This is a genomic window from Arthrobacter sp. Z5-13 (assembly GCF_056499105.1).
The window spans coordinates 57,672-171,905 of the sequence record NZ_CP096460.1; the positions used below are offsets into that span (position 1 = coordinate 57,672).

At 62.2% G+C, this 114,234-nt stretch carries 108 protein-coding genes and 2 pseudogenes (2 of these 110 running past the window's edge); 59 read left to right on the plus strand and 51 right to left on the minus strand.

Annotated elements, in window-relative coordinates; genetic code table 11:
• A protein-coding gene (locus M1E02_RS00260; protein ID WP_479376181.1) for a rhamnogalacturonan lyase family protein crosses the window boundary here: on the minus strand, positions 1-3,912 show its 5' portion. It extends 528 nt beyond the left edge of the window; only the first 3,912 of its 4,440 coding nucleotides appear in the window; the start codon lies at positions 3,910-3,912; its stop codon lies beyond the left edge, outside the window.
• A 397-nt stretch (positions 3,913-4,309) separates the two neighbouring features.
• Complete coding sequence (locus tag M1E02_RS00265) at positions 4,310-4,744, minus strand: DoxX family protein (RefSeq protein ID WP_479376182.1); 435 nt, start codon at positions 4,742-4,744, stop codon at positions 4,310-4,312.
• Between the two features lie 153 nt (positions 4,745-4,897).
• Here M1E02_RS00265 and M1E02_RS00270 point away from each other — a divergent pair, with 153 nt between their 5' ends.
• The 3 genes from M1E02_RS00270 (at position 4,898) to M1E02_RS00280 (ending at position 7,339) form a co-directional block, all read left to right on the plus strand.
• Positions 4,898-6,250 (plus strand): MATE family efflux transporter, encoded by a 1,353-nt coding sequence (locus tag M1E02_RS00270; RefSeq protein WP_479376183.1) that lies wholly within the window; start codon positions 4,898-4,900, stop codon positions 6,248-6,250.
• Between the two features lie 55 nt (positions 6,251-6,305).
• Positions 6,306-6,896 carry a hypothetical protein gene (locus tag M1E02_RS00275; protein ID WP_479376184.1) on the plus strand — a complete coding sequence of 197 codons (591 nt, stop codon included), beginning with the start codon at positions 6,306-6,308 and terminating at the stop codon, positions 6,894-6,896.
• A gap of 68 nt (positions 6,897-6,964) precedes the next feature.
• Entirely contained in the window at positions 6,965-7,339 is a 375-nt protein-coding gene (locus tag M1E02_RS00280) for a hypothetical protein (RefSeq protein WP_479376185.1), read from the plus strand.
• Positions 7,340-7,366: 27 nt separating this feature from the next.
• On the opposite strand, the gene M1E02_RS00285 is transcribed toward M1E02_RS00280, so the two are convergent.
• On the minus strand, positions 7,367-7,915 hold the full coding sequence (locus M1E02_RS00285) for a CGNR zinc finger domain-containing protein (RefSeq protein ID WP_479376186.1): 549 nt from the start codon (positions 7,913-7,915) through the stop codon (positions 7,367-7,369).
• 72 nt (positions 7,916-7,987) lie between these two features.
• Between M1E02_RS00285 and M1E02_RS00290 the strand changes: the two genes are divergently transcribed.
• Positions 7,988-9,073: an EamA family transporter gene (locus M1E02_RS00290; protein ID WP_479376187.1), complete on the plus strand. Its 1,086-nt coding sequence runs from the start codon at positions 7,988-7,990 to the stop codon at positions 9,071-9,073.
• Between the two features lie 55 nt (positions 9,074-9,128).
• Here the strand turns inward: M1E02_RS00290 and M1E02_RS00295 are convergent, their stop codons facing one another.
• Positions 9,129-9,398 (minus strand): WXG100 family type VII secretion target, encoded by a 270-nt coding sequence (locus M1E02_RS00295; protein ID WP_479376188.1) that lies wholly within the window; start codon positions 9,396-9,398, stop codon positions 9,129-9,131.
• A gap of 241 nt (positions 9,399-9,639) precedes the next feature.
• On the opposite strand from M1E02_RS00295, the gene M1E02_RS00300 reads away from it, so the two are divergent.
• Positions 9,640-9,912 carry a DUF2277 domain-containing protein gene (locus M1E02_RS00300; protein WP_479376189.1) on the plus strand — a complete coding sequence of 91 codons (273 nt, stop codon included), beginning with the start codon at positions 9,640-9,642 and terminating at the stop codon, positions 9,910-9,912.
• Positions 9,913-9,929: 17 nt separating this feature from the next.
• Here the strand turns inward: M1E02_RS00300 and M1E02_RS00305 are convergent, their stop codons facing one another.
• The 4 genes from M1E02_RS00305 to M1E02_RS00320 form a co-directional block, all read right to left on the minus strand.
• Positions 9,930-12,407, minus strand: coding sequence for a heavy metal translocating P-type ATPase (locus M1E02_RS00305; RefSeq protein WP_479376190.1), 2,478 nt, complete (start codon positions 12,405-12,407; stop codon positions 9,930-9,932).
• A gap of 81 nt (positions 12,408-12,488) precedes the next feature.
• On the minus strand, positions 12,489-12,719 hold the full coding sequence (locus M1E02_RS00310; RefSeq protein WP_479376191.1) for a heavy-metal-associated domain-containing protein: 231 nt from the start codon (positions 12,717-12,719) through the stop codon (positions 12,489-12,491).
• A gap of 76 nt (positions 12,720-12,795) precedes the next feature.
• Positions 12,796-13,143: a metal-sensitive transcriptional regulator gene (locus M1E02_RS00315; protein WP_479376192.1), complete on the minus strand. Its 348-nt coding sequence runs from the start codon at positions 13,141-13,143 to the stop codon at positions 12,796-12,798.
• A 267-nt stretch (positions 13,144-13,410) separates the two neighbouring features.
• Positions 13,411-13,917 (minus strand): universal stress protein, encoded by a 507-nt coding sequence (locus M1E02_RS00320; protein WP_479376193.1) that lies wholly within the window; start codon positions 13,915-13,917, stop codon positions 13,411-13,413.
• A 223-nt stretch (positions 13,918-14,140) separates the two neighbouring features.
• On the opposite strand from M1E02_RS00320, the gene M1E02_RS00325 reads away from it, so the two are divergent.
• Genes M1E02_RS00325 through M1E02_RS00335 form a run of 3 tightly spaced genes read left to right on the plus strand, consistent with a single transcriptional unit; the run spans position 14,141 to position 15,824 of the window.
• Positions 14,141-14,341, plus strand: coding sequence for a hypothetical protein (locus tag M1E02_RS00325; protein ID WP_479376194.1), 201 nt, complete (start codon positions 14,141-14,143; stop codon positions 14,339-14,341).
• A gap of 54 nt (positions 14,342-14,395) precedes the next feature.
• Entirely contained in the window at positions 14,396-15,496 is a 1,101-nt protein-coding gene (locus M1E02_RS00330) for a WD40/YVTN/BNR-like repeat-containing protein (RefSeq protein WP_479376195.1), read from the plus strand.
• A gap of 40 nt (positions 15,497-15,536) precedes the next feature.
• A complete protein-coding gene (locus M1E02_RS00335) occupies positions 15,537-15,824 on the plus strand; it encodes a MoaD/ThiS family protein (RefSeq protein WP_479376196.1) in 288 nt (95 codons plus the stop codon).
• Positions 15,825-15,850: 26 nt separating this feature from the next.
• Here M1E02_RS00335 and M1E02_RS00340 read toward each other — a convergent pair whose 3' ends face one another.
• The 3 genes from M1E02_RS00340 to M1E02_RS00350 form a co-directional block, all read right to left on the minus strand.
• Positions 15,851-16,087, minus strand: a complete 237-nt coding sequence (locus M1E02_RS00340) for a hypothetical protein (protein ID WP_247048541.1) — start codon at positions 16,085-16,087, stop codon at positions 15,851-15,853.
• Positions 16,088-16,231: 144 nt separating this feature from the next.
• Positions 16,232-17,926: an alpha-amylase family protein gene (locus tag M1E02_RS00345; protein WP_479376197.1), complete on the minus strand. Its 1,695-nt coding sequence runs from the start codon at positions 17,924-17,926 to the stop codon at positions 16,232-16,234.
• Positions 17,923-18,936 (minus strand): TIGR03885 family FMN-dependent LLM class oxidoreductase, encoded by a 1,014-nt coding sequence (locus M1E02_RS00350; protein WP_479376198.1) that lies wholly within the window; start codon positions 18,934-18,936, stop codon positions 17,923-17,925. The genes M1E02_RS00345 and M1E02_RS00350 overlap by 4 nt, the downstream gene beginning before the upstream one ends.
• 118 nt (positions 18,937-19,054) lie before the next feature.
• Here M1E02_RS00350 and M1E02_RS00355 point away from each other — a divergent pair, with 118 nt between their 5' ends.
• The 13 genes from M1E02_RS00355 to M1E02_RS00415 all read left to right on the plus strand — a co-directional run bounded on the left by M1E02_RS00355 (position 19,055) and on the right by M1E02_RS00415 (position 32,095).
• Positions 19,055-20,128, plus strand: coding sequence for an ATP-dependent DNA ligase (locus M1E02_RS00355; protein ID WP_479376199.1), 1,074 nt, complete (start codon positions 19,055-19,057; stop codon positions 20,126-20,128).
• A gap of 289 nt (positions 20,129-20,417) precedes the next feature.
• On the plus strand, positions 20,418-21,248 hold the full coding sequence (gene pcaH / locus M1E02_RS00360) for a protocatechuate 3,4-dioxygenase subunit beta (protein WP_479378245.1): 831 nt from the start codon (positions 20,418-20,420) through the stop codon (positions 21,246-21,248).
• Positions 21,241-21,828, plus strand: coding sequence for a protocatechuate 3,4-dioxygenase subunit alpha (pcaG, locus tag M1E02_RS00365; RefSeq protein WP_479376200.1), 588 nt, complete (start codon positions 21,241-21,243; stop codon positions 21,826-21,828). The genes pcaH and pcaG overlap by 8 nt, the downstream gene beginning before the upstream one ends.
• Positions 21,825-23,285, plus strand: a complete 1,461-nt coding sequence (locus M1E02_RS00370) for a class-II fumarase/aspartase family protein (RefSeq protein ID WP_479376201.1) — start codon at positions 21,825-21,827, stop codon at positions 23,283-23,285. The genes pcaG and M1E02_RS00370 overlap by 4 nt, the downstream gene beginning before the upstream one ends.
• Positions 23,282-24,103 carry an alpha/beta fold hydrolase gene (locus M1E02_RS00375; RefSeq protein ID WP_479376202.1) on the plus strand — a complete coding sequence of 274 codons (822 nt, stop codon included), beginning with the start codon at positions 23,282-23,284 and terminating at the stop codon, positions 24,101-24,103. The genes M1E02_RS00370 and M1E02_RS00375 overlap by 4 nt, the downstream gene beginning before the upstream one ends.
• On the plus strand, positions 24,100-24,600 hold the full coding sequence (gene pcaC / locus M1E02_RS00380; protein WP_479376203.1) for a 4-carboxymuconolactone decarboxylase: 501 nt from the start codon (positions 24,100-24,102) through the stop codon (positions 24,598-24,600). Before M1E02_RS00375 ends, pcaC begins: the two co-directional genes overlap by 4 nt.
• Positions 24,597-25,811, plus strand: coding sequence for a thiolase family protein (locus M1E02_RS00385; protein WP_479376204.1), 1,215 nt, complete (start codon positions 24,597-24,599; stop codon positions 25,809-25,811). The genes pcaC and M1E02_RS00385 overlap by 4 nt, the downstream gene beginning before the upstream one ends.
• Before the next feature lie 3 nt (positions 25,812-25,814).
• Positions 25,815-26,474: a 3-oxoacid CoA-transferase subunit A gene (locus tag M1E02_RS00390; protein WP_479376205.1), complete on the plus strand. Its 660-nt coding sequence runs from the start codon at positions 25,815-25,817 to the stop codon at positions 26,472-26,474.
• A gap of 1 nt (position 26,475) precedes the next feature.
• On the plus strand, positions 26,476-27,186 hold the full coding sequence (locus M1E02_RS00395; RefSeq protein ID WP_479376206.1) for a 3-oxoacid CoA-transferase subunit B: 711 nt from the start codon (positions 26,476-26,478) through the stop codon (positions 27,184-27,186).
• 58 nt (positions 27,187-27,244) lie between these two features.
• Positions 27,245-28,045, plus strand: coding sequence for an IclR family transcriptional regulator domain-containing protein (locus M1E02_RS00400; RefSeq protein ID WP_479376207.1), 801 nt, complete (start codon positions 27,245-27,247; stop codon positions 28,043-28,045).
• A gap of 167 nt (positions 28,046-28,212) precedes the next feature.
• Positions 28,213-29,127, plus strand: coding sequence for a 5-dehydro-4-deoxyglucarate dehydratase (gene kdgD / locus M1E02_RS00405; protein ID WP_479376208.1), 915 nt, complete (start codon positions 28,213-28,215; stop codon positions 29,125-29,127).
• Positions 29,128-29,153: 26 nt separating this feature from the next.
• Entirely contained in the window at positions 29,154-30,770 is a 1,617-nt protein-coding gene (locus M1E02_RS00410) for an aldehyde dehydrogenase (NADP(+)) (protein WP_479376209.1), read from the plus strand.
• A complete protein-coding gene (locus M1E02_RS00415; protein ID WP_479376210.1) occupies positions 30,767-32,095 on the plus strand; it encodes an enolase C-terminal domain-like protein in 1,329 nt (442 codons plus the stop codon). Before M1E02_RS00410 ends, M1E02_RS00415 begins: the two co-directional genes overlap by 4 nt.
• Positions 32,096-32,147: 52 nt before the next feature.
• On the opposite strand, the gene M1E02_RS00420 is transcribed toward M1E02_RS00415, so the two are convergent.
• Entirely contained in the window at positions 32,148-33,122 is a 975-nt protein-coding gene (locus tag M1E02_RS00420) for a LysR family transcriptional regulator (RefSeq protein ID WP_479376211.1), read from the minus strand.
• 130 nt (positions 33,123-33,252) lie between these two features.
• On the opposite strand from M1E02_RS00420, the gene M1E02_RS00425 reads away from it, so the two are divergent.
• Positions 33,253-34,536, plus strand: a complete 1,284-nt coding sequence (locus tag M1E02_RS00425; protein ID WP_479376212.1) for a glucarate dehydratase family protein — start codon at positions 33,253-33,255, stop codon at positions 34,534-34,536.
• A gap of 35 nt (positions 34,537-34,571) precedes the next feature.
• The gene (locus tag M1E02_RS00430) at positions 34,572-35,555 is read left to right on the plus strand and encodes a 2-hydroxyacid dehydrogenase (protein ID WP_479376213.1); all 984 of its coding nucleotides are present in this window, start codon (positions 34,572-34,574) and stop codon (positions 35,553-35,555) included.
• Here M1E02_RS00430 and M1E02_RS00435 read toward each other — a convergent pair.
• From M1E02_RS00435 to M1E02_RS00455, 5 genes are read right to left on the minus strand one after another with little or no spacing between them, the layout of a single operon-like run.
• Complete coding sequence (locus M1E02_RS00435; protein ID WP_479376214.1) at positions 35,552-36,574, minus strand: ABC transporter ATP-binding protein; 1,023 nt, start codon at positions 36,572-36,574, stop codon at positions 35,552-35,554. The two genes, M1E02_RS00430 and M1E02_RS00435, sit on opposite strands and share 4 nt — an antisense overlap.
• The gene (locus M1E02_RS00440; RefSeq protein WP_479378246.1) at positions 36,567-37,613 is read right to left on the minus strand and encodes an ABC transporter ATP-binding protein; all 1,047 of its coding nucleotides are present in this window, start codon (positions 37,611-37,613) and stop codon (positions 36,567-36,569) included. Before M1E02_RS00440 ends, M1E02_RS00435 begins: the two co-directional genes overlap by 8 nt.
• 17 nt (positions 37,614-37,630) lie before the next feature.
• Complete coding sequence (locus M1E02_RS00445) at positions 37,631-38,590, minus strand: ABC transporter permease (protein ID WP_479376215.1); 960 nt, start codon at positions 38,588-38,590, stop codon at positions 37,631-37,633.
• Between the two features lie 8 nt (positions 38,591-38,598).
• Positions 38,599-39,528 carry an ABC transporter permease gene (locus tag M1E02_RS00450; protein ID WP_479376216.1) on the minus strand — a complete coding sequence of 310 codons (930 nt, stop codon included), beginning with the start codon at positions 39,526-39,528 and terminating at the stop codon, positions 38,599-38,601.
• A gap of 29 nt (positions 39,529-39,557) precedes the next feature.
• Entirely contained in the window at positions 39,558-41,117 is a 1,560-nt protein-coding gene (locus tag M1E02_RS00455; RefSeq protein WP_479376217.1) for an ABC transporter substrate-binding protein, read from the minus strand.
• A gap of 297 nt (positions 41,118-41,414) precedes the next feature.
• On the opposite strand from M1E02_RS00455, the gene M1E02_RS00460 reads away from it, so the two are divergent.
• The 4 genes from M1E02_RS00460 (at position 41,415) to M1E02_RS00475 (ending at position 45,461) form a co-directional block, all read left to right on the plus strand.
• The gene (locus tag M1E02_RS00460; RefSeq protein ID WP_479376218.1) at positions 41,415-42,377 is read left to right on the plus strand and encodes a 2-hydroxyacid dehydrogenase; all 963 of its coding nucleotides are present in this window, start codon (positions 41,415-41,417) and stop codon (positions 42,375-42,377) included.
• Between the two features lie 191 nt (positions 42,378-42,568).
• Positions 42,569-43,765: a Re/Si-specific NAD(P)(+) transhydrogenase subunit alpha gene (locus M1E02_RS00465; protein WP_479376219.1), complete on the plus strand. Its 1,197-nt coding sequence runs from the start codon at positions 42,569-42,571 to the stop codon at positions 43,763-43,765.
• Positions 43,765-44,091: an NAD(P) transhydrogenase subunit alpha part 2 gene (locus tag M1E02_RS00470; protein WP_479376220.1), complete on the plus strand. Its 327-nt coding sequence runs from the start codon at positions 43,765-43,767 to the stop codon at positions 44,089-44,091. Before M1E02_RS00465 ends, M1E02_RS00470 begins: the two co-directional genes overlap by 1 nt.
• Positions 44,088-45,461, plus strand: a complete 1,374-nt coding sequence (locus M1E02_RS00475) for an NAD(P)(+) transhydrogenase (Re/Si-specific) subunit beta (protein ID WP_479376221.1) — start codon at positions 44,088-44,090, stop codon at positions 45,459-45,461. Before M1E02_RS00470 ends, M1E02_RS00475 begins: the two co-directional genes overlap by 4 nt.
• 31 nt (positions 45,462-45,492) lie before the next feature.
• Here M1E02_RS00475 and M1E02_RS00480 read toward each other — a convergent pair whose 3' ends face one another.
• The gene (locus tag M1E02_RS00480) at positions 45,493-45,738 is read right to left on the minus strand and encodes a hypothetical protein (RefSeq protein WP_479376222.1); all 246 of its coding nucleotides are present in this window, start codon (positions 45,736-45,738) and stop codon (positions 45,493-45,495) included.
• 211 nt (positions 45,739-45,949) lie between these two features.
• On the opposite strand from M1E02_RS00480, the gene M1E02_RS00485 reads away from it, so the two are divergent.
• Entirely contained in the window at positions 45,950-46,876 is a 927-nt protein-coding gene (locus M1E02_RS00485) for a diacylglycerol/lipid kinase family protein (protein ID WP_479376223.1), read from the plus strand.
• Between the two features lie 19 nt (positions 46,877-46,895).
• Here M1E02_RS00485 and M1E02_RS00490 read toward each other — a convergent pair whose 3' ends face one another.
• Positions 46,896-48,065, minus strand: a complete 1,170-nt coding sequence (locus M1E02_RS00490) for a hypothetical protein (RefSeq protein ID WP_479376224.1) — start codon at positions 48,063-48,065, stop codon at positions 46,896-46,898.
• Between the two features lie 215 nt (positions 48,066-48,280).
• On the opposite strand from M1E02_RS00490, the gene M1E02_RS00495 reads away from it, so the two are divergent.
• Positions 48,281-48,922, plus strand: coding sequence for an NUDIX hydrolase (locus tag M1E02_RS00495; RefSeq protein ID WP_479376225.1), 642 nt, complete (start codon positions 48,281-48,283; stop codon positions 48,920-48,922).
• Positions 48,923-48,936: 14 nt separating this feature from the next.
• Here the strand turns inward: M1E02_RS00495 and M1E02_RS00500 are convergent, their stop codons facing one another.
• The 6 genes from M1E02_RS00500 to M1E02_RS00525 all read right to left on the minus strand — a co-directional run bounded on the left by M1E02_RS00500 (position 48,937) and on the right by M1E02_RS00525 (position 53,341).
• The gene (locus M1E02_RS00500) at positions 48,937-50,406 is read right to left on the minus strand and encodes an alpha/beta hydrolase family protein (RefSeq protein ID WP_479376226.1); all 1,470 of its coding nucleotides are present in this window, start codon (positions 50,404-50,406) and stop codon (positions 48,937-48,939) included.
• A gap of 257 nt (positions 50,407-50,663) precedes the next feature.
• Positions 50,664-51,122, minus strand: a complete 459-nt coding sequence (locus tag M1E02_RS00505; RefSeq protein WP_479376227.1) for a DUF4383 domain-containing protein — start codon at positions 51,120-51,122, stop codon at positions 50,664-50,666.
• Between the two features lie 208 nt (positions 51,123-51,330).
• The gene (mscL, locus tag M1E02_RS00510; RefSeq protein WP_479376228.1) at positions 51,331-51,771 is read right to left on the minus strand and encodes a large conductance mechanosensitive channel protein MscL; all 441 of its coding nucleotides are present in this window, start codon (positions 51,769-51,771) and stop codon (positions 51,331-51,333) included.
• A gap of 32 nt (positions 51,772-51,803) precedes the next feature.
• A complete protein-coding gene (locus tag M1E02_RS00515; protein ID WP_479376229.1) occupies positions 51,804-52,430 on the minus strand; it encodes a hypothetical protein in 627 nt (208 codons plus the stop codon).
• Positions 52,431-52,505: 75 nt separating this feature from the next.
• Positions 52,506-52,853: an SMI1/KNR4 family protein gene (locus tag M1E02_RS00520; protein WP_479376230.1), complete on the minus strand. Its 348-nt coding sequence runs from the start codon at positions 52,851-52,853 to the stop codon at positions 52,506-52,508.
• The gene (locus M1E02_RS00525; RefSeq protein WP_479376231.1) at positions 52,850-53,341 is read right to left on the minus strand and encodes a glutathione peroxidase; all 492 of its coding nucleotides are present in this window, start codon (positions 53,339-53,341) and stop codon (positions 52,850-52,852) included. Before M1E02_RS00525 ends, M1E02_RS00520 begins: the two co-directional genes overlap by 4 nt.
• Positions 53,342-53,464: 123 nt before the next feature.
• Between M1E02_RS00525 and M1E02_RS00530 the strand changes: the two genes are divergently transcribed.
• The 6 genes from M1E02_RS00530 (at position 53,465) to M1E02_RS00555 (ending at position 59,596) form a co-directional block, all read left to right on the plus strand.
• Positions 53,465-54,445 (plus strand): ABC transporter ATP-binding protein, encoded by a 981-nt coding sequence (locus M1E02_RS00530; protein ID WP_479376232.1) that lies wholly within the window; start codon positions 53,465-53,467, stop codon positions 54,443-54,445.
• Between the two features lies 1 nt (position 54,446).
• On the plus strand, positions 54,447-55,619 hold the full coding sequence (locus M1E02_RS00535; RefSeq protein ID WP_479376233.1) for an ABC transporter permease: 1,173 nt from the start codon (positions 54,447-54,449) through the stop codon (positions 55,617-55,619).
• On the plus strand, positions 55,616-56,794 hold the full coding sequence (locus M1E02_RS00540) for an ABC transporter permease (RefSeq protein ID WP_479376234.1): 1,179 nt from the start codon (positions 55,616-55,618) through the stop codon (positions 56,792-56,794). Before M1E02_RS00535 ends, M1E02_RS00540 begins: the two co-directional genes overlap by 4 nt.
• Positions 56,795-56,922: 128 nt before the next feature.
• The gene (locus M1E02_RS00545; RefSeq protein ID WP_479376235.1) at positions 56,923-57,726 is read left to right on the plus strand and encodes an IclR family transcriptional regulator; all 804 of its coding nucleotides are present in this window, start codon (positions 56,923-56,925) and stop codon (positions 57,724-57,726) included.
• The gene (locus M1E02_RS00550) at positions 57,723-58,310 is read left to right on the plus strand and encodes a hypothetical protein (RefSeq protein WP_479376236.1); all 588 of its coding nucleotides are present in this window, start codon (positions 57,723-57,725) and stop codon (positions 58,308-58,310) included. Before M1E02_RS00545 ends, M1E02_RS00550 begins: the two co-directional genes overlap by 4 nt.
• Before the next feature lie 95 nt (positions 58,311-58,405).
• Positions 58,406-59,596 (plus strand): 4-hydroxybenzoate 3-monooxygenase, encoded by a 1,191-nt coding sequence (locus M1E02_RS00555; RefSeq protein WP_479376237.1) that lies wholly within the window; start codon positions 58,406-58,408, stop codon positions 59,594-59,596.
• 35 nt (positions 59,597-59,631) lie between these two features.
• Here M1E02_RS00555 and M1E02_RS00560 read toward each other — a convergent pair whose 3' ends face one another.
• From M1E02_RS00560 to M1E02_RS00570, 3 genes are all read right to left on the minus strand, one after another.
• Entirely contained in the window at positions 59,632-61,419 is a 1,788-nt protein-coding gene (locus M1E02_RS00560; protein WP_479376238.1) for an ABC transporter permease, read from the minus strand.
• Entirely contained in the window at positions 61,416-62,498 is a 1,083-nt protein-coding gene (locus M1E02_RS00565) for an ABC transporter ATP-binding protein (protein ID WP_479376239.1), read from the minus strand. Before M1E02_RS00565 ends, M1E02_RS00560 begins: the two co-directional genes overlap by 4 nt.
• A gap of 85 nt (positions 62,499-62,583) precedes the next feature.
• Entirely contained in the window at positions 62,584-63,669 is a 1,086-nt protein-coding gene (locus M1E02_RS00570) for an extracellular solute-binding protein (RefSeq protein WP_479376240.1), read from the minus strand.
• Between the two features lie 246 nt (positions 63,670-63,915).
• Here M1E02_RS00570 and M1E02_RS00575 point away from each other — a divergent pair, with 246 nt between their 5' ends.
• On the plus strand, positions 63,916-64,977 hold the full coding sequence (locus M1E02_RS00575) for an FAD-dependent monooxygenase (RefSeq protein ID WP_479376241.1): 1,062 nt from the start codon (positions 63,916-63,918) through the stop codon (positions 64,975-64,977).
• A gap of 22 nt (positions 64,978-64,999) precedes the next feature.
• Here the strand turns inward: M1E02_RS00575 and M1E02_RS00580 are convergent, their stop codons facing one another.
• The 3 genes from M1E02_RS00580 to purB all read right to left on the minus strand — a co-directional run bounded on the left by M1E02_RS00580 (position 65,000) and on the right by purB (position 67,753).
• Positions 65,000-65,503, minus strand: coding sequence for a GNAT family N-acetyltransferase (locus M1E02_RS00580; protein WP_479376242.1), 504 nt, complete (start codon positions 65,501-65,503; stop codon positions 65,000-65,002).
• A 130-nt stretch (positions 65,504-65,633) separates the two neighbouring features.
• Entirely contained in the window at positions 65,634-66,314 is a 681-nt protein-coding gene (locus M1E02_RS00585) for a histidine phosphatase family protein (RefSeq protein WP_479376243.1), read from the minus strand.
• Entirely contained in the window at positions 66,311-67,753 is a 1,443-nt protein-coding gene (gene purB / locus M1E02_RS00590) for an adenylosuccinate lyase (RefSeq protein WP_479376244.1), read from the minus strand. Before purB ends, M1E02_RS00585 begins: the two co-directional genes overlap by 4 nt.
• A gap of 230 nt (positions 67,754-67,983) precedes the next feature.
• Between purB and M1E02_RS00595 the strand changes: the two genes are divergently transcribed.
• Together M1E02_RS00595 and M1E02_RS00600 are read left to right on the plus strand one after the other, a co-directional pair.
• A complete protein-coding gene (locus tag M1E02_RS00595; RefSeq protein ID WP_479376245.1) occupies positions 67,984-68,289 on the plus strand; it encodes a hypothetical protein in 306 nt (101 codons plus the stop codon).
• Positions 68,289-69,740: a hypothetical protein gene (locus tag M1E02_RS00600; protein WP_479376246.1), complete on the plus strand. Its 1,452-nt coding sequence runs from the start codon at positions 68,289-68,291 to the stop codon at positions 69,738-69,740. Before M1E02_RS00595 ends, M1E02_RS00600 begins: the two co-directional genes overlap by 1 nt.
• 47 nt (positions 69,741-69,787) lie before the next feature.
• Here the strand turns inward: M1E02_RS00600 and M1E02_RS00605 are convergent, their stop codons facing one another.
• Positions 69,788-71,488 (minus strand): cellulase family glycosylhydrolase, encoded by a 1,701-nt coding sequence (locus M1E02_RS00605; RefSeq protein WP_479376247.1) that lies wholly within the window; start codon positions 71,486-71,488, stop codon positions 69,788-69,790.
• Between the two features lie 245 nt (positions 71,489-71,733).
• On the minus strand, positions 71,734-72,162 hold the full coding sequence (locus M1E02_RS00610; protein WP_479376248.1) for a phage holin family protein: 429 nt from the start codon (positions 72,160-72,162) through the stop codon (positions 71,734-71,736).
• A gap of 55 nt (positions 72,163-72,217) precedes the next feature.
• Between M1E02_RS00610 and hisC the strand changes: the two genes are divergently transcribed.
• The 5 genes from hisC to M1E02_RS00635 all read left to right on the plus strand — a co-directional run bounded on the left by hisC (position 72,218) and on the right by M1E02_RS00635 (position 77,928).
• Positions 72,218-73,336 carry a histidinol-phosphate transaminase gene (gene hisC / locus M1E02_RS00615; protein WP_479376249.1) on the plus strand — a complete coding sequence of 373 codons (1,119 nt, stop codon included), beginning with the start codon at positions 72,218-72,220 and terminating at the stop codon, positions 73,334-73,336.
• 147 nt (positions 73,337-73,483) lie between these two features.
• Positions 73,484-74,701, plus strand: a complete 1,218-nt coding sequence (gene pdhA / locus M1E02_RS00620; protein ID WP_479376250.1) for a pyruvate dehydrogenase (acetyl-transferring) E1 component subunit alpha — start codon at positions 73,484-73,486, stop codon at positions 74,699-74,701.
• On the plus strand, positions 74,701-75,681 hold the full coding sequence (locus M1E02_RS00625) for an alpha-ketoacid dehydrogenase subunit beta (RefSeq protein WP_479376251.1): 981 nt from the start codon (positions 74,701-74,703) through the stop codon (positions 75,679-75,681). The genes pdhA and M1E02_RS00625 overlap by 1 nt, the downstream gene beginning before the upstream one ends.
• Positions 75,682-75,743: 62 nt before the next feature.
• A complete protein-coding gene (locus tag M1E02_RS00630; RefSeq protein WP_479376252.1) occupies positions 75,744-77,258 on the plus strand; it encodes a dihydrolipoamide acetyltransferase family protein in 1,515 nt (504 codons plus the stop codon).
• 94 nt (positions 77,259-77,352) lie between these two features.
• Entirely contained in the window at positions 77,353-77,928 is a 576-nt protein-coding gene (locus M1E02_RS00635) for a phosphatase PAP2 family protein (RefSeq protein ID WP_479378247.1), read from the plus strand.
• A 49-nt stretch (positions 77,929-77,977) separates the two neighbouring features.
• Here the strand turns inward: M1E02_RS00635 and M1E02_RS00640 are convergent, their stop codons facing one another.
• From M1E02_RS00640 to M1E02_RS00655, 4 genes are all read right to left on the minus strand, one after another.
• Complete coding sequence (locus M1E02_RS00640; protein ID WP_479376253.1) at positions 77,978-78,409, minus strand: universal stress protein; 432 nt, start codon at positions 78,407-78,409, stop codon at positions 77,978-77,980.
• 54 nt (positions 78,410-78,463) lie between these two features.
• Positions 78,464-79,756, minus strand: coding sequence for an aminotransferase-like domain-containing protein (locus M1E02_RS00645; protein WP_479376254.1), 1,293 nt, complete (start codon positions 79,754-79,756; stop codon positions 78,464-78,466).
• A 95-nt stretch (positions 79,757-79,851) separates the two neighbouring features.
• A complete protein-coding gene (locus M1E02_RS00650) occupies positions 79,852-80,568 on the minus strand; it encodes a GerMN domain-containing protein (protein WP_479376255.1) in 717 nt (238 codons plus the stop codon).
• 316 nt (positions 80,569-80,884) lie between these two features.
• On the minus strand, positions 80,885-81,448 hold the full coding sequence (locus tag M1E02_RS00655; protein ID WP_479376256.1) for an NAD(P)H-dependent oxidoreductase: 564 nt from the start codon (positions 81,446-81,448) through the stop codon (positions 80,885-80,887).
• Positions 81,449-81,569: 121 nt separating this feature from the next.
• On the opposite strand from M1E02_RS00655, the gene M1E02_RS00660 reads away from it, so the two are divergent.
• Positions 81,570-82,175: a TetR/AcrR family transcriptional regulator gene (locus tag M1E02_RS00660; protein ID WP_479376257.1), complete on the plus strand. Its 606-nt coding sequence runs from the start codon at positions 81,570-81,572 to the stop codon at positions 82,173-82,175.
• A gap of 185 nt (positions 82,176-82,360) precedes the next feature.
• Positions 82,361-83,434 (plus strand): Gfo/Idh/MocA family protein, encoded by a 1,074-nt coding sequence (locus M1E02_RS00665; RefSeq protein ID WP_479376258.1) that lies wholly within the window; start codon positions 82,361-82,363, stop codon positions 83,432-83,434.
• Positions 83,435-83,508: 74 nt separating this feature from the next.
• Here M1E02_RS00665 and ald read toward each other — a convergent pair whose 3' ends face one another.
• The gene (ald, locus tag M1E02_RS00670; RefSeq protein WP_479376259.1) at positions 83,509-84,627 is read right to left on the minus strand and encodes an alanine dehydrogenase; all 1,119 of its coding nucleotides are present in this window, start codon (positions 84,625-84,627) and stop codon (positions 83,509-83,511) included.
• A gap of 245 nt (positions 84,628-84,872) precedes the next feature.
• On the opposite strand from ald, the gene M1E02_RS00675 reads away from it, so the two are divergent.
• Complete coding sequence (locus tag M1E02_RS00675) at positions 84,873-86,093, plus strand: PucR family transcriptional regulator (RefSeq protein WP_479376260.1); 1,221 nt, start codon at positions 84,873-84,875, stop codon at positions 86,091-86,093.
• 1 nt (position 86,094) lies between these two features.
• Here the strand turns inward: M1E02_RS00675 and M1E02_RS00680 are convergent, their stop codons facing one another.
• The 3 genes from M1E02_RS00680 to ptsP all read right to left on the minus strand — a co-directional run bounded on the left by M1E02_RS00680 (position 86,095) and on the right by ptsP (position 89,645).
• Positions 86,095-87,369 carry a D-arabinono-1,4-lactone oxidase gene (locus tag M1E02_RS00680; protein WP_479376261.1) on the minus strand — a complete coding sequence of 425 codons (1,275 nt, stop codon included), beginning with the start codon at positions 87,367-87,369 and terminating at the stop codon, positions 86,095-86,097.
• Positions 87,370-87,473: 104 nt separating this feature from the next.
• Positions 87,474-87,893 (minus strand): helix-turn-helix domain-containing protein, encoded by a 420-nt coding sequence (locus M1E02_RS00685; RefSeq protein ID WP_479376262.1) that lies wholly within the window; start codon positions 87,891-87,893, stop codon positions 87,474-87,476.
• A gap of 66 nt (positions 87,894-87,959) precedes the next feature.
• Positions 87,960-89,645 (minus strand): phosphoenolpyruvate--protein phosphotransferase, encoded by a 1,686-nt coding sequence (gene ptsP / locus M1E02_RS00690; protein WP_479376263.1) that lies wholly within the window; start codon positions 89,643-89,645, stop codon positions 87,960-87,962.
• 148 nt (positions 89,646-89,793) lie between these two features.
• Between ptsP and M1E02_RS00695 the strand changes: the two are divergent.
• Positions 89,794-90,516: pseudogene (locus tag M1E02_RS00695) on the plus strand (TetR/AcrR family transcriptional regulator); the annotation flags it as partial.
• 42 nt (positions 90,517-90,558) lie between these two features.
• A pseudogene (locus tag M1E02_RS00700) lies at positions 90,559-91,014 on the plus strand (PTS mannitol transporter subunit IIA); the annotation flags it as partial.
• 114 nt (positions 91,015-91,128) lie between these two features.
• Here the strand turns inward: M1E02_RS00700 and M1E02_RS00705 are convergent.
• The 3 genes from M1E02_RS00705 to rraA all read right to left on the minus strand — a co-directional run bounded on the left by M1E02_RS00705 (position 91,129) and on the right by rraA (position 95,251).
• A complete protein-coding gene (locus M1E02_RS00705) occupies positions 91,129-92,559 on the minus strand; it encodes a sugar porter family MFS transporter (RefSeq protein WP_479376264.1) in 1,431 nt (476 codons plus the stop codon).
• A 379-nt stretch (positions 92,560-92,938) separates the two neighbouring features.
• A complete protein-coding gene (locus M1E02_RS00710) occupies positions 92,939-94,609 on the minus strand; it encodes an MDR family MFS transporter (RefSeq protein ID WP_479376265.1) in 1,671 nt (556 codons plus the stop codon).
• Between the two features lie 165 nt (positions 94,610-94,774).
• Positions 94,775-95,251, minus strand: a complete 477-nt coding sequence (gene rraA, locus M1E02_RS00715; RefSeq protein ID WP_479376266.1) for a ribonuclease E activity regulator RraA — start codon at positions 95,249-95,251, stop codon at positions 94,775-94,777.
• A gap of 123 nt (positions 95,252-95,374) precedes the next feature.
• On the opposite strand from rraA, the gene M1E02_RS00720 reads away from it, so the two are divergent.
• From M1E02_RS00720 to M1E02_RS00745, 6 genes are all read left to right on the plus strand, one after another.
• Positions 95,375-96,661 carry an MFS transporter gene (locus M1E02_RS00720; RefSeq protein ID WP_479376267.1) on the plus strand — a complete coding sequence of 429 codons (1,287 nt, stop codon included), beginning with the start codon at positions 95,375-95,377 and terminating at the stop codon, positions 96,659-96,661.
• A gap of 155 nt (positions 96,662-96,816) precedes the next feature.
• Positions 96,817-97,413 carry a TetR/AcrR family transcriptional regulator gene (locus tag M1E02_RS00725; protein ID WP_479376268.1) on the plus strand — a complete coding sequence of 199 codons (597 nt, stop codon included), beginning with the start codon at positions 96,817-96,819 and terminating at the stop codon, positions 97,411-97,413.
• 281 nt (positions 97,414-97,694) lie between these two features.
• Entirely contained in the window at positions 97,695-98,891 is a 1,197-nt protein-coding gene (locus M1E02_RS00730) for an NAD(P)-dependent malic enzyme (RefSeq protein WP_479376269.1), read from the plus strand.
• Between the two features lie 373 nt (positions 98,892-99,264).
• Positions 99,265-99,609, plus strand: coding sequence for a hypothetical protein (locus M1E02_RS00735; RefSeq protein ID WP_479376270.1), 345 nt, complete (start codon positions 99,265-99,267; stop codon positions 99,607-99,609).
• A gap of 92 nt (positions 99,610-99,701) precedes the next feature.
• Positions 99,702-100,202 (plus strand): DUF456 domain-containing protein, encoded by a 501-nt coding sequence (locus M1E02_RS00740; RefSeq protein ID WP_479376271.1) that lies wholly within the window; start codon positions 99,702-99,704, stop codon positions 100,200-100,202.
• Between the two features lie 38 nt (positions 100,203-100,240).
• Positions 100,241-101,209 carry a hypothetical protein gene (locus M1E02_RS00745; RefSeq protein WP_479376272.1) on the plus strand — a complete coding sequence of 323 codons (969 nt, stop codon included), beginning with the start codon at positions 100,241-100,243 and terminating at the stop codon, positions 101,207-101,209.
• 105 nt (positions 101,210-101,314) lie between these two features.
• Here the strand turns inward: M1E02_RS00745 and M1E02_RS00750 are convergent, their stop codons facing one another.
• Together M1E02_RS00750 and M1E02_RS00755 are read right to left on the minus strand one after the other, a co-directional pair.
• Complete coding sequence (locus M1E02_RS00750) at positions 101,315-101,890, minus strand: hypothetical protein (protein ID WP_479376273.1); 576 nt, start codon at positions 101,888-101,890, stop codon at positions 101,315-101,317.
• A 212-nt stretch (positions 101,891-102,102) separates the two neighbouring features.
• A complete protein-coding gene (locus M1E02_RS00755; protein WP_479378248.1) occupies positions 102,103-102,570 on the minus strand; it encodes an Lrp/AsnC family transcriptional regulator in 468 nt (155 codons plus the stop codon).
• 385 nt (positions 102,571-102,955) lie between these two features.
• Between M1E02_RS00755 and gluQRS the strand changes: the two genes are divergently transcribed.
• The 4 genes from gluQRS to M1E02_RS00775 all read left to right on the plus strand — a co-directional run bounded on the left by gluQRS (position 102,956) and on the right by M1E02_RS00775 (position 106,816).
• Positions 102,956-103,837 (plus strand): tRNA glutamyl-Q(34) synthetase GluQRS, encoded by an 882-nt coding sequence (gene gluQRS, locus M1E02_RS00760; protein WP_479376274.1) that lies wholly within the window; start codon positions 102,956-102,958, stop codon positions 103,835-103,837.
• A 52-nt stretch (positions 103,838-103,889) separates the two neighbouring features.
• Positions 103,890-105,014: a serine hydrolase domain-containing protein gene (locus M1E02_RS00765; protein WP_479376275.1), complete on the plus strand. Its 1,125-nt coding sequence runs from the start codon at positions 103,890-103,892 to the stop codon at positions 105,012-105,014.
• Positions 105,015-105,104: 90 nt separating this feature from the next.
• Positions 105,105-105,770 carry an HD domain-containing protein gene (locus M1E02_RS00770; protein WP_479376276.1) on the plus strand — a complete coding sequence of 222 codons (666 nt, stop codon included), beginning with the start codon at positions 105,105-105,107 and terminating at the stop codon, positions 105,768-105,770.
• A 26-nt stretch (positions 105,771-105,796) separates the two neighbouring features.
• Positions 105,797-106,816, plus strand: a complete 1,020-nt coding sequence (locus M1E02_RS00775) for an NADP-dependent oxidoreductase (RefSeq protein ID WP_479376277.1) — start codon at positions 105,797-105,799, stop codon at positions 106,814-106,816.
• A gap of 62 nt (positions 106,817-106,878) precedes the next feature.
• Here M1E02_RS00775 and M1E02_RS00780 read toward each other — a convergent pair whose 3' ends face one another.
• The 5 genes from M1E02_RS00780 to M1E02_RS00800 form a co-directional block, all read right to left on the minus strand.
• The gene (locus tag M1E02_RS00780) at positions 106,879-108,654 is read right to left on the minus strand and encodes an amylo-alpha-1,6-glucosidase (RefSeq protein WP_479376278.1); all 1,776 of its coding nucleotides are present in this window, start codon (positions 108,652-108,654) and stop codon (positions 106,879-106,881) included.
• Positions 108,655-108,735: 81 nt separating this feature from the next.
• Positions 108,736-109,497 (minus strand): carbohydrate ABC transporter permease, encoded by a 762-nt coding sequence (locus M1E02_RS00785; RefSeq protein WP_479378249.1) that lies wholly within the window; start codon positions 109,495-109,497, stop codon positions 108,736-108,738.
• A gap of 53 nt (positions 109,498-109,550) precedes the next feature.
• Positions 109,551-110,522 carry a carbohydrate ABC transporter permease gene (locus M1E02_RS00790; protein WP_479376279.1) on the minus strand — a complete coding sequence of 324 codons (972 nt, stop codon included), beginning with the start codon at positions 110,520-110,522 and terminating at the stop codon, positions 109,551-109,553.
• A gap of 94 nt (positions 110,523-110,616) precedes the next feature.
• The gene (locus tag M1E02_RS00795) at positions 110,617-111,867 is read right to left on the minus strand and encodes a sugar ABC transporter substrate-binding protein (RefSeq protein WP_479376280.1); all 1,251 of its coding nucleotides are present in this window, start codon (positions 111,865-111,867) and stop codon (positions 110,617-110,619) included.
• A 139-nt stretch (positions 111,868-112,006) separates the two neighbouring features.
• Positions 112,007-113,011 carry a LacI family DNA-binding transcriptional regulator gene (locus M1E02_RS00800; RefSeq protein WP_479376281.1) on the minus strand — a complete coding sequence of 335 codons (1,005 nt, stop codon included), beginning with the start codon at positions 113,009-113,011 and terminating at the stop codon, positions 112,007-112,009.
• Positions 113,012-113,309: 298 nt separating this feature from the next.
• Between M1E02_RS00800 and M1E02_RS00805 the strand changes: the two genes are divergently transcribed.
• Positions 113,310-114,234, plus strand: the 5' portion of a protein-coding gene (locus tag M1E02_RS00805; protein WP_479376282.1) for a LamG-like jellyroll fold domain-containing protein. The gene runs 2,528 nt beyond the window's last position; only the first 925 of its 3,453 coding nucleotides appear in the window; it begins with the start codon at positions 113,310-113,312; the stop codon falls past the right edge of the window.

Consider the following 114,234-nt stretch of genomic DNA (forward strand, 5'->3'; position numbering starts at 1 on the left):
GCCTTCAGCGCCCGGATGGCGAGGATCGATGTCCCCTGCTGCGGCCCGCCCCGTATCCTTCGTGGCCGGGATGCTCCACAGCACTTCACCGGTTGCTGAGTCACGGAATGTGGCGCCGCGGTTTCCACTTGCTCCCATGTCCTCGTGAGCCGCAAACGTCTCCAAGCCAGGCCTGGACGGGTCCAGATCGCTGGTGTGGATGGCGTCCCCGTGGCCAAGGCGGGTGGAGTACAGCGGTTTGCCGTCGTCGTCGATGGTCATGGAACCGAAGACGAACTCATCCTTGCCGTCGGCGTCCACGTCGGCCACGGACAGGTTGTGGTTCCCTTGCCCCGCATACTGCGAGCCTGCGGAGTCGGAGTCAAAAATCCAGCGTTTGACGATCTTGCCGTTCACGAGGTCGTAAGTTGCCAGCACAGTGCGGGTGTAATAACCGCGGCTGAACATCATGGAGGGCCGTTCGCCGTCGAGGTAAGCCACGGCGCCCAGGAAGCGGTCAACCCTGTTGCCGTAGCCGTCACCCCAGGCTGCGACGTCACCTCGCGGCGGGTCGTACTTCACCGTGTCCATGACGGTGCCGGTCTGGCCGTGGAAGACGGTCAGGAATTCGTCGCCAGTCAGGACATACCCGGCGCTGCTGCGGTGATCAGCGTTGGGGTTACCGATTACCGTTCCAGCGGCATCCCGGGTTCCGTCAGCCGTCTTCACTGCGACTTCGGCCTTGCCGTCGCTGTCGAAGTCGTAAGCGAGCAGCTGCGTGTAGTGCGCCCCGGCGCGGATGTTGGGTCCCATATTGATCCGCCAGAGTTTGGTGCCATCCATCTTGTAGGCGTCGATGTAGACAGTGCCCGTGTAGCCTGCCTGGGAGTTGTCCTTGGAGTTGGACGGGGACCACATCTGGATGACCTCGTACGTGCCGTCGCCGTCCAGGTCCGCCACGGTGGCATCGCCTGCCGAATAGCTGTAGGGCTGGCCGTCCTTGGTGTAATCGTTGGCCGGCTTGTCCAGTTTGATGGCCAGATAGTCCTGGGTCAGGGGTGTGAACTCCGCTGTCAGCTGATCGGATCCGTTGCCCACTGCCTTGATGACGTATTTGGATGACGCTGTGCCTGCCGCATCCAGATATGTGGTGCTGTCCTTGACAGGATCAACCGTTAGCTGGACGCCGTCACGGATCACGTGGAAACCGATGTTCTGGGGGTCCCGGCCGAGCATTCGCCAGCCCACCCGTACTCCCTGATCGGTCAGCATTGCCACAGGGGCCCGGTCCAGTGTCTCCATCTGACGGTTCACGATGGTGACCTTGTCCGTGCCGATGACAGGCGAAAGAGCGGATTCCCCGCCCCTGTTGATGGCTGATACCCGGTAGTAGTACTTGATGGTGGTGAGCACCGTATTGTCCGTGAAGTCCACCTCGCTGGAACGCCCCACAAAGCTGAAGGTGCCCTGCGCCGACGTCGAACGGTAGACGTGATACGCGGCAGCGCCGGTGACTTTCTGCCACTTCAGGCTCACGCTGGTCTTTTCTATACCCTTCACGTCCACCTTCGCAGGTGCAGCCGGTACGGGCGTGTTCGGGTCAGTCAGGGAAACGTCCGCGACGTTCGAGGGAACGGACTCCAGGCCGGTGCTGTCAACAGCGGTGACGTGGTACTTGTACGGGAGCCCCGCGAACGCTGTGGTGTCCCTGTAACCGGGTGTTGTCACGTTTTCAGCCACCAGAACCGGCTGGCTTTCGTAGGATGCCTGCCGGAAAACCCGGTAGCTGGCTGCGTCTCCTGACGCATCCCACGCCAGATCGACGGCGGGAGGCTCGGCGGCCGCGTCGATGCCAGTTGCCCGCAGGTTGGTCGGTCCGATGAGCAGGGGTGTGACTTCGAGTCCGTTCAGCCTCTGGCCGGACCCGCTGATGGTCAGGTTGAGCTGCCCGTCGCTCACGAGGACCTGGTTGATGATCTTTGTGGCGGAAGAGGCCCGGCTGGAGGAAACCTGGCCGTAGCCCTTCCCCTCTACGGCGACGTCCGTGCGCGTCGAGCCGATCCAGTCGCTGTGGTAGGTCTTCAGGGCGTAGGTGCCGTTGGGGACATCCAGTTGGAACTCGAAGCTGCTGCCGCTGAGCACGAAATCGCGAAGCAGTGCTGTTGTGACGCTGCCGCGGTCCCGGTCCGAGAGAACCGAGAGATCCTTGAAGCCGAAGCCACGCTCCTTGCTGTAAACCATGGTGCGGTTTACCTCGGTGTAGTTCGGTTCCACCGGGGCACCGACGGGGCCGAAGTCGAAGCGGTATCTGGCCTCTTTGGTGGTGACTGCCAAGGGGTCACTGGGCTCGGAATCTCCCTTTCCGTTCGTTGCCGTTACGCGAACCGTGTAGGCGGTACCTTCAGCAAGCCCGGCAAGGTTGGTGGTGGGAACGGTGGAGGTGGTGGCGAGTTTGTATGCCGAGTCCGATTCTGCTGCCAGTTTCCGGTAGATCTTGTATATGTCAGCGCCTTCGGTGGGCTGCCATTTGAGCAAGGCGCCTGCATTGGAAACACTCCCCGCGACCAGGCCGACGGGCTTGGCGGGAACGGCGTCAGGGGGCGTGATTTCCTTGACCCTCGAGGCAAGGGGAAGGCTCAGTGCCTTGACTCCACCCGCTACCAGACGGCCGATATGGATCGCACCGTATTCCTGGAAGTGGGTATTGTCCACGGTTCCGTTGGGCCGGTTCGGGTAGACCCCGGCGTCGACGTGCAGAAAGACGGATTTGGTGGCTTCCGGGCCGATTTCGTCATAGTAGGCGCGGCTCAGGGAGGACAGATCCACCAGCGGAACGTTCTCCTCAGCGGCCAGTTCCTTCATCTTTTGCACGTACTCCGGGAAACTGACGTTGAATTTGCCGGTGGCCTCATCAAAGTCACGGCGGCCCACCGGTGTCACCAGCACAGGAGTCGCGCCGCGCTGCCGGGCCCCACTGACATAGGTGCGCAGGTATTCCTTGTAGTCAGCTGGTGAGGCGTACCGGTCATCCACGCCTACGGTTGCATCATTATGGCCGAACTGGACCATCAGGTAGTCGCCGGGGTTGATGACTCTCAGGATCTCGTCCAGGCGGCCCTGGGTGATGAAGTTTTTGGAGCTGCGGCCGCCGATGGCGTGGTTGTGGAACGCAATTTTCTCGTCGAAGTAACGCCCGATCATCTGACCCCACCCGGCCTGGGGTACAAAGCCGGGGTCGTAGGTCTGAACAGTTGAGTCCCCGGCAAGGTAGACGCCAGGATCGGCAGTGGCGCTGCGTGGTGCCCGGGCAGAGATGACCAGCGAGTTGATCTTGGCCGCGGTTCCGGTGAAGTCCAGGTTCAATTGTCCGTCAACGAGGGAAATGGGGAATTCCATTTCGAGGAACTGGCCGGCCGCTTTGTCCGTGAGCTGTACTTTGGCGATTTTTTCAGCCGTAATTGCAATATTGGTCGCGGCAACAGCATCACCGGCGATCAGCTTCACCGTGTAGTCCCCGTTAGGGAGGTCTACCAGAAAACTGCTGCCTTGAGCCTGCACAAAATCGGAACGCAGGGCATCGGGGGTGCCACGGTCCTCGCCGCTTGTGACGGAGGTGTTGGTAAACCCAAATTTCAACTCCGGGCTGTAGGCCTGAGCGGCATCCACCTGCGTGTAGCCCTCTTCCCCGGCCCCCGGGCCAAAGTCGAAATGGTATCCCGAGCCTGCTGGCGGAAGGCCTGTTTCAGCGTGGACGGCTGGCAGGCCGGTGAACGCAATTGCTGCAGCTGCGGCGGCCGCGGTGAGAACCTTGGCGCCGTTTCCCGCGCCGTTGGTACAGGTGCTGGGGACCGTTTCGGGGCCGGGCTGTATAGGACGGTGTCGGGTGGGGCGTATGCCGGCTTGTCTGGGCGGATCTTGAGAAGGGTGGTGCACGAACATCTCCTTTGATGGCGCGTGGATATGCCACACAGTCGTCCGGGTATGGAACGTTTCAATCAACAGCTCCTCCAATCCCCTGCTGAGGAGTGAAGGTGGTGCGTTTTGGGGAGACCGGCGGCATCAGCGTGGTGAGGGACCACCATGCATTGGAACCAAGGTTTATCAGTGGATCGTTTCAAGAGTCAAGACTTTCTGGTCAGTCTTGTGACTTTTTGTTCGCCCCTGATAAGCGGGGGAGGCGGGCAGGATGTGGCGATGCGTTGAACCGTGGCAACTTAAGTGGCGACGGCGGCCCGGCCACCAAAGGGGGCAGGACCGCCGTCGGCGTTCAGCCGCAGCTGGGGGTAAACCCCCGCGCAGGCAAAGCCAGCCCGCGCTCAACGTTTGTTGCTTAGGCGAGCACGCTGAGTTTGCCGGTCCTCCTGCCGAAAGCGGCGTTGTCTACAGAAAGCTTGCCCGCGCCGGTAAGGGCAACAGCAGCGGCGGCTGTGGCCAGGAGCAGTACCAGCTCATAACCGCCTGCAGCAGCAAAGATGCCCGCGGAGGCATGAACCAGGAAGAGCGCACCGAGCATGTCAAGGGCAAGCAGGGCTGCGAAGACGCGGGTCAGAGCGCCAAGGATAAGGGCAATTCCGCCAACCAGTTCCAAGGTGGCCACAACGGGAGCCGCAAGGTCGGCAGCGGGAACACCCATTTTGGCGAACGAAGCCTGGGTTCCAGCGATGGTGAACTCACTGAACTTCTGCCAGCCATGGGCAGCAAAAAGAAAACCTGCAATAACGCGCAGGGCGGTCAGGGCTGTTGTGGTCATGTTCGATTGGTTCATATTCTTGTCACCGTTTTCGTAGGGGCCATGCGGGTCAGTTGGTAGACGATTGGCCAGCGGTTGGTTCGGACCCGAGTCTTCCGCAGCAATACTTGAAGTGTCAAGTAAATCGTAGTGAACTGTGGCGCAAAACATGCCGGTACGCTGAATTCCGTGCCAAAAACTCCTTCAGTTGACCGGGCAGAGCCAACCACCGGTCATCGCCGTGAGATCTTACGGTTGGCAGTGCCCGCGTTCGGGGCTTTGATTGCTGAACCGTTGTTCCTTCTCGCGGACTCGGCCATTGTCGGCCACCTGGGTGTGGGTGAGCTGGCGGGAGTCGGACTGGCCACAGCAGTTCTGCACACAGCCGTGGGTTTGATGGTCTTTCTCGCCTACTCCACAACTCCAGCGGTGGCGAGGGCCATCGGTGACGGGAAACTCCCCAAGGCGTTGGCTGCAGGACGTGACGGAGTGTGGCTCGCTCTTGGACTCGGGACCATCCTGGCTGCAGCGGGGTCCGTCTTCGCAACACCGGTTCTGGAACTGATGGGGGCCCGCGGTGCAGTCCTGGATTTCGCTGTGGACTACCTCCGCTGGTCCATGCCCGGACTCGTAGCCATGCTGCTCATCTTTGCGGGAACCGGGGTCCTGCGCGGCCTGCAGGACACCAGAACGCCGTTACTTGTGGCCACCGCGGGGTTCGGTTTGAACATTGTCCTGAATCTTGTGCTGGTGTACGGCGCGGGCCTGTCAGTCATGGGCTCCGCCTTGGGAACAAGTATCGCCCAGTGGGCCATGGCCCTCGTTTATGTCGTGAAGCTGGAGAGGAAAGGGAGGGAGCACGGGATCTCGCTGCTTCCCAGCTGGCGTGGTATTCGCGCCATGACCACCATCAGTTCCTGGTTGATGTTGCGGACCCTCAGTCTTCGCGTGGCCATCCTGGCGACTGTCCTGGTTGTCACAGCCCAGGGGCCCGTGAATCTTGCGGCACACCAATTGGCCATGACCATTTTCACGTTTTTTGCCTTCGCACTTGATGCCCTGGCCATCGCTGCACAGGCCCTGATCGGGAAGGAGCTTGGCGCTGCCCGGGCAGCCAAAGCGCGACAGCTCACCGCAACCATGGTTCGGTGGGGCGTCGGCTTTGGATTCCTGACCGGAGCCCTCCTGGCGGTGGCGGCCCCCTGGGCAGGCGCCTTGTTCACTTCCGATGAAGATGTCCGCTCAGCCCTGATGCTCGCTTTGTGGGTCCTTGCCCTGGGACAGCCACTGGCGGGGTACGTCTTCGTTCTTGATGGTGTTCTCATCGGCGCCGGCGATGCGAAGTACCTGGCTATTGCCGGCGTCGTCAATCTGGTGTTTTATGTACCGATGCTTCTGGCCGTTGCGTTCTGGCCGGCCGACGGCGCGGCGGGGCTGGTTTGGCTCTGGGCTGCCTTTGCGCTGGGCTACATGATTGCCCGAGCTGTGACCCTTGCCCTGCGCGCCCGCGGAGACCGGTGGATGGTCCTCGGATCGCACTGACGGATGGGTGGCACGTTCGGTCCGGGCGCTCTTCGGGCAGCACTAAACTGGACGCGTGACTGTACCCGCAACTCCTGCTGAGCCTGCTGCCCCTGCCCCGTCGGCCGACCTTTGGAAGCCGGTTCTCACGAGGGCAGGTGTCGCACTGGTTTTCGGTGCGGTGACCATCTTTTGGACCCAGCCATCCGTGCTGGTCCTTGCCTGGGCCGGAGGGCTGTATCTGGTGGCAACGGGATTTGCACTTCTGTGGTCGGTCAAAAAAACCGGTTTCAGCCGGGTTGAACTGCCGGGTCGGCTCCTGGCGGCCGGTCCATCAATCATGATTGGGGCCGGTGTTGCTCTGCTGTTCCTGCCCGAAGACTTGATGTTCGGGGTCTTTGCCGCACTGGCACTGACGGTGGTGGGGGCGATTGAGCTTTACGCGGGCCTCCGGTATCGCCGGCATGCGCTAGGGCGGGACTGGGCTATTTCGGGCGTTATTGGAGTGGGAACCGCCATCGCCCTGCCATTCTTCATTTCCCTGGGGGCGCACGCACTGCTGGGGGTCGCGGGAGGTGGCGCCATTATTTCCGGTGTCCTGTGGATTCTGGCGGGACTGACGCTCCGCTACGATGCGCGTGCTGTTTCCGCAAAGGCCGTAAACTAGGAGCAGGCTTCTACCTCGTGTAGAAAATTTTGTGTTGAACGTGACGACAAGTCAGTGGAGGAATCATCGTGCCAGACCAGAAACCAGGAGAGCCGCGAAACCTGCGGACCTCGGTGAAGGGACCGCTGATGTTCTCTGCGTTCTGGGCTGTGGTGGCGTTCGTTGCTGTCCTGATCTTCGCCTCCGGAGGAAGCTCACGCTCGCCCCGTTTTGATCTTGCCCTGACGGGCGCCGGTATCGCTTTCATCGTTACCCTTGTGATCGCCGCCATGCTCTCGATGAGCTACAAGGACAACGCCGAGCATCTGGGTAAAGGCTCCGGAGTGAATCTCAGTTCCAAGAAATCAGGCGATCACGGCGGCTACCGTGCCGGTTCAGGGAACGGCTCTGCAGGGGCCACCGGCGCCGAATCAGGTGACGGGCCGGAGCCCGACCGTCTATAACGCTGCCATCCTGGACCTGCGGATCCGTCAGCTGGATGTTGCGGCTTGCCGGGCACGATAGGCCGCAACGTGCGCCCGGTTGGCGCAGTTTCCGGTATCGCAATAGCGCTTTGAGCGGTTGCGGCTGAGGTCCAGCACCACTGCATCGCAATCCTCGGCAGCGCATACCAGCATCCTGTCCATCTCCTTGCTGCGGATAATGTCCACCAACGCCATTGCCGCCTCTGTACCCATCCTGTCTGACAGTGGCGCTTCGCGGGTGGTTGCATGGAGGTGCCAGTCCCAGCCATCGTGTTTGATCAGTTGGGGGAGGGCCTTGGCGTCACGAAGCAGCCGGTTAGCGGTGGCGACGGCGGTATCCTCGTCTGCCTCCCACACCTCTGCCAGTTCTGTCCGGAGTGCGTGGACGGTGTCCAGTTCGGCCTCATCCCCGGTCCTGAAACCGCTGATCCCCTCGGCTTCAAGGAAGGCGTCCAACTGCTCCACGGTGGCCAGATGCTCCTCACCGTTGGCAGCACTGTTGATGAGGTTGACCACAGTGCGGAGAGCCACCTCTGTGTCAGGGGCAAAGATCACCTTGACTCCTTACTCTGGCTGAGCGTAATGTAATGACCATTACCCCACTTTACTCCTGACAGGAGGCAGTCCGTGCCTGCCGCAAACAACTCCATCCCGCCCACCGCAAGGGACGCACGCCTGCCACGGGCAGCTACGGGCTTTATGGCCTCCGGCTTGGGAGTTGCGTTGTTTTCCTCCGCTGTTTTTGGAATCTCAGGGTCGTTCGGCAAGGCTTTGCTTGAAACGGGATGGACTCCTGGCGCAGCTGTGACGGCACGACTCACCGGAGCGGCCCTGATCCTCGCGATCCCGGCCATCCCGGCGCTTCATGGCCGTTGGCATCAGCTGAAGGACAACTGGGTCACCATTCTCCTGTTTGGTTTGATAGGCGTGGCCGCCTGCCAGCTCTTCTACTTCAACGCAGTCGAACGACTCTCGGTGGGTGTTGCCCTGCTGCTCGAATACCTGGCGCCGGTGCTGATCGTGCTGTGGCTCTGGGTTGCCAGCCGCCGGCGTCCGCGGCCTCTGACGATTGCAGGAACCCTGCTCTCCCTGGGTGGACTGGTCCTCGTCCTGGACCTCACCGGAGCCGTGAAAATAGACTTCATCGGGGTTTTGTGGGGGCTGGCTGCAGCTGTTTGCCTTGCCATCTACTTTTTCATCACGGCCAAAGAGAACGACACACTGCCCCCCATTGTCCTGGCGTCCAGCGGTCTGATGGTGGGTGCGGCAGTGATGTGGCTCGCGGCCGCGACCGGGCTTTTGCCCATGACCTTTAGTACCGCCGATACCAAACTCGGCCCCTGGATTACGCCTTGGTGGGTGTCGGTGGCTGGATTGGTGGTTCTCGCCACCGTGCTGGCTTACGTTTCGGGCGTAATGGCCGCCCGTGCCCTGGGCTCAAAAGTTGCTTCGTTTGTGTCGCTGACTGAAGTGCTGTTCGCCGTCATCTGGGCGTGGCTGCTGCTGGGTGAACTTCCGGGTCCCATTCAGCTGTTGGGCGGAGCACTGATTGTTGGTGGAGTGATTCTGGTTCGGCTGGACGAGCTTCGGCTCGGCGCCCTGGCGGCTCATGGTGCGGAGCCCTCGGTGGCTGCCCAGGTTCTGGACCACGCGAACGACGTCGAACCCCTTTGCCGCACCGCTCCTTTGCCAGAATCGTCGGCAAAAAAGTAGGCAGACAACACGATGGCCCGGATGCTGTGCATCCGGGCCATCGTGTTTTTGCAGCCTAGTTGGCGTTGGAAGTGGTTTCCTGAGCCTGGGCGTTGTTCTTGGCCTTGGTACCGGCCTCCTGGAGCGCGTTGATGACCTTGGTCAGCGCGGCGGTGTGCTCGCCGTTCCAGTCATTCTTGAAATTCTCGGCGTCGGGACCCTTCCAGTCGACGTTCTGGACCAAGCCGGTAAGCGTGGACTTCGTCTGCTGGATCTCCTCTGAGCCCCGCTGCAGCTTGCTGCCCAAGTCCCGCAGCGACTGTACATCTGCACCCCAAATAGCCATGATTATCTCCTTCTTGTCAACGGATTCGATTCAACAATCGGCATCCCCAGCGGCCTCCGGCTGATCCGGAAGATCCATTACCTAGAAACTATCCCGCATCCCAAAAAGTGTCGATGGGCACCGCTCCCCATACACTGCTCCCCATCCCTTGCCAGCGTTAGCTGTTATCTGGGCGGTGGCGAGGGTGTGGACGAGGCTTCGGGGGGTCGATCCTAGGCGTTCCAGAGCCTAGCATGGACCTATGTGCCGCAATATCAGGACCCTGCATAACTTTGAACCGCACGCCACACCAGATGAGGTTCAGGCCGCTGCGCTCCAGTATGTTCGCAAGATCAGTGGCAGCACCAAGCCGTCCAAAGCCAATGAGGAGGCGTTCAACCGGGCCGTGCACGAGATCGCCCACATCACTGAGCACCTCCTCGAGGCCCTGGTGACGCATGCCCCGGCGAAGGACCGTGCCGAAGAGGCTGCCAAGGCCAGGGCAAAGGCAGCCGTCCGTTACGGGACCGCCTGATCCCCTACGCGTGGGCCTTATCTGCGCTGGCGATCTCCTGCACCGAAGCGACGCAGCCTCAGCGAGTTAGCCACCACCAGTACTGAGCTGGCCGCCATGGCCGCGCCCGCGATCATGGGGTTGAGAAGGCCCAGGGCGGCTACCGGAATCCCCACTGCATTGTAGAAGAACGCCCAAAACAGGTTTGTTTTGATGGTGGACAAGGTGCGGCGCGAGAGCTCGATGGCCTGGGCCACCTGGCCAAGGTCGTTGCCCATCACGGTAAGATCTGCCGCCTCGATGGCGACGTCCGTTCCCGAGCCCATGGCAATGCCAAGATCGGCCTGTGCCAGTGCAGCGGCGTCATTCACTCCATCGCCGGCCATGGCCACCGTTGCACCGGCAGCCTGCAATTGGCGGACGGCGTCCACTTTGCCTTCGGGCGTAACGCCTGCGTACACGTCGGCAGGATCAATTCCGACGGCGGCAGCCACCTGTGCGGCCACGGCTGCGTTATCGCCGGTCAACAGAACCGGGCGCAAGCCGAGGTTCCGCAGCCGTTCAATGGCCGGGGCGGAACCAGGTTTGATGGTGTCGCGCAGGGCGATGATGCCTGCCACTTCGCCATCCAGTGCCACCCAGATAACGGTGGCGCCTGACTCCTCTGCGGCCCTGAGGGCGTCCGTCTGCTCCGAACTGACAGGCATGCCGTTCACTTGGAGCCATCCGGTGCGGCCTGCCACCACTTTGTGTCCGTCAACTGTTCCCCGCACTCCTCCGCCGGGAGCGGAGGTGAAGTGCTCGACGGCGGGCAGCCGGCCGTCGTCGTTAGCCTTTGGAAGGGCAGCAGCCTCGGCCCGGCTTCTGGCTCCAACAGCGGAGCGCGCGGCGGCTGCGATGGCATGGGCGATCGGGTGCTCTGACGCGGCCTCCACCGCCCCGGCAAGGAGCAGGACTTTTGCCTCTGAGTGCTCACCGAAGGACTGGACCGAGTCAACGGCAAGTTTGCCGGTGGTGACAGTTCCTGTTTTGTCCAGCAGGATGGTTTCCACAGTTCGGGTGTCCTCGAGGACTTGGGGGCCCCTGATAAGGATGCCCAGCTGCGCGCCACGGCCTGTACCTGTCAGCAGTCCTACCGGAGTGGCGAGCCCGAGGGCACACGGGCATGCGATGACCAAGACCGCGACGGCGGACGTAAAGGCTGCCCGTAACTCAGCGTCTGTGATTTGGGGGCCGGCAGCAAGCAGCCACAGAGCAAACGTGACAGCCGCAATGACCAGGACGACGGGTACAAACACCGAGCTGATTCGGTCCGCGAGGCGCGCGATCGGCGCTTTCCCTGTCTGTGCCTGGGAAACCAGCCGTCCCATCTGGGCCAACGTGGTCTCGGAGCCCACACGGGTGGCGCGCACCAACAGGCGGCCGGACGTGTTGATTGTGGCACCCGTGACCAGGCTGCCCGGAGCCACCTCAACCGGCACCGATTCGCCCGTTACCAGGGAAGCGTCAACGGCAGACAGGCCTTCGATCACCTCGCCGTCAGTGGCAATTTTCTCGCCCGGCCGGACGACAATGACGTCTCCCACCACGAGCCGATCTGCAGGAAGGCGGTATTCGGCGCCGCCCTCCAGCACTGTTGCATCCTTAGCACCGAGATTGAGCAGCGCCCGGAGGGCATCCCCGGCCTTTCGCTTCGCGTTCGCTTCAAGGTACCTGCCGAGCAGCAGGAAGGTGGTAACCACCGACGCCACCTCGAAGTAAAGCCCGCCGGAGTCCATCTCTGCCATGCCCACGTGCTCTGTCATACGTGGGTCCATGAACAGTTGCCAGGCCGAGAAAGCATAGGCAGCAATCACGCCGATGGAAACCAGCGTGTCCATGGTCGAGGCGAAGTGGCGGGCGTTGATAGCGGCAGCCCGGTGGAAAGGCCAGGCTGCCCAGCTGACAACAGGCAGGGCAAGAACGCCCACTACCCAGCCCCAGTTGGCGAACTGAAAAGCCGGGAACATCGAAACCACAAACACCGGGACCGTCAGCAGTGCTGCGACGATTAACCGGAGCCTAAGGGCTTCCGCGGCGCCACCGGTCACATGCTCTGCATGCTCGGTCGTTCGTCCCTTAGACGCATGCTGCCGCATATGCCCGGCGTCGCCGCTCGTGGGCAGCTCCCCTGAGCCTGTCTCCGGCATCGTGCCTCTAAGGGGAGCCGTTGGGGAGGGACGAGCGAGCACGCCGAGCGTATCGCTTCCGCGGCTGTCACCCTGGGAACCCGTTGGCTGGCGGATGCTTGCCTTGTAGCCTGCCGCTGCGACTGTTGAGGTGATCTGTTCGTCTGTGATTCCGGCTGGAACTGTGACGTGGGCGGACTCCAGGGGCAGGTTGACTGACGCCTCTACGCCGTCGAGCTTGCCGAGCTTCCGTTCCACCCGGCTGACGCAGGATGCGCAGGTCATCCCCTCGATATCAAGTTCAATCACCCGGCTTCCGGGTTGGTTCAGCAATTGCTCGTTACTCACAATGTGTCCTCAGGGATCAGGGATCGGGAATCAGTGGTTAAGGCGGGAAGCGTGGTGGGGCGTGACGCGAGCAGTAAGTGCTCAGGCGTCGGTAGCCACCACCAGGTACCCGGCCTCCGCCACGGCCTCACCGATCTCCGATGCGGAAAGGTCCCTGTCCGAAGTGACGGTGACGGTGGAGATGCCTCCGGCGTTGAGGTCGACGTCGACGTTTTCCACGCCCTCCAAAGACTCCAGTTCCTCACTTACGGCCGAGACACAGTGGCCGCAGGTCATGCCGGAAACGTTAACGATGGTGGAAACGGGGCTCATAGTTGGGTCCTTCTCGTTGGAATCGGCCGGCGTGCTGTGATTCATCAGCCGGATGGTGTGATGGGTTTGATTGCCGCTACCGCAGCAGGCGCCCGATGGCATCCGTGGCCTCCTTGACCTTGAATTCGATGGCTTCTGCACGCAAAGCAGCATCAGGCTCGCCAGCGGCACCTACGACGCAATGGCCAATATGCTCCTCGACCAGCCCCAGGCTGACGGCGTGCAAGGCCTTCGTGACGGCAGAAACCTGGGTCAGGATGTCAATGCAGTACTTGTCTTCGTCAACCATCCGCGCGATCCCGCGGACCTGACCTTCGATCCGCTTGAGCCGGCGCAGGTACGCGTCCTTGTTGGAGGTGTACCCGTGTTGATGCTGAGGCTCCGCGTCCGCGAGGCCCGTGACAGCTTCTTCAGGTGCGTTCATATGCCCAAGGTATACCCGGAGGGGGTATAGGGTCAAGTACCCCTAGGGGGTATCCGCACCGTGTGATGGACAAAAAGGAGCTCCGGAGTGCGTTATTGGGGGATACGCACTCCGGAGCCGTCTATGGGCAGGCTCTTCTTTGTGCCTGCGAATCCCAGCATACTGGCCCTTGTTGGCGCACACCAGCACCTGGAATTACTACTTTCACTTTATTTACCCAAGCTCCCTGCGAGGCACGGCTTCGACAGGGAACCAGCGGCCGCTGCCCTAATCCGGAAGTTCCCTGTGTGCCCCGATGTGGGGCGGCACCACCAGGACAGGGTGCTCTTGATGGTGGCTTAGCCAGGCGGCCACGGATCCGTTGAGCACCTCAGAGATCCTGTGTACGAGTCCGCGTTCGCTGGTTCCCACGATAATCATGGTCGCGTGGGCCTCTGCAGCCAGCCTGCCGAGGGCGCGGGCCGGATCGCCGGAAAGGACGCGCAGGCTCCACGTAACGCCTTTCCCTTCACAGGCGGCAGCGACCTTCGCCTCCAACTCCTCCGTCACAGAGCGGATTTCGGCGTCGTCTGCGTCGGGGTGCAAGGACAGTCTGTGGGCGGACCTGGCAGGATCCCATTCCACCAGGTAGCTCGCCTCATCCACGTAACTACAGATCAACGGGGCATCGAGCTTCCCGGCCAGCGCGGCGGCAGTAGTAAGCACCTCGGGGTGCTGATCGGGAAGGACGCCCACTACCAAAGGAGGCTGGCCATTGGGAGATTCCGGGGACATACCCTCATTGTGGCCCTGCCGATCCAGCTTGAACAGCACAGCGCCTGATGGAAGCCGCCGGATTGCGGTTTCGACTCCACTGGACGCCTACAATCCGGACTAATCGGAGGACACGGGACAGCAAGCCTAAACCGCGTCCGGATCCGGAGACGTGGTCCTCCCAGGACATTGTCCGCCACCGTCATCCGGCCTAACGTATGAGGCATAGGAGAGGTGGACATTGATGCAAATCTTTATGTGGTGGCTGGATCTGGATCTGGACAGCAAGGAGTGGCTCCGCGAGAACCTGCGCGCCGAAGAAATACCCCTTCCGGTGCTTCAAGGAATCGCCGAAGCAGGGGGGCCGCACCCCGACTCGCCCAGGAATGTGCTGACTGAAGCCGACTGGGACTTCATCGAAACCCAATCGGAGTTCGTAGACTGATCGTCCGCCGCAGCTGCCTGGAAACCATTGCCTCCTCCCGGCTTGAGTGGTTGCATGGGGGGCATGGCAACCGCAGAGCGTTATATCTTGGCGATCGGAACCAAAAAGGGCCTCTGGCTGGCGAACAGTGAGGACCGGAAGCAATGGTCCCTTTCCGGCCCTCATTTCCTGATGAGTGAGATCCCCAGCATCGGAATCGACACCCGGGCCGGCAGGACCAGGATCATGGTTGGCGTTCGATCAGAGCACTGGGGACCTACTGTTGCCCACTCAGATGATCTTGGCGAGACCTGGACCGAGCCCGAGCAAGGCGCCATCAAGTTTCCCGACGGCACTGAGGCGGCCTTGGAGCGTATTTGGCAGATTTATCCTGATGCACAGTCCCGCCCGGGTGTCGTTTGGGCGGGTGCAGAGCCCATCTCAGTGTGGAAATCAACGGACGGCGGCGAGCACTTCGAGCTGAACCGTGGGCTGTGGGATCATCCACACCGTGGGGAATGGGGGGCTGGCTACGGGGGCGCTGCCGCCCACTCCATCGTGGTCAATCCCGCCGGGGACAACGTTCATGTGGCTATGAGCACGGGCGGCGTTTACCGCTCACTCGACGGCGGCACCTCCTGGGAGCCCCGGAACAAGGGTATTACCGCTCGCTTTATGCCCGATCCTTACCCGGAATTCGGTCAATGCGTCCACAAGATTGCTGCTGATCCCGCCGTTGAGGGCCGCTTGTACGCGCAGAACCACCACGGCGTCTACCGAACCGACAATAACGGAGACACCTGGGAGTCCATCGCTGAAGGACTGCCTGCCGACTTCGGATTCGTCATGCTGACGCATCCTCGCCGGGAAGGTACCGCCTGGGTGGTTCCCCTCAAGGCCGATGGCGAGAGGATCCCGCCGGACGGGAATCTGGCCGTACACCGGACCGACGACGCCGGAACTTCCTGGAAGCGTTTGGATTCCGGGTTACCGCACGGGGAATACAACGCGGTGCTGCGTGACGCTGCCTCCGTGGATTCCGCAGAACCCGCCGGGGTGTACTTCGGAACCCGCGGCGGCTCGGTCTATGCCAGCTCGGACGAGGGAGAAACGTTCAGCGAGGTAGCATCGCATTTGCCCGACGTGTTGTGCGTGCGGGCCGCGGTGGTTTCCTAGACCGGGTGAGGATCCAGGTAAGGATTCCTGAGGTGAGTCAATGAGTGAGATCAGCGTTTTATTGCCCAGCGTTCTGCAGCCGCTCGCCGGCGGGCAGTCCGTACTGACTGCGCCCGTGGACGGAGCGGTTACTGTGGCGGGGTTGCTGGACGCGGTGACCGGCGACTACCCGGTGCTCGGAAGACGGCTGCGGGATGAAACCGGCGCCCTCCGCCGCTACGTGAATATTTACGTGAACGGGGATGAGGTCCGGCGTCTTCAGGGTCTTGAAACAGAGGTGGCTGCTGGACAGGAAGTGCTGGTAATCCAGTCCGTCGCCGGCGGTTGAGCTGTCATAGGAAGCCTTGAGATGCCTCAAGCAACCCGCCACACACTGCATTCGTCCGCACTGATTGCCTTACGCATTCCGCTGACGTGGTCCATGATCCATACGACGCCGATTCCCGGCGCGGTCTCCTGAACCCTCCCTCGGCGGATTACGACGTCGTCATAGCCGGGACCTACTGACAGGCGGGCTTCAATCTCATCGCCACGATGCAACTGGTCAAGGGCACGAACGCGGGTTATGTGGGCTTTGGCTTCCTTCAACATGGCTGGCCTCCTGGCTGGAGCTGGCACCGGCTGTTCCGGCATTTCCAGTGTGCCGCCCCATTATTGCCAAGGCATTTCGCGACGGTAAGCGCTGGGTTAGTTTTCTGAGCCCCCTTTGTTTCTTTGCTTCCGCTTCGGTCACGGCTACAGAATCCGGCGGTCTTCCGGGTGCTGGAGCCTGAACCACCGGAAGCCGTAACGGTCAAGCTGCAGCTCGAACCCGCCGTCGTCCTCTACATCGATGTCCTCACCGTCCAGCAGGTCCAGCAGGACAGTCCCCTCGTAACTGCGTTCGGGCTCACTTGGTGACGCCACGCTGGCGATCAGGGCAGCAGGTTGGGAACCCATATTGTGGGCCAGAACCAGGGTGGAACCGCCACTGGTGCAACGGTGGAGCAGGACCCGTGGATGCGGTTGCTCAATCACCTCAAAGCGGCCCCAGCCCAACTCGGGACTTTCGCGGTAGCGCTGGATGAGCGTGGCCATGAAGTTCCACAGCGAGTCGGGATCGCGCTTGGCGGAGGCGGCGTTGATGTTCTTTGGCCCGAAATAGCCTTCGACCAGGGGTGCCACCAGTTGCTCCGCGGGCGCTGTAGAGAAGCCGCCGTTCTGGGTGTCGTTCCACTGCATGGGGGAGCGGACCGCGCCCCGGCCCTTGATCTGGAGGTTTTCGCCCATGCCGATTTCCTCACCGTAGAAGAGCACGGGCGTGCCAGGCAAGGAGAACAGCAGGGAATAGACCATGCGGATCCTGGCATGATCACCGTCGAGCATGGTGGGCAGACGGCGTCGAAGTCCGCGCCCGTACATCTGCATGTCCTCGTCCGGTCCGAAGGCCGCAAACACCTCTTCGCGTTCTGTGTCGCTGAGCTTGTCCAGGGTCAGTTCGTCATGATTGCGGACAAACATGGCCCATTGGTTGTCCGGATGGGTGCCCGGCCTGCCAGCCAGAGTTTTCGCCAAAGGGCGTGCGTCTTCGCGCGCAAGGGAGAGGTACATGTTCTGCATCGTCAGAAAGTCGAACTGCATATTCAGTTCGTTGCCCTCGGGCCCGCCAAAGTACTTCAGCTGCTCCTTGTAGGGCAGGTTAACTTCCCCCAGCAGCACTGCGCTCCCGTTGCGCCTGTTGAGGAAGCTTCGCAGTGCGCTCAGGTAATTGTGGGGATCTGTCCTTGCTGCCTCGTCCTCGGGTTCTCCTCGCAACTCGAGGAAGAAGGGAACGGCATCAAGGCGGAAACCGTCCAGCCCAACCTGAAGCCAGAAGCCCATGGACTTGGCGATTTCGTCCCTGACCTTCGGATTAGCCACGTTGAGGTCCGGCTGGTGCTTGGCGAACATATGCAGATACCACTCTTTGGTGGCTGAATCCTGAGTCCAGATGGCGGTTTCCTCTCCCGGAAAAACCACTTGGTCAGAAGTGTCAGGAGGAGTGTCGCTGCGCCAGACATAGTAGTCGCGGTACGGGTTGTCCACGGACTTGCGGGCTTCCTTGAACCAGGGGTGCTGGTCTGAGGTGTGGTTGATGACGAAGTCGGCGATGACCCGCATTCCCCGGTCTTTGGCTGCCCTGATGAACTCCACCACGTCCCCCAGTGTTCCCAGGCGAGGGTCCACACCGTAGAACCCGGTGACGTCATAGCCGTCATCCCGGTCGGGGGAGGGATAGAAGGGCATAAGCCAGATGCAGGTCACGCCCAGAGCGGCCAGATAGTCCACACGCTGGGTCAGGCCGCCAAAATCACCCGTTCCGTCGCCATCGTTGTCGAAGAAAGTCTCTGGGTCCACGCAGTAGATCACGGCGTTCTTCCACCAAAGATCTGAAGTTTGTGCGATCCTCACGGCGAAACCTCCTGATCGAGGGTGACAGTGCTAAGGGAACCGGTGCTCTCCGATCCCCGGAGCTGGGGCAGGACGTGCTCGGAGAAAGTGTTGATGAAAGGTTCCTGATGCTGGCCGACGAAGTGCAGGTAGAGTTCGTCAAACCCGAGGTCCAGGTATTCCTGGAGCCAGGCCGCGTGCTGCGCTGTGTCCGCGGAAACGTTCACAACTTTCCGGATCTGCTCCTCGCCCACTGCCGCGCTGGCGCTGTCGAAATGGGCCGCCGTTGGCAGGTCCCAGGTCACCGGCGGCGAGAAAACATTCGAGTGCCACTGGTCCAGGGCAATGGCCACTGCCTCCTCTTCCCGTTCCGCCCAGGACAAATGCACCTGCAGCACTGCCTTGCCGCGGCCTCCCTTGTCCCGGTAGACCGCCAGCATTTCCCGGAGTTTTTCAGCGGGCTGGTTGACGGTGACCAGCCCGTCAGCCCACGCCGCTGCACGACCGGCCGTCTCCACACTCACGGCAGGCCCAATCAGCAAGGGCTTGATCTCCGGAACATCCCAGAGCTTTGCCTGCTGCACCGTGACCACCCCGTGGTGCGTGACTTCTTCGCCGGCATGCAGTCGACGAATAACCTCGACGCATTCCTCAAGCCGTTGCTGGCGGATCTCCTTCGGCGGCCAGGGATCACCGGTGACGTGCTCGTTCATGTTCTCGCCGGACCCCGGAGCCAGCCAGAACCTGCCGGGAAACATGTCTGCGAGGGTTGCTGACGCATGGGCAATGATGGTGGGGTGGTAGCGCTGGCCCGGCGCGGTGACCACGCCGAAGCGAAGGGACGTTGTGGCGAGGGCTGCCCCCAGCCAGGACCACGCAAAGCCGGAGTGCCCTTGGCTTGCTGACCAGGGCTCGATGTGGTCCGAGCACATAGCGGCGTCGAACCCGGCTTGCTCTGCCAGCTGGACGTCCTTCAGCAGCTGGCTTGGGCTGATCTGTTCGTGAGATGCGTGAAATCCGAAGGTAGCCATCGTTAAGGTCTACCGCCGCTGCCCGACGGATGTCGAGGATTTCAGCTGGCCTGTTACTGCCAGGAGTTGACGCACCAAGGGGTAGCGCCGGGCGGGCGTCCCGGCAAGAATGGGCCTCATGCAGCTGCCTGTCATGCCCCCTGTGGCCCCCATGCTCGCCAAATCCATCACCGCAATCCCCGACGGCAACCTGAGCTATGAGCCGAAGTGGGACGGATTCCGGTCCATCATCTTCCGCGACGGCGAGGAAGTGGAAATCGGCAGCCGCAACGGAAAGCCCATGACCCGCTATTTCCCCGAACTTGTGGAAGCCCTGAAAGCCAACCTGCCGCCCCGCTGCGTGCTCGACGGCGAAATCATCCTGGTGGGACCATCCGGGGACCGCCTCGACTTTGATGCCCTCCAGCAGCGCATCCACCCCGCCGCAAGCCGGGTAAAGCTGCTGTCCGAGCAGACACCCGTGAAGTTTGTGGCGTTCGACCTGCTGGCCCTGGCGGACCAGGACTTCACCAGCCAACCGTTCTCCGAACGGCGCAGTGCCCTTGAAGAGGCGCTTTCCGGTGCCTCCGCCCCGATCCATCTCACCGCCGTCACCCACGATAAGACGAGGGCTGAGCAGTGGTTCCATCAGTTTGAGGGAGCGGGACTGGACGGCATCATCGCCAAACCCATGGAGGGCAAGTACCAGCCGGATAAACGGACGATGTTCAAGGTCAAGCATGCCCGTACAGCTGACTGTGTTTTGGCCGGCTACCGGGTGCATACCAGCGGAACGGACCTCATTGGCTCACTGCTGTTGGGGCTTTACAAGGACGACGGCGTGCTGGCAAGTGTCGGAGTGGTGGGCGCTTTCCCCATGAAGCGCCGCAAGGAACTTTTCGAGGAGCTGCAGCCCCTGGTCACCGACTTCGAAGACCACCCCTGGGCTTGGGCCAAGCAGGAGGAGGGCAAACGCACCCCGCGCAACGCCGAGGGCAGCCGGTGGAGTGCAGGCAAGGATCTGTCCTTCGTGCCCCTTCGGCCGGAGCGCGTGCTGGAGGTTGCCTATGACCACATGGAAGGCGAGCGTTTCCGCCACGTGGCACAGTTCGTCCGCTGGCGCCCGGACAGGAATCCGCGGTCCTGCACCTATGACCAGCTCGAAGAACCTGTCAATTACGACCTCGCCGAAGTGCTGGCTACCAAGCTCTAGCCCCAAGCCCAGCGGCCTGTCCTCGCAGCGGGAGGGGAGGGCCGCCGTCGTGACCTTCTTTGAACTTGAACTGCCTCTTTACGCTGGCGACGCGCCGTGGCGCACTGATCTTCGTGAGCAAACAGGGTCACGACGGCCGAGCGGGGTGTTGTTCGCCATAAGAACATGAGTGCATTATGCGAACAGTTCGGTTACTGTAAGAGCAATGACACTTGTAAACCGAAAGGAGGTTGCTGTGCCAGAGAATTCCAGGGCCGAGGCGTACAACGCTGATTCCCTCACCGAGGAACTGTCCGATGCAGCCGAAGTTCCCCCGAAAGCGGCAGCACCAAAAGTGGAGACCCAAGCGGATTTGAGCGCCGAGCTCAAGGCCATCGGGGACGCTTATGCCGCAAAGCTGAGGAGCGGCGGCCAGCCTGAGACGCAGCCCCGGCTGGACTTCGCGCCCTATCGGAGCAGTATCCTGCGCCATCCCACCAAGAGCCTGCACCATGCGGATCCCGAAACTATCGAGCTCTACTCGCCTGCTTTCGGGCACCAGGATGTTCACGCCCTGGAATCAGACCTCACCATTCAGCACAACGGTGAGCCGCAGGGTGAACGCATCATCGTCGCCGGCCGGGTGCTCGACGGTGATGGCCGGCCTGTCGCCGGGCAGCTTGTGGAGATCTGGCAGGCCAACGCCTCCGGCCGTTACATCCACAAGCGGGACCAGCACCCCGCCCCGATCGATCCGCACTTCACCGGCGTGGGCCGCTGCATCACCGGGCCGGACGGTTCCTACCGCTTCATCACCATCAAGCCAGGAGCCTATCCCTGGAAGAACCATCTCAACGCCTGGCGGCCGGCGCACATCCACTTCTCGCTGTTCGGGAGTGAATTCACGCAGCGCATCGTCACCCAGATGTACTTCCCGGGCGATCAGTTGTTCCCCCTGGACCCCATCTACCAGTCGATCGTTGACGAGGACGCCCGCGACCGACTCATTGCCAGTTATGACCATGAGCTGACCGAACCGGAATGGACCCTCGGCTACAACTGGGACATCGTGTTGACGGGGTCCAAGCGCACCTGGACGGAAAATGAGGCCCTCGGGGCGGAAGGCGACCACCATGAGTGACTCCAAGCTCACCGCAACACCGGGCCAGACGGTTGGGCCGTTCTACGGTTACGCCTTGCCCTACGAGAAGGACGGCGAACTCCTGGCGCCCGGGTCGCCAGGATCCATTCGCCTCCAAGGTACGGTGTACGACGGCGAGGGTCACCCTGTTCCGGACGCCCTCCTGGAAATCTGGCAGCCTGACGCTGAAGGAAAGATCGTGCAGCGGACAGGCTCCCTTGTCCGGGACGGCTACACCTTTACGGGTTGGGGCCGCAGTTCTGTGGGCTATTCCGGTGTTTATACTTTCACCACGGTGAACCCGGGCCCCACCAAACCGGGTGCTGCCCCGTTCATTGCCGTGACCGTGTTCGCCAGGGGCCTGATGAACCGCCTGTTCACCCGCATTTACCTGCCGGAGAACCAGGAAGCCCTTGCCGCCGACCCCCTGCTGAGTTCCCTCGATCCGGAACGGCGCCAGACCCTGATTGCCAGGCGTGATCCGGACGGCGGACTGACGTGGAACGTCCGGTTGCAGGGTGAGGGCGAGACCGTTTTCCTTGATTTCGACGGCGGCTCTGCTGGCGAGGACTCTCAATGACCGGTTCCGAGCCCCGCTTCGACGGCGACGCCGGCCTCCTGAGTCCCGTTTCGGCGTCGCCCCTGGTGGCTATTCTGACGGGCGATCGGGCAGTGCTGGCGGCGATCCTGGCCGTCGAGGCAGCCTGGGCTTCGGTCCTGGAAAAGGCGGGCCTGGCCCCGGCCGGGTCTGCCGCGATCGTTACCGCGGCTGCTGACGTCAGCCATTACGACGCCGCGCACATCGCAGTCCGTGCCCAAGGCGGCGGAAATCCGGTCATACCTTTGCTCGACGATCTCCGCGCACAGGTCAGGGCACTGGACACCGGCAACATGGGGGCCGTCCGGGCCGTCCACACCTCGTTGACCAGCCAGGACGTCCTGGATTCGGCGCTTATGCTGCTGGCTCGAAACGCCGTCGCCGCCCTGCTGGGAGACGTTCACAGCACGACGACGGCGCTTGCCAGCCTTGCCGAACAGCACGCGGACACGCTGTGTGTGGGCCGCAGCCTGACCCAGCATTCGCTTCCCGTGACCTTCGGCCTGAGGACGGCGCAGTGGTTCCATGGACTGGCTGCTGCTGCCCGGAAGCTCGAGTCTGTCCCGCTGCCCGTGCAGGGCGGTGGCGCTGCCGGAACCCTGGCGTCCGGAACCGTGCTGGCTGAAACAGTCCCTGCTGAAACCACAGCTGTGACTGCGCTGGAACTCTCCGACAGGCTCGCCGCGCAGCTTGGCCTCAACCCAACGCCCGCTCCGTGGCACACCAACCGATCCGCAGTTACCTCTCTCGGGGATGCGCTGGCCGGCGTGACCGACGCCTTGGGCAAAATCGCCGCCGATATTCTCTTCCTCAGCCGGCCGGAAGTCGCTGAAGTGGCCGAACCCCGGTCGGAAGGGCGGGGTGTGTCCTCGGCGATGCCGCAAAAGCAAAACCCCGTCCTGTCAATCCTGATCCGCAGCGCCGCCCTCCAGGCCCCCAACCTGGCAGCACAGCTGCACCAGGCCGCGGCTAACTTCAACGACGAACGCCCCGACGGCGCATGGCACAGCGAATGGCAGGCCTTCCGCGAACTGTTGCGGCTGACCCTCGGCGCCGCCGGCCTGGCCCGGGAACTCGTCGAAGGCCTGCAGGTCTTCCCGGAAGCGATGCGCCGCAACCTGGATCTCTCCGGCCCACTGCTGCTGAGCGAAGCAGTAGCCAGCGCCGTGGCTCCACTCCTGGGTGAGGATGGGAGGAAGTTGCTGCAGTCCACGGTGGACCGGACACTTCTCGCTCCTGCTGCCGAGAAGAGTGCAACATACCGTCGCTTACTGCGCGAAACCGTGACGGAGGACAAGCTTTCGGACCAGCGCCTCGAGGAACTCCTGGATCCTGCCAACTATCTGGGCCAGAGCCATGAAATCGTGCGCCGCATTTTCGCTGCCTTTCCAGAATTTTCAGGAAAGCCAGCGCAGGGAACTGAAGGGATGCCGGTATGACCAGGCCCGAACTCAAGGCATCGCTGCTTTCGCCCCAGCGGGAACTCGGCGAAAAGCCACTGCTGGTGCTGGGCCCGTCGCTCGGCACCTCGTCCATAGTGTTGTGGGGCCAGGCTGCTGCCCTCCTGGGCAATGATTACGACGTCGTGGCCTGGGACCTGCCCGGACATGGCGTCTCACCTGCCGCGAAAGAGACGTTCGACGTCGACGAGTTGGCTGACGCCGTCGTCGAACTGGTCGACTCCATCGCACCGGGCGCCACGTTCCACTACGCCGGAGTATCTCTGGGCGGGGCAACCGGCCTGCAGCTCGGCATCAAGCATGGAGAACGCCTTATCAGCCTTTGTGTCCAGTGCACTGGAGCGAAAATCGGCACTCCCGACGGTTGGCACGAGCGCGCGGAAACAGTCCGGAGCCAAGGAACTCCCGTGATGATCCAAGGCTCGGCGCAGCGGTGGTTCGCCCCGGGCTTTATGGACCGCGAACCGGAATTGAGCAGCCGACTGCTACACTCGCTGCGCGACGCCGACCGCTTCAGTTACGCCTTCTGCTGCGAGGCCCTCGCCTCTTTCGACGTTCACGCGGAACTCGGCAGCATCCGGGTCCCCACCCAAGCGATCGCGGGCGCACAGGACGAGGTTGCCCCGCCGTCGTTCGCGGAAGAACTGGTGGCGGGCATCAATGCCGGCGGAGGGACAGCGAGTGCCGTGACACTCGGGGGAGTGGCACACCTGGCCCCGGCAGAGGCGCCGGGCCACGTGGCGAAACTGTTGCGGAGCCTCATGATCTGGAGCGAATCCCGCGGAGCAGCCAAATGACAGGCCCGGAGCGACATGGAGTTGTCCGTCCCGACGCGACGAGCCAGGAAATTTACGACGGCGGCATGGTGGTCCGCCGCGAGGTGCTGGGCGACGCGCATGTGGAGCGCGCCAACGCGAACAAGGATTCGTTTACAGAGGACTTCCAGGACATGATCACGCGGATTGCGTGGGGTGGAATCTGGACCAGGCCAGGACTTTCCCGGCAGATGCGTTCAGCTGTCACCATCACCGCGATGGTAGCGCACGGGCACTGGGAAGAACTGGCGATGCATATCCGCGCGGCCATCACCAATGGGCTGAGCCGGGACGAAATCAAGGAAATCTTGTTGCAGACAGCCATCTATTGCGGGGTTCCCTCCGCCAACACAGCTTTTAAGACCGCCCAACAGGTCTTCCACGAAGTGGACAACGCAGCAGTGGACAACGCAGCAGTGGACAACGCAGCAGTGGACAACGCAGCAATGGATAGCACAGGAATGGACCAGCCTTCATGAACCAGGCATACATTTACGACGCCGTCAGGACGCCTTTCGGTAAATTCGGCTCCGGTCTGGCCGCCATCCGGCCGGACGATCTGGCCGCCCACGTTATCCGCGAGTCAGTGAAGCGTGCACCCCGGCTGGACGTTGAGTGCATCGATGAGGTGGTGTTCGGCAACGCCAACGGCGCGGGGGAAGAAAACCGGAACATTGCGCGGATGGGTACCCTGCTCGCCGGCCTTCCGGTCTCCATCCCGGGCACCACCGTCAACCGCCTGTGCGGCTCCTCCCTCGATGCGGCAATCATTGCCTCACGCCAGATCAACGCCGGCGACGCCGAGCTTGTGTTGGTGGGCGGTGCCGAGTCCATGAGCCGCGCCCCATGGGTGCTGCCCAAGACGGAGAAGCCCTACCCCGCCGGCGATCTCACCCTGGCCTCAACCACGCTCGGCTGGCGCCTGGTGAACAAGGCCATGCCCTCCGAGTGGACAATTTCCCTCGGGGAAGCCACGGAGCGGCTCCGTGAAAAGTACGGTGTAACGCGCCAACAGCAGGATGAATTCGCCGCGGACTCGCACAATCTCTCAGCGAAGGCCTGGGACGAGGGCTTCTATGACAACCTGGTCACAGTGGTGCCCGGGACCGATCTGACCCGGGATGAGGGCATCCGGGCCGGCTCTTCGGCCGAAAAGCTGGGAGGGCTCAAAACCGTGTTCCGCACGGAGAACGGCACTGTCACGGCGGGCAACGCGTCGCCGCTTTCCGACGGTGCCTCCGCAGCCTGGATCGGCAGCGAACGTGCCGCGGGGCTTCTAGGCATGGAGCCCCTCGCCCGTATTGCCGGACGAGGAGCCCACGCGAACGATCCCCAGTACTTCGGCTACGCCCCCGTGGAAGCCGCCAACAAGGCCCTCGCGAAGGCGGGAATCGGCTGGGACCAGGTGGGCGCCGTCGAACTTAACGAAGCGTTTGCCGCGCAATCGGTGGCCTGTATCAACGCCTGGGGTGTGGATCCTGCCATCGTGAACCAGCACGGCGGGGCTATTGCCATGGGACATCCGCTGGGTGCCTCTGGTACGCGCATCCTGGGCACTTTGGCGCGGAGCCTGCAGGCATCCGGCCAGCGCTGGGGCGTGGCCGCCATCTGCATTGGGGTAGGCCAGGGGCTGGCAGTGGTGTTGGAAAACGTTACTGCTGAATCTGAACGGGACAACGGGAAGGCCTAGGACATGTTGAACTTCATGGACACCGTGGAAGAGGCTGTTGCCGGTATTGAGGATGGCTCCACAGTGATGATCGGGGGGTTCGGCAACGCCGGGCAGCCGTTCCAGCTGATCGACGCCTTGCTGGATTGCGGCGCGAAGGAGCTCACCGTGGTCAACAACAATGCAGGCCAGGGGGATCAGGGGCTGGCTCTGCTGATCAAGGAGGGCCGGGTCCGCAAGATGATCTGTTCCTTTCCGCGGCAGTCTGATTCGTGGCATTTCGATGCGAAGTACAAGGCCGGCGAGATCGAGTTGGAGCTGGTGCCGCAAGGGAATCTGGCCGAGCGTATCCGCGCTGCGGGTGCCGGGATCGGCGGCTTCTTCACGCCCACGGGCTACGGAACCATCCTGGCTGAAGGCAAGGAAACCCGGATCATCGATGGCCGGGGGCAGGTTTTCGAGACGCCCATCCATGCCGATGTGGCCCTCATAAAAGCCCTCAAGGCCGACGGGAAGGGCAACCTGGTTTACCGTAAAACTGCCCGGAACTTCGGACCCATTATGGCCGCGGCTGCCAAGCACACGGTGGTGCAGGTCTCGGAGATCGTTCCGGTGGGCGGGCTGGACCCGGAGAACGTAGTGACCCCCGGCATCTATGTGAACACCGTTGTGAAGGTGGCATGAAATGACTGTTGAAACTTCCCTTCAGAAGGCGGAGAAGCCGCTGGGCCGCGACGCCCTCGCGCGTCTGGTAGCCCGCGACATCAAGCCCGGATCTTTTGTAAACCTGGGGATCGGCCAACCAACGTTGGTCTCCAACTATCTCCAGCCTGAGCAGGACATCACGCTCCATACGGAGAACGGCATGCTGGGGATGGGGCCGGAAGCCACCGGCGACCAGATCGACGGCGACCTCATCAACGCCGGCAAGATCCCCGTCACAGAACTGCCCGGGGCCTCCTACTTCCACCATGCCGACTCGTTCGCAATGATGCGGGGCGGGCATCTGGACATCTGTGTCCTGGGTGCATTCCAGGTGTCTGCCGCTGGGGATCTTGCCAACTGGCATACGGGCGCTCCGGATGCGATTCCGGCGGTTGGCGGAGCGATGGACCTGGCCACCGGCGCCAAGGATGTCTTCGTGATGATGACCCTCCTGACCCGTGAGGGAGCGTCCAAGCTCGTGGACACCTGTACGTATCCGCTCACCGGGGTTGGCTGCGTAACCCGCGTGTATACGGATAAGGCCGTGTTCCTCACCGGACCCCACGGCGTTCAGGTACGCGAGACGTTTGGCTGCACCTTCGAGGAGCTCCAGGCGCTGGTGCCCGTCCCGCTGGTGCCCGTCGCGCCGGTGCCCGTCCCGCCTAAGGCAGCCGCCGGCGTCGAGCCCTAACCCCGCGACCCCTAACCCCGCGAGCCCTAACTCCGCCATGCCAATAGGATTGCTAACCATGACCGTCCCAGCAGTGCCTCCACAGGCCAGCGACCAGTACGTGCAGTCGCTCGCGCGCGGGCTGGCCGTCATCCGTGCGTTCGACACCGACCATCCTCTGATGACCCTCACCGAGGTGGCAGCGCGCACGGATCTGACACGCGCCACCGCCCGCAGGTTCCTGCACACCCTGGTGGAGCTGGGATATGTGCGCACCGACGGCAAGACGTTCGGGCTCACGGCTCAGGTGCTCCAGCTCGGCTATGCCTACCTGTCAGGCCTGTCCCTGCCGCAACTTGCCCAGCCCCACCTGGAGGAGCTGTCCCTCAAACTGGGGGAGTCGACGTCGGCCGCGGTCCTTGACGGGACCGACATCGCCTACATCGCGCGGGTCACCACCCGCCGGATCATGAATGTGGGTATAACGGTGGGCACCCGTTTCCCTGCTTATGCGACGTCGATGGGCAGGGTCCTGCTGGCGGCCCTGCCGCCGGCCAAGTTGCAGGAGTACCTGACGGCGGCCGACATCCGGCCCTTGACTCCCAGGGCAGTGGGCACCACGCAGGAACTGCTGCCGGTTCTTGACACCGTTCGGGCCCAGGGATGGTGCCTTCTGGACCAGGAGCTTGAGGTGGGCCTGATGTCTATCGCAGCACCCGTGTACGACGGGCCAAGCAAGGTGGTGGCCGCCGTCAACGTCTCGCTCCAGGCGCAGGCCGTAGCCGCCCAATCCGACCGTGACGCCTACCTGGATTCTGTGCGCCAGGAGATCGTAGAGACGGCCAAACTCATCTCGGCGGACCTTTCGGCGAAGCACTAGTTCGCGCGCCAAGGCTGGAATGGAAGAGTCTTGTGGATGCGATCAATGCGAAACGGGTATCGATCTATCCAAAAATACGCTTAGACAGGCATAGTTCGGCTCCATAGTGTGAAGGGGAAGCACTCACTTGCCGCGTTGACTGCGGCCCCTAACTGGAGGACCGCCCCGTGGCCAATTACTCACCACAGGAACTCGCTAACGCTCTGAAGAACGGATTGCTTTCGTTCCCTGTGACGTCTTTTGATGCCAACCTGGCGTTCGATGAGGAGAACTATCGCAAGCACCTTGCCTGGCAGGCCAGCTTCCCCGTGGCCGGTCTCTTTGCTGCAGGTGGAACCGGCGAAGGTTTCTCGCTCACACCGGCGGAATCGGCACGGGTGGTTCGGGTCGCCGTCGAGGAAATCGCCGGGGCCGTTCCCGTACTCGCTTCTGCGGGCGGGTCCACCGCCCAGGCCGTCGAGAACGCACTGGCCGCCGAGGCCGCCGGGGCCGACGGCATCCTGCTCCTCCCGCCCTACCTGACCGAAGCTGATCAGGCCGGCCTGGTTGAGCATGTGAGTGCAGTCTGCAAGTCCACCTCGCTGGGCGTCATCATCTACAACCGCGCTAACGCGATCTACAAGGACACCACGGTGGCCACCCTGGCTGACCGCCACCAGAACCTCATTGGCTTCAAGGACGGCGTGGGCGATCTGGAACACGACGCCCGGGTGTACGCCAAGCTCGGCGACCGCCTGTTCTACCTCGGCGGGCTTCCCACTGCGGAAACCTTCGCCCTCCCGCTTCTGCAGCTCGGAATGAGCACCTATTCCAGCGCGATGTACAACTTTGTCCCGCAGTTCGCCCTGGATTTCTACCAGGACGTCCGCAACTACGACCGCGTGGCCGTGAACAAAAAACTGAACGATTTTGTCATTCCCTATCTGGACATCCGTGACAGGGTCAAAGGCTACTCGGTCTCTATCGTTAAGGGCGGTCTGGACGCGATCGGGCGCTCGGCGGGTGGGGTCCGCCCGCCACTGCAGAACCTTTCCCCGGAAGACCTTGCCGACCTCAAAACACTCATCTCCACCGTCTCCTGATCACCATCGTCTCCCAGGACATGCCAATGATACTCACCGGACATTCACTCATTGCAGGCCGGCCCATTGCCGGCGGAAGTAAGACCGCCTTCGGGTTCAACCCCGCAACCAACGAACAGCTCGAACCCGGGTACACGCTGCTCACCGAAGACCAGCTCAAGGCCGCAACGGCTGCAGCCGCAGAAGCATACCCATCTTTCAGCACCCTGGATCCGGAAACCCACGCCGGTTTCCTCGACGCCATCGCAGACAACATTGAAGAGATCGGTGCCGAACTGACTATCCGCGCCGGTCAGGAAACCGGGCTTCCGGCGGCCCGGCTCAACGGCGAGCGGGCCCGCACCGTCGCGCAGCTGCGCCTCTTCGCCACTGTAGTCAGGCAAGGCGACTTCCGCGGCGTCCGGATCGATCCCGCCCTTCCTGAGCGCGCTCCGCTGCCCCGCGCCGACATCCGCCAGCGCCAGATCCCGCTCGGTCCTGTTGCCGTCTTCGGCGCCAGCAACTTCCCGCTGGCCTTCTCGACAGCCGGAGGAGACACCTCTTCGGCCCTCGCCGCCGGCTGCCCGGTGGTCTTCAAGGCGCACAACGCCCACCCCGGAACCAGCGAGCTCGTCGGCCAGGCCATCGTGAAGGCTGTCCGGGACTGCGGACTGCACCCGGGTGTCTTCTCGCTCATCTACGGCCCGGGCGCCAGCATCGGGCAGGCTCTCGTGGCTGATCCCGCCATCAAGGCAGTCGGCTTCACTGGCTCGCAATCCGCGGGTATCGCCCTGATGCGTACCGCCGCCGCACGGCCAGAGCCCATCCCCGTCTACGCGGAAATGTCCTCGCTGAACCCGGTCTTCGTCTTCCCCGGAGCCCTGAACGGCTCCGCCGAACAAATCGAGGCACTCGCCCGGCAGTACGTCGCAGCCGTCACTGGCAGCTCCGGGCAGCTGTGCACCTCTCCTGGCCTGCTGTTCGCCCCCGTTGGCGAAGCTGGCGACAACCTTGTTGCTGCCGCCGGCCGGGCCGTTTCGGAGTGTGCCGGCCAGACCATGCTGACCGAAGGCATTGCAGCGTCCTGGAACGCCGGAGCTGAAGCCCTGGGCTCGGCCGCGAATGTCAGTGTGCTCGGGCAGGGCACCGAAGGCCCAACAAAGAACGCCCCGGCCCCCACGATATTTGGAACGGGCATCGGCGACTTCGTGTCCAACCATGTGCTGCACGCGGAAATTTTCGGAGCGGCCAGCCTGGTCATTCGCTACTCGACAGCTGAGCAACTGATCGAGGCCACCAACCGGCTCGAGGGACAGCTCACCGCATCGTTGCAGCTCACTGAAGAGGACTATCCGACGGCGGTACGACTGGTCCCGGCGTTGGAACAGAAAGTCGGGCGGATCATTGTCAACGGCTGGCCCACTGGCGTCGAGGTAGGCCACGCAATGGTCCACGGCGGGCCTTTCCCCGCCACCTCCGACACCCGCACCACTTCCGTGGGCACTCTCGCGATCAACCGCTTCCTCCGGCCCGTGGCCTACCAGAACCTGCCGCAGGAACTGCTTCCCGTCCCGCTGCGGGATGCAAATCCCTGGCAGCTCGATCGCCGGATCGAGGGCACCGTCGTTGCAGCAGCCGTCGATAGTCAGGAAATCAAAGCATGACGTCCCAGCCCAGTATTGCGCGCGTGGAAGTGGTTCCTGTCGCCGGACATGACAGCATGCTGATGAACCTCAGCGGCGCGCACGGCCCCTTCTTCACCCGGAATGTTGTCATCGTGGTGGATACCGATGGCCGCACCGGCCTTGGTGAGGTCCCCGGGGGCGAGAAGATCCGCAGCACCATCGAGGAAGCCGGCGCCCTCATCACCGGCAAGCCGGTGGCGCGCTACCGCTCACTGCTGCGCGGAACCGCGGCGGAGTTCGCCCACCGCGACGCCACCGGCCGGGGACTGCAAACATTCGACCTCCGCACCACAGTCCATGCCGTCACCGCACTTGAATCCGCGCTGCTGGACCTGCACGGCCAGTTCCTTGGCGTCCCGGTGGCCGAACTCCTGGGCGAAGGACAGCAGCGCAGCTCAGTGCCGATGCTTGGTTACCTGTTCTTCATCGGCGACCACGCCAGGACTGATCTGCCCTACCTTGTCGAGGCCGCGCCGTCGGACCGCTGGGAAAGACTACGCCGCCAGGAGGCCATGAGCCCCGAAGCGGTGGTGGCCCTGGCGGAAGCGGCCCGGGAACGGTACGGTTTCAGCGACTTCAAGCTCAAGGGCGGCGTACTGTCCGGAGACGACGAAGTGGAGGTGGTCACTGCCCTCGCCAACCGCTTCCCCGAAGCACGCGTGACGCTTGACCCGAACGGCGGCTGGCTCCTTGAGGAAGCCATCCGGCTGGGCAAGCGGATGCAGGGTGTCGTGGCTTATGCCGAGGATCCATGCGGAGCCGAGGGCCAATTCTCTGGCCGGGAGATCATGGCGGAGTTCCGCCGTGCCACGGGACTGAAGACGGCCACCAACATGATCGCCACGGACTGGCGGGAAATGGGGCATGCAATCCGGAGCAACGCCGTGGACATTCCCCTGGCGGACCCACATTTCTGGACCATGCAGGGTTCCGTCCGCGTGGCGCAGTTGTGCAAGGAATTCGGCCTCACCTGGGGCTCCCACTCAAACAACCACTTCGACATTTCGCTGGCCATGTTCACGCACACCGGTGCGGCGGCACCTGGCCAGATCACGGCGTTGGACACGCACTGGATATGGCAGGACGGGCAAGGACTCACCAAAGAGCCGCTGCAGATCCGGGATGGAGCCATTGAAGTCCCGGCCGCTCCGGGACTGGGCATCGAACTGGACCGTGACGCCCTCGACAAAGCACACGAGCTTTACCTCGAACATGGACTGGACGCCCGTGATGACAGCATAGGCATGCAGTACTACATTGATGGCTGGTCCTTTGACCCGAAGACTCCCTGCCTGGTCCGGTAAGAAACGCAGGTCCGCAAGGAACTGCCTCAATTCCTCCTGCCGGACTTTGGCTCTAGCCGGAGGTGTGCCCGCCGCTGTGCCCGTCGGTAGGCTCCTCGGCCAGCGTATCCGCCAGTGTGTCTGCCTCGAGGAGCTCCAGGAGCCTGAGCACCGGGGGGTTGGCCGTCTCCTCATTCCACGCAAGCTCCAGGTCCACGCGGTTGAGCTCCCGAATGCCGTGGCTGCCGTCGATTTCGCGGAACTCCACCCCGGGCGGTGCCGCCGCCATGGCGGATGCCGGCACGAGTGTGACGCCGAGCCCCGCCTGTACGAAGGCAAGCAGAGCAGGGATTTGGCTGGCGTATTGGGTGACGTTGGGGTGGGCGCCGGCGCTGGCGAACAGCCGGAGAACCAGATCATGGAAATACCGCGCCTCCTTGGTGGAGTACATCAGGAGGGGAAGACGGTCCAGTCTTCCCAGCGGCAAAGGGGCGCCTTCCCTGACTGACCTACTCCCGAGCATCGAGGATCCCACAGGCAGTGCCACAACAAGGTGGTCCTGCATGAGCGGCCGCGTCACGATTCCGGGCCGCGCCACGATGGGCCGCAGGAGGCCAATATCCACGCTGCCCTTCACCAGCCCGTCCATCTGATCCGTAGACACCAGTTCCCTCAGGACGAAAGACACGTCCGGCATGGTGTCCGCGGCCCGGCGCAACAGCCGGGGGAGCGCACTCTGACCGGCAATCGCCGTGTAGGCAACGGTGATGACGCCCAGCTCACCGGAGGATACGCGGCGAACGTCCAGCTCGGTTTTGATGCACATGTCCAGGATCTGCCGTGCCCTCGGCAACAGCATGGACCCCGCCGGGGTCAGTTGGACCTTGCGGCTGGTCCGGTCGAACAACAGCGTCCCCAGTTTCTTCTCCAGCATCTGGATCTGCCGGCTCAAAGGCGGCTGTGTCATGTTGAGGCGCTCTGCTGCTGCACCGAAGTGCAGCTCTTCGGCTACGGCCACAAAGGCCTCGAGTTGGGGCAAGGAAAACATCGATACCTTTCGTGGATTACTGGGTGCTCAAATTAGCTTGGACTTGTATCAGTCTGCCCCATTATGGTCGAACAAACGGCAGTTGTGACGGCCCTCGAAGGAGCACCGCGAAGTGGACCATCTACCCAACATGACACAGCATCTTAACCAAGCCAGGATCACCGGCGTCACTATAACCCCGGTGGCATTCAAGGATGTGCCGCTGTTGAACACGGTGGGCGTCCACGAACAATTCGCGTTGCGTGCGGTAGTGGAAGTCCACACGGATTCGGGCGAGAGCGGCGTGGGTGAAACGTACGGCGACGCAGGCCATCTGGCCCGGCTGGACCTGGCGGCCGCGGCTCTTCCTGGAACCGACGTATTCAACATCAATGAGCTCCGCAGCCGCATCATGGCCGCTCTGCAACAGGATACTGTTCGGGGCGGCCACGGCATGAGTGGCATGGTGACAGGTTCCAGCACTACAGATCGGGTTCTCTCACCGTTCGACGTGGCTGCCCTCGATATCCAGGGCAAGCTGCTCGGCCGTCCCGTCAGCGATCTCCTGGGCGGGGCAGTGAGAGATTCCGTCCCCTTCAGCGGCTACTTGTTCTACAAATGGGCAGGCCACCCAGGGCAGGAGGACGATTGCTGGGGTGCTGCGTTGGATGCTGCGGGCATCGTACGGCAGGCCAGGAAAATGGTGGATGAGTACGGATTCTCGGCCCTCAAGCTCAAAGGCGGGGTCTTCGCCCCGGAGCAGGAAGTGGACGCGATCCGGGCCCTCCGCGCCGAATTTCCCTCGCTGCCCCTCCGGATTGATCCCAACGGTGCCTGGACCGTCAGCACGTCAATCCGCGTGGGTAAGGAACTGGACGGCGTCCTGGAGTACCTGGAGGATCCAACCCGTGGCATCGAAGGGATGGCCGCGGTCCGGCGTGAAGTCGGCATGCCGCTGGCCACCAACATGTGCGTGGTGAGTTTCGCGGATTTGGCCCCTGCTGTGGCGGCCGGGGCCGTGGATGTCATTCTCTCCGACCATCATTTCTGGGGTGGCCTTCGCCGCTCGCAGTCGCTGGCAGGCATCACGGAAACCTTCGGTTTGGGACTCTCCATGCATTCGAACTCGCATCTTGGCATCAGCCTCGCGGCGATGGTCCAGCTAGCCGCGGCAACCCCGAATCTCGATTATGCATGCGACACGCACTGGCCGTGGAAGGATCCGGGCGAGGACGTCGTCACTGGGGGAACGCTGGAATTCATGAACGGTGCCGTCAAGGTCCCGACCGGCGCAGGCCTCGGCATCGAACTGGACCGGGACGCGCTGGGACGCCTCCACCGCCAGTACCTCGCCTGCGGCGTGACCAGCCGTGATGACACCGGCTATATGTTGCGGCTGAACCCTTCCTACCGTCTGCAGAGCCCCCGCTGGTGAACTCGAGAGCAGCTTCAACAGAGGAACCTTCCAAAGTGGGCTTGAGAATTGTGGTGACGGATCCCATCATCAGCCGTTTCGAAGAACAGTTAAGGCACGACGACGGCGCCCATCACTGGACGATGGCTGCGGCTTGGACGCCTGAACGGCAACTGGAAGCACTGGCAAGTGCCGACGTCGTGATTTGTTCCTCGTTCAATGCGAAGTTGGCTGCGGGCGCACGAAAGCTGCGGCTGGTGCACGTCACCGGCGCCGGATACGACAAGATCTCCCTGGCGGACTTGCCCCCCGGAGCCGTTGTTGCGAACACGTTCCACCACGCACGCCCCATCGCGGAGCATGTGCTCATGGTCACGCTGATGCTTTCCCGCAAGGTGATGATCGCCGACCGGGCACTGCGCGACGGCACCTGGCAGACCATTGCCACCGACCCCGACGTGCCGTTCCACCCAACGCTCGGCGAAATGACACTGGGCCTGGTGGGACTGGGCACCATCGGGGCCGAAGTGGCGGTTATGGCGGGAATGCTGGGCATGGATGTCCGGGCCGTCCGCAGGAACCCGGGCGCCCGCCTTCCGGAAGGCGTCAGCCTCAGCTGGGTGGGTGGCAACGAGCAGCTCCCCGAACTGCTGGCGGCGGCCGACGTCGTGGTTGTCACCGCCCCCCTTGACTCCTCGACGGAGGGGATGATCGGAGCGGCGGAGTTCGCGGCGATGAAAGACTCGGCATTCCTTATTAACGTCGCACGGGGGCCGGTTGTGGATCAGCGGGCGCTATTCCAGGCCCTGCAGGAGGGACAGATAGCCGGGGCGGGCATCGATGTCTGGTGGGGGCCGCCTGCGGACGGGGCGGTACCTCCCGCGCAGCTGCCGTTCGCATCGTTGGACAACACGGTCCTGACCCCACACCACTCCGGCCATGCCCGCGTCACTTTCGAACGCCGTGCTGCTGACATCGCTGCAAACATCGCGCGTTTGACCGAAGGCCGGGAACTCCTTAACGTGGTGCCCCGGCCTTAACGTGGCGCCACGGCGCCCGACAGGCCTCTGATGGATTCGAGCGGGAAGTGGCATTCCGACAGGTGCTGCCCGCCGTCCGCGGATGCTGTCATGGCCGGGCTTGGGGCCACTTCGGCACAGACATCCTGCGCCTTCCAGCACCGGGTCCGGAAACGGCAGCCCGACGGCGGGTCCAAGGGGGAGGGCAGCTCGCCTTGGAGCACAATACGGTCCCGCTTGGCCCCGGTGACGTCAAGTTTCGGAGAGGCGGACATCAAAGCCGCCGTGTAGGGATGGCGCGGGTGGTCGAAGACTTCCTCCGTGGCTCCCGTTTCAATGATCCTTCCCAGGTACATCACGGCCACACGGTCGGCTACATGCCTCACCACCGTCAAGTCGTGGGAAATGAAGATGTAGGAAACACCCAGTTCCTGCTGGAGATCGTTGAGCAGGTTGAGGACCTGGGCCTGGACCGACAGATCCAGCGCGGACACAGGCTCGTCCAGGATGATGACGTCCGGGTTCAGCGCCAGGGCGCGGGCGATGCCGATCCGTTGACGCTGGCCGCCTGAGAACTCCTGCGGTGATTTACCGGCGTCGGACGGGCGCAGGCCCACCATCTGGAGCAGTTGGCGCACGCGGGTGTCGCGTTCCCGGGACGACGGGTAGAGGCTCCGGTGGGTTGCCCAGGGTTCGGCGATGATGTCGCCGGCACTCATGCGCGCATTCAGTGAGGCAAAGGGGTCCTGGAACACCATCTGCACCCTCCGGCGCCAGTTGAGAAGTTCCTTTCCACGGAGCCCGAACGGATTGGTTCCTTCGAAGGTCACCGTTCCGGCGTCGGGCGTCTCCAGCATCATCAGGGTCCTGGCCAGCGTGGACTTGCCGCAGCCCGACTCACCCACGAGGCCAAGGGTCTCACCCCGTCCCACGGTCAGGCTGATTCCGTCCAGCGCCAGGAGCCGGGTGTTGCCGCTGGCACCCTTGGCTACGTGGAAGGTCTTGCTCAAGCCATCGATCTGCAGCAGCGTGTCAGACATTGTTTAGCTCCTTGCTGAAGTGGCAGGCCGCGGCCCGGGGCGGTACTGGCGGTGTGACGGTGTCGAAGTCCGTGGGAGGGCCGGGTTCCGTCACCGGGAGCAGGTGGGGGCGCTGGGCGCGGCAGATGTCCTGCACTATCGGGCAGCGGGACTGGTAGACGCACCCTGAGGGGATGTCGTGCAGTTCCGGCGGGCTGCCGGCGATGGACATCAGACGCGCGCCGCGTTCCAAGTGAACGGGGACGGACTCCAGCAGCCCCTTGGTGTAAGGATGCTTTGGATCGCTGAAGACCTCGGAAACCGGTCCGCTTTCAACCACGTTTCCCGCATACATGACGGCCACGGAATCGGCTTCTTCCGCCACCACCGCCAGGTCGTGGGTGATCAGGACCACAGCCATCTGCCCCTCCTCCCGGAGTTTGCGCAGCAGCTGCATGATCTGCGCCTGGACAGTGACATCCAGTGCGGTGGTGGGTTCATCCGCGATCAGCAGCCGCGGGTTCAGGGCCACGGCCATGGCGATGAGGATGCGCTGGCGCATGCCACCGGAGAACTGGTGGGGATACGAATTGACCCGCGATTCAGGCTCCGGGATGCCTACCCGCTTCATCAGCTCAATGGCCTGGGCCTTGGCGTCCTTGGCGCTGAGACCCTGGTGGATCCTGAAGGCTTCGCCGAGCTGTGTTCCTACGGTGTAAACCGGATTGAGCGCAGTCAGTGCGTCTTGGAAGACGATTCCAAGCTCCGGACCAGCAAATTTGAGCCGCTCCTTTGGCGTCAATGCTGCCAGGTCTGTTCCGTTGAGCACGATGCTTCCGCCTGCCATGTCACAGACGGGATCCATGATTCCGGCGAGAGCCTTGGCCGTCATTGACTTGCCGCAACCGGATTCACCGAGCAATGCCAGGGTCTCGCCCGCACGGGCCTGGAACCCAACGCCGTTCACCGCCCGCACGGTTCCCCGGTGTGTTCGGATGTCCACGGCCAGGTCTTTGACGCTGAGCACAACATCATGCGCCTTGGTCTGTCCTGTGGGCATGGTTTCGGTACTGGTTTTCACGGCTTTGCCTCCTTGACTGGAATACGGGCGATCAGCCGCTTGCGGGGAAGGGCCAGGCGCCATCGCTGGGCAGGGTCGGTAGCGATCCGCAGCCAGGCCGCCAGGACATTTGCCGCGATGGTTGTCAGCACAATGGCTGCGCCGGGAAAGATGGAAAGCCACCAGGCGGTCTGGAGGTACTGTCTGCCCTGGGAAACCATGAGACCCCAACTGACATCCGGCGGCTGGATTCCGATGCCGAGGAAGCTGAGGGAGGACTCAGCGAGCATCACGTAGCAAAATTCGAGAGTGGCCAGCGTGAGGAGCGTTGGCAGGACCACGGGGATCACATGGCGGCCAATGATGGCGTTCGGCCTCGCTCCGAAGGTCCGTGCGGCGTCCACGAACGTCCGGCTTTGAAGCTCTGCCGATTCGGCCCGCGCTGTCCGCAGATAGATGGGAACACGAGTAAGGGCGAGGATCAGGACGATGTTTCCGGCGCTGGGGCTGAAGACGTAAAGCACGACGACGGCCAGCAGCAGGGACGGGAAGCTCATGATGACGTCGGCGATCCGCATGGACACGTTTTCCCGCCAGCCGCGGTGGTAGCCGGCCCAAACTCCCCACAGAGAGCCGATCACCAGCGCTACGGCGACTGCCGGAAGCGCCACCGAGAACGTGGTGCGGCTGGCTACCACCAGGCGGGCGAGCATGCTGCGTCCCAGTGAATCGCTTCCCAGGAAGTATTCCCAGCCGTGGGCCAGTGTGAACGGTGCTTTGTTGGCGGCCAGGAGGTTCTGCTTGGTCGCCAGGTCGCCCATGAGCGATGGGCCAATCAGGGCGGTCAGGCCAATGAAGACGAGGATCACCGCTGACGCAGTGGCGAACCTGTCTTTGAGCAGCAACCGGAAAAGGCTCAGCTTCCCGTCCTGTTTAGCCTGCTTCTGTGTTCCGGGCTCAGTCAATGAACTTTTCATGGTTGCTCCTATGCCCGTGCCATGACGGGGCGGACGCGTGCGTCGAGCAGTGCGTAGCCCATGTCGATGAGGATGTTCAGTGCGAAGATGGCTACCGCCGTCAGCAGCACTGCCGCCTGGAGCACGGCGAAGTCGCGCTGCAGGATCGAATCAATCATGAGCTTGCCGATCCCGGGCCAGCCGAAGATCGTTTCCACTACCACGGCTCCGTTGACCAGCCCTACCGTGAGGTCACCGGCCACGGTCAGTGCCGGGGCCGCCGCGTTGCGCAGGGCGTGATGCGTGACCACGCGCAGTTCGCCTGCACCGCGGCTGCGGGCCAGCTTGATGTATGGCTCAGACAATGCCGAGACCATAGATCCGCGGATTATCTGGACCAGAACCCCAAATGGCCTCAGCAACAGCGTGGCGATGGGAAGGACCCAGGCTGCGGCTCCCGACACTCCTGACGTCGGGAGCCAGCCCAGAGTGATGGCGAAGACCCAGATTCCCACGATGGCCAGCCAGAAGTCAGGGATGGAAGCTGCAGCCATGGAAACGAAACTCGAGATGCGGTCCGCCAGGCCGTTGGGCTTAAGGGCCGCCCAGCAGCCCACAATCAGGGCCAGGACTACTGCCAGCACCATGGTGGTGGCGGCCAGTTGCAAGGTGGCGGGGAACGCACGCAGCGCCATCGCTGCGGCGTCCTGGCCGGTTCGAAGTGACTGACCGAAGTCGAGCCTCAGCACACCGCCGAAATAGTCCGCCATCTGTACCAGGAGTGGCTGGTCCAGGCCGTTGCGTGCGGTGAAGTCCTCACGCATTTGCTCCGTTGCGTTTAGTGGCAGGTACAAGCTGGCTGGGTTGCCGGTCATCCTGGCAAGGGCGAAAACACCTACAACAACCACCACGAGCGGAAGTGCACTGGAGACTATCCGCTTTCTCAAGTAGATCAGCATTGCTGTCCTTCAATTCCTGAAGTTACCGGTTAGTTTGCCGGGGTCATTTCCGATACACGAAGCTCATCGCCGCTGGAGGAGTCGGGCGAGTAGTTGACGGTCTTGGCCTTGCCGATGATTCCGGTCTGGTGCGAGATATGGGCGAACTGGACGACCTTCTCGTTCTGGTAGGCAAAGATCTCTTCAAAGTTCTTTTGGCGCTCATCCCCGGACGCGGCATCCGCCTTCTTGATCATCGCGTCAAACTCCGGCGTCCCGAAGTAGCTTTGGGCGCCGGTGGAGAGCATGTACTGGTCAACGGTGAAGGCTGCGTCTCCCGCTTGGTTGCCATGCTGAATCATCAGTGCGACTGCCCCTTCATCCTCGGCGAAGGGGCGCACTTGGTAGGTCAGCTGCTGGCTGGTTTCAAGCATTTTCAGCTTCACGTTCAGGCCGGCCTGGGTCAGCTGCTCCTGCAGAACCTGCGCCAGTTCGGTAACCTTCGGGAACTGCGCGTTGCGGACTACAAGTGACACCTGAGCGGAGGTGTCCACCCCGTCTGCCTTGGCCTCAGCGACCAGGGACTTGGCCTTCTCAAGGTCAAAGGCCCAAGCCTTGAGTCCGGAATTGTGTCCCACGATGCCTTCAGGAATCAGCTGGGCTGCTGCCTTGTGCTTGGCCTGGTAGAGCGAACCCACAATCCCGTTCTTGTCGATCGCGTAATTGATGGCTTGGCGGATACGGATGTCGTTGAGCGGGGCCTTCGTGGCCTCCAGGCGCAGGGCCACAGTCTCGTTGTTCGGGTAGTCCATGCCCAGCTCGCCCACATTGTCATCCGGGCTCAGGCCCATGGCCAGGTCGGCTTCACCGCTGGTGATCATCGCGGCGCGCACTGAGCTTTCAGAGCGCCACTGGTACTCGGCCTTGGCGTACGCGGGCTTGTCGCCCCAGTATCCGTCCCAGCTGGTGAGTGTGATCTTTTGTCCTGCATCCCACTTCTCGATCTTGTACGGGCCTGTTCCGATGGGCTCACGGACCTTAGCTGTGGTGCTGGTAGACGTCGGAACCACTTCAAGGAAGGAAAGGCGCAAGGGAAGAATCGGGTCCGGCTCAGCGGTGGTGACCGTCAGGGTTGTGTCGTCCACGGCATGGACCTTCAGGTCGGCGTCGCCGAAGACATAGCCTTCGACGTTGCAGCCGAGCTTTGAATTGACTGCGCGGTCAATAGTGAAGGCGGCGGCTGCTGCATTGAACGGTGTGCCGTCCTGGAACTTCACGCCTTCGCGCAGCTTGAACGTCCACTCAGTGTCAGACGTGGCTTTCCATTCGGTGGCAAGCAGAGGTTCCAGCTCCCCGGTGGTGGGGTTGCGTTCCACAAGCGGCTCGGTGACATTGGAGCGGGTGATCACGCCGGTGGAGGTGAGGTTCGATTCGCAGGCTTCCAGGGTGGGGGGTTCCTGGGCCAGCACCACGCGAAGATTGCCCCCAGCGGTGGGGGCTGCGTCAGAATTCGCCACCGAACAGCCGGTCAGCGCCAGTATGGCTACGGCCGTGAGAGCTGGCCATTTGAAGGCAGACGCTTGGGGCTGGTCTCTTGAAGAAGACGTCATTGGATTCCTCCGGAATTAGGGAAGCACGGTAAGGGATTGACTCGGGCACTCGCCCACTTGGGCCAGTCGCTGTGCTTGCACTCAAGCTAGAGGAGCCTCTGGTGGTCCACAAGCTCGCGGGCCTCCCTCAGACGCCTTGGCAGGGCCCCTGCGCCACGATCTCGTCCTGTGACATCAGACACTCCGAGCTGTGATCCCCGCCATTCCGCGGAACAGTAGGAATCAATTCAAGGCGAGCATAGATCAATGCTTTTTGAATGTTGGACCCGTATGGATGGCGAAACTTAGTCTGCAGGTATGAACCACATTTCTGTCCTCCAAGTGGGACCGCTGATGCAATCAGTCCAGAATGCCGTCCTCGCTGAATACTCCGCGGTCCGGCTCCCGGAACTTCCTTCCGAACAGCAGGAGTTCCTGTTGCGGCGGGGGCGGGAGTTCGAGGTTGCTGTTACGTCGGGACGGGTTGGCGTGGGCTCCGACCTAATGGCCGATCTTCCGAACCTCCGGGCCGTTATCAATTTCGGCGTTGGTTACGAAACCACCGATGTGGTCCAGGCAGTCGATCGGGGCATAGCTATCAGCAATACGCCGGATGTGCTTAATGACTGTGTGGCTGACACAGCGATAGCCCTCTATGTGGACGTCCTGCGGCGGACGAGTGCGGCTGACCGTTACATCCGCAGGGGTGACTGGTCAAGCAAAGGCAACTTCCCGCTCGCCACCAAGGCCAGCGGGAAACGGGTGGGAATCCTGGGGCTGGGCCGGATCGGTAGGGTAATCGCCAGAAGGCTGGAGGGCTTTGACTGCACTATCAGCTATCACAACCGGAAGCCCGTGCAGGGTGTTCCGTACACGTACTGGCCGTCAGTGGAGGAGCTGGCCGGGAATTCGGAGGTCCTGATCGTTGCGGCCGCCGGGGGCCCGGAATCTGTTCACCTGGTTGACAGTAATGTCATCGAGGCACTTGGCCCCGATGGTTACCTCATCAATATCGCGAGGGGATCGGTGGTGGACGAACAGGCGCTGGTGGCCGCCCTTCTTGCAGGAACACTGGGCGGCGCCGGCCTTGACGTTTTTGCCGAGGAGCCGAAAGTGCCGCAGGAGCTCCTGGCACTGGACAACGTGGTCATGCTGCCCCACCTGGGAAGCGGGACCCACGAAACCCGCGCAGCCATGGCAGAGCTCACCCTAGCGAATCTTGCGCAGTTTGCTGCTGAGGGAAACCTGCTGACTCCGGTGACACCGCTGCATGTCAGCTAGCCCGCCGCGGGAACCGGCAGCACTTTCCCGTAATCCCCAATTTGAGCGAATTACCTGCCTGTTCGCACCAAGCGGTCCCAAGGGGCCTTAGACTCGTGCCAACCACGTGCAGCAGTGTTGCTCCGCAAGGCATGAGCCACCGGCGAAGAGCCAGGAAGCCGCCGCTGCACTCGTCGGAAGGGGAGTGGCGGGTGAGGCTAGGAATAGCACGCGAACGCCGGGACGGAGAGCGGCGGGTGGCCGCGACGCCGGAGACGGTGAAGCAGCTGGCGGGGCTTGGCCTTGAGGTGCTGGTGGAGGAGAGTGCCGGAGCTGCTGCGGGAAACAGCGACGACGACTACCGCCAGGCCGGCGCTCACATCGTCCCCGCACTGGGCCTTGGTGAGCTGGATGTCTACGCCCACGTGCGCCCGCTGGAACCGGCAACGGCGCAGAGCCTCAAACGCGGAGCAATCACGGTGGGTCTTGCGTCGCCGTCGTCGGAGCTGCCCACAGTCCAGGCGCTCGCGGCTGCCGGGGTGACCGCCTTCGCCCTGGAACTGGTGCCCCGCATCTCGCGGGCCCAATCCATGGACGCTCTCTCCTCCCAGGCCCTGGTGGCCGGTTACCGCTGTGTGCTGGAGGCGGCCATGCGGCTTCCTCGCTTTTTTCCGCTGTACATGACAGCAGCAGGAACAATCCCTCCGGCGCGTGTGCTGGTGCTCGGCGTCGGAGTGGCCGGTCTCCAGGCCATCGGGACCGCAAAGCGCCTGGGTGCCCGCGTTTCGGCCAACGACATCCGGCCTTCCTCTGCCGAGGAAGTCACCTCGATGGGAGGCACGTTCATCAAACTGGACCTTGAAACTGCCGAGGCGTCGGGAGGCTATGCCCGGGAGCTCAGCGCCGATCGCGGCGCCCTGCAACGCCAACTGCTGGCCCCGCATGTGGCCCAGTCGGACGTGCTGATCACGACGGCGGCAGTCCCCGGACGGCGCGCTCCTCTCCTGGTGACCAAGGAAATGGTGCAGGGCATGCGCCCCGGCTCGGTCGTCGTCGACCTCGCCGCGGAGTCTGGCGGGAACGTGGAGGGATCGGTTCCCGGAGAGGACCATCAGGTTCCCACGGCAGATGGCCAGGGAGCTGTGACGGTGGTGGGCATGAAGGATGCGGCGTCGGCGATGCCGGCAGACGCGTCCCGCCTCTACGCCAAGAATGTTGCGAACCTGCTGGCCCTGATGACGAAGGAAGGCGTTGTGGCCCCGCAGTTTGAGGATGAGGTCCTGGCCACTTCCTGTCTGACGCACGACGGCGTTGTGCGGCACGAGCCCACCGCGCAAGCGCTGCATCTGCTCGAGTTGGAGAACGCCCCCGCGACGAACATGGCTGCGCCGAATGAGGGGGTGTCCTGATGGATCCGATCAGTTTGCTCACCATCACCGTGCTGGCGGTCTTTGTGGGCTTCGAAGTGGTTTCCAAGGTTTCCAGCACCCTCCATACCCCGCTTATGTCCGGGGCCAATGCCATCCACGGAATCATCCTGGTGGGCGCGATCATCGTCGCGGGCCAGGCCGCCGATCCCTGGGTGCTCGCGGTGGCCCTGCTTGCGGTGGTCCTGGCCACAGCCAACCTCGTGGGCGGCTTTGTGGTGACGGACAGAATGCTGGAAATGTTCCGCGGACGCAAGAAGCCGGGCCTCGAAAAACCCGGATCCGCCAACAGGGAGGTCCAAAAGTGATTCTCCTGGACCCGGTATGGACGGCACTGCTGTATCTGGCCTCGGCTGTTTTCTTTATCCTCGCGCTTAAGGGCCTCAATTCCCCCCGCACTGCCCGCCAGGGAAACCTCCTCGGCGCCTTCGGGGCGCTCATCGCGGTCGTCACCGTTTTCTTCTCGGCAAGGCTCGACAACATTCCCTGGATTCTGGGCGCCATTGCTGTTGGCACGGCTGTGGCAGCGCCCGTTGCCCGTCGTGTGCAAATGACCCAGATGCCCCAGCTCGTGGCCCTTTTCAACGGCGTAGGAGGTGGCGCCGCCGCGCTCGTGGCACTTCTGGAATTGGGGCATGCCGGGGAATCCTGGGTGCGCCTGGCGGTTGTCTTCACGTTGCTGGTAGGCGCCGTCTCCTTCGCCGGTTCCGCGATCACTTTCGCCAAGCTTCAGGAGCTTATGACCACCCGCCCGATTGTATTTCCGGGCCTGCCCGTGCTGATGGCCGCCGTGCTGATCGCAGCGCTGGGTGCCGCAACCGCCGTCGTACTGACTGGTTCGTTGGCGCTGGCCTTGATACTGATGGTGCTGGGACTGGCCGCCGGTGTCCTGCTGGTGCTTCCGGTGGGCGGCGCTGACGTGCCCATTGTCATCTCGCTCCTGAACGCCTTCACCGGCCTGGCCGTCGCGGCTAGCGGCCTGGTGCTCGGCAACGTGCTTCTCCTCGTCGCCGGTACGCTGGTGGGCGCCTCGGGTACCATCCTCACCCGCGCCATGGCTGCAGCGATGGGCCGGAGCGTCGCGGGCATCCTGTTCGGCGCTTTCCGCGGAGGTTCGACGGCGGGTTCCACGACAGCGAGCGACCGCCCGGTGCGGTCCTCCAGTGCCGAGGACGTTGCTGTACTGCTGGGCTACGCGCAACGCGTGATCATAGTTCCGGGGTACGGCCTGGCGGTTGCCCAAGGGCAGCACACGGCTGCTGAACTGGCGCAGGCCCTTGAGGCCCGCGGCATCCAGGTGGACTTTGCCATCCACCCGGTGGCCGGACGCATGCCCGGACACATGAACGTCCTCCTCGCCGAGGCCAACGTTCCCTACGAGTCGCTCAAGGAAATGGGTGAGATCAACTCGGAGTTCAGGACGGCCGATGTCGCCTTGGTGGTAGGAGCCAACGACGTCGTAAACCCCGCCGCCAAGACCTCCTCGGGCTCGCCGATCTACGGCATGCCCATCCTCGAAGTCGCCGATGCGCGGCAGGTTGTTTTCCTCAAACGCTCCATGCGCCCTGGCTTTGCCGGGATTGAAAATGACCTGATGTTCGAACCTCAGACAACGCTGCTGTTCGGGGACGCGAAAGAGTCCCTCACCAAGGTGCTTGGCGCGGTCAAGGGGCTCTAAAGATCACGAGGCTTTATATAGCGTCGGCTTTTCAGCCCTTTTGGTTGGTACGGTCCCCTGAGAACTGAGTGGACAACGTGATGAGGACGCCGTCTGGATCGTCCCTGATAGTGAGGCACAATTCCCTGTCCACCACCGAGGCGTGGATGTCCTCGCTTCCCTCCGGGGCGAGCTGTTCAGCAAGCCTCGTTACTGCCCGGGCCATGGCCCGGCCCCAATCATGCGGGTCCCTGCTGTTCGCCTCGGCCTCTGCTGAAATGTTCTCCGCTTCGGTCATGCTGCGCCGCCTTCCGCATTGCTTTCGCGGCCCCCAGGAGTATCCCGGACAGGCCGGAGTCTTCCATAACGTAGCCAGCCTATGGGGCGAAGGGGTGGAGCGTCCACGCCCCCGCGCCGGTGCTGCCCAAGCCGGTCAATCCCCGATACGATTTCAGTTCGGGGCCTTTCCCGTCGCCACGCGGCGAAGACGCCACTCTTTCAAGGACGCTATGTCAGCCACTAACACCACCCCCACTCTGCGGGCAGCCGTCGTAATCAATCCCGCCAAATCTGTCGGCCCGGAGTTACGCGGTTCCATTTTCCGGCTGTGCGAGACCCAAGGATGGGCCGAGCCGCTGTGGCTGGAAACCACTGTCGAGGACCCCGGGGAAGGCCAGACGCGGGAAGCGCTGGAAGCAGGAGTCGACGTCGTTATTGCCGCAGGCGGTGACGGCACCGTCCGCTGCGTGGCAGAAATCCTTGCGGGCACCGGAGTTCCGTTGGGACTGGTGCCGCTGGGCACCGGGAACCTGCTGGCACGGAACCTGGGCATCAACATCACCGATCCGGTAGCCGCTGCTTACGATGTGCTGAACGGCACTGAGCGCACGGTGGACGTCATCCGCACCAACCTGGACGGCTCCGCGGACCGGCAGGTTTTCCTGGTGATGGGCGGCCTGGGTTATGACGCAGCAATTATGGCTGACACCATTGATGTCCTGAAGGACAGGATGGGCTGGCTCGCCTACGTGGAAGCCGGCATCCGGAAGCTTCCCGGAAAGCCGGTGCGTGCCAGGATCAGCATGGACGGAAAACACCCTGTGCGGCGCCGCATCCGCAGCGTGATGATCGGCAACTGCGGCAGGATCATGGGCGGCGTGGAGATATTTCCCGAGGCCAAGGTGGACGACGGCGTCCTGGACCTCCTGATCCTCGCACCTCGTGGCCGGCTTGGTTGGCTGGGAGTGATCGCCGGCATCTTCGGACGGAACAAGCGCAAGACCACGTCGGTGGAGTACTTCCAGGGGAAGTCTGCCGAAATCACTTTGGAGCACGAACAGGAATTCCAGCTCGACGGGGATCACGTAGGCACGGGTAAGCACTTGGCCGTAACTCTCGAGCCTGCAGCGCTCAAGATCAGGATGATGAACCACTGAGGGCTGTCCCAAGTCCCGGTCATCGTTGTCCATGGAAGCCCCAAGAGAGTGCCTGATATATGTGGCTATGGCTGAATCCGGGATGTTCGCGCTCCAGGATTTTATCGGCTTCTGAATTTGGATAGGAAAACTGCCGGCCATGCTGGATGAGTTTGTCGGTCTCTGCGATGGCTGCATCAATTTCAGCGGCAGAGTAAAGATCACCCAGGGTTTCATGGACTGGAATTTCTGGTCCCTCCAATCGGGACCCCGCCCAGCGGCGGTTGAAGAAATGAAGTTCGAACACGGCGTCGAGAAGATCTGAGGCCCTTGCTTTGGCAATGCGTTCCTGGCGTCGCGCAGACTCGCACGCCCTTACGGACCTGACTGTAAAGACACCGCTCGCGAGCACCTTCCGGTAGCTCTCTGCGGAAAAACCAGGGTGATCGGTAGCCATACGAGCCAAGACAACCACTGCACTCTCGCCGTCAAGGTGTGACCTTCCATAATGGGAGGTCCTCCCGGCTAGGGCTTTTGCCATGCTTTGAAGCTCCTCGATCGGTTCCTTGGGTAGGCCGAGGAGAAGGACGTCTTCCGGTGTGAGTACTTCCTTATAGCTGATGGTTTCGTGCGGAAACCAAATTCTGTTCTGCAGTTCCACGGCAAGCAGCTTGTCCAAGGTATTTCGACCCCAGGCATCCTGAAGTGCCGCTTCCCGGACCCGCTTCCTGAACTCTTCGAGCTTTGCGTGATATTCGGGAGGTCGGGAAGCGTGCGGATAACCGAAAGATGACAGCGTGTAGGCCAAGGGTGCACCCTCGACCATGCAGCGAACAACAAAGAACCCGTCCGGATAAGTAAGACCGTCAAAATATCCTCCGAAGACAAGCAATGACTCCATGGCAAGACGGCGGGCAACCCTCACCTCGTCCTGAGACAGTTCTGTCCACCGAATTTCGGCATTCTCGGCTGCTTTGCTAGGGCCAATCGCACGTATATGTACGTGAATCTGCTGCCGGCCCCATTCGTCCAAGGCTTCCTGGTTCGTGGTGGTAATAGGGACCAGTCGGTCGTCCCAAGTCAGCAAGAACAAGGAATCGCCTTTGTCCGTAGCCTGAACCAAGGTGAGGTTTGCTTGGCGGGAAGCATCTACCACCCGCCGTCCGCCGACCGGATGTATGGGCCCAAGTACTTCCTCAATCTGAAACATTTCGCTCCCATGGATTGCGGCGATACTTTCCTGCGAGTGCTTCCAACTCCCCAGGGAATTCGCGCGAAGTGTAGGGTTGCATCGTCGCCTCCTTTGCGCATAATTGCGTTAAATCAACGATAGGGCCGAAGTGTGAGTTTGCGCAATAGTGCTCAAAAAGGAATTTGCAGCGTGGCACACTTTTTTGCGCGTAGTTGCTCAATTACTGTGTGAGAGTGCCTCCCGCAACAAGAAAGCCGCTAACGGCGTATCCACGGCCCAACGTCGCCGTCGATACGGCGGTTCTAACTGTGGCGGGGGACGAGCTGTCGGTTCTGCTCGTGAAAACCGAAGGCGCCTGGATGCTGCCTGGCACCTTCCTTCATGAGGGTGAAACACTTGCGCAAGCGGTCCTGCGATCGCTGCGTGACAAGGCAAAGGTGACGGGCCGCGTTCCTGAGCAACTTCACGTCTTCGATGACCCGCACCGTGACGACCGGGGATGGGTGCTCTCAGTTGCGCACCTCGACATTGTGGCAGCCGACAGGCTTTCCGTTGGGGGCGACGAGCGGGTCAGGCTAGCGCCGGTGGGCGATACAGGCATCATTGGAAACCTTCCCTACGACCATGCCGAGATTGTTCAGTTCGCAGTTGAGAGCGCGCGTGAAAGCTATGCAGATCGACCAGATCCAGGTGGGTTGCTGGGTGCGGAAACCTTCACATTGCGGGACCTCCGACGCGTGCATGAAGCTGTCCTGGGACATAATCTGCAGCGCGACACTTTCAGGAGGGCGATGGAGCCAAGACTGGAATCGACGGGCGAGCTAACCGACGGGACGCGTGGACGCCCCAGTCAGCTTTGGCGAATCCGACGCTAGGTCTCCGAGGTTAGCTATGAGCGAGTGAGTATGCAGCCGGGCTGCCGGGCTGCCGGGCAGCCGGCGGTCGCTGTGAGTTCACCGAGAGTTGCCAATTTTTCCCTTGCGTCCCCGCTGGGGGATGAACGGACCTGTGTCTCCAGGAAAGCCAACGTGGCTGCTACTGATGTGCGATGCCCTTCCTCACGATCCAGGGAGCCAAAGAGCGAGGGTAACAGCGGGAGATGAGCAGCGGCATCCGTGAAACTCAGATGCCCGGCACCCGGGACTGTCAGCACCGCGGAGTCGCACGCCGTGAGAGCGTCCAGGAGACGGGTTCTGTACTCTCTGTCGTTCTCCTCGTTGCCTGTCCCGATACCGGCCACCAAGGCAAGAGCAGGAGGAAGGCTTCCCAGCTGAGCGGTGTTGCGCGGAAAACCGTCGATATCAATCGCTGCGACAAACCGCTTGTCTTGCGAAGCCGCTTGCAAGGCTGCTGCCCCGCCAAGCGAATGCCCGGTAGCGGTCGCCCTGCCGGTGTCCAGCCGATGCGCGAATTGTCCTGGAACGGTCCCGAGGTCAAGCTTCTCTAGTTGCGACAAGGCGAAGCTAAAATCCTGGGCGCGCACAGATGCCCATCCGTCTGCCAGCCGCTCATCTTCGAGGGGGTCGCCGGTTGAGTGTATTGCGGTCTTGACAGTTGCGCCGTCCTCCAGGACCACCGCTGCCGAGTCGTATGGATGATCAAGCGCCACCACAACGTAGCCGCGGCTTGCCAGGTCTTCTGCCCATGCGGTGTTCTGGGTTCTGACTCCTCCGAGCCCAGGAGAAAAAAGCACGACAGGAAACCGGTCTTGTCCCGGGATCACAGGAGCGTCCAACGCGGCGTTGGTCTTTCCCCTTATGGCTTCATCGATGAAGAGCTTAGGAACTCCCAGCAGTTCACCAAGGCCCTGACCTACTTCGTCTGCTTCGTCGGATGTCCTGCCTAAGTAGAGTGACTTTGGGCTCCCGGACGGGGCGTCAGTGGCCGGGTACCACAGCTGAGCGACGACGATCCGCCGGTCATCCTCGTTCTCGGCTGTAGCCAGTTCTGGCCGGTTCGAATCACTCCACTGCAAAGTTGTGGTGCCTACTGCTTGGGGGCCTGTGGGCGGTGGAAGGACAAAGGGTGGAAACAAAACAAGGGTCAGGCCAGAAGCGGCCACCAAGCCCGCGGCAACCACCGTTCGAAAAAAACTCCACACCTTACGGGCGGGTGCAGGCGCTCCACGCCTCCCGGTGGCTTGGAGCAAAACGCCAAGCAGGATGCTCCCCGCACCGAGCCACAGCCCTATGAGCTGCCAACCGGTACCTTCCCTGACCAGCAGGGCCAGGGCCACCATGAGCGCTAAGCTCCCTCCACAGATCCGAAGCTGCTGGCGCCAACCTGGCGCTAGGAAAATGGAAACAATCAGGAAGGCAGCGCTAACCCAGATCAGGACGTGTTCGATTGCTATCGGCATAAATCAAAATCTAGGGTGGGGCCGTTCTGACGCCATCAACCCATGGTTGGAGGTGCATACGTTCCCGCTAGGACCTGGGGAGCATCTCTTCCGGACGGAGCGGAATACAGAGCGGAATTACGTCAGGGCGGCCAGGCTTTTGGCCTGCTGTCAGTAAAAAGCGTTGGTGGCCGGTTTCCCGGCCACCAAGGCTTACTGAGATGGTTCAGGTCACCAAGGTTTGCGGCAACCTTTTATTCAGCGGTGCAGCGGTCCCCTTAGCCGCGGGCTGTGGTGCGGGTTGCTGTCACACCCCGTGCCAGGACAACGCCCAAGGCGACCATGGCCAGACCCAAGATGAGGTGCAGCCAGTCGTCGGCGTCGTTAAACGGAACAAAGTTGGCGCTGGAATCATGCGGCACCACCAGGCCGTAGAGCCAGAGGACCAGGTAAAGCGCGCCGCCGCCGATCAGATAGTTCCGGGCTTGGGTGGCGCTGCGTGCCATGACGATTCCTGCCGCACCGAACAGCAGATGGACGATGTTATGGAGGATGGAAACCTGGAAGACGCCCAGAAGCAGAGCCTCTGAAGCGGGTCCGGCTACTCCGAGGGCTGCATAGTTGCTGGTTACCCCGGGGATGAATCCCAGGATGCCCACCAGCAAGAACACTGCTCCAACCACCATTGCTGCCGTCTGGATCGTTGTCCGGCGACCCGTCTGGTTGGTATTTACCATGATGTTCTCCTGCCTAATACGGCAACTGTTTAACAGATGTTGCATTGCAGGGTGCCACGCTCCGGTAAGGCCGATCTACGTCGCATCCTTGAGATACATCATAAGTATGCTTATCAAATTACGGAAGTGTCTGGAGTAACGTTTTGATCATTACTTGACGGGCTGACTGGTAGGGATGTGGCAGGGCCACGGCACCTCCTGATCCCGCTTATGACCGGTTAGCGGAGCTCTCCCTGTTGCGGTCGGCCTCGGTCATTTTCATCAGCAGATCGCGGATCTCGGCCAGAAGGGCAGTGTCGGCCGGGATCGGTTCTTCTTCGGGTTCCTCAGTGGTCAGGCGCTGCTTGACCAGGGCGTTGATCCTGTTCATGGGGGCCACAAAGATGAAATAGACCACGGCAGCCGTAATCAGGAATGTCACTAACGCTGTGAGGACCCCGCCGATGTCGACGAACGTCTTTTCGTTTCCAGGCCAGATGGGAAAGCCCAGCCCTTCGGTCTGCACCCCGCCGGCCGCTGCAATGATCGGGTTAACGATGTTGGTGGTGAACGCGGCAACCAGTGCTGTGAACGCTGTGCCGACGACGACGGCGATGGACAGTTCGATGACATTGCCACGAAGAATAAAGTCTTTGAACCCTTTGAACACGGGACCTCCATTTATGCGTAAATACCTCGGAATCAACCGATAGAAGATACCACTGCAAGGAGGGTCTGCTCGGCCTCGTGGCTCATCCGGAATCCTTCAGCGGAAGGTGAGATTGCACCAGTCCGCAAACGCTCTTCCCACCATTCAAGAAGAAAGCCCTCTGCGAAGCCGCCGGTATTGAAACCGTACGGCTGGTCGCTGAGGCTGAAGACAATCATGAGCTCAAAACACGGGACGTCATAGGAGGCACGGCCCTTAGGATACCTAACAAAGTGCTTGAAGGACTGGGCGGTTGTCAGCTGCGAGTACAGCCAGAAAATGAGGTCGTACATCACGTAAGACTGCTCATCGTCATGCAGGGCTAAGAACCCCTTGTCCTCGACAACCTGACGCGCGGAGGCCCGCAGTATCCGCTCACCCTCGGGGAGTTGCCCGACGGCCGCCGCCAATGCCGCGACGACGATCGGCGAAAGCGTTCCCCGCTCCACCCTTACGAGGGCCGACTGGCGCTCTTCTTCTGCGTATTCATCCTCGCCCACAAGCCGGTGGATGAAAGTGGCAAAGTCCTTCGCTACAAACGTGATGCGATACCCGGCCTCCTGGTCAACGTGAACCACCTGCGGTTCGCCGTTTTTTCCGCAGGAACGGTAGTCGAGCATGATCTGCTCATGCCCTGCGCTGGGGGTGTCGGCGATGCCGACGCCGATGCGCGGATAGCCCCACTCCCTTTCCCTCTAGGTCGAACCCAGAGGTCCGGCAAGAGACAGCTGCGCTGTCCTCCCGAGGGCGTACAGACCCGTGATGAGAAGTTGGTCATCAGCCCAATTCGTCGACGGGTCCATGGGGTAAACGCATCTTTGCAATACACCGCCGTTGTGGATCCGGGCCAGTTCGATGTAGGACGCAGGCAGCTTGTAACCGCCAAGTTCGGCTTCGACGGACGCAATCAACTCATCATCCGGATATGGCTCCACATAGTCATTGGTGGAGTAACCGGACTCCATCCACAGCCCCGTGAGATCAGAGTCCGTGAACGCTTTAGCGGATGCTGTGGGTTCCCCGGGGCCGGTACCGCCGGTCATCCTCGGGCGAGGGCAGTCTCGATGGCGTCAATGACCTCGGCTGAGTCAGGCTCCACGGTGGGAGCAAAGCGGGCCACCACCTCGCCGTCGCGGTTTACCAGGAACTTCTCGAAGTTCCACTTCACCAGGCCCGGGAGCACGCCGCTCTTGAACTTGGTCAGCTCGGAGTAGAGGGGATGCTGGTCCTTGCCCCGGACGTTTGCCTTCACGGTTAGCGGAAATGTGACTCCGAAGTTCCGCTGGCAAAACTCGGCGATTTCGGCGTCATTGCCAGGTTCCTGGCCGGCAAACTGGTTGCAGGGGACGCCCAGGATGGCAAAGCCGCGGTCCTTGAATTTTTCGTAGAGCGTCTCAAGCCCCGTGTACTGGGGAGTGAATCCGCAGTTGGAGGCGACATTCACCACCATCACTACGTTCCCCTCGAAGCGGCCGAAGTCGGTCTGGGTTCCGTCGTTCAGGGTGAGGGGAATGGAGTACAGGGATGTCACGGTGTTGGTCCTCGCAAAGTCGGTCTTACCGGAAACTCGTTGCGACACCAGCCTACGGCCTCAGACTGGGGGTTTCCTGTCAGATAATGATGGCTGGAACGTCGACTAAAGGGGGCCGCCGTAGTGGGCGTCGCAGGACCAACTGATGCAGGACAAAGTGCACCAACGATTGAAGTCCTTACCGTTCAGGGGCTGGTGAAGCGCTACGGGGAACTGACCGCCGTCGACGGTGTGTCCTTCACCATCCAGCCGGGGGAGACCTTTGGGCTCCTCGGCCCGAACGGTGCGGGAAAAACCACCACCATCTCCATGATTGCAGGCCTGATAGCTGCCGACGCCGGCAATGTCAGCGTTGCTGGAAAGGGGATGGGTCCATCCGAAACTGCTGCCAAACGGCATCTGGGCCTGGTCCCCCAGGAGCTGGCGATCTATCCCGACCTGACCGGGAGGGAAAACCTGAATTTCTTCGGCCGGCTCCAGGGCCTGAACGGCAAGGATCTCTCCCGGCGGACGCAGGAAGTGCTGGAGCTTATCGGCCTGGCTGACAGGGCCGGGGACCTCACCAAGAACTACTCCGGCGGAATGAAGCGGCGGCTCAACATCGGCATCGGGCTTCTGCACCGGCCTACCCTGCTGATCCTCGATGAGCCGACTGTCGGCGTCGACCCCCAATCCCGGAACTCAATCCTGGAAGCCGTGGAGGCGTTGTCTTCCGAGGGAATGGCAGTCCTGTACACCACCCACTACATGGAGGAAGCGGAGCGGCTCTGCGACCGGATAGCCATCATTGATGAGGGCAGCATCCAGGCGGAGGGGACGCGGGACGAGCTGATCAGGCTGACCGGCGGCGTGGACCGGATCAACCTTCATGGCAGCGGAAATTCTGCGGCTGCGGCGGCTGCTTTGCGCCTCGTCCCGGGGGTGCAGCACGTGGACGGCGACGGTTCAGCCCTCTCGCTGACCGTGCAGGATGGCCCCAGCGTATTGGCTGGCATCGTCACTGGTGCTGGTAACGCCGGGATGTCGGTGACGTCGGTGGAAATCACCCGCCCGGACCTGGAATCCGTGTTTCTCCACCTCACCGGAAAGGCGCTCCGGGACTGATATGCGGCAGCTGTGGATCATCATTCTGAAGGACCTGAGGGAACGGGTCAGGGATAAGTCAGTCTTCGTTTTTTCGCTCGTTGTTCCGCTCGCGTTGATGGGTGTGCTGAGCCTCGTGACGGGCGGATTCGGCAGCGACGACCCCGGCCTTGAACCCGTTACAGTCGCGGCAAGCGCTCCCAATGCTGACCAGCTGGCCACCACCGTTCTGGACACCGTGGAGTCCCAGGAGGTGGTGGACGTTACCCTCAACAGGATGTCCGCCGACGACGCCCGGGCCGCTGCCCGGTCAGGTGCAGCTGATGTGGCACTGATCATTCCTGATGACTTCGGCGGCACCCTCAGATCTGGTACATCACCCACAGTCCAGGTGGTCCAAGGCGACGGCGCCGGGCTGGAAACGGACGTCCTCATCTCCGTGGTGGTTGGAGTGGTGGACCAGCTGCACGCCGCTTCCGTAGCAACGGCCGCGGCGGGTTCGGCCGGACTGCCCCCGGAAGCAATTGCCGCAATCGGGAACCAGGCGGCGGCCGGACCCCCTGCCCTGACCCTCAAAGAAGGCCAGGCCTCGGACGAGCAGCTCTCTTTCCAGGGAACGCTGGTGGCAGGGCAGGCCGGCCTTTTCCTGATGTTTACCGTCGGGTTCGGAGTCCTGGGGCTGCTGGCAGAACGCGAGCAAGGCACCCTTGCACGGCTGAAGTCCATGCCACTCGGCCACGGAACCATCGTGGCTTCCAAAGCCGCCGTCGGCTTTATCCTTGGCGTGGCAGCCACCAGTGTGTTGCTGGTGACGGGATCGCTGCTGTTCGGAGTGAATTTCGGATCCCCTGTGGTGGTTGGCGCGCTGGTTCTCAGCGTGGTGGCCGCGGCAACCAGCCTTACTTTCATCGTGGCGCGCATGGTCAGGACCGCTGAACAGGCCAACGTGGCGCAGTCCATCCTGGCCATGGTGCTGGGAATTGCAGGCGGGGCATTCTTTCCTATCCAGGGCTCCGGATTCGCGCAGACCCTTCTGGACATCAATCCGATTGGTGCGTTCATCCGCGGCCTGGGGGTTTCCGCTGGCGGGGGTGGCTTGGCTGAGGTTGGCACTCCCCTCGCGGTGATGCTGGTGTTTGCCGCCGTCTGCCTGGTCATAGCCAGGATCATTCCGGACCGGGGGGCGCGGACATGACGGCTGTACTGGCGCTCGCAGGCGTGGAGCTGAAACGGTTCCTGCGGGACAGATCCAACATTTTCTTTGTGTTCATCTTCCCTCTTATGCTGATCCTGCTTATCGGCTCACAGTTCGGAGCGGGTGCCGGGCAGTCGCGGGTAGCCATCTCGGGTCCGGGAACAGCACTTGCGGAAACTATAAAGACGAAACTCGAAGCCGCCGACGTCGACGTCACTTTCGCGGGCGCGGATGCCGTGCGGCAGGAGCTGAGCCGCGGCAGTACCGACGTCGGACTGTTCATCTCGGACGAGGCTGCTGCAGAGTTCGACGCCGGCGGGTCCGGAGGCGGGCGGCCCACTGACGTTGAGGTGGTGATGGGGTCGCAATCCGGTGCGCAAGCAGTGATGCAACAGGTGCGCACGGCCATCCAGTCGGTCAACGTGGAGCGCGGGCAGCTTGCCGCCCTTACCCGGGCCGGCTTGCCGGCTGCGCAGGCGGGTGATGCGCTCGCTGCCGCCTCGCAGAGGCTTTCGCCCCCGAAGGTGGAGGTGGTGGATACCAGTGAAATCGCTCAGGAGTTCCGCGGCCTGGGTCAGTTCGATCTTGGAGCGGCCCAGCAGCTGCTGCTTTTCGTGTTCTTGAGTTCCCTGACCGGCGCCACCACCCTGATCCAGGCCAGGAGGCTGGGAGTGATCCCGCGCATGTTGGCCGCACCTGTTTCAAGCGGGCAGGCAATAGCCGGGCAGGCCCTGGGCAGGTTCGCTATCGCGTTGGTGCAGGGCGGCTACATCATGCTTGGGACAGCACTTCTCTTCGGGGTTCAGTGGGGCAGCATTCCGCTGTCAGTACTGGTTCTGGCGGTGTTCTGCACCGTTTCAGCGGCGGCAGCCATGGTGATCGGATCTGTCATGGACAACGACGGCGCTGCTTCCGGTGTGGGAGTGGGGGCCGGCTTGGTTCTGGCGGGGTTGGGCGGCTGCATGGTGCCGCCGGAACTGTTCCCCGAGACCCTTCGAGCTGTTTCCTACATCACTCCACACCGGTATGCGTATGACGCGTTTGCCGAGATCCAGCGGCATGAAGGCACTTTGGGTGACATCCTGCCGCAACTCGGAGTGCTTGCCACGATGGCGGCTGCACTGTTGCTGCTGGGTTCCTGGCTTTTGCGCCGGAGCCTCAACCGGTCCCTCTGACTTTCGCCCGGCTGACTTTCGCTTTGCGCGCGGGGTAGGGTGAAGGCGTTCTTTCCATTCAATGGAAGCGTTGCCGGATGACGCTTAAGAAGCTCGCCTGAGCGCCAGGAGGAGGAGGTTGGGCGGCCGTGGCCAACTCTGAGTCCGGAGACTCCGTGGTGGACCGTATCGTGCGGGTCATCGCAGCCTTTCCCGACGGCGTGAGCACACTGCAGCTTTCGCAGCTCGCCGAGCGTGCCGGGCTTCCGCTAACCACCGCTCACCGGCTGGTCCGGCAACTCGCCCAGCATGGACTCGTGGACCTGGGCGACGCCGGTTCGGTGCGGCTTGGACTGCGGCTTTGGGAGCTCGTAAACCGGAATTCCCCGGCGCTGGTCCTGCGGCAGGCCGCGTTGCCCTTTATGGAGGACATCCAACAGGTCCTGAAGCAGAACGTGAACCTTGCAGTCCTGGATGGCTGGGAAGTCTTGTTCGTTGAAAGGTTGTCCCGCCGGGGGTCGGCTGCTAACAGGGCTCAAATCGCGGGACGAATGCCGGTGCACATCTCATCAGCCGGCGTCGCTCTGATGGCATTCCAGCCACAGGAACTCCAAGGGGAGTATCTGGAGCAGTTCGCCGATCCCTCCGGCAGGCTGAGCCCCCGCGACATGCGTCTGCTCCTGGCCGAGGCAAACCGTCAGGGGTACGCCCAGCTGGCCGGGGTGGTGGACCCGGATACCTGGGGTATCGCCGTGCCCGTTCTTGACCGAAGAAAGAACGCGCTGGCCGCACTGGGCGTCGTCGTTCCCCTGCAGGAGATGCGCCTGCAGGCTTTGGTTCCGGCACTCCAGACGGCGGCCCGCGGAATAGGGCGCCAACTGGAGCTGCCGCGAGTGCCGAAAGAATCGACCACTGTGAAACACGGAGTCCCAGGATCAGGAGAGATGAAATGAAGGATCTTGAAAAAACCCAAGGGCCGACGCCTGACTTGCTCGATCCGCAATACGCAGTGGCCGTTGTGCGTTACAAGGGGGTTATCCAGTGGCGAGTGTCAGATCATGACAACTGGGTGCTTGACTGGGAAAAATGGATGGATGCATTCGCCACGGCAGGGCATCAAGTTCCGGATCTGAACGTCGTAGCGTTGGCTCAAAGGTCAGGCATACGAGTTGTCGACCAGGACTCGGCAGAGGCTTTTCTGGCGGCACCAGAGATCCGCAGTGTGGATTTTCAGTTTTTGCGGCAGAGTCTGTTGGAGCGCTTCCCGAGTGCGCAGTCGTGGTGGGATGTGAGCTTCTTGTTTCCAATCGCCTTCGTTGATTTTGACAACAAGCGGTTTGCCGGCTGTTACCCGGAGGGGCCACGCATGGAGCAGTATGTTCCCGACGGCTGGTTGGGCGAGTTCGCAGATTTTGCCAATACATACCCCGAAGAGGTGTTCCCCGCCGCGGATAAATTCTGGATCGTCGATGGCAGGGATTTGCTCCATGAACTGAACGAACGTGGCCGGGGGTTCGATTCCGTTGAATGGAATTAGTGTGATGTGGAGGGGTAGTTCCGGGTCACACTGGGGCCAGACATAAGAGCCGGCCCGTCTTTCCCTGGGGCCACCGCGATGAAGCGAGGAACACCATGGCACCACGTAGCGTCATCACCACCCAGGTGGCCATCCTGGGGGCAGGGCCCGCCGGGCTGATGCTTTCGCACCTTCTGGCGAAATCCGGGATTGATTCAGTGGTGGTGGAGATCCGCAGCCGGGAGGAGATCTCCGAAACGGTACGCGCGGGCATCCTGGAACACGGCACCGTGAACATGCTCGTGGACAGCGGGGTCTCGGACCGTGTGTTGCGGGAAGGCGACCGTCATGACGGCATTGAATTGCGGTTCAACGGCGAAAGCCACCGTATCGACTTCAAAGAGCTGGTGGGCGAATCCGTGTGGCTTTATCCCCAGACGGATGTTTTCCAAGACCTCGCTGCGCGAAGGGAGGCCGACGACGGCGATGTCCGCTACAGCGTTACCGGCACCAGTGTCCACGACATCGAGGGCAAGCCGAAGGTTTGGTTTACCGGGGCAGATGGCGTGGACTACGAGCTGCAGGCCGATTTCATCGCTGGTGCGGACGGGTCCCGCAGCCAGTGCAGGATGCAGATGCCGGAAGCCCACCGGAAATGGTACTTCCACGAGTATCCCTTTGCCTGGTTCGGGATTCTGGCCGAGGCTCCGCGAAGTTCCGATGAGCTGATCTACGCCAACTCCGAGAACGGTTTCGCCCTCATCAGCCAGCGCACCCCCACCGTTCAACGGATGTACTTTCAGTGTGATCCTGGCGAGAATGTGGCCGAGTGGAACGATGACCGCATCTGGGAGACCTTCCGCAGCCGGGTGAATGGCAACGGATTTACGCTCAACGAGGGACCCGTCATCGACAAAATGGTCTTGAAATTCCGCAGCTTCGTCCACACTCCCATGCGGCACGGCAACCTGTTCCTGGCCGGGGACGCCGCCCACACCGTTCCGCCTACCGGGGCGAAGGGCCTCAACCTGGCCATCCACGACGTGAAGATGTTGTTCGAGGGGCTGGACAGCTACTACTCCCGAGGCTCCACCGGGCTCTTGGACTCCTACAGCAGCCGGGCTCTGGACCGGGTCTGGAAAGCCCAGCAGTTCTCGTACTGGATGACTTCGATGCTGCATGCTCCGGCGGATGCTGACGACTTTTCACGCGCCCGGCAACTGGGGGAGCTCAACTCGGTGGTGTCTTCAATGCACGGCCAGGCGTACCTGGCTGAGGCCTACACGGGCTGGCCGGGAGCAGCTTAGGAGGTACCGCCGTCGGACGTAGGGCGGCTCCGCGGCTACCGGGCAGAGCTGGAAACGGTGACGGGAAGCGGGCTGGCCGCACTCGTCGTCGGCGGTGGGAGTTCCCGGGGCGTACGGGCACCCCGACGGCGGGTCCGCCCGTAGACGAGGTACATGGTGAGCCCGGTGATGACCATCAGGAGCACCGTGTAGACGAACGTGTTCGAGACTCCATCCACCCCTTCGGCCCCGTCCGTGTTGGCCTTGATGATCAGTCCAAGTGGCTGGAAGAGTGGGTGGGCCAGGAATATAGCGGTGTCATAGTCGTCCAGCATGCTGTTGAAGTTCAAAGCCGCGATGGCTGCTGCTGTGGGCAGGACAATCGGCAACAGGATGCGGCGGAAAACATACAGCGTTCTGGCTCCCATGATGGTTGCGGCCTCCTCAAGCGAGGAGTTCACTGTGGTGAACGTTGCCTTCAGCATCCTGAGCGTAAAAGGGATCTTGACGGTGACAAAAGCGATCAGCAGGATGACCGTGGTCCCGGTCAGGACGGCTCCGCCTACCAGTGGATTCGGATGGTCGTAGCTGATGATCAGGCCAAGGGCGAGGAGCGCTGATGGCAGTATCCACGGGATGTGCAAGAGGTACTCGAAGAGCGACGTCAGCCAGTTTTGGTGCTTCTGGAGGAGCCGCGCAACGAAAAGCAGCCCTCCCACCGTGATGACGGCGGCCAGCGCACTGTAGACAATGCTGATGATGAACGGACGCAGGCCGGAAGGCTGGGTGAGCACGCGGACGTAGTTCTCCAGCGTGAGGCTGGACAGGGACAGCTGGCCGGTCTGGATAGCGGCGCTGTCCGCGAATGAGTAAAGCACAATCAGGACAACGGGCAGGGTGTACACCGCAAAGAGCAAATAGGCGGCGACGTGTACAAGGGCATTGGCCAACGGGTTGGTGATGGCCTGCTTCTCCAGCCGTGAAGACACCTTGGATACGGAGAAGTAGGTGCCGCCCTTTTCCAAGCGGGTCATCACGGCCAGCATCAGAATGGTGGCCACACCGAGGATCACGGCCAGCAACGCGGCGAGGTCGCGGGATGTGGGGCTGTTGGTGAAGGTCAGGATCATCGGCGTGATGGTCTGGAACTCCCGGCCGCCCAGCACCTGGGGTGCGCTGAGCGCGCCCAATCCGGTCAGGAAGGACAGGATGGTGGCCGCGAACAGCGTGGGTTTGAGCATGGGCAGGACGATCCGGCGGAGGATGGTCCAGGTTGAAGCGCCCATGTTCCTGGCGGCCTCAATGGTCTGGAAATCCACACCCTTCAACGCGTTGGCAACAAACAGCATGTGGTTTGTGGTGGTGGCAAAAGTCATGACCACCAGGACAGCAAAGAAGCCGGAGAACCAACCCGCATCCATCCCGGGGAACATGCCGGCCAAAAGGACCGTGACAATGCCCTTCTCGCCGTAGATGAACTTATAGCCCGCCGCCAGCACAATGCCGCCATAGATAAATGTGGTGGCGTAACCCAGGAACAGGATCCTGGAGCCGCGGATCTTAAAGTAATGCGTCACCAGCACAATGAAAATCCCAACAATATTCACTGTGATAGAGAGGGCCACGGCCAACATGAAGCTGTTGCCGAGGGATTTCATTGCCCGGTCGGAGGACAGGAGTTTCTCAGCTGCCCGGCCGGAGAAACTTCCGTCGGGGAAAAATGTGGCAATCAGAACGTTGGCATTTGGCCAGACAAGGAATGCGGCGACGAACCAGGTCAGGACAATGCCCACCACAATGACGAAGGGTGACCTCAGCATTGACCTGGCCGATGTTCCCCTCATGGCTGCGAGGTGGCAGAGGTTGCCAGGGCGGGATCTTCGAGTCGGCTTCCCGTTTCAGGGTGATACTGCAGCACATGTTCAGGCCTGACATGCACTGTTACCCTCGCCCCGGGCTCAGGCCGGCTGCTCCCATCCTCCCGGACAATGATGCTCAACTCCGAGCCGTGGGATGACACGCGGTATCTGCTGTGAAGCCCATGGTAGGTCCGCGAGACCACGGTCCCCTCGACTGCAACGGCTCCATCGCGTTCCCCTCCTGTGGCCGGTGCCAGCGCCGCCTTCTCCACCCGGAGGTAGGAGCGGGCGCCGGGGTCCAACGGGGTGGGGGACTGCCGGCTCAGTTCGCGGACGAACTCAGGCGTCAACGCCGAACTGTCGCCGATGAAGTTGCAAACGAATTCCGTGGCGGATTCGTCGTAAATGGTCTGCGGCGTGCCCACTTGTTCGACCATGCCCTTGTTGAATACGGCCACCCGGTCACTCATCGCCAGGGCCTCATCCTGATCGTGGGTGACGTATACGGTGGTGATGCCGAATTCGCTTTGCAGGTCCTTGAGCTGTTGCCGCAGCTGATGCCTGAGCTTGGCATCGAGATTGGACAGGGGCTCGTCCAGCAGCAGAATCTTGGGTTGGAGCACCAGCGCCCGGGCCACAGCCACGCGTTGCTGTTGTCCGCCGGACAATTCCGCGACGTTCTTCCTCAGCTGCTCATCCGAGAGGTCAACCCGCCGGGCGATTTCCCGAACCATCCGATCGCTGTCAGCTGGCTTTTCCTTCCTCACGCGAAGGCCAAAGGCAATGTTTTCCCACACGCTCATACTGGGAAACAAGGCATAGTTCTGGAACACCATGCCCACCTGGCGCTTGTCGCTCGGGAGCCGGGTAACCGCCTTGCCGTCAACGTACACATCCCCAGCGGATGGTTCGATGAACCCTGCCAAGGTACGCAACGCCGTCGTTTTTCCGCAACCGGAGGGGCCCAGAAGGGTGAAGAATTCCCCTTGTTTCACATCCAGCGTCAAGCCGGGGATTGCGATGAAATCTCCAAAGGTAACTTCGATGTTGTCCAAGCGGATCATGGGAAAGCCTGTCTGGAAGAAGGTGTTCGTGGGACGTAAAACGGAGGCGGGCGGAACCCCGTTCAGGTTCCGCCCGTCGTCCGTTTTAGGTCATGTATTCGAGCTCGATCTTCTCCACCCAGGCACCGATGTTTTCCTGGACGAACGTCCAGTCGATGTCCTGCTGCTTCAGCGAATTCACGAACTCCACCACTTCAGGCTTCGCCTTTGCGACGGCTCCCTCGTTGACCGGCATGGAGTTGAACTTCTGGGCCCATTCGCCCTGGAATTCGGCCCCGCCGAACCAGTCAATGAACTTCAGCGCCTCCTCCTTCTTGTCCGTCCCCTTTACAAGGGCCACCTGCTCCACCGCGAACGGCACACCGACGGAAGGCTTCACGACGTCGACATTCACTTTGAAGGTCTTCTCGCGTTCGGGGATGATGGACGACGGCATCTGGCCCATGTCCACCTCACCGCTTGCAATCCGGGCAAATAGATCAGTCTTTGGGACCGCCGGGCTGCCGTGCTGGAAGTATTGCTCGATCTGGCTCCAGCCTTCATCGGAAATACCCAGGTCACCGGAATCATCTTTGTAGCGGGTGAGAATACTGGCGAATACCAATTGCGAGGTTGCTGTTCCTAAGCCTGTGACCCGTTCATACCGGCCCTTGAATTCGTCCTTGCTCCACAAGTCCGTCCAATCCTTCGGTGCTTTATCAGCGCTGAATTTCTCGGAATTGTAGCCCAGGAGAATAGCCTGCTTCACCAGCGGCCAGTACGCTTTGTCTTCGCTTTTGTCTCCGAGTTCGGCATCAACTTCCTTTGCCCAGGATGGCGTGTACGGTTCGATTGCGCCGCCTGCCTTGACCTGCTCGAAGTACATGTTGTTCAAGCCGAACGCGACGTCGGCGATCGGGTTGTTCTTCTCTGCGATGAGCTTGTTGGTGGCATCCGCGCCGCCTGCTCCCACGATTTCGATCTTAAAACCGGCGGCTGCTGCCTTTTCTGTCAGCCATTCCCCCCGGCCTTCACCGTTGGAGTTCGTATAGACAATCAACGTTTCGCCGGAGGATCCGCCGGAAGCCTGCGACGACGAGCCGGACGGAGACGCCGTCCCTGGCGCACCACCACATCCGGCCAAGGCAAGAAGAGCGGCAATACCGGCAGCGAGTGTTTTTACTTTTTGCATGATTAAGACTCGTTTCCCCCAATGGAATCAGCAATGTTCCGCAAGCCTATAGGCATACTCTGCAACGTTTGATGACGAATCACCGTCAATTTCAGGAACAGTCAAACACGGTTTCCGTGCACGGACGGCCCGGCCCCGCATGGACGGCCCTGGCCGGCAACGGTTATGCGGGGGAGGGCCGTCCGAGCCACACGGCCACCCGACGACGGGTCTACCTTGCCGCCGTCGAGCGCGTACACTCGGCCCGTGCAGGAGATTACGATCGTGGGTGGCGGCATAGCCGGCTTGGCCCTTGCAGCGCGCCTTGATCCCCAACGCTTCCAGGTCACGCTTCACGAGCAGCGGACGCAACTGCCAACAGTGGGAACGTCCCTCATGATGTGGCCGAAGGCGCAGGAGGCGCTGGCTGCGGTGGGAATACTCGAGGCCGTCCAGGCTTCAAGCCCCGCACTGGCTGTTGGCTCCCTCCGCGACGCTGCCGGTGACCCGTGGCTGGTGGTCCCGGCCGGCGGAACCATTGCCGTGTCCCGGCCTGAACTCATCCGCCTCCTCGAATCTGCCGTGCCGGCTTCAGTCCGCCGGGAAACCGGGCGGTTTGAGGCGGTCAGTCCAGAGGGGCCAGGCGTGTTGATCGGAGCCGACGGCGTGGGCAGCATTGTTCGACGCACGGTCTGGGGCGAGTCCACCCGCGCCCGCCTTACTTCATACGTGGCATTGCGCGGAGTCGTGCCGGGCAGGCTCTGGGAGGATCACTCAGGGGAGTACTGGGGGAGGGGGGATCTGTTCGGGATTGGCCCCGCAGCCGGCGGCACCAACTGGTATGCCTCCTTCCACTCCGGCTTCCTCCCCGAGCTGGAACCGGGCGAAATCGACGTCGAGCGGGTCCTTGAACTGGCCCGAGAGCGATATTCCGGCCATGCAGTCGGCGTTCGCGAGGTTCTGGCCGCCGCCGCAGCCGAGACCAGCTTGGCGCAGCGGATTTGGACCACGCCCCCGCTTTCCGGATATGTCCGGGGCCGGGTGGCATTGGTAGGAGATGCCGCCCATGCCATGACACCTAATCTGGGGCGCGGGGCCTGCGAGGCACTGATCGACGCCGTGACCCTGGCAGACCACCTCAACTCGCGTCCGGTCCACGCGGCGCTGCGGGCCTACGGGAACCAACGGTTCCTGCGCACCCAGGCCTTGCGTCTGGGCTCAGCCGGCATGATGCGCCTGGCCCTGGCGGGACGCCTGCAGCCCACCCGCGATTTGCTGTTGCGTGCGGCGAGCAGTCGACGGCGGAAGTCTCCGCCGCCGTCGCACTAAGACTTCCGTCGAGCTAAGGGTGCTAGGCCATGGCCGTGTGAGCTGCGCTGTGCGAATCGATCGTTTTTGCATAGCAGTGGGAATGCTCTTGGCCGATATAGGGGCCGAAGCTCGGCACTTCCGCGAATCCGCTGTGCTCATAGAAGTGCCGCCCGTCGGGCTGCGCCGACCCCGCCTCCGCGGTCACGGTGGTGAAACCCTGCTGATGGGCATGCGCTTCCAAGGCCGCCAGGATGGAGCTCGCCACACCTGAGCCGCGCATGTAAGGAATCACGTAGAGGCGTTTGATCTCAACGGTGCGGTCATCCAGCATCCGCAATCCGCCGCAGCCCACCGGTTGCCCGGAACTCTTCTCATAGGCCACCAGGAACACAGCAGTATCAGCTTCCGACGGCGGCGTACCAGGCTCGTGGTCGGCTGTTCCGAAGCGGGCATCCAGTTCCGCCTGCTGGGCTGCTCGAAGATCGGCACCAACGGGGTTCGCCCAGGTGACTTGACGGATGTTGAGACGCGGGTTGGTCTGCATGACTGCCTCAATTCGAGATCGCATTCTCCGAAGGGGTATGCAACTCAAGACTAGAAACCAGCGGTTACCGCAGTGTTTCGCGGGCGTAAGGGCCGGGAGAACATTTCCGGCTGGCCTGACCTGGCTCACATCAGTACGAGTCGCCTGTGGGATCTTCCGCCATCGGGTCCGCCAGGGCCAGTCCGCCCACTGGGCTGCCGTCCCAGTGGAGAAGGTGCCAGCCGGCGTCGGGGTCGCCGTCGAGTGCGACGATGCCGGTGTTGGCGAGGATATGCTTTGCGGCGAAATCGATGTCGATGTTCTGTACGCGGGCGGCGGCCCAAACGCGGATGGCCGCGCCGTGGCTGACAACTGCCACAGTGCTTGAATCGCCGTCTGATCCGGATGCAGTTGCAGTTGCAGCGATGTTCGCGATGTCGGCGTCGTAACGCTGGAAAAAGTCATGACCGTTCGGGCCATCAGGCATCCTGCGGTCCAGGTCGCCCGACGTCCACGCGAATGCCGTGCGCATGTAGCGCATGTGGGATTCGTGGTCCGTTAGTTTCTCCAGCGCGCCGGCCTCGATCTCGTGCAACCCGTCCAGGACCTGGATTTCCAGTCCTCGGGCACGGGCCAACGGGGTAGCCGTGACCTGGGTCCGGACCAGCCTGGAGGCATAAATGGCGTCGATCTGCTCATTCACCAGGGCCCTGGGCAAAGCCGCCGCCTGCCGCTGGCCGAGCTCAGTCAGGCCAGGGCCGGGGTGTGCAGTATCCAGCTGCCCGAGGACGTTCCCGGGCGTCTGGCCGTGGCGAATGAGCAGGAGCCTCATTTCAGATGATCGACCAGCTGATCGGCGATCCCCGTGTAGTTAGCCGGGGTCAGCGCCAGCAGCCGGGCTTCTGCCTCAGGCGAAAGGCCCAGGCTTTGGACGAATTCCCTCATACGCCCCGCATCCACGCGCTGGCCCCGGGTAAGGTCCTTGAGCCGTTCGTACGGGTTCTCCATGCCTTCGACCCCTGCGATTGCCTCGGCTCGCATCACCATCTGGATCGCTTCACCCAGGACTTCCCAGTTGGTGTCCAGGTCCCTGGCGAGGACATCCTCAGCCACATCAAGACGATCCAGCCCCTTGGCCACATTGGAAATGGCCAGGAGTGAATGTCCGAACGCCACACCAATATTGCGCTGGGAAGATGAATCCGTCAGGTCACGCTGCCAGCGGGACGTCACCAGCGTGGAGCCCAGCACGTCCAGCAGCCCGGAGGAGATCTCCAGGTTGGCTTCGGCGTTCTCGAAACGGATGGGGTTGACCTTGTGAGGCATGGTGGAGGAACCGGTGGCTCCAGCTACCGGCACCTGTGCGAAGTAGCCGATGGAAATGTAGCTCCAGATGTCCGTGCACACGTTATGCAGGATCCGGTTGAAGCGGGCGACGTCGGCGTACAGCTCTGCCTGCCAGTCGTGGCTTTCGATCTGGGTGGTCAGCGGGTTCCAGGTGAGGCCAAGCCCTTCAACGAAGGACTTGGAGACCTGTTGCCAGTCAGCGCCGGGTACCGATGCGACGTGGGCCGCGTAGGTTCCGGTGGCACCGTTGATCTTGCCGAGGTATTCCATGTTTGCGATCCGCTGCAGCTGGCGGTTCAGGCGGTGCGCGACGACGGCCAGCTCCTTGCCCAGCGTGGTGGGCGTGGCCGGCTGGCCGTGGGTGCGCGAAAGCATGGGGACGGCGCGGTTGTCTTCGGCCATCTTCTCGATCTGGGCCACGAGCGACCTTGCAGCCGGGAGCCACACGTCCTCTACCGCGCCCTTCACACCGAGCGCGTAAGAGAGGTTGTTGATGTCCTCTGAGGTGCAGCCGAAGTGCACCAGCGCTGTGAGGTTTTCGATGCCGATGCCCTGCAGCCTGCGGCCGATGTAGTACTCCACGGCCTTGACGTCGTGCACCGTGACGGCCTCGATCTCCGCCAGTTCCTGAACCGCGGCGGCATCGAACTCCGTGACAATTTGGCGGAGCCGCTCCTGCTGCTCCGCCGTGAGGGGACCGGCCCCCGGCAGAACATTGTTGCCCGTGAGGTGAATCAGCCACTCGACCTCCACAGCGACGCGATCCCGGTTCAGGGCGGCCTCGGACAGGTAGTCAACGAGCGGCGCGACGGCGGATTGGTAGCGGCCGTCCAGCGGGCCGAGCGCAATCTGGACCGGAGAGGCGGCAAGGGCAATGCGTCCGGAAGGCGTACGGGTATCAGCTGTGGCGGCAGTTTGAGGCATGCGGCAATTCTTTCATGAACTTCGACTCTGCCTAAGCCCGCGGGAGCGTATGACTTCCGGTCAGTAGCGGCACTGGATGTCATGCCCGCTTATCCACATAGCTGCCATGGCCTGTTCACGCGGAAAACCAGGTTCCTTAGGGTGAAAGTTCAGTGACAGCTGTGTACTTTCTGGGTCGCCATTGACCCGGGTGCGCCACTGCCACACATCCACGTTGGGGGGTCCAGAAAATGAGCAGCGCCATCACACCGGCGGATCTCAACCAGTGCGCTTCGCGGAGCCATGAGGTGCAGTTGCTGGCAGCACGGGTAGAGGCCGGGATAACTGAAGTCGAGGCTGTGCATCGCAGGCTTGCCCAGCTGGAGCTCACCAGTTGGGAATCGACGGCGGGCAGGGCCTACCGGTTGAGCGTAGGGCTGCAGGCTGCCGCCTTGCGCCGGGCCATGGAGCAGCTGAACCATGCGGCCGCTGCCGTGCGCCACCACGCCCAGAACGTGGCGGTTTCGTCGCCACGGACTCCGGCGGGCGGTTACTGATGGCGGAGATCTCGCCCGGAGGTGCAGGCGGGCCACTTCGCCCTCAGGTGACCCCGCCTGAAGGGGATTTGTCGATCAGGGGCGGGATCGGAGGCATCAGTTTCCAGCTCTCTGAGCTTGCAGCGGGCGCTGGAGCACTGGAAGTCCTCGCCGGCACGCTCACGTCGGTCGAGGTGGCAACACACAGTGTCTGGCAGGACCTGTGCAATTACGCGAATGAGCCGCGTTCCAGCGGAGTGGCGGCGCTCGATTCCGTGGGGGAGGGCCGTCGTGCGGTCGGAGCGGTCCGGCAGGAACTGCAGGACATCGGGAGCCAAGTGCGTGCCTGTCAGCGGGAGTATGAGGCAGCTGAGAGCCACACCGGCCAGAATCTCCGCACGGGAATGGGGTCCTTTGAACTGTTGGCTGCCCAGGGTATGGATAGCGGCCTGACCGGGTACATGAACAGGGAAACATCCGAGGCCCTTGCGCGCAATGTGCCGCTGTTGCTGAGCGTCCTCCTCGGCCTGCGACCTGATGCGGCCTTTGCTGCAGCCGCGGCATTTCGTCCTGGCACGAGGGCTACTTCCGGGGTTCCGTCCATTATCCGCACCCTGGCAGAGGGGGGAATTCCGGACCTCAAGCCTCGTCCTGTTAGTGCAGTAGAGGAAGTGACCTCGGATATGGATCTGGATGCTTCTCCGGCGGGTCTGCTGGCCAGGGCAGGGAGCGTCGGTGCCGAGGGACACGGCCGCATCGAAATCATCCAGACTGTCCACGATGGGCACAAGGCTTTCATCGTGATCATTCCGGGGACGCAGCCAGGCACCCCCAGTGGCGGAGACAATCCGTTTGATGAAGCCGGTATCGCTGAAGGGCTTGGCTACGATTCCGAATACACCGTCGCCGCCATCCGCGCTGCGCTTAAGGAAGCCGGAGCGGAAGCACAGGACCAAGTGGTGGCCGTGGGCTACAGCCAAGGCGGCGTCCATGCCATGAACCTCAGCAAAGACAAAGCCTTCCTCGCGGAGTATGACCTCAGATATGTGCTGACCGCGGGCTCACCGGTCGGCGGCATAACTCCGCAGCCGGGAATCAGCAGCCTGCACCTGGAACACCGCCAGGACTGGGTGCCGGGAAGTGACGGCGTTGCCAGTCCGGATACCAAAGACCGGGTCACAGTGACCATGACCAATCGCGTGCAGACCCCGTCAGGGGAGGAAGCCGGGCTGGGGCCAGGGCACAAACTTACCAACTACGAAGCCGGGGCAAGGGCAATCTCAGCCAGCGATGATCCCTCGCTAATGGCGTCAACCGCCGCCCTGGGCGCAGTGGTGGGAACCGGTGGCGCTGCCACGGCTACGCGTTTCCGTATGGTCCGGGAACCTCAGGTTCAGTCGAAGGAAGGCGCTGGCCGCGTTTCGGCTGCCCGGAAGGAACGGCATCCGGGCCTTCCCTATGGTGGCCGATAAGCCCGGGGGCGGTGCGTTGAACGCACCGCCCCAAGGAGTTTCGCGTGTCAGGCGACGCCGGTGACAACAGCGCCCTCGCGGGTCACCGTGTACTCCAGGGTCTTGCCGCTCCAGAAGTGGAACGTCAGGGACACAGGCGAGCCGTCCTTGATGCTGTCCAGGAAGCGCTTGGTCAGTTCGATCGTCCCGTCCTCGTAGTCCGGCTTGAAGTCGTCCCAGAACTCCGGGTACGTAGTCCAGCTGTGGAACCCGGCCCCGATACCGTCGGCGTAGACGGACTTCATCGTGGCCAGTTGATCGCCGTTAAACGCCGCCGGGATCAGCAGCGACCCGTTAGTGCCGGTGGCGTTCACGATCACGGGGTCATCCGAGCTGATCACGTTTAGTTTCCATGGCATGCCGCCTGAGAAGAGGATCTTCAGCTGCGAACTGGTCCCCACCTCCCCGTCGCCGAGGACGCGCTTGAGGAGCTTCGCCTTGAGCGTCAGGGTGGTGCCCTCGATTGTGTAGTCCGGCCCGGGCCTCAGCGTGCTGTTCCCGAAGCTGAGGTCCTTGAACTTGTGGCCGTTCAGGTTCAGGGTGACCGACTTGTCGTTGATCTTGTCCGAGGCGTCCACGAACACGAGGTCTGATGAGGCGGTGGCCGAGCGCGTGGTCCAGGCGGTGGAGATGTAGTCGAACTGCTCCTGGTCGCGCCATTCGCGCTTGTAGCGGTCGAAGTGCGTGCCGTTGTCCCACCACATGGTGGTGATGCCAGAAGTGCGGGCCAGGTAGCCGAAGTGCTCGAAGAACTTCAGATATTCGCCGCGTTCCACCTTGTTGTCGTAGTTGTCGAGAAGGCCGTACTCACCGATGATGACGGGGATGCCTTTGGAGACGAAGGTATCCACCTGGTTCTGGAAGTTCTCCGCCTGCAGGTTCTGTACCTCCTCGTTGTAGGTGGTGTACCCGGCGGCGTTGACGCTGAAGGGCCAGAAGCTGTAGTTGTGAGTGGTCGCGGCCAACATCGGGTCGTCGAGTGCATCGATCTCGGCGGCGAGAGCGTTCATGTCGCCCGGCTCGGAACCGGTGTGGAGCGTCGGCAGGACGAGGAGGCGGTGGGCGTTGTTGCCACCTGAGGAGCGCACGATTTCATGGAATGAGCTGTTCAGCTCGGCCATGTGGCGGTGATCCTCCTCAACGCCGGAGGAGCCTTCGAATTTCTGCTCGTTGATGGACTCGAAGACCAGTTTCTCCGGGTAGTCCTTGAAGGTGGCCGCGATCTGGGTCCAGGTGGCGTTGTACTGGGCCATGACCTGATCGTGCTTTGTGGGCATGTCCTTCACCCACTGCCACGAGTCGTGGTGAATGTTGATCATGACGATGAGGTCTGCCTCGAGGGCGAAATCGACGATCTCCTGCACGCGTGCCATGGTCTCCGGTTCCACCATGTAGTCAGGCGCCGGGCCCGTGTGGTTGCCCCAGCTCACGGGAATGCGGACTGAGTTGAAGCCTTCTGCCTTAATGTCGTTGAAAAAAGTGGGGTCGACGCGCGGGTTACCCCACGCAGTCTCGTCATCGCCTTCCCCGCAGCACATGGCGTCGAGGGTGTTGCCGAGATTCCAGCCCGGCTGCATGGCCGAGACGAGCTCCTGACCGGGCAACTGGGCGGTGTCAGTCTCTTCCTGGGCCTGGGCTGTGGCTGGCACGGCCAGCATGGCAATTGCGAGTGAGGCTGCGACGAGCAGTTTCGAAGTTCTGCGTATCAACGGACGTCATCCCTTCCAGTTGCGCGCATTAACTGGGCTGCAACGGTGCAGTAAGCGGCGCGCCTTCTAGAGACTGCATTACGCGGACGACCAATGTCAACGAAAGATTAGATCTTTGACGCAGAAAACCACAACAGACATTGGTTGTTAGCGCGCCAATGCAAGGCCAAGAGGGGTATACATATGACCTTACGGGTGAGTCCGGCCGGGCCCCAGCAGCGTTTGATTGCCACTGGCCTGAAGCCTCAGCGGCGTCGGGCGCCGGGCAGCCACCCCGCTACGAGGGAAATGATGGTGATGATGATCGCGGCCAGGATAGCTGTCCAGAAGAAGCTGTCGATGGTGAAGTCGACGGGGGTGTAGCTGCTGAGCCACGACGTCAGGTAGAGCATCGCTGCGTTGATGATGATGGTGAACAGCCCGAGCGTGAGAATAGTGATCGGTAAGGAGAGAAGACTGACCAAGGGGCGCACAAAAGCGTTGACCAGCCCAAAGATCAACCCAATGAACAAGTACGCCAGGATGAGCCCGATGGTGTCTGTGCCTTCGGTTACACCTGTCCGCGCAACTGCCTCGCTGGCTGCCGACGTGGAAATGTCCAGCCCCGGAAGTATCCAGCTCGCAATCCACAAAGCCAGTCCGTTGATGACTACCCGCACAACAAAAGAACGCATCCCCCATGTTTTCACACGCGGCAGGCGGCAGATACGTGGAAGTAGGCTAGTTCACATGACGACACCAGAAAAGACTGCCGCGGGTGTCAGGCCGCGGCCAGTGGTAGACAGGCTCCCGCGGTACGCCGCCGGAAAGCCTCCTCTCGCCGTCGAGGGCATCACGAGTTATAAGCTGTCCTCGAATGAAAATCCGCTGCCGCCAATCCCCGCCGTCGTGGAAGCCATCGCAGCTCAAACAGACTTCAATCGCTACCCTGATCCATTGAGCACGCGGCTGCGGACCGCCCTGGCCGGATTCTTATCCGTTCCGGCGGAGGACATTGTTACAGGGACGGGCAGCCTGGGTGCCCTGAACCAGCTTCTCGCCGCATTCGCCGGCCAGAACGAGGACGGTAAAGCAGACGAAGTGATCTACGCGTGGCGCTCATTCGAGGCCTACCCCATCTGTGTGGGCCTCGCCGGCGCCCGGAGCGTCAGGATCCCTGTGACCCCTGACGGGCGCCATGACCTGGAGGCGATGGCAGCTGCAGTTTCGGCGCGGACCAAGGTCATTCTTCTCTGCACTCCCAACAATCCCACCGGGCCAAGCCTGGGTGCCGAGGAGACGGAGCGGTTCATCAACGTTGTCCCGTCAGAGGTGATTGTGGTAATCGACGAGGCCTATCAGGAGTTCGTTCGCGACGGGGATGCAGTAGAGGGCATCGATCTGTACCGGAAGTACCCCAACGTGGTAGTCCTCAGGACGTTCTCCAAAGCCCACGGGTTGGCAGGACTTCGGGTGGGTTACAGCATTTCACAGCCCCATCTCACGCAGCACCTGCGGGTGGCCGCCACTCCCTTCGCTGTCTCGCAGATAGCCGAGACTGCGGCCGTGACCTCCCTGCAGAACTTCAGCCAGGTTGTAGAAAGGGTACAAGGGCTGGTGGATGAGCGGGACCGGGTAACGGCGGGCCTCAAGGAGCTGGGGTGGTTCATTCCCGAGGCGCAAGGAAATTTTGTCTGGCTCAACCTGGGTGGCAACAGTTCAGATTTCTCCCGGAAGGCAGAAGAAGTAGGACTTTCGGTCAGGGCCTTCGGGAACGAGGGCGTCCGCGTCACCATTGGAGAAGCAGAGGCTAACACCCGGTTCTTGGAGCTCTGTGCGAACTATACAAAAGCCCCACAGCGTTCCTAGCGCTTAACGAGGCGCCCTCCGCTACCTTACTGCGGATAAAGTAAGGATCAGTAAGCCACAATATATGCACCAGCAGGAATACATTCTTTCCGGAGCATATATCCCAGCGACATTGCAGCGCATTCATGCGGCAAGCAAGGAGACGGTATGGGCACCACACATCTGCCCTCCACCGAGTTCGACGGAACCGAGGTAGACGACCAGCTCGAGGCGGAAGCCGAGGCGGCCATGGGGGAACCCGCTGCCGAGATGGTGCAGCTGCTGGGACCGGACGGAACTTTGGGCAGTGACCCTGTTTTCTCGGAGTACGCTGACAAGCTCGACGCCGGCAAACTCCGCGGCTTCTATTCGGACATGGCGGCCATCAGGCGGTTCGACCAGGAGGCCACAGCCCTTCAGCGGCAGGGACAACTGGCACTCTGGGTACCACTGACGGGGCAGGAGGCAGCCCAGATCGGCTCAGGCCGGGCCAGTCAGCCCCAGGACTACATCTTCCCGACGTATCGGGAGCACGGCGTTGCCCTCACCAGGAACGTTGACCTGTCCGAGCTCCTGCGGCAGTTCCGCGGCGTGTCCAACGGCGGGTGGAATCCCAAGGACACCAACTTCCATCTCTACACCCTCGTCCTTGCTGCCCAGACCCTCCATGCGGTGGGCTACGCGATGGGGATCCAGCGGGACCAGAAGCTCGCGGCCGCCTCGGATCCAGCGGGAACGGAACCGCCCGCTGCTGTCATGGCATACTTCGGCGACGGAGCCAGTTCCGAGGGCGATGTGCACGAATCCATGGTCTTTGCCTCCTCCTATAACGCTCCCGTGGTGTTCTTCTGCCAGAACAACCACTGGGCCATCTCGGTACCCAGCGCCGTGCAGACCCGCATTCCGCTCTCCAACCGCGCCAAGGGTTACGGCTTCCCCGGCATTCGCGTGGACGGAAATGATGTCATCGCCGTCCATGCCGTGACTGAGTGGGCACTTGAGCACGCGCGCTCGGGGAAGGGCCCCGTTTTGATCGAGGCCTTTACCTACCGCGTGGGCGCGCACACCACCGCAGACGATCCCACCAAGTACAGGCCGTCCGCCGAGGAGGACGCCTGGCGGGCGAAGGATCCTCTAGCGAGGCTTGAGGTCTACCTGCGCGCCGCGGGCCTGGCAGATGATGCCTTCTTTGAGCAGGTTAAGGCCGACGGCGACGAGCTCGCCTCCTACGTGCGCCGCACCACCCACGACCTCGAGACGCCTGACATCCGTTCGGCCTTCGCGAACGCCTATGTGGAATCACATCCCCTGGTGGCGGAGGAACTCGCCTGGTTTGAGCAATACAGCGCAGGATTCGAAGAGGCAGCTGAAGGGGCGGCGCACTGATGACCACCATGACCATCGCGAAGGCGATTAACGAAGGCCTGCGGGCCGTGTTGGCCAACAATCCCAAGTCCCTGCTCATGGGCGAGGACATCGGGCCCCTCGGCGGCGTCTACCGTGTCACTGACGGGCTGATCGGTGAATTCGGTGCCGACCGCGTTGTAGACACCCCCCTCGCTGAGTCCGGCATCATCGGTACAGCGATCGGCCTGGCCCTGCGTGGCTACAGCCCGGTCTGCGAGATCCAGTTCGACGGTTTCGTGTTCCCCGGGTTCAACCAGATCACCACCCAGCTGGCTAAAATGCATGCCCGCAGCCACGGCAACCTCACCGTTCCCGTAGTGATCCGCATTCCGTACGGTGGCGGGATCGGGTCCGTGGAGCACCACTCGGAATCGCCGGAAGCGTTGTTCGCACATACCGCAGGCCTTCGCATCATCACCCCATCGAACGCCCATGATGCGTACTGGATGATCCAGCAGGCTGTGGACTGCCAGGACCCCGTTATTGTCTTCGAGCCCAAACGCCGGTACTGGCTCAAGGGCGACGTCGACGTCCAGGCCCCCGGTCTCGCTGATGACCCTTTCAAGGCCCACGTGATCCGGGAAGGTCAGGACGCCACGGTAGTCGCGTACGGGCCCCTCGTTCCGGTGGCCCTTGCGGCCGCAAACGCTGCTGAGGAAGACGGCCGCAGCGTTGAAGTCATCGACCTCCGTTCCATTTCCCCTATCGATTTCGATACCGTCACGGAATCCGTGAAAAAGACCGGCCGGCTGATCGTTGCCCACGAGGCCCCCACCTTTGGTGGAATCGGTGGCGAGATCGCCGCGCGGATCAGCGAGCGGGCGTTCCTGTCGCTGGAAGCTCCGGTGATTCGGGTGGGTGGTTTCCACATGCCTTATCCCGTTGCCAAGGTGGAAGAGGATTACCTGCCGGACATCGACAGGATTCTTGAGGCGCTGGACCGCGCCCTGGCCTACTGAATTCAGCCCGTCTGCAGCACGTCCCCCATGCAGCCCTTGATCGTTTCGAAACCGAGGACCCTATGACTCTGAACAAGTTCAACCTCCCCGATGTGGGCGAAGGGCTGACCGAGGCTGAAATCGTCTCCTGGAAGGTCAAGGCCGGAGACACTGTGGCTATTAACGACGTCCTTTGCGAGATTGAGACCGCAAAGTCGCTCGTCGAACTGCCGTCGCCCTTCGCCGGTACCGTCACCGAACTGCTGGTCCCCGAAGGGGTGACCATCGACGTCGGCACCCCCATCATCAGCGTCAGCGATGCTGTGGCCGGTGACCCAACTCCCGCTGACGTATCGGCCCCTGCCCTCCGGACAGCAGAACCCGCCGCTTCGACCCCGGCTGCGCCCCTGTACGGCAAGCTGCCTGAGGAAACCCCTGGCACGGGTCCGGAGGCGGGCGGACCGCTGGTCGGATCCGGCCCCAAGGCCGACGCCGTGAAGCGCCGGCCGCGGAAGGCCTCTGGCACAGGCACGCCGGCAGTTTTGGCCGTAACGCCTGCTGCCCCTCCTGCTGCTGAGGTGCCGGCCGCCGTCGTACGTCCGCAGGCCCTCCAAATGGAAATCACGGAGACAGCCGCCCCTGGCGCCCTCGGCGACGGCGACCGGCAGACCCTCGGCGGGACCATCAGCGGGCTGGTGAACAAGGTCCTGGCAAAGCCTCCGGTGCGCAAGATCGCGCGGGATCTTGGCATCGATCTGTCCGACGTGGTCCCGACGGGCGCACGCGGGGAAGTCACCAGGGAGGACCTGGTGAGCTACCAGTCACAGCGCGACGCCGAACTGGATAAGGCCGATTCCTTCTGGGGCAAGTCCAACAAGCCGCAGGACCAGCGTATCGAGCGCATCCCGGTCAAGGGTGTCCGCAAGGCGACGGCCAAGGCGATGGTGGAGTCGGCGTTCTCGGCTCCCCATGTCAGCATTTTTGTGGATGTTGATGCCAGCCGGACCATGGAGTTTGTGAAGCGGCTCAAAGTGTCGCGTGACTTTGAGGGCATCCGGGTCTCCCCCCTCCTGATCCTCGCGAAGGCCGTCATCTGGGCTGCGGCGCGTAATCCGAGCGTCAACGCCACCTGGGTGGACAGCACCGACGGCAGTGACACCGCTGAAATCCATGTAAAGCACTACATGAATCTCGGGATTGCCGCTGCAACTCCACGGGGGCTCATGGTGCCCAACATCAAGAACGCCCAGGATCTCTCCCTCAAGGAACTGGCCCTGGCCCTCAACGACCTCGCCACCACAGCACGCGCAGGCAAGACCCAGCCGGCGCAAATGCAGGGCGGTACCCTCACTGTCACGAACATCGGTGCTCTGGGAATTGATACGGGAACCCCCATTATCAATCCGGGCGAGGTAGCCATCGTCGCCTTCGGCACCATCAAGCAGAAGCCATGGGTTCTGGACGGAGAGGTCATACCGCGCTGGATCACCACCCTGGGTGGCTCCTTTGACCACCGCGTGGTGGATGGAGATCTTTCGGCAAGGTTCATGGCGGACGTCGCGGCCATCCTCGAAGAGCCTGCCCTGCTGCTTGACTGAGCGGTGGCCTAAAGAAACTGACGGTGGACTTTAGCTAATGGTGAACGTGGACCTCGGAACCGCCCGCACTGAGGCGCGCGCGCAAGCAGCATCGATGAGCACCAGGATTGCCCACATCATTTCGGAAGTGCTGCAGCCGCCGCTGGTGGTTGCCGTGATGTTGTTGGTCAGTCCAGCGGCCGACGGCGGTTTTCCCGGCACCATCTGGTTTGGGGCTTTGGCCCTTTGTTTCGTCTGCGCGTTGCCGTTCGCCGTGGTCATTTGGCTGGTCAGACTGGGAAAGATCACCGATCATCATGTGAGCAACCGCAAACAGCGCGCACCCGTGCTGATGATGACAGCCGTCTCGGTTGTGGCAGGACTCCTGGTGCTGACGTCCCTCGATGCACCAGCCAGTGTGCTGGCCATGGTTCTGACAATCGTGGGCGGCATCGTTGTTCTTGCCGCTGTGAGCCTCTTTTGGAAAATGAGCGGCCACGCTTCGGCGATTGCCTGTTCTGCAGTCATCGGGGCGCAAATGCTGGGACCTGCTGGTCTCTGGTTGCTGCTGCTGATTCCGCTGGTTGGGTGGGCACGGGTCGTGCTCGGCGCCCACACTCTTGGCCAGATAGTTGCCGGTTCATTGTTCGGCGGAGTAGTCATGGCGGGAGCGTGGTCGCTCCTCCGGTGATTGTTTCAACCGGAGGAGCTTCACGCGAAGGTGAGGAAGCGGGGCAGCCTCAGGCGACGTCGTCCGTTTTGGCAATGTAGACATCGCACGGCGCGCTGTGAGCAACGCTGTTGGCCACACTGCCCAGCACACGGCCGATTCCGCGCATGCGACGATTGCCCACCACGATCATGGTGGCGTCATTCCGCTCGGCTTCATTGATCAGCGCCTCGGCCGGCTTTCCGCGCGCCGCGGAATAGGTCACGGACAACTCCGGTGTCCGCAGGCGATCAGCGACGCCCCGGGCGACCTTCTCTGCTGCGCCGGCATCGGATACGATCCACTGATCGCTCCCGCTTCCGAAGACTTCAGTACGGTCGCTGTCGAAGGCGCTCACCACGTGGAGGGTGGCACCCATGGAAGCGGCGAGACCTGCGGCCGTCTCGGCAGCCTTCATCGCCGTTTCACTGCCATCTACGCCGACAACAATAATTCCGGTCATATTCCTGCTCCTTTAAGTCGATGCATCTCCGGGCCAAGCCGGGATGTTTTCAGGCTACAGTGCGGCGATTGCTTCCCGCATTACGGGTGCCAACCTGCGGACGCCTTCGTCGATGGCTTCGGGTGGGACAGCGCTGAAGGCGAGTCTGAGCTTGTTCGACGGTTCAGTGGAATGGGTGAATGCTGCTCCGGGAATGAAAACAACGCCCGCCTCGATGGCCTGGTGAAGCAGCGGATAGGTATCTACTCCCGCGGGGAGCGTGACCCAGACGAAAAATCCGCCTTCCGGCCTGGTCCAGCTCATGCCCTCAGGCATGTGCTTCTCGAGGGCGGCAAGCATGGCCTGGCAGCGTTCCTCGTAGAGGCTACGGTAGGTGCGAATCTGTCCCTTCCAGTCAAAGTCCCGCAGGTAGGCAGAGACCAGCATCTGGTTGAAGGCCGGGGGACACAACGTTACGGATTCGGACGCCAGATAATAGCGGCGCTGAAGGTGTGCGGGGACCAAAGCCCAACCAACCCTCAACCCGGGAGCGAAGATCTTCGAGAACGAGCCCAGGTAGATGACATCATCCGGGTTGCCGGTACGCAGAGGCGCCAAGGGCCGGCCGTCGAAACGGAGAAGACCGTAGGGGTTATCCTCCAGAACCAAGATGTTTGCGTTGCGGCATATATCGACGATCTGCTGGCGGCGTTCCTGCTTGAGAGTGATGCCTGACGGGTTGTTGAAGCTGGGAATGGTGTAGAGGAATTTGATCTTCTTCCCGGCTTTGTGGAGAGCGCTGATTTTCGCTTGCAGCAATTCGGGGACCAGGCCATCTCCGTCCATGGGAACGGTCTCTACCTGTACCTGATATGCCTCAAAGGCATTCAGGGCACCCACATAAGTCGGATTCTCCACGAGGACCACGTCGCCCGGGTTGCAGAAGACCTTTGCCGCAATGTCCTGGGCCGACTGGGATCCGGCAGTGACCACCACGTTCTCCGGCACGGCGTCGAGAATTCCCTCCTCGGCCATGACCTCACAAATCTGCGTCCGCAACTCCAGGCTTCCTTGGCCGCTGCCGTACTGAAGTGCAATCATTCCCTGTTCGGCGATGATCGCAGCGGCTGTTTCTGCCAGCCGGTCCAGGGGGAGGGACTGCAGGTAGGGGTTGCCTCCGGCCAGGGACACGAGTCCCGGGCGCATGGAGATGTCAAACACATCGCGTACGGCCGACTGCTTGATGTTGGCGGCGCGCTCCGAGAAGAGTTCCTCGTGGCGGTGGGCGGACGTAGCCGCCCGTTCGATTGCTTCAACGGCTTCAGCGGGCAGCAACTGCGCTGCGGCATCCAATGTCTCGTGGCTCACATTCCTCAGGATACAACCCTCAGTTGTTGTTTATGCAACCTCTGTTGCCTATTGGAGTTTGCTCGCAGGGTTTGCTTGCCGCGGCAGGTCCTGTTCTACCGCGAACTGAGGACCTCGGCCAGGCTCCGTCCGTTGATGTAGATTTCCGCCCGCGTTGCACCTACTGCCATAACGGCTGTGTGCGTCAGCTGGGCCTCAATCCTTGGAACATCACAGGTCCCCGCGGGACGTACTGCGCCGCTCAGGTTCACCACCACTGTGGATCCATCGAAGTAACCCGAGACGAAGCTGAGAGTAGAAGAAGCCAGAGCGTTATAGAGCCCCTGAGGGGCGGATCCGTCTCCGCTGCTCCCGGACAGCAGGGCGAGAAGAGCGGATTGAAGTGGTTCGTTTGCGAGGGGAGCGGCAAGGGGAACGGACACGAGGCTGTCGTTACAGCCGAACCGAACCCCGCCACTGCCGCCGTCGTCGAGCAAAACAAAGTAAGCCTTTCCGGACTGCCGCGCATTCGTGGGCGGAGGATTTCCCGCGGCAACAGCGGCCCCTTGCGGGGGCACGGGTTCAGCCGAAAGAACCGGGCCCGGCGGGGACGAAGCGGCTGATGCAGAACCTGCTGTGGTGGAGACGGGCGGGACCGTCGGCGGCGTTTCTGCAGCCGGCTCCTTGGAAGGTTCGCTCGTCCCACGGGGTGCCAGTCCCGGGCTGCCCGCTTGAGCAATCTCGGTTACCGGGGTAGGTGCCCGCTGGGCTTCCGGCCCAGGAGTGGCAAGGGTGGGCGCCGGTGTTGCCCGGCTGACAACTGACCCCTCCACTGCATCCGTGGCGGATCGCGTATCGGATGAGGTGCAGCCTCCAAGCCACAGAGGAATAGCAAGGCAGCAAGCCAATCCAGCTACCCTCATGAAACTCTGCGAGGTCCTCATGACAGCCCGCACCTCCAGCCCCGCCGCAATCCGTATATCAACGTTACGGCTCAGCGGGGAGGGGCGGAATACGTTTCAGATGACGGTTCGGCGACAGCTGGGTCACGGTTCGATACGTAAGGCCCCTTCACGGATTTGGGCCGGAATGCAGAACGCCTCCGGCTGCCCTTAGTGGCGGCCGGAGGCGTTCTGGATCTGAAAAAAATCAGGCAGCGGCGACCGGGCTGCTCTCAGCGATGGCATCGAAGACATCCTTGATCTGCTCCACGATCTCGGCGTCGTCCTTCGGGTGGATTTCAGCGAAACGCACCACGGAGCCCGGTACGGCGAGCTTGACACCCTCGATGACCTGGGCGCCGGCGATACCGATAGCCTTGCGGGTCTCATCCTGGGCCCACACCCCGCCGAACTGACCATAGGCGGTTCCGACGACGCCGGTGGGCTTGCCGGTGAGGGCACCTGCACCGTACGGACGGGACAGCCAGTCGATGGCGTTCTTGAGCGAAGCGGGGATGGTGCCGTTGTGCTCGGGGGTCACCAGGAGCAGGGCGTCCGCGTCGGAAGCGGCGGCGCGGAGTGCTGCGGCCGCGGCCGGTACCTGACCTTCGACGTCGATGTCCTCGTTGTAGAAGGGGATATTCCCCAGGCTTTCATGGATGATGACGTCCACCTGCTCCGGCGCGTTGGCCTGGATGGCCTCAGCAAGCTTCTGGTTGGTGGACTCTGCGCGCAGGCTGCCGACGAGGGCGAGTACGGTGCTCTTTGACATATGAACTCCTAGTGTCAGCCACCGGTTGGGGCGGCGGTTTGCTGTAGGTGAGGCGTGAAGCCTTCAGAGAGCTAAACGGACCACGGTCCGGTTAATATTCCCACGGTCTAGAATGTTTTTTGTGAGCCTTATCCCAATCCGCTCTGGGTCCCCGGATGAGGATTCAGAACGAAGCGACGCTGCTCGGAACCGGGAACGCCTGCTGCTGGCGGCGCGTGAACTCCTGGATGAGTGCGGAGTGGAAACTTTCACGATGGACAAGCTCGCCAAACGCGCCGGCGTCGGCAAGGGAACGGTGTTCCGGCGCTTTGGCAGCAAGGCCGGGCTGATGATGACCCTCCTGAGCGACGCTGAGGCGGAATTCCAAGGGCGTTTTATGTTCGGCCCTCCCCCGCTTGGACCGGGTGCGCCGCCGCTGGACAGGTTGGTAGCGTTCGGCCACGCCCGCATCGGTTACTTGCTGGAATTTGGGGACCTGGCAAGGGTTGCTGACCAGTCGGTCTATACAAAACTCGAGGTTCCCGCCACGCAGCTCTGGCATCGTCACGTCGAGCTGCTGCTCCGAGCCGCCGGAATGGAGGCCGATCCTTGGCTCATGGCGATATTTTTGGGCGCAACCCTGGACCCTGAGAGGCTGCTCTATGCAGTGCGGGTCCAGGATGTGGCACCCGAGCGGCTGGCGGAAGCGTGGTCCGAGCTGGTCACGCGTGTGGTCGGCCAGGCCTAGCCGCCCCCTCAACCCTCCCTCACCTTTCGCAGGTTTTTAGCGAACCCTCCCTCACCTTTCGCAGGTTTTTAGCGAACCCTCCCTCACCTTTCGCCCCCTACGGGGCGCCACCGGTCGGGGATGTGAGGGAGGGTTGGGGAAAATTGGTCGGGATGTGAGGGAGGGTGCGGGGGTAGCGTTGCCCCATGACTACAGACTCTTCCTTTGACGCCAGCCGTTCTGACCCCATTCGGACAGCGTTGGCCGGTTATGGCTTGTCGGGCAGTGTTTTCCACGCCCCGCTGATCGCGAGCAATTCCGATTTCTCCCTGGACGTCATTTCAACTTCCGACGCCGGCCGGAAGTCCGCCGCTTCCGGGCGCTACCCGGCGACGCGGCTGGTGAACACCCCCGCGGACATCCTCGGGTTGGCGGGCGAGCTCGACCTGCTGGTTCTCGGAACCCCTCCGGCAACCCACTATCCGCTGGCGAAGGCCGCGCTGGAAGCGGGCCTCGACGTCGTCGTCGATAAGCCTTTTGTGGTGACCAGCAGCGAAGGTGAGGAACTCATCGGGCTGGCCGAACGCTTGGGGCGGGTGCTCACGGTGTTCCATAACCGCCGGTGGGACGGCGATTTCCTCACCCTCAGGACCCTCCTCGCTGGCGGCGCCCTCGGTGGCGTGAGCCGGTTCGAGTCCCGGTTCGAGCGGTGGTCGCCGCAGGTCTCCAAGGCATGGAAGGCGGAAGCAACAGCCGAAAAAGGGGGAGGGGTGCTGTTCGATCTGGGCACCCACCTCTTGGATCAGGCGCTTCAGCTTTTCGGTCCGGCCACTGTGGCACATGCCGAACTTCAGATCAGGCGCCCGGGCGAAAACGTGGACGACGACGCCTTCCTGGCCTTGCGTCATGAGTCGGGCGTCATCAGCCACCTCTGGATGAACATGCTGTGCGCCCAGCAGGGTCCGCGCTTCCGTCTGCTGGGAAGCGAAGGCGGATTCACCAAGCACGGCGTGGACCCCCAGGAACCTTACATCGTGGCCGGTGGAGGTCCCCTGGACGAGGAGTACGGCCTTGAGGCCCCGGAATGGGCCGGAACTCTTGGCCGCGACGGGCACCTGGACAAGCTGCCAACCGAGCGGGGAGCCTATCCGGAGTTCTATCGGATGCTGGGGGAGAAGATCCACGACGGCGGCGCCTCCTCGGCCCTTCCCCTCCCGGTCAACCCCCAAGACGCCGTCGAAGTCCTCAAACTAATAGAGCAGGCCCGGGAGCTGGCTTAACCTAATCGACTGCTCCATAAGTGCCGTAATCAGGCCTCAAAAGGGCACTTTCGGAGCAGTCGATGGGGAAACACTCAGGCGCTGACCAGCTGGTGCCAATCGGCTACGAGCGGCAGGTTGTGTGCCTCCGACACTGAATGGTGGGCCACATGGCCGACAGCGATGTTTAGGCCGGCTGCAAGCGCGGGATCCTTCTCGAAGGCCGCCTTCACGCCCAGGTTCGCCAGAGCGACGCCGTAGCGCAGGGTGACGTTGGTGAGCGCATAGGTGGAAGTGTTGGGAACGGCGCCGGGCATGTTCGCCACACAGTAAAAGATGGTGTTGTGCACCTTGTACGTAGGCTCCTGGTGAGTTGTGGGGTGGGTGTCCTCGAAGCAGCCGCCCTGGTCCACAGCGATGTCCACGAGCACCGAGCCCGGCTTCATCCGTGCCACCAGTTCATTCGTCACCAGCTTGGGGGCCTTGGCTCCCGGGATCAGGACGGAGCCGATCACGAGGTCAGCATCCACTACTGACTTTTCAATCTCGTACTTGTTGGACGCAACAGTCTTCAGCCGGCCCTGATACTGGGCGTCGAGTTCCCGGAGCCGGGGGATGTTGATGTCCAGGATGGTGACGTCCGCGCCAAGCCCGAGCGCCATTGCGGCGGCGTTTGTTCCGGCCACTCCGGCACCCAGCACCACAACCTTGGCGGGACGTACTCCCGGAACCCCGCCCAGCAGCACGCCCTTGCCGCCCGCCGGCGCCATGAGCGAAGCGGCGCCTACCTGGACCGACAAGCGGCCCGCCACCTCAGACATCGGGGCCAGGAGTGGAAGCGTGCGGCCCTCTTGCACCGTTTCGTAGGCGATGGCAGTCACGCCGGAGTTGATCAGCTCGTGGGTCAGTTCCGGCTCCGCTGCCAGATGCAGGTAGGTGAACAGAATGAGGCCCTTGCGGAAGCGGTGGTATTCGGCCTTGATGGGCTCCTTGACCTTCATCACCATGTCCGCGCGGCCCCAGACATCGTCGGGATCTGCCACGATCTCGGCGCCGGCAATCGAGTATTCCTCGTCGGTGATTCCCGAGCCCAGCCCCGCGCCGCGCTCCACCAGAACTGTGTGGCCGTGCATGAGGAATTCGTGAACGCCCGCAGCGGTGATGGCTACGCGGAATTCGTTGTTCTTGATCTCTTTTGGGATACCGATGATCATTTTTGGGCTCCAGGTTCGGCGGCTTTGTAAGGGCCAGATGGAAGTGTGGGTGTGATTCCAGAATAAATCCGGTTGTGAGGCACGCGACATTAGAAGCGGCCAAGCCAAAGCGTCACTTCCGCTTGCTTTCAGGGTTTTGGTTGAAATCGCCTCGACATTTGTCTAACGCTCTAGCGTCAACTGTCGCCTCTTGTTGGTCCAGCTAAGTGAGGTCCGGGTGCCCACAAGAGCAGTACTCTTGCACCATGCAGCAACAGGATGTGGAACAGCTCGTCGAGCACGTGGCACTCAAGTTAGGCCGGGGGCTTTCCCTTGAAGACCTCGACGGCGTCCTGCTCGCCTACAGCTCCAACCAATCCCATGCCGACCGTGTCCGGGTGAACTTCCTGCTAAGCAAACGGGTTCCGGCTGATGTAAGTGCCTGGCAGCTTTCGCACGGGATCGCGACGGCGGTTCGCCCCGTCGTCGTGCCTGCCAACGAGGACCTGGGGATGCTGGGCCGCGTATGCGTCCCGCTGCTGGTGCGCGGTTTCCGCGTGGGGTACCTGTGGGTCCAACAGGACCTTGAAGATGAAAGCGCGACGGCGATCCTGGGGCAGCTGCCCGACGTCCGGGAGGAGCTGGAGCAGCTGTCCGGCCTCCTCCTCGAGTCCAATACAGCAGAATCGGAGTTCCGCCGGCGCCGTGAGCAGGAATTCCTGAAGGCGTGCGCCGGGGAAAGCAACGCTGTGGCGGCCGTTGCGGGGTGGAAGGAAGTGCAGGGCAAGGGGCCCTGGCAGCTCGTGACCATCATCGATGCCGATGGTTGGATTGAAGGCCCTGATCCCATCGCCTCCACGCTCATCCACCGGTCTGCCGCGCTGCAGGCAACCATCGGAGTGGATTCAACCCTGTTCAGCGCCGGCACGGAAACCCACGCGGTGGTGCTGTTCCGGGAATCGATCGGCCGGGCCAGCCACGCCCAGGTCCTGGTGCACTACCAGTTGGAGCTGGCCAAACGTTCCGGGCGGCCTGTGCAGCGGATCATCCTTGGATGCAGTGAGGGCTTCAGCAAACCGCGGGAGCTGAGCCTTGCCTACAACCAGTCGAGGCAGGCGGCACAGGCGGCAGCAGTTGATCCGCAGCTCGGCGAGCTGGTGGACTGCCGTGCAACCGGCATTTACCAGTTGCTGGCGTCGGCCGGAGGCGGGACGGGAGCATGGGCAGATGCCGGATCTGTGTACTTCCATCTCCTGGAGGACCACGACCGCAACGGCGAACTGCTTCCTGTGCTCGAGCTGCTCTACGACAACGACGGCTCAGTTCAGGATGTTGCCGACAAGCTGCATCTGCACCGGAGCAGCATCTACAACAGGCTGGGCAGGATCCGGCAGGTGCTGGGAGTTGATCCGCTCAAAGGGATGGTGCGCCTGGAACTCCATGCGGCTCTCAAAACGCGGCGTTGGGCTTCCCGTCCACGGATCTGAGCTAGCCGCCGAACACCTTGCTCTCCAGGAAGCTGTTGCGGAATTTGTGCTCAGGGTCCACGCGCTCGGCCAGTGCCGTGAAATCTGAGAAGCGGGGATACAGCGGTGCCAGGGTTCCGGCGTCCGCCTGGAAAAGCTTGCCCCAGTGAGGGCGGGCGCCGAGCGGGGCCAGCCTGGCCTCCATCAGGGGAAGAAGCTCCTCAACAGCTGCCTGTTCGGGCTTCCAGGTGAAGTGGAGGCCCACTGATGACTGGCCGTAGGCAGGGCTGAGCCACAGCTGATCGGCGGCGACAGTGCGGATTTCCGAGACCTGCAGCAGGGGAGTGATGCGCTCGGAGAGTCCCCTCATGGCAGTGATGGCCTCAGCCGCGTGCTCGCGCGCCACAAAGAATTCGCTTTGCAACTCGGCGCCGCTGCTTGGCGTGAAGGCCATCCGGAAGTGTGCAAGACGCTCGGACCAGGGGCCGGGAACGCCTAACTGCTGGGTGCAGTTCTCACCGGAGAAGCCAGGCAAGGGGTGCATGGCTCGGAGGGCCGGCGACCCGCCGTAGAAGCTCGCCCCGAGTGCGGCGGTTGGGACACCGCCGTCGTAGCCGCGGCTCTTCAACCAGGACTGCGCCACCGTGTCCCCCTGCCAGTCCGTAAACAGGCTGACGCTGTAAGCGCTGGCCGTGACGGCGTCGAAATCTGCGAGCACCTGCTCCCAGGCGAGTGCTTCGAACACGTCCTGGCGGACCGAGAAGGTGGGCTCGATGTCCAGGGTCACCCGGGTGACGATGCCCAAAGCGCCGAGAGCAACCACTGAGCCGTCGAAGTCGGGTTCTCCGCGGCGCAGGGTCCGCAGGTTTCCGTCGGCCCCAATCAACTCGAGTTCAGCCACCGAGGTGGCGAGATTGCCGTTGGCATCACCGGATCCATGGGTGGCCGTGGAAATGGCGCCGGCAATGGAGATGTGCGGCAGGGACGCGAGGTTCGCCAGCGCAAAGCCGTTCCGCTCGAGCTCCTCGGCGAGGATTCCGTAGCGCGTTCCGCCGGAGACCGAGACTGTCTGCGCTGCAGAGTCAATACTTATAGCCGGCTCAAGGGCCTCTAACGAGATCAGGGCTCCGCCGGAATCGGCGATTGAATTGAAAGAGTGACGGGAGCCGAGTGCCCGGATTTGTCCCGGGGCGGCAACGATTTCCTGTGCTTCATCCACCGAGCTTGGCCGGTGGATGACCGGAGCTCCGTAGCTGTAGTTGCCGGCCCAGTTCAGTTCATCAAGTTCCGTACGCATTGCTCCCTTTCGTGCCGGAACCTCTGACCCCGACCAAAATTGTTACCGCTCACAATACTGCTCAGGCAGACTCGTGCTGTCAATGGCCCAGAAGGGAAGTGCGGTTAGGCCTTGGAGTTTTCCGGGTCCTTCGACTCGTCCGATTCCTGCAATGCCGCTGACTTCTTCTGCGTCTCCAGCCAAGCCATGATGTCCGTGAGCCGGATCCTGCGATGCGTGCCCCTGTACTCCACGGGGATCTCGCCACGGTCTGTCATGTTGCGCAGATACGTATGTGAGATCCCCGCCAGCTCGGCGGCCCGGGAGGTGGTGAGCATTTCCTCCACGCTGCTGACTGTGACGGCCTCGCCCTCACTGAATCGGGTCAGGAGGTCCACGACGGCGTCCCTCGCCTGCGAGGGCAACCGGTGGACAGTACCGTCCACAAAGACGGTGATGTCGTGGCTGCCCTCGAGGGCTCGCTTGAGCTTGCGGGCATCGTCAACGGGCAGTGCGCCGGTGACCCGTGGGGCTATCAGTGCCATGGCTGAATCCTAACCCGGCTGAACATTATCCCCGGCTGAATCCAGCCTTTGGGTACCGGGGTGAACCTACAGCCCCAACTCCTCGAGTACCGGCAACTTTGCACGTACCCATGCCCGGGCCTCGCTGGCGCTGGGAGCGGACAAGGCCAGTTTCGCCAGTTCCTGGGCCTCGGCCAGCGTGACGGTCTTCAGCACAGCGGCGACTGCGGCGAGGGAGCGCGCGGTCATCGAGAGGGTGGACACACCAAGGCCAGTGAGGACTACGGCGAGGGCGGGATCTGCTGCCGCCTCGCCGCATACGCCAACGGGTTTGTTGTGGCCTTCCGCAACGGATCCCTCAACTGTGAGTCCCACCAGGCGCAGCACTGCAGGTTGCCAGGGTGTGTTGAGCCCGGCGAGGGGGCCAAGCTGCCTGTCGGCTGCCATTGCGTACTGGGTGAGATCGTTGGTTCCCAGGCTGGCAAACCCGACTTCCCGCAAGATCGCTTCGGCTGTAAGTGCAGCTGATGGAACCTCCACCATGACGCCAGGCGTGGTGATTCCCGCGTCAGCGCACATGGCGGCGAAATGCGCAGCCTCTTCCGCCGTCGAGATCATGGGTGCCATCACCCACACGTCGGCTTCGGAATCCTTGGCCGCCAGCCCGATGGCCTCAAGCTGGCGGTCCAGGACGCCGGGAGTGGTGAAGTCCGTCCTGTAGCCGCGGACGCCGAGGGCCGGGTTGGGTTCGGTGGCGTCGGTGAGGAACGGGAGCGGCTTGTCGGCGCCGGCGTCGAGGGTCCGGAGGACAACTTTCTTGCCCGGGAACGCATCAAAAACGCCCTTGTAGGCCGCCGCCTGCTCTTCAACGCTGGGTTCGGTATCGCGTTCGAGGAAACAGAACTCAGTCCGGAAGAGCCCTACGCCCTCGGCTCCGAGGGCAGCCGCCGCCACGGCATCCTTGGCGCCGCCCACGTTGGCGAGCAGCGGCACCAAGTGGCCATCCGCCGTCGAGCCCGTACCGCTGAACTCTGAGAGGAGCGAGGCCGTGGCCGCCCAGGCTTCGGCGGAAGAACGCAGTGTCTCGTTAGGATCCGCGGTGATAGTTCCAGCTGCGCCGTCGACAAAAACTTCGGTACCGTCCGGCAGTTCATCGACGCCAACGGCGGCAACGACGGCCGGCAATCCGAGGGAGCGCGCAATGATGGCTGTGTGGGACTGGGGTCCGCCGCCCGCAGTGACCAGCGCCTGGATCTTGTTGGGATCCAAAGTTGCGGTATCGGCAGGGGCCAGGTCCTCGGCCACCAGGATGAACGGAGTGTCCGATTCGGGGATGCCGGGCGCGGGTACTCCACGCAGTTCAGCCACAATCCTGGCCCGGACATCGAGGACATCGGTGGCACGCTCAGCCATGTAGCCGCCCAGATTGAGCAGCATCTCCGAGACAGACGCACCAGATTCCCAGATGGCGCGCTCCGCGGACGTTCCCCGGGCGATCAGTTTGCCTGCGCCCTTGATGAGCATGGTGTCGGTAGCCATAAGAGCCGTGGCTTCCAAGACTGCCTTGCCATCCCCGGTGGCTTTGACTGCCCGCTCCTTAAGCTCATCATGGACCGCCTTGGCTGCCGCTTTGAGTTGGGCCGTTGCGTCCTCGGGTGAGATTTCCTCCGGCAGGCGCTCGCCGGCAAGGGGTTCGCTGATCGGTTTTGGCATTTGGCGGATGGTGCCAATGATGCGGCCGGGGCTTACGCCTACTCCTGGGAAGTTCTGCACTGAAGGTCCTCATTCTCTGCCGGTAACCAGGCTGCGTCGTCGGATGCTGGAGGTCGGTACTGCTACGTCCGACGGTAGCTGCTTTGCCTGAAAAAAGTGTATGTGATGCAGTTCATATAGCGTTGCTATAGGTGTTAGGGTAGCGGTTATGAGTTTCGATGGCCAGCCGCCGCCAAAGGCGAGACTGCTGCGCGCGGCGGCGGAGCTGCTCGCCAAGTCAGCGGGTGCCCCCGTATCAACGCGGCAAATCACCCAACTTGCGGGCGTTACCGCACCGACGCTATACCACCACTTCGGCGACAAGGAAGGGCTGTTTGATGCGGTTGTTACAGCCGGCTTCGAGGAATACGTAAGGGGCGAACGCGACTTCGCCCCTTCCGGCAAGCCGGTGGAAGACATCCGGCGGATGTGGGACAACCACGTGCAGTTCGGGCTCAATCAGCCTGAGCTGTACCTTGTCATGTTCGGCAACATCCGGCCAGAAAGACGTCCCGCCGTCGTGGCATCTACGGAAGCCTTGATGCAAGAAATGCTGAACAAGGCGGCCGCCGCGGGCCAGCTCAACGTGCCCCCGAGGGAAGCGGCCAGAAGCATTCTCGCCGCCAATGTTGGTGTCACTCTCATGCTCATTGCCGAACCTGTTGCGGACCGGAATCTGGAACTTTCCACCATGACCCGTGACGCCATGATTTTCGCGGTGTCCACAGACGAGGCCAAAGAGGCGGCACCGGATGATTCCGGCAAATCATCAGTGGTGGTCGCCGCCATTGCCCTTAACGCCGCGCTCCAGGCCTCGCACTCGGATCAGCTCTCAAGTTCAGAACTCAAGCTCTTCCTCGAATGGCTCCACCGCATCTCCAACAGCTCCACCGGTCTCCGCGTTGCTCGAGACGTCGACGCGCCTGCACCTGAGAGTGCAGACGGGGGATCAAGGATCCTTGCCTCGAACAGTGTGATCCTGAATGGGACGGCCACTACCCGGGACGCAGCGATCTATGAAGCTGGCAGGTTGTTGCTGGACCGCGGTGCTGTGGATAGCGGCTACATCACGGCTATGCACGAGCGCGAGGAATCAGTTTCCACCTACATGGGCAGCTATCTGGCCGTCCCGCACGGTACCAACGCCGCCAAGGATCACATCAAAAAATCCGCTGTCTCGGTTGTCCGATATCCGCGGGGCATTGACTGGAACGGTAAAGTGGTCAGGTTCGTCGTGGGGGTCGCCGGCATCAGCAACGAGCACCTGCACATTTTCTCGTCAATCGCAGAAGTGTTTGCTGAAAAGGCCCAGGTGGCAAAGCTTGAAGCCGCAACATCGGTGGACGAAGTGTTGGAGCTGTTTGCGAAGGTTAACTCCAGAGACGACTGAGACCTCGCCGACCCTCCCTCACGTTTCGCAGGTTTTTCGCCGACCCTCCCTCACCTCCTGAGGGAGGGTATAGGTAAAAGCCGCGAAAGGTGAGGGAGGGTTTTTCGGACCCAGCTATTTTGCTGGGGATACAAACAGGGTTTCGGCCTGCTCCAGGGACATGCCATTGGTTTCCGGCACCTTGAACATGACAAAGAAGAACGACGCCGCCGCGAACAGCGCGTAAATGGCATAAGTCAGGGGCAATGAAGCCGCCGCCATAACCGGGAAACTCAAGGTGATGGCGAAGTTGGCGATCCACTGCGCGGCGGCGGCCAGACCCAAAGCGCGGGCACGGATTCTCGAGGGGAATATCTCGCCGAGCAGCACCCACACGAGTGGTCCCCACGAGGCGCCGAAGCTCACCACGAAGACGTTGGCCGCCACCAATGCAACCGGTCCCCAGCCGCCCGGAAGGGAGATTTCTGATCCCGAGCCGGTCGCGGAAGCGAAGGCCACAGCCATGGTACCCAGAGAAACCGCCATGCCGATTGAGCCAGCCAGCAGGATGGGCCGCCGGCCAATACGATCCACCAGCGCTATGGCTACGAGCGTGACCAGGATGTTGGTGATGGAAGTCGCCACAGAAATGGTGAGCGAGTCCTTCTCCTGGAAACCCACGGCCTTCCAAAGAGTGGTGGAGTAGTAGAAGATCACGTTGATCCCGACAAACTGCTGCAGCACTGAGAGCGTGATGCCGATCCATACAACGGCCTGCAGCCCGAAGACTTTTCCGCGGAGGGAGCCCTTCTGCCCAGCCAGCTTGTCTTCCTCGATCGCCGCCTGGATTTCTCGGATGCTGCGGTCAGTGTCCTCGCCCGGGGCGATGGTCGCGAACACCTTGCGGGCCTCGTCCTCTTTCCCCTTAAACACGAGGAAGCGTGGCGATTCCGGGAGTCTGTAGGCGATCCAGCCATAAACCACGGCAGGTAAGGCGGCCGCGAGGAACATCCACCGCCAGGCTTCGATCCCGAGCCACAGATGTTGGTCGGCCCCGCCGGCGCTTGTTGCAAACAGCGCGTCGGACAGAAGCGCCGCGAAAATACCTGTTGTGATGGCCAGTTGCTGCAGCGACGCGAGACGTCCACGGACGTGGCGCGGAGAAATCTCCGAGATGTACGCCGGGGCGATGACTGAAGCCAGGCCGATTCCGAGTCCGCCCACCAGCCGCCAGAAGATCAGATCCCAGACGCCAAAGGCGAAGCCCGTCCCCGCCGCGCTGACAAGGAACAGAAGCGCGCCAAGCTTCATGGCGGGAATGCGCCCATACTTGTCGGCTACTTTTCCGGCCAGGTACGCGCCCGCGGCACAGCCAAGGAGAGCCACAGCCACGGCGAATCCGGTGACGGCCTCGGACAAAGCGAACTCGTCCTTAATGGCGTCAACTGCCCCGTTAACCACAGAGGAATCGAAGCCGAAGAGGAATCCCCCCACTGCGCCCGCGACCGCAAGGCCGATCACTTTACGCGGTACGCCAGGGCGCACTTCGGTACTGGATGTGGTCATGGATCTCCCCTTGGATCTTGTATCGGATTTCAGCGCTAGAGACATCTTTGGCTCGGGATCCAGCCCGGCAGGCCGGCGCACGCGCGCTCAACAGTGTGCCATGCCCCGGTTGGAGGTTCCAGTTGCCCCTCTTGGAGGGCGCGTCCTACTGGCCGAAACCTGTGAAAGGTGAGGGAGGGTTTCCAAAAAACTCGCGAAAGGTGAGGGAGGGTTCCCAAAAACCTGCGAAAGGTGAGGGAGGGTTGCCAGAAAACCTGCGAAAGGTGAGGGAGGGTCTACAGGCGGGACGACGACGGCGGGAGGTTCCCGCCGTCGTCGGACGTTCCTTGTGCTGAGAGGCACGCTGCGCAAGGGAGCACCCGCGGGCGCCCCTGGTGCACTAGTGGGCCGGTACTGCCTCCGCGCCCAATGGCTCCTTGGCTGCAGCAGGCTTGGCATCCGTGAGCTTCTTGTTCGGGAGTGCGAAGCTGATCAGGAACGCGATGCCGGTCAGGGCCGCTGCCGTGAGCATCACGATGTCGATCGACTGGGCGAAGCCCTCGGTGATGGGCCTGGTGAGAGTGGCATTGGCGGTGTGCAGCCAGCTCGTGTCATTCAGGGAATCGTTGGTGGCGCCCTGCTTGAAGAACTCATAGAGCTTGGCATTGGCGGGATCCGCGGCTACTGCGGGATCGTTGAGGACGGCCTGGTAGTCGGCGTTCTGCATGGCAGCTTTCATGCCGCTGGCGATCCTGTCCGCCGCCATGCTGAACAGCATCGAGATGAACACCGCAGTGCCCACGGCGCCGCCCATTGACCGGAAGAACGCTGCCGAGGAGGTTCCAACGCCCATGTCCTTGGGCGGAACGGAGACCTGCATGGCCAGCGTCAGAGGCTGCATGCAGAAGCCCAGCCCCATACCGAAGAACACCGCGATCAGGCCCGGGACCCACAGCTCGGTGTCTGCGCCGAGGGAAAGGCCCATGACGACGGCGGAGCCGGTCAGGATCGCTGTGCCCATGATGGGAAAGATCCGGTAGGTGCCCGACGCCGAGATAGTGCGCCCGGCGGTAATGGAACCCGTAAGGATGCCGAGGGTGAACGTGATCATCATGAGCCCGGCCTGGGTGGGAGTGAGTCCCTTGACCAGCTGCAGGTACATGGGCAGCATGGCGATGGCGCCGAACATGCCGATGCCGATGATGAAGTTCAGCATTGAGGACAGTCCGAATGTGATGTTCTGGAAAAGGCGCAAGGGGATCAGGGCGTAGTCACCGGCACGCTTTTCGGCCAGCAGGAAGGCAATGATTCCCACAACGCCCAGCCCGTAGCAGAGGAACGAGCTGACCGACGTCCAACCCCAGACGCGGCCCTGTTCGGCCACAAGAAGCAGCGGAACGATCGCCAGGGTGATGGCCGCCGCTCCCCAGTAGTCAATCTTTTGCCTGACGTGCTTTACGGGCAGGTGAAGGTAGAGGAACACGACGGCGAGGGCGGCCAAGCCGATCGGAAGGTTGATGAAGAACACCCAGCGCCAGCCGTCAAAGCCCAGGATGTTTGCTGATCCTGCGAATGCACCACCGATCACGGGTCCAAGGACTGAGGAGATGCCGAAGACCGACATGAAGTAGCCCTGGTACTTGGCCCGGTCCTTGAGGGCAACGATGTCACCGATGATGGTCAACGCCAACGCCAGCAATCCACCGGCCCCGAGGCCCTGGATGCCGCGGGCAATGGCCAGCTCCATCATCGAATGCACAGACCCCGCGTAGAGGGAGCCCAGCAGGAAGATCACGATGGCGGTGAGGTACAGCGGACGGCGGCCAAAGATGTCGCTGAGCTTCCCGTAAAGCGGAGTGCTCACGGTTGAGGTGATCAGGTAAGCGGTGGTGGCCCAGGCCTGCAGCGACAAGCCGTCGAGGTCGTTTGCGATGGTGTAGATAGAGGTAGAGACGATGGTCTGGTCCAGCGACGACAGGAACATGCCAAGCATGAGTCCCACCATGACTGTCAGGGTCTGGCGGTGAGTCAGGGTTTCACCCGGTGCCCGCACGGCGGTGCTTTTGGACATGGTTTCTCCAAGGGGTACGAACGGAATTAAATGAGATAGTTGCTTTCAGTAACTATCTTACTGCCCCGGTTGTTCCCGAATGGGAGAATTTTTTCTGATGTGAGAACTTCGCAAGGGCTGCAGCGGGGGTGCATAAGGCGCAAGCCTTGACTTCACCCCGCCCTGTCAGCGTTCTACGAGGATGCCGTCAGGGTCGCACCAGATCATCGCGCCAGACCGGATGGTGACGCCGTCTATGAGGAGATCGACGTCGGTCTCTCCGGCACCCGTCTTCGAGCTTTTCCGCGGATTGCTGCCCAGCGCCTTTACGCCCAGCGGTAGTTCGGCGATTGCCTCGCGGTCCCGGATGGCACCGTTAATTACGACGCCGGCCCAACCGTTTTGGACGGCGCTCGCCGCAATCATGTCTCCCATCAAGGCGGTGCGCAGTGAACTGTCTCCGTCCACTACCAGGACGGCACCGTCTCCCGGTTTCCCGAGAACTTCTTTGACCAGGGCGTTGTCCTCGAAGCATTTGATGGTGCGGACAGGGCCGCTGAAGTGGGTGTGACCGCCCAGGGACTGAAACTGGAGCGAGACGGAGGCCAGATCTTCACCGCGTTCGTCGTACAGATCGGCAGTTGCAACGGATGGCTCGGTCATAACTTCTCCTTAGTTCAGAGGATGTTCGCTTACTGGCTGTTTAAGGGCTGAAGGGATCGCCTGAAATGGCTGCTGCCCACGATAGTCTGAACTCACACTGTCCGTGTCTTCCAAGGGGAACCGATGAGCCTGTCCGAAACGCCTGGCATGACGCCCGAGGCCGAGGGGGCGACGATGGCCGCAGCTGCGCTCGCGGAGCCGACCCGGAAGGTAACGCCCGGCTGGGTGACAGGACTGGTCCTGGTCAACGTCGGGATCAATGCTGCGTTCTTCGGCCCTATTAATGTCTTTATCGGCCAACACGCCATCGGGATCGACGCCGCCAACAAAGAAGCCATCCTTTCGCTTGTCACGGGCTGTGGAGCCGCTGTTTCCCTGGTTGCCAACCCGTTGTTCGGGGCGCTGTCCGACCGCACGGTCTCCCGCTTTGGCCGGCGCTCGCCCTGGGTCCTGGCAGGTGCAGTCCTTGCGACGGCCGCGCTGCTGGCTATGTCCGGCGCCACCGCCGTCGCTCTTCTGGTGCTTTGTTGGTGCCTGGTTCAACTCGGTGCCAACGCAGCCTATGCTGCGATCACGGCGGCAGTTCCGGACCGGGTTCCCGTCTTCCAGCGCGGCGGGGTTGGGGGACTCGCGGCCATGGGCCAGACTGCCGGGATCCTCCTGGGCGCAGTCTTCGGTGCTGTGGTCACGGGAAATTACATGGTGGGCTACTGGCTTTGTGCCGCGGCGCTGATCCTGAGCATCATTCCGTACCTCTTTAACAGGAACGACCCCGCGTTGCCGCTGAGCGCCAGGCCCGCATTCACCTGGCTGGGTTTTTTGCGAGGCTTTTGGATCAGCCCAGTAAAGCATCCTGATTTTGCGTGGGCCTGGCTGACGCGCTTCCTTGTCAACGTCGGGAATCAGTCCACCATCATTTACCTGCTCTTCTTCCTGCGGGATGTCATCAAGCACGAGGACCCCGCCCTGGGCGTGCTGATCCTGACGGGCATTTACGCGATGATGGTGATGATCACCGCTGTGCTTGCCGGGCCTTGGAGCGACCGGGTGGGACGGCGCAAGCCGTTTGTGATCGCCTCATCGGCCACCATTGCCACCGCCGGCCTCATCATGGCTTTTTTCCCAGTGTGGTCGGGTGCCCTGGTTGGCGCCGCCGTGCTGGGAATCGGCTTTGGCGCCTACCTCGCCGTCGACTTCGCCCTGCTGACCCAGGTTCTTCCGACGGCCGTGGACCGCGGAAAGGACATGGGGGTGATCAACGTGGCCAACTCACTCCCACAGGTAGTGGCCCCGGTGATCGCTTTCGTCTCACTCCAATACCTTGGCGGGTACGTGACGCTCTTCAGTACCGCTGCTGCCATTGGACTGCTCGGCGCCGTTTTCGTGGTTAAAATCAAGGGCGTTCAATAGGGAACGTGTACACACAGACCGGTTGTCGGTTCATCGCCCTTTACTGAATACGCCAAACTTACGTGCCGTATAGTTGTCAGCGAATTGCTGCTGCAGTGCGGTGACCGGGGGCCTGCTTTGCCGTTGCAAAATAAGCCCTCTCCCGGAACGTGCTGATGCTTGAACTAAATTCAGATCTGCCACCCATGGCCGCTCCGCCATTGCTCCCGCGCCAGCAGCTGCGCTACGCCCGGATCCTGGATGAAGCCGCCGGATTCGCCCGCAAAGGGCTTGAGTCCATTACTCTTTCCGAGGTTGCTGCCAAAGCTGACGTTCCGCTGGGTACGCTGTACCGCTATTTTCCATCTGCCACACATCTGATGTTGGCCCTCTACCGGAAACAGCTGGGCGAGCTGCAGGTAGGTAGCTGGCCGGGAAAAGGCAACATCCGCGTCCATGCCCTGGTGGGAGTCACCATGGAGATCTTCCACATGCGTGTCATGCAGCCGGCCGTGGAGCAGTGCCTGAGCCGGACCAGCTACCACAAGGACAGGGACACAACGGACCTCCTGCGGGAAATCGATGCAATCGCAGAGCAGGCAGTGACAGTGGCCAGCGGCGATCCTGCCAAGTCCCGGATCCTCCTGCTGGCAATCTCCGGGTTGGTGCAGTCAGTCCGGTGCCGCAGGCTCTCCCTTTTTGAGGCCGAGGAGGATCTCAAGCAGGCTTGTTCGCTTCTGGCGGCCCCCCGGGCGTTACAGTCAGTGGTCTAGACCGGCTAGTCATAATCGGGACACAAGGCAGTAATTTGCGTCACTCAGACAGCCTAGGCACGCCTTAATTCGTGCACTGGGCCCAAGAGTGGTCTGGTTGGCTCCTTCCGGCGATTTACCATGGCAGTACCGGAGGGCAAGCAGTTCCTCCCGCAGGAGACACGGCGGTCCAGCCACCCCTTGGATCGTTCATGGACTTCGCTGACCTGCCCAACTCAAGCGGCCCGCGCTTGAGCCTTTCCTATCCCGTGCCACCACGGCCTAGACCAGGAGACAACGACGTGTCCATTGAAACGACCACTCCCACCGACCTTGAATCCGCCGCGACCTTGAGCGAAGAGGAAATTTTCGCGTCCCACCAGGGCGGCAAGCTCTCCATAGCCAGCACCGTCCCCTTGGCTACCAAGCGGGACCTTTCAATCGCTTATACGCCCGGGGTGGCTCAGGTCAGCCGGGCCATTCATGCCGATCCGAAGCTCGCAAAGACCCTGACGTGGGCAGAGCGCCTCGTCGTCGTCGTCAGTGACGGAACAGCGGTTCTGGGCCTCGGTGACATCGGCCCCAGTGCTTCCTTGCCGGTTATGGAAGGCAAATCAGCTCTTTTCAAAGCCTTTGGTGACCTTGACTCCATTCCGCTGGTCCTCAACACCACCGATGTGGACGAGATCGTGGAGACCCTGGTGCGCCTGCGTCCCAGCTTCGGCGCAGTGAACCTCGAGGACATCTCGGCACCGCGCTGCTTTGAGCTGGAGGAGAAGCTCATTGAGGCATTGGATTGCCCGGTGATGCATGACGACCAGCACGGCACCGCCGTTGTGGTCCTGGCCGCCCTCACGGGTGCCGCAAAAGTCACCGGCCGTGAACTCGCAGGCCTCCGGATTGTTGTTTCCGGCGCGGGTGCAGCCGGAATTGCAGTTGCAGAGATCCTGCTCGCGGCAGGCATCGAGGACGTCGTTGTCCTGGACTCGCGCGGGGTCATCGTCAAGGACCGGGCGGACATCGCGGCGAACCCTGACAGCAAGAAGGCAGAGCTGGCCGGGAAGAGCAATCCCCGCGCCTTGTCAGGCGGCCCGGCCGAGGCCCTCCTCGGCGCCGACGTCTTCATTGGCGTATCCTCATCGCAGCTGGCCGAGGAGCACCTGAAGCTGATGAACCACAGCTCCATCGTGTTTGCACTCTCCAACCCGGACCCCGAAGTGCTGCCGGAGGTCGCCTCCAAATACGCGGCAGTGGTGGCCACCGGCCGGAGTGATTTCCCCAATCAGATCAACAACGTCCTCGCCTTCCCCGGAATTTTCCGCGGGGCGCTCGACGCCGGTGCCCGCCGGATTACGCCCGAGATGAAGCTTGCCGCTGCACGCGCCATAGCCGAACTCGCCGAGCCGGAGTTGTCCGCAGATTACATTGTGCCCAGCCCGCTGGACCCGCGGGTTGCGCCGGCCGTATCCGCAGCAGTAGCCGCGGCAGTCACCGAGTAAAGGGGCAATTACAGATAAGCCCCTCGACGGCGGCACCTCCCTTAGCAGGGGGGGGCCGCCGTCGCCCTTTTAAGTGCGAGTACCAAGGGGAAACCCCCCTTCCGAATCGAGTACACACCACTCAGGCCAGGGGAACCGGAAATCCCTACCCTAAGGACTAGCGGGCGAACCCAGATAGGCCGCGAAGTGCGGAAATGGATCGCTGCTGACCGGGCGGTGGAGAACATGCAGTCTCGACATGTGAATGGCGGGATCCGGCAGGCCGGAGCAAGACTGTGGAAGTTCCTTGCCCTGGGTAAACCGGACCCTACGCCGACGCCGTAGTAGGAGGTGCGGGGGCCGTTCTCATGAATCACTCGAGAAGGAGCAGGAAATGAAGAAGTTGCTAGCCGCCGGTGCGGTGGCCGGATTGGTTCTCCTGGGCGGCGGTGTTATGCCAGCCAGTGCAGCCCCGCCGGCCAACCAGATCTGCCCGGCCGGAACTTCCGGCAAGATCGACGTCACGGGTAACGTAAGCAGCATTCTGCTTACGGCAGACCCAGGGATGCTCATCACCTCTGTTTGCGTTAAGTCCGGTTCTGCCAACCAAGGGCTGGGTGCGGTCATAACCACCTTTGACCCCGGTGTCACGTCAGTGACCATCACGGGCTTGCAGGGCAAGTACATCTCGCACTACTCCTACACGCAGGAGCCCGACGACGGAGGCTACGAAAGCTAGGCGGTGAAGGGCGGGTTCCTGCAGACTCCCCGCGGTCTCTGCAGGAACCTGCCTTTCCATGTCCGCGTCCGGACCGGCTTTAGACTGGGGCAATGAACTCCGAGACCGTCGTGACCATACTTTGCGGCCTGGCCATTCTGGTTGGAGTCGCTGGAACGGTGATTCCAGTGCTGCCAGGCAGCATACTGATTGCCTTGAGCCTGCTCTCCTGGGCCATCTGGGGCGGGGCGGGCGCAGGTGGCTGGGTGGTGTTCGGAATCGGCATGGTGTTCGTTCTGGCCGGCATGGCGGCCAGCGCGGTTCTGACAGGGCGGAAGCTCAAGGAGCACAGCATCCCCAACCGGAGCGTCGTGGTGGGGCTGGTCCTGGCTGTTGTGGGGATGTTCCTGATACCGGTAGTTGGGCTCTTTGTGGGCTTCGCCGCCGGCCTGCTTTTGAGCGAATACCACCGGACGCGGAATTTCGGAACCGCAGTGACCACGAGTTGGGCCGCGCTCAAGGCCACCGGCCTGGGCATTTTGGTGGAGTTCGGCCTTGCCTGCCTCGCCGCAAGCACCTGGTTGATCGGCGTGTGGGTAGCAGCCGTCAGCTAGCCGCGGTGGACAGCAACCGCGGCCATTAGCATGGACTCATGAGCGCCGGACCCAGCGAATCCGCACCCCTTTACCGTGACACCCGCGATCTAACGCCTTTCCGCAGCCCTCTCATCAGAACTCCGGTCAGGGAATTGGCTGGCGGGGTTACAGGTTTTGTTTCAGGAGTTGTGGGCCGGCGCGACCGGGGAACGCTCACCATCGAGGGAAGTGTCCCCAGGCTCCAGCGGATGCCGGGCAAGGCGGCCCGCTCCATCCACGACGCAATCTTTACTAGCACGGAACCGGACAAGCTCATCCTGCTGGCACGGGCCCATCCAGGCTGGGCCGGGCTCTGCTATCTCATGGCGGGACTCCTCGCCTACCGGCATGGCGGTTTCCTGCGTGCCTCGGAGCTCCTCCAGCGGGGGCTGTCCACCAGGAACGACGACGACGCCAACCGTTACGCTGCCGCCCACCTCACCCATGTGGTGACGAAAGTGGAAGTTGCCGAACGCGTGGAAGTTCCGGTGCTGTTCAGCGAAGAGGCCGTGTTCCTGGCGTTGTCCCACGCCCTCAGGGAGACGGGTCAGCCGGAAGCAGCGCTGGCTGCGCTGGTGGCGTTGCCACCCTCACTGCCGCTGGCGCTGGCCCGCTGTTCCCTCGCCGCAGCGCTGGGCCGGGATGCAGAGGTAGTGGCTGAAACGGAGGGCTTGCTGAACGCCGATGACCTTTCCGCAGCCCTTTTGCTGGTTCGGGCACGTTCTCTCCGGAAAAGGGGAGACTACGCCGCCGCCCGGGCTGCCCTGCAGGAGGTGCTGCGGCGGCGGAAGACCGACTTTTCGCTGCGGAATGACGCCCTGACGGACCGGGCACTTCTGCTGCTGGATAGCGGCCGGAAATCACTGAACCCACGGGACTGGCAGCGCCGGAAGCCTGCAGAACTGGAGGCAGTCCGCGCCATCCGCAAGGACGACGAGATGCGGAAACTGTGGGAGCAGGACTGGAAGCAGCTCGGCGGGGACTGAACGCGCTGCCCTTCGGATATGAGAAGCGTTTAAAGAACCGCGCACAACACAGCCAGAACAAAACGGATTTTCACAGTTCCCCCATCAGGTCGCGGACTGGCTTTCTCACTGTGCAGTCATGCGCGGGGGTTTGCCGGTGGAAGCAATACCTTCTGTTGCCTCAGGAGTGTAGAGCGCGTTGCGGAGGTAGGCGGAGTAAATGAATGTCATCCGTCCGGTGTCATGGTTTGAGTAGATCTCCACTGCAAACACCGTGCCCGTTTTGTTGCCGTACCCCGGATACAACTCATCTTTGCCGCTGCCGTCCTTGAAGCCAGGGCCGATTGTCGGGAAATCCTCAAGAAGTACAAAGCCGAGCTCGTCAACGGCGCGCTGGATCTCAGGATTGGCGTCCTGTGCATCGGGGTAGTTCAGGAAGAAATCCAGATGCGACACTGTGCCGTCAATATCGGGGCGCACGCGGATTTTGTCGGTTTTCATCTCCACCACTCCACCCGGAGTTGTGATGGACACCGCAATCAGCTTGCCCCGCTCAACTTCCATGAGAACTCCGTCTGACTTTTCAGGGAAACCGAGCGCTGACATCTCAAGCGGCAGATTGGTGAAGTCAAATTCCGCGGTGAGGGTGTCCTTGATTTCCTGGATGCCAGCCGGTGTGAACTGTGAATTGCCGTTGACCACGGTGGTTTCCTTCTGCCCGGGGGCCGCAAATGGGATCACCCCGCAGCCAGTCAAAAGAACCGTGCACAACACAGCCAGGACTACTCGAATTTGCACAGTTCCCCCAGTGGATCGCGGATTTCTGGCATCCAGAACTTTTCTCCGCGCGCATCCAGTCCTGAGCTTATCGGCTTCGGGATGGCTGAGCGATGGGGATACGTTCCCGCAGGTGGTCAGCCTCCCAGCAGCCCCGTGGTCCGGTACGGAATAACTTCGCGCAGGAACATGCTGGTGGAGGTGCGCACGATTCCTGGGCACAACCTGATTTCCTCGGACACCCGGTAGAGGTCGTCCGGGCTGGAGGCCACCACCCTGATCAACAGGTCCGTGTCCCCGGCGGGCGCATGGCATTCAAGTACTTCGGGGATCTCCCGCAGGGCGGCAATCGCCTCGTTCAGGTGACTCTGATCCAGTTCAGCACTCACGGAGGCTGCAACTCCCCGCCCGAGAGCGGCAGGAAGAACGCGGCTGCTGTTCGGGCGAAGGGCGCCCGACGTCGACATCCGCTCAAGGCGTGACTGCACGGTTCCACGGGCCAGGCCCAGGCGCTGGGCGAGGACCATGATGGGCAGGCGGGGATCCTCGTCCAAAGCGGCCAGGATGCGGCGGTCGGTGGCGTCCAGTTCCTGCAATATGACCACTCCTGTCGACTGTTGGTGAATAAACTTGGTCAGTCTGATCAAGCTAGCGGCAGTCTGTTGCTCCAAGTGTACGGCTTCTGGTCAAATGGTGACACTCAAGGAGGAGGCTACCGCCAAATCCGCCAGGCTAAGGGCACCCCGGCACACCACCCGGCCCCCGGACAACGCCTCCCGCAAGGAGGAAGCCGCTGATTGACACTTGTTCACGCATCGTCGCCAGCACACATCGTCTCCATAAAATCTTTACGCGGGTCAGGAAAGACGCATCCGGACCCTTCACGGCAAGAGCCCCTGAGCCACCGGCGCCGGTTCCATTGAATCCTGCGGTAGCTGAGGGGCTCTTGTGTGCCTGCAAGCTTCTTCAAGCTGCGCCTAGGCTGGAGGCATGACGTCAGCAGGCCGCTTCGCCCCGAGCCCCTCGGGCCAGCTCCATGTGGGGAACCTGCGTACAGCCATCCTCGCATGGCTGTTTGCCTGGTCAACCGGCCGGCAGTTCCTGGTCCGCGTTGAAGACCTTGACCGTGCGAGGGCAGGGGCCGAAGCAGAGCAGCTCCGCGATCTGTCAGCAATCGGCGTCAGGTGGGACGGCGCCGTCGTACGCCAGACCGAGCGCGGGCCGATCTACGCGGAGGCCATTTCCCGGCTCACCGCTGCCGGCCTTACCTACGAATGCTTCTGCACCCGGCGAGAAATCCAGGAAGCACCCTCTGCACCGCACGCTCCGCAGGGCGCTTATCCGGGAACATGCCGCTATTTGTCCCCTGCCGAGGTGGAATTCCGTCGCTCCAGCCGCCCGGCCGCTATCCGGCTGCGGGCCTGGACCGACGAGTGGACAGTGAAGGACATGTTGCACGGCAGCTATACGGGCATCGTGGATGACTTCGTCCTCCGCCGGAATGACGGCGTCACTGCCTACAACCTGGCCGTTGTGGTGGACGACGCCGATCAGGGCATCGACCAGGTGGTGCGCGGTGACGACCTGCTGCCCTCCACTCCGCGTCAGGCATACCTCGCATCCCTGTTGGAGATGCCCGTTCCGGAATATGCGCACGTGCCCCTGGTGGTGAATTCCGACGGCGTCCGGCTGGCCAAGCGCGATGGTGCCGTCACGCTCAGGGCCCTGGCGCAGAAGGGAATCCCGGCGGAGGCAGCCCGGGACATGCTCCTCGAGTCGCTGGGGCTTCCGGCCGGGCCATTGGATCAGGCCCTGAACGCATTCGACCCCCTGGCGCTGCCGCGGGAGCCGTGGGTCTGGCCGGTCCGCTGAGCGCTTGCTCGGCTCACAGCATCCACTGCGGAGCGTTCGGTAGGGTGTGGGAATGCATATGGGGACTGTCGCACCAGGATTTGAAGCCGTCGCTGAGCTATTTGGCACTTTTGTGGCTGAGGATCCCGAATACTCTGCCCAGGTGGCGGCCTACCACCATGGCGTTAAGGTGCTTGATGTCAGCGGAGGCCCACACACCAGGCCGGACTCCGTTACAGGGGTCTTTTCCTGCTCGAAAGGCGCAGGTGCACTGGTGATGGCACTGCTGGTACAGGACGGGGTGCTGGACCTTGATGCGGCTGTGGCCTCCTACTGGCCGGAGTTTGCCGCTGCCGGGAAGGAGAGGATCACCGTCCGGGAACTGCTCTCCCACCAGGCCGGGATTCTCGGCGTCGAAGGCGGCTTCACCCTCGAAGAGTGCAACGATTCCGCGCAGGCAACCAAAAAACTGGCTGCTGCACGGCCCGTATGGAAACCGGGGACCACCTTCGGCTATCACGCGCTGACCCTTGGCATGTTCATGGAAGAAATCTGCCGCCGCATCACGGGAACCAGCCTGCAGGAGGTCTACCGGGACCGGATCCAGTCGGTCACCGGAGCGGACTTCTTCCTTGGCCTTCCAAGCGACCAGGATCACCGGTTCGCCGCCTTCCGGTCTGCTCCGGATCCCAACCCGCGCTGGCTTGATCCGAACAGCCACCTGGGCCTGGCACTCAGCCCCGATGGCAGCAACCTCTTCGACTTTCCCAATATCCCCGAAGTCCGGGCCGCCGGTTTCAGCTCGGCCGGCGGTGTTGCCAGTGCCGACGGACTGGCCCGCATATATGCTGCCGCCCTCTCCGGGCTGCCGGCCAGCAACGGCCGTCCGGAAGTCGCGGCGCTCCTGTCTGCGGACACCATCGAGGACATCAGCGCAGAACAGGTCTACGGGATCGACAGGCTCTTTGGCGAGGTGGGCAGTTTCGGCACAGTGTTCCTCAGGCCCAGGACCACGCGGCCGTTCGGAAGTTACCGGGCGTTCGGACACGACGGCGCCGGCGGCTCGTTGGGGTTTGCCGATCCTGTGTATGGTCTCGCGTTTGGCTACGTGCCCCAGCAGGCTGAAATGGGCGGGGCAGGGTGCCGCAACATCATCCTGAGCGAGGCGGTACGGCAGGCCATCCTCGCACTGGGATAGGGGCAAGGAGCCGGGCCCGGAGTGAGGGGCTACGCTGGAGTGCGGCCTTCCGGACGGGAACCGGCCGCCTGCCGAGTAGAGGATGCACACATGCCAGAACCACGATTCACCGTTGAGACGGCCATGGTCCTTGCCGAGGTGGCCCACAACCGCCAGAAGGACAAGCTCAAGCGCCCGTACCGCGAGCACGTGCTGGCAGTAGGGGATGCGCTCGCGGACTTCGACGACGACATCAGGATCGCCGGGTACCTCCACGACATCGCCGAGGACACTCCCATAACCCGGCAGGCGCTTCTGGAAATGGGCGTCTCGGAACGTGCCGTCGGCATTATCGAACGCGTTACCAAGCGCCTGCACGATGACCCGGACGACTACCAGGCCGGCATCCGCTTCATCGCCGAGGACCACGACGCCACACTCGTGAAGATTGCGGACAACGCCCACAATTCCCTCCCCGAGCGAGTCAAGGCCCTTGCCGAGAAGTGGCCTGGCAAGCCGCCGGTCACCCGGTACAAGGAGGCGCGGCCCGTCCTGTATGCAGCAGTTCCCGAGGCTGAAGTCCGCAAGATCCTGGAGCGCGTCAACCCCTGGCTCCTGGATGAACTGGACGAGTTCCTGGACGCCGACGACGACACTGACTACACGTCGCTGGCGTACGGACCAGGTGAAGGTGCATCCTTGGGCTCAGATCCTGAGGACGATGAGGATTCCCAGGACGCAACGGCCGAGGATGCCCGGCAGGGCGATCGACAGTAGCTCCCTACCGAAAGTAACGCTGAACAGTGCGCGCCTATGTGATCACCCGCTACGGCGGGCCGGAAGCCATGGTGCTGCAGGATGTTCCGAAGCCGGGCCCAGGACCCGGCCAAGTGCTCATCAAGGTGGGAGCAGCCGGCCTCAACCCGGTGGATTTCAAGATGCGGCAGGGGAAGCTGCGGCTTCTTTTCCGGCCCAGGCTGCCGTTCATTGCGGGCTGCGAGCTGGCCGGAACCGTGGTCGGCGTCGGGCAGGGCACCAACCGCTTCACCGCGGGCGACCGGGTGTATTCCCGGGTGGACGCACCGGGGCTGGGTGCTTTCGCCGAGTTTGTCTGCGTGCCCCAGGAGCTCGTGGCGCTGATGCCTCAATCGCTGCTGTTTACAGAAGCTGCCGGCCTTCCACTTGCCGGACTTACGGCCCTGCAGGCGCTGCGAGACGAATTGCGGATCCAACCGGGCAGCCGGCTGTTCATTTCCGGCGGGGCAGGCGGAGTTGGGACCCTCGCAATACAGCTCGCCAAGTATTACGGAGCCGATGTGACCACCACTGCCTCTCCCCGTGGCGAAGCCCTGGTCCGGGAGCTGGGCGCGGACCACGTGGTGGATTACACCCGGGAAAATTTCGCCCTAGCACCCAAGGACTTCGACGCCGCCCTGGACGCGGTGGGCGGGCGGACGTTGAAGGGGATCTTCCGCATCCTCAAGCGTGGCGGCGCCGTCGTCTCTGTGGCAGGAATCCCCGAACCTAAAACAGCGCTCCAGGACCTCCACGCGTCCCGGGCTGTCGCCGCCCTGTTCTGGGTGATCAGCTTGGGAGTGCGGCTCCGCGCCTGGAGGTCCGGAGTCTCGTACCGCTACCTTTTTATGCACGCTAGCGGTGATGATCTCAGGTTCCTGGCCGGACTGGTGGACCAGGGGAAGGTCCGACCGGTGGTTGACAGCGTCTATCCGCTCACGCGGATCCCTGATGCTTTGGCGGCCCTGGAAGCAGGCCACGCTAAGGGCAAGATCATCGTCACCATGGACGACGGCGACTCAGCCTGAGCGCGGCCCGCCTGGGTGATCAGCCCCGGTGGGTGGCCCACCGGCGCCTTTCGACCCGTCATTCAGCCCGCATCGACGAACAGCTCGTCCGTGGCGTCTGCTGCTGAAACCTGGCCTTCTGCTGAGCGCCGGACGGCATCCGCGGCGAGAGCCAGGTATGTGCTTGCGGTCCAGGTGTAGGCCCTGTCCCGCAGGCCCTCGCCGGTCAGGGCGTCAAAATTCTCAGCGAACCCGCTGGTTTCGCACAGGGTCCGGAACCGGGTGCTGATTCCGTTTGCCAGATCCACATAGCCGCCTCGTCGCAGCCCGTCTTCAATCAGGTAGGTCGACGGGGCCCAGATGGGTCCTCGCCAGTATCCGTCGGCTTCGTAGAGGGGGGAAGCGGGCGGCTCGGTTGCCGGACCCCAGTTGGTGAGGTGTTCGGTGAGGCGGACAGCCATGGTCTGACCAATTTCTGCGGGAAGCCGGTCAGAGATAAGAAGCGGAAGAAGGTTCAACAGGCTGGTGGAGGTACTCCAGCGTCCCGTCAACGGGGCGTAAGCCCGGAAGGCGTCCCCGTCCCACAGGCCCATCAGTCCTTGGAAAATCCTGTCCCGGTGACCCCGCCAGACAGCTTCCTCACCGGTTTCAAGTTCATGAGAAATATCGATGAGGACGTCCAGCTGGTACACGAGGAAAGCAGCCAGATCGGGCGACTCAATGAGCCGGTCCTTATCAAACGTCGTCGAGTTGTCCCACCCGCTGTCATTGCCGTGCTGATAGTAGGGGAGCCCGCGCCCCGGACTTGTGCGGTGGCTGATCCAGAACCCTGTCCATCGTGAAAGGGCACCATAGATCTCCGCCAGCAGGGCGCCGTCGATTACTGGCAGGCTCTCCCGGAGCTTGGAGTAGGCCCATCCATGGATGGGAGGCTTGACGTAGTTGTACAGAAGTTCGGAGTGGGAGATCGAGTCTGGGAGTGCGCCCTCGGGAGTCTGGTGATCAAAGGGGGCAAGGAACTGATCCCAGGCTTCCTCTGCAAAACCGGCAGACAGGGCGACGGCGTTGAAACAGTGATCCCAGCTCCAGACCTTGTCCATCCAGTGTTTGGACATCAGCACGGACTCACGGTGGAGGAATCCGAGAGGGCTGACCGTTGCTGAATAGAGAACGTAGGCGGCAAGGGCAGCGGCGGGGGTCTCCTGGTTCCGCCATGAGGCAATCCGGTCCAAGTAGCCTGCGAAGGTGGCGTCGGCTTTGGCGACCGCCTCCTCGAAGGACGTTTGAAGCACCAAAGGCTCCCTCGCAGTTCGGAATTCATCGATGGCGATTTCCCACGTGCCGTTCGAGGCGCTGACTTCAACCCATCGCTTCGCCTGCCCCAAGGCTTCCGAGCCCACCGCGGACAGCGCGCCCTTCAAGACAGTGATCCTGTACCTCAGGCCCGTTTCGTAGGACGTGAAGCACCATCCTTTGCTGGCGGGGTCGTAGTAGAAAAATGTCCCGGTAAAGGGCGTGAGGCTCGCGGCTGCGTCTTCCAGGCGCATAGCCAGTCCCTGTCCGGAGATGCGGAGGATCTCCGGGCCGTCGAAGACGGCGTCCACTCTCGCGTCGCCGTCGACCCATGAAAGCACTGAGCTGTTCGCTTCAACGGAGGCATCTACTTTGCCTCCATTCCTACGCGGTGTCAGCCCAAGAACACCTGTCAGGCCATTCTGGTGCCCGTTTTGGTGGGTCACCAGATGGATGTCCGGAGCACTTTTGTGGAGTCCGATGACCCGCGACAGGTTCAGCCATGATCCGCGGGTGCTGAAGGGGATGTGGTCAATGTCGAAGGCGACACGGGAGTTTTTGGGCATGGTTATTCCTGTCAACGTAAATGGGCGGCTCAGCGGTGATGAACGTCCGCGAACCAGGCGAATGAGCGGTGCGGACTGTTTTCAGTCTTTGACGGCACCTGCCGTGACACCTGCTGAGACATACTTCTGCGCCACCACCAGCAGGACGGCTGCGGGGATGGAGGCCACCACGGCTGTTGCCATGATGGCGTTCCACTGCTGGTTGTTGTTTCCGATGTAGGCGTAGATACCCAGCGTGATGGGCCTCAGGGCACCGCCGTTGTTCAGGGTGGAAGCGAAGATGAAGTCGGACCAGGCCCAGAGGAAGGCGAACAGGGAAACTGTGACCACTGAGTTTCGGCTGACCGGCATAACGATGGAACGGAAGGTGCGCCAGTTTGATGCGCCGTCGATCTTCGCCGCGTTCAGCAGCTCATCAGGGATGCCGGACATAAACGCTGAAAAGATCAGCACTGCAAACGGAACCGCAATGGTGGAGTCGGCCACGATCAGCCCCGGAAGCGTATTGAGAACTCCCATACCCAGGTAGATGGCGTAGAAGCCCATCGCAATGATGATGGCAGGGATCATCTGGGCAATCAGCATAAGGAAGTTCAAGAGCCCTGTTCCGCGGGGGCGAAGCTTGGCCAGCGCAAAGGCAGCCGGGGCTGCCACGGCAACAGTCAGGATCACCGTTCCCAAGCCCAGGATGAGGCTGGTACCCAGGAAAGGCATCTGCTGCTGGAGGACGGCTGTATAGCCCTCGAATGTCACCTCGACAGGGAACAGGCTGGGTGGGGATTTCCTCATGTCCGTGCTGGGCGTCAGGGAGACGTTGATCATCCAGTAGACCGGGAACAGCATGATTGCGGTCAGGAGGATTCCGAGAATGGTCTTGAAAGAAAAGCGGCGGGTACTCACTGGTTTTCCTGTCTGCTCTGCACACGGATATAGATGAAACCAAAGACCACCGCAAGCACGATCAGGAGGTTTCCAATTGCTGCTGCGGGACCGAAATCAGGAAGGACAGAGCCAAAGCCCAGCTGATATGTCCAGGTGGCCAAGGTGGTGGACGAACCTGCCGGCCCACCCTTCGTCATGATCCAGATGATGTCGAAGACCTTGAGGGTGTAGACAAGGCCCAGCAGGATGGTGATAGCTGAAACGGGCCGCAGCAGCGGAAGGGTTATGCGCCAGAACTTCTGCCACGCGTTGGCTCCGTCGATGGCGGCGGCTTCATACACGTCAGTGGAGATTCCCTGCAGGCCGCTGTAAAGGATCACAAGGTTGAAGGGCACGCCGATCCAGATGTTGGCGATGAGAACAGCCACCAGGGACCAGTCAGGTGAGGTGAGCCAGTTGATCTGAGGCATCCCCATCGCCGTGAGGGCCGCGTTGACAATGCCTGAATCGCTGTTGAGCATCCAGGACCACGTGGACGCTGAGACAATCAGCGGCAGCAGCCAGGGCACCAGAAACAGGGCACGCAGTGTGCCGGAGAGCCGGAACCCTGAGTGGAAGAACACTGCCAGCGCCAGGCCTATCCCGAACTGGAAGACAATCGAGACGACGGTGAAGGTGGCGGTGTGGGAAATGGCCGGCCAAAAGGTGGCTGACGTGAAGACCTCGATGTAGTTGTCCAGGCCTGCGAAGGGGGCGTTACCTTGGACGAAGCTACGGACGGTATAGGCCTTGAGGCTCAGTTCGATATTGCGGTAGAGCGGATAGGCATAAAAGATGGCCAAGTAGAGCAGCAGGGGTGCCAGGAAGGCCGCCGCAGACCAGCGGGTCGACGCCGCCGCCCGCCGCACGCGGGTATCCACGGCGTCCGCTGTCACGACGGCCGGGCTTGCTTCCCGCGGTGCGGTCCCGATGTTCACGGGTGACATGGTGATTCCTTCTGTTGAGGTGCGGTCTTTGACGCAGGCGGCGCGGGCGCAGGGTTAGTTGGTTCCCTGCGCCCGGACCGCTACGTCCTAACCACTACTTTGTTGCGGCGGCTGCAGCCGACTGTGCAGTCTTGGCAGCGTCCTGAGGACTTGCGGATCCCGTCACGGACGCCTGGACTGCAGTCCAGAGCTGTTCTGAGATTTTGGGATACTTGGTGCCCAGGTTGTCGCTGGTGCGCCCCTTGGCGGCGCCGACGGCGTCAATCCAGGGCTTGAGGGTTGCATCGGCTGCGAGTTGGGCCTTCTGGGCTTCCTCTGTGGGCGCGATGTAGTTCAGTGTGTTGTCGGTGGCCACAACGTTGGAGGCATTGGTGAGGCACGCGATGATCTTCTTGGACGTTTCGTACCGCCCGGTCTCCTTCTGCACGGGGATGGTCAGGAACTCTCCGCCGGTGGGGGCAGCTGCGGCACCGCCTGACTTAGCTGGGATCGGCATTACCTTGTAGCCGGCCTTCGCGGCGTCTGCTTTCTGCCAGGTTCCGTTCTCGGCGAAGGCAAAGTCGCCTGCCATGAATTCCTGCCAGCTTGTTGTCTGGGTGTTGTTGATGACCGAGTTGGGAGCGTGCCCCTGTTTGATCCAGTCCGTCCACAAGGCCAGGGCCGATACGGCGTCGCTGGAGGAAAGGTCATCGAGCTGTGCTCCCGAGCCCCAGAACCACGGCAGGAACTGGAAGCTTCCTTCCTCGGTTCCAACGGCAGAGAACGTAATGCCCTTCTTGCCGGACGCTTTTACCTTTTCAAGAGCTGCGTTCAGGGACGCCCAGTCAGCCACGGAGGCAGGATCAACGCCGGCTGCTTCCAGAACCTGTGGGTTGTAGTAAAGGGCAAGGGTGTTTGCCCCGATGGGAACGCCATAAGCGTCTCCGTCAATTTCACCTGCGGCCAGGAGGTTTGCCTGCGTCTGGGAAGCGTCCAGGCCACTGTCCTTGGCTGAGGTCAGAATGCCGGCTTCGGCCAGAGTGGAAACCACCGGATTGTCCACCAGCAGAACATCCGGTGAAGAGCCTTGCTGGCCGGCAAGCAAGGCCTTGCTGGTCAGATCGCTGGTGTCATAGGCAGTCCGCTTGATGGTGGCTCCGGACTCCGAACCACACTTATCGATGGATCCCGCCCAAGCGGATGAGGCGTCGTACTGGGGGTATGGATCCCAGAAGGTGAATTCGCTGCTGGCTGTAGACGTAGCCTGGGATGGACCTGAGGCGCAGCCTGCCAGCCCGCCACCGGCCAGAACGGCCAGGGCAAGGACAGCGGCGGATCTGGTTTGGATTGATTTCTTGTAAAACACGGTGATCCTCTCTGAAAAACGTGCAGGTGTTGGGATTGAACGGGATTTTTGGGTATGCGGTGGCTGGGGGTGGGGCTGTATTTGGGTGTGGGGGAGTAGCTCGCGGACCCTGCGAAGTCCACGACGCGGGGTGTACTGGCTAGCGGACCGTGCCCCGGTCCACGAGCTCGGGGGCGACGAAGCGGACGAGTGGTTCGCCAGCCTGGTCTGGATTATTGATCCTTTGAACAAGCCGTTCGACTGCCATCCGGCCAAGTTCGCCAGGGGAAGTTTCCACGGCGGTGTACGGGAGTGAGAAGTCCCGTCCGAACTCCTTGGAATAGAGACTGACTACGGACAGATCGGATGGAACAGACATGCCACGATTGCTGAGGAACGCGGGCAGCGCTGCGATGGTCGCATCATTGTGGACGATCAATGCGGTGGCATCAGGCCGTGAACTCAGCATTGCCTCGAGGCTGGTCTGAATGGCAGGCTGCCGTGATTCGCCATAGTAGGTGTGCAAGTGGATGCCGTAGCGGGCTGCACGCTCCTGCGCCGCATCCCGGAAACGCCACGTATACGCTGCACCCCGGTCAAAGACATGCTTTGGCGGGCAAAGCAGCATGATGTCGCGATGCCCCAACCCGTACAGGTTGTCGACTATGACCCTTGCGGCCTCTCCGAAGTCCAGATCGAAGACGTCAAGGCCATTCGGCTCACCGGGAAGCCCAATGAGTGCGCCGGGCTGACGCACGGACCTCATCACCTCAATCCGCGGATCGGAATGGTGGATGTCCAGGAGGACCACTCCGTCGACCATGTTCGACTCCGTGACCCTGCGCAGGGCCGCGGCGCCGTCGTCCTCGGTAATCATGAGGATGTCGTAGCCGCGCTCCCGTGCCGCACTGGACACTGACATGACGTACTGCATCATCGCCGGCGCGAACTCGTCAGCGTTGAAGTGAAGCAGAAGCCCCAGAACCATGGTTTTTTGGCTCGCCAGTGCCCGCGCTCCGGCGTTAGGGGTGAAGCCCAGGTTCTCCACTGCCGCCCGGATGCGTTCCTGGGTCTCCGGGGAGATAGAGCGTTTCCCCGAAAGGGCGTATGAGACAGTGCTGCGCGAGACACCAGCCTCACGTGCCACGTCACCAATGGTTGCCAAGGGTCCTCCTGCGTCGAATCGGTTCGCTAAATGTAGCCTCGATTTTTGGTTCTGGCAATGACGTGTAGTCGAAACAGCGGAAATCGCCCTCCGGAAGCGTCTTATTGGGTCCAGAAAGGCTGGGTTGGGGCCGATTTCGACCAAACTCTTGTGGCCCCCATCACGCGTATGTACACTGCTCGAACCGGTTCGACAGCGTTATGGCGTCACTTCAAGAGCTATGCCCAACAGGGATGACGACGTCGTTTCCCAGCGCTACGTACCCAACGACTGTCCCCAACCCAGAAAGTGATACCCGGTGAAACGACAACAACGTCCACTCCCCAGCCGTGTCCTCTCCGCCACCCTCGCCGGCGCGTTATGCGTCGGTGGAGGACTCACGCTCTTTGCCCCTGCGGGAGCACAAGCTGCCCCGGCCCCGATGATGGTGGCCGCGGCTGATGTTCCTCTTCCCGATGAGAGCCTGATCCTCCACTACGATTTCGAAGCCAACCAGGTGGCCGGCTCTACGGTTACTGACCTGTCCACGAAGCACCTCAACGGTGCGATCGCGAACGTAGCCAACGCTGCGTTCGTTGACGGCCGCACACCGGGCACGAGGGCCATCAGCCTCCCCGGCGGTGCGGCAGGTTCGACGACGGCGCCCTACGTCACAGTGCCGAACGGGCTCTTCCAGACCGCGAAGGCGATGACGGTGTCATCCTGGATGAAGTGGGACGGCGGCGCTGACTTTCAGTGGCTGTACGGGCTCGGCAAGGACCTCAACAACGCCACGTTCCTGACGCCGTCGTTCGCGGGCGACTCCAAAACGCGCTCCTCCATCAAGCCCGTCAACGGGACAGCCGAAGTCGGTGTTTCAGGAAGCAGCAAGATCCCGATTGGCAGCTGGGTCAACGTGACCACCACTATCGACCAGCAAACCATCACGTATTACCTCAACGGCATAAGCCTGGGGACGAAACCGGCAACGGTGGACCTGGTGGCGAAGATGTACTCAGCCACGAACACCACGTCCGGGGCCTTGGGTAAGGCCTTTTGGGGAGGGCACCCCTTCTTCGACGGCGCGATCGATGACTTCAGGGTCTATTCCCAGTCCCTGACCCCGGAGCAAGTGCGGACCCTCGCCGGTGACACCGTTCCGAGGGCTGACTTCACGGTGGACCTGGGAACCAGCACCGGCCCCTTCCACGGCGGCGCTTCAGGCACCCTTTACGGCGTGTACG

Coding starts and splice junctions, on each gene's coding strand:
- M1E02_RS00390 (WP_479376205.1), top strand. CDS start 25,815: ATGTTGAACTTCATGGACACCGTGGAAGAGGCTGTTGCCGGTATTGAG.
- M1E02_RS00335 (WP_479376196.1), top strand. CDS start 15,537: ATGAGTGAGATCAGCGTTTTATTGCCCAGCGTTCTGCAGCCGCTCGCC.
- M1E02_RS00400 (WP_479376207.1), top strand. CDS start 27,245: ATGACCGTCCCAGCAGTGCCTCCACAGGCCAGCGACCAGTACGTGCAG.
- M1E02_RS00565 (WP_479376239.1), bottom strand. CDS start 62,498: ATGATCCGCTTGGACAACATCGAAGTTACCTTTGGAGATTTCATCGCA.
- M1E02_RS00765 (WP_479376275.1), top strand. CDS start 103,890: ATGCATATGGGGACTGTCGCACCAGGATTTGAAGCCGTCGCTGAGCTA.
- M1E02_RS00535 (WP_479376233.1), top strand. CDS start 54,447: ATGCGGCAGCTGTGGATCATCATTCTGAAGGACCTGAGGGAACGGGTC.
- M1E02_RS00790 (WP_479376279.1), bottom strand. CDS start 110,522: ATGTCACCCGTGAACATCGGGACCGCACCGCGGGAAGCAAGCCCGGCC.
- M1E02_RS00500 (WP_479376226.1), bottom strand. CDS start 50,406: ATGCCGATAGCAATCGAACACGTCCTGATCTGGGTTAGCGCTGCCTTC.
- M1E02_RS00460 (WP_479376218.1), top strand. CDS start 41,415: ATGAACCACATTTCTGTCCTCCAAGTGGGACCGCTGATGCAATCAGTC.
- M1E02_RS00435 (WP_479376214.1), bottom strand. CDS start 36,574: ATGTCTGACACGCTGCTGCAGATCGATGGCTTGAGCAAGACCTTCCAC.
- M1E02_RS00480 (WP_479376222.1), bottom strand. CDS start 45,738: ATGACCGAAGCGGAGAACATTTCAGCAGAGGCCGAGGCGAACAGCAGG.
- M1E02_RS00315 (WP_479376192.1), bottom strand. CDS start 13,143: ATGAACGCACCTGAAGAAGCTGTCACGGGCCTCGCGGACGCGGAGCCT.
- M1E02_RS00560 (WP_479376238.1), bottom strand. CDS start 61,419: ATGAGGGGAACATCGGCCAGGTCAATGCTGAGGTCACCCTTCGTCATT.
- M1E02_RS00330 (WP_479376195.1), top strand. CDS start 14,396: ATGGGGGGCATGGCAACCGCAGAGCGTTATATCTTGGCGATCGGAACC.
- M1E02_RS00725 (WP_479376268.1), top strand. CDS start 96,817: ATGCTTGAACTAAATTCAGATCTGCCACCCATGGCCGCTCCGCCATTG.
- M1E02_RS00505 (WP_479376227.1), bottom strand. CDS start 51,122: ATGGTAAATACCAACCAGACGGGTCGCCGGACAACGATCCAGACGGCA.
- M1E02_RS00385 (WP_479376204.1), top strand. CDS start 24,597: ATGAACCAGGCATACATTTACGACGCCGTCAGGACGCCTTTCGGTAAA.
- M1E02_RS00350 (WP_479376198.1), bottom strand. CDS start 18,936: ATGGCTACCTTCGGATTTCACGCATCTCACGAACAGATCAGCCCAAGC.
- M1E02_RS00375 (WP_479376202.1), top strand. CDS start 23,282: ATGACCAGGCCCGAACTCAAGGCATCGCTGCTTTCGCCCCAGCGGGAA.
- M1E02_RS00340 (WP_247048541.1), bottom strand. CDS start 16,087: ATGTTGAAGGAAGCCAAAGCCCACATAACCCGCGTTCGTGCCCTTGAC.
- M1E02_RS00265 (WP_479376182.1), bottom strand. CDS start 4,744: ATGAACCAATCGAACATGACCACAACAGCCCTGACCGCCCTGCGCGTT.
- M1E02_RS00470 (WP_479376220.1), top strand. CDS start 43,765: ATGGATCCGATCAGTTTGCTCACCATCACCGTGCTGGCGGTCTTTGTG.
- M1E02_RS00570 (WP_479376240.1), bottom strand. CDS start 63,669: ATGCAAAAAGTAAAAACACTCGCTGCCGGTATTGCCGCTCTTCTTGCC.
- M1E02_RS00580 (WP_479376242.1), bottom strand. CDS start 65,503: ATGCAGACCAACCCGCGTCTCAACATCCGTCAAGTCACCTGGGCGAAC.
- M1E02_RS00585 (WP_479376243.1), bottom strand. CDS start 66,314: ATGAGGCTCCTGCTCATTCGCCACGGCCAGACGCCCGGGAACGTCCTC.
- M1E02_RS00770 (WP_479376276.1), top strand. CDS start 105,105: ATGCCAGAACCACGATTCACCGTTGAGACGGCCATGGTCCTTGCCGAG.
- gluQRS (WP_479376274.1), top strand. CDS start 102,956: ATGACGTCAGCAGGCCGCTTCGCCCCGAGCCCCTCGGGCCAGCTCCAT.
- M1E02_RS00735 (WP_479376270.1), top strand. CDS start 99,265: ATGAAGAAGTTGCTAGCCGCCGGTGCGGTGGCCGGATTGGTTCTCCTG.
- M1E02_RS00630 (WP_479376252.1), top strand. CDS start 75,744: ATGACTCTGAACAAGTTCAACCTCCCCGATGTGGGCGAAGGGCTGACC.
- M1E02_RS00625 (WP_479376251.1), top strand. CDS start 74,701: ATGACCACCATGACCATCGCGAAGGCGATTAACGAAGGCCTGCGGGCC.
- pdhA (WP_479376250.1), top strand. CDS start 73,484: ATGGGCACCACACATCTGCCCTCCACCGAGTTCGACGGAACCGAGGTA.
- M1E02_RS00740 (WP_479376271.1), top strand. CDS start 99,702: ATGAACTCCGAGACCGTCGTGACCATACTTTGCGGCCTGGCCATTCTG.
- M1E02_RS00420 (WP_479376211.1), bottom strand. CDS start 33,122: ATGTTTTCCTTGCCCCAACTCGAGGCCTTTGTGGCCGTAGCCGAAGAG.
- M1E02_RS00640 (WP_479376253.1), bottom strand. CDS start 78,409: ATGACCGGAATTATTGTTGTCGGCGTAGATGGCAGTGAAACGGCGATG.
- M1E02_RS00600 (WP_479376246.1), top strand. CDS start 68,289: ATGGCGGAGATCTCGCCCGGAGGTGCAGGCGGGCCACTTCGCCCTCAG.
- M1E02_RS00680 (WP_479376261.1), bottom strand. CDS start 87,369: ATGCGTACGGAACTTGATGAACTGAACTGGGCCGGCAACTACAGCTAC.
- ald (WP_479376259.1), bottom strand. CDS start 84,627: ATGATCATCGGTATCCCAAAAGAGATCAAGAACAACGAATTCCGCGTA.
- M1E02_RS00295 (WP_479376188.1), bottom strand. CDS start 9,398: ATGGCTATTTGGGGTGCAGATGTACAGTCGCTGCGGGACTTGGGCAGC.
- M1E02_RS00555 (WP_479376237.1), top strand. CDS start 58,406: ATGGCACCACGTAGCGTCATCACCACCCAGGTGGCCATCCTGGGGGCA.
- M1E02_RS00450 (WP_479376216.1), bottom strand. CDS start 39,528: ATGCTGATCTACTTGAGAAAGCGGATAGTCTCCAGTGCACTTCCGCTC.
- M1E02_RS00455 (WP_479376217.1), bottom strand. CDS start 41,117: ATGACGTCTTCTTCAAGAGACCAGCCCCAAGCGTCTGCCTTCAAATGG.
- M1E02_RS00685 (WP_479376262.1), bottom strand. CDS start 87,893: ATGGCACTGATAGCCCCACGGGTCACCGGCGCACTGCCCGTTGACGAT.
- M1E02_RS00550 (WP_479376236.1), top strand. CDS start 57,723: ATGAAGGATCTTGAAAAAACCCAAGGGCCGACGCCTGACTTGCTCGAT.
- pcaG (WP_479376200.1), top strand. CDS start 21,241: ATGAGTGACTCCAAGCTCACCGCAACACCGGGCCAGACGGTTGGGCCG.
- pcaC (WP_479376203.1), top strand. CDS start 24,100: ATGACAGGCCCGGAGCGACATGGAGTTGTCCGTCCCGACGCGACGAGC.
- M1E02_RS00300 (WP_479376189.1), top strand. CDS start 9,640: ATGTGCCGCAATATCAGGACCCTGCATAACTTTGAACCGCACGCCACA.
- M1E02_RS00675 (WP_479376260.1), top strand. CDS start 84,873: ATGCAGCAACAGGATGTGGAACAGCTCGTCGAGCACGTGGCACTCAAG.
- M1E02_RS00415 (WP_479376210.1), top strand. CDS start 30,767: ATGACGTCCCAGCCCAGTATTGCGCGCGTGGAAGTGGTTCCTGTCGCC.
- M1E02_RS00785 (WP_479378249.1), bottom strand. CDS start 109,497: ATGCTGTTCCCGGTCTACTGGATGATCAACGTCTCCCTGACGCCCAGC.
- M1E02_RS00440 (WP_479378246.1), bottom strand. CDS start 37,613: ATGCCCACAGGACAGACCAAGGCGCATGATGTTGTGCTCAGCGTCAAA.
- M1E02_RS00355 (WP_479376199.1), top strand. CDS start 19,055: ATGCAGCTGCCTGTCATGCCCCCTGTGGCCCCCATGCTCGCCAAATCC.
- M1E02_RS00320 (WP_479376193.1), bottom strand. CDS start 13,917: ATGTCCCCGGAATCTCCCAATGGCCAGCCTCCTTTGGTAGTGGGCGTC.
- hisC (WP_479376249.1), top strand. CDS start 72,218: ATGACGACACCAGAAAAGACTGCCGCGGGTGTCAGGCCGCGGCCAGTG.
- M1E02_RS00485 (WP_479376223.1), top strand. CDS start 45,950: ATGTCAGCCACTAACACCACCCCCACTCTGCGGGCAGCCGTCGTAATC.
- M1E02_RS00490 (WP_479376224.1), bottom strand. CDS start 48,065: ATGTTTCAGATTGAGGAAGTACTTGGGCCCATACATCCGGTCGGCGGA.
- M1E02_RS00610 (WP_479376248.1), bottom strand. CDS start 72,162: ATGCGTTCTTTTGTTGTGCGGGTAGTCATCAACGGACTGGCTTTGTGG.
- M1E02_RS00425 (WP_479376212.1), top strand. CDS start 33,253: ATGACACAGCATCTTAACCAAGCCAGGATCACCGGCGTCACTATAACC.
- M1E02_RS00325 (WP_479376194.1), top strand. CDS start 14,141: ATGCAAATCTTTATGTGGTGGCTGGATCTGGATCTGGACAGCAAGGAG.
- M1E02_RS00635 (WP_479378247.1), top strand. CDS start 77,353: ATGAGCACCAGGATTGCCCACATCATTTCGGAAGTGCTGCAGCCGCCG.
- M1E02_RS00720 (WP_479376267.1), top strand. CDS start 95,375: ATGAGCCTGTCCGAAACGCCTGGCATGACGCCCGAGGCCGAGGGGGCG.
- M1E02_RS00370 (WP_479376201.1), top strand. CDS start 21,825: ATGACCGGTTCCGAGCCCCGCTTCGACGGCGACGCCGGCCTCCTGAGT.
- M1E02_RS00595 (WP_479376245.1), top strand. CDS start 67,984: ATGAGCAGCGCCATCACACCGGCGGATCTCAACCAGTGCGCTTCGCGG.
- rraA (WP_479376266.1), bottom strand. CDS start 95,251: ATGACCGAGCCATCCGTTGCAACTGCCGATCTGTACGACGAACGCGGT.
- M1E02_RS00705 (WP_479376264.1), bottom strand. CDS start 92,559: ATGACCACATCCAGTACCGAAGTGCGCCCTGGCGTACCGCGTAAAGTG.
- M1E02_RS00745 (WP_479376272.1), top strand. CDS start 100,241: ATGAGCGCCGGACCCAGCGAATCCGCACCCCTTTACCGTGACACCCGC.
- M1E02_RS00410 (WP_479376209.1), top strand. CDS start 29,154: ATGATACTCACCGGACATTCACTCATTGCAGGCCGGCCCATTGCCGGC.
- M1E02_RS00710 (WP_479376265.1), bottom strand. CDS start 94,609: ATGTCCAAAAGCACCGCCGTGCGGGCACCGGGTGAAACCCTGACTCAC.
- M1E02_RS00445 (WP_479376215.1), bottom strand. CDS start 38,590: ATGAAAAGTTCATTGACTGAGCCCGGAACACAGAAGCAGGCTAAACAG.
- purB (WP_479376244.1), bottom strand. CDS start 67,753: ATGCCTCAAACTGCCGCCACAGCTGATACCCGTACGCCTTCCGGACGC.
- M1E02_RS00540 (WP_479376234.1), top strand. CDS start 55,616: ATGACGGCTGTACTGGCGCTCGCAGGCGTGGAGCTGAAACGGTTCCTG.
- M1E02_RS00655 (WP_479376256.1), bottom strand. CDS start 81,448: ATGTCAAAGAGCACCGTACTCGCCCTCGTCGGCAGCCTGCGCGCAGAG.
- M1E02_RS00310 (WP_479376191.1), bottom strand. CDS start 12,719: ATGAGCCCCGTTTCCACCATCGTTAACGTTTCCGGCATGACCTGCGGC.
- M1E02_RS00515 (WP_479376229.1), bottom strand. CDS start 52,430: ATGCTCGACTACCGTTCCTGCGGAAAAAACGGCGAACCGCAGGTGGTT.
- M1E02_RS00780 (WP_479376278.1), bottom strand. CDS start 108,654: ATGCCCAAAAACTCCCGTGTCGCCTTCGACATTGACCACATCCCCTTC.
- M1E02_RS00520 (WP_479376230.1), bottom strand. CDS start 52,853: ATGACCGGCGGTACCGGCCCCGGGGAACCCACAGCATCCGCTAAAGCG.
- M1E02_RS00665 (WP_479376258.1), top strand. CDS start 82,361: ATGACTACAGACTCTTCCTTTGACGCCAGCCGTTCTGACCCCATTCGG.
- M1E02_RS00395 (WP_479376206.1), top strand. CDS start 26,476: ATGACTGTTGAAACTTCCCTTCAGAAGGCGGAGAAGCCGCTGGGCCGC.